Genomic DNA, 115,343 nt, shown 5'->3' with positions numbered 1-115,343 from the left:
GCAGCCCACCATTCCAGACACCTAACTGATTGTGCGCAAAATCTACCTCCACCATAACGCCGCAACAGAACATATCTTTTGGCAGAATGCGTACAAGCTTCTGGTTAATTTCCCTGAGTATATCGGAGCCATCAAAGCCCTTGCTGGCCATACCATAAAAGCTCTCCGCAATAGGCATAGCGCCAATCGCCGCGGGCAACCCGTGGCCGGTAAAATCTCCGGCAAAGATTAGCATTCCGCCCGCAGGCCGGGGGGAAGCGAAAAGCACATCGCCACTGAATATGGATAAAGGGGAGGCGTGATAGCGAATGTTGGCAGCGTCCAAACATCCGGTGTGAGCGACATTGTCGAACACCCGCCGGGCTACATGCTGCTCTTCCAGCAGTTGCCGGTTGCGCTCATTCGTCAGATCCCGCTGATCTGACAGAGCTTGGTGCATTAGCCGCATTCGGTTAAAGGCGTTGATCTTAGCCTTGATCATCAACCGGTTATAGGGCTTGCTCAGAAAACCGTCGCCTCCTGCTTCAAGGCACCCCGCTAAATCTTCGGGTTCGGACAGAGAGGTCACAAATATGACTGGCACAAACCGTTCTCCCGCAAGCCGCTTGATTTGCCGGGCTGCCTCCATGCCATCCATTGAGGGCATGAGAGCGTCTAGCAAAACAATATCCGGGGCACCCTCTTGAAAGTGCAGCACCGCCTCGTGGCCATTGGCTGCATCCAGCACCTGATGGCCAAGGCGCTTCAGCAAGGCTTTTAATATAAGGCGATCACTGTCGCTGTCGTCTGCAACAAGAATGTTCAGGGGGACATTTTCGGCAGCAGACTCATCCATGAGGTGTTCCAGTGGGCCGGGCAATCACCGAATGGTGAACAGTTGCTCAAAGTTGGAAATGGTCAGAATCTTGCGGACATCGTTGTTGCAGTTCTCGATAGTAATTTTGGCACTGTCGCCGCCAGCATGATCCCTGAGCAAAAGCAGCATGCCCAACGCAGAGCTATCAAGATAGGTCGCTTCCGATAGATCGACAATGTAGTTGCTTACCTTTGCACCACTATGTTCGTAGGCATCTCGAAAAGCCTGATGGGTGCTGAAGTCAAAGCGCCCTTCTATTTCGATAATTAGGCACTGACCGTCATGACTGCGGCGGGTCTGGATCGGCATCCGCAAAAACCTCCGGTGATATTCTCTGAAACATCCAAGCGCCGCGTTTCTGGCGGTCTGTGATTGTATAATCATAGCCCAGTGCAGCCAGTTTGCATGGAGTGAGAATTGATTCAGCTCATCCTTTAACGATGGCGGCGTGCAAAGGCACGGCCAGCAGCCTCATCAGCGAGCTTTTGCTCCTGCGAATCCTGCTCTCTGAGCTCTTGTTGACGACAGGTTTCGATGTACTTTTCCATACCTCGACGTCGCTCCCAAGCTTGCTGCCACTCTTGTCGGCGAGCCTCGAAAACCGCCTCGGCCTGATCAAGTTGCTTCTGTTGCTGCAAAATAACCTGATCCAGCTGGGCAATGAATGCCTGCCAAGCCTGTAATCGGCTTACCTGAACCACGCCCTGCTGGCTGTTGCGGATCTGATCCCGGTATTCCTGCTGGTAACGGTTGAGGTTAGCAACCTGTTCGCTGTGTTGCTCCACCAGTTCCCGAGCTTTGCTCATCTTCTCTAGAGCTTCTTTCTCTTTTCGCTCTTCCAAAGCAAGCACAACAACCAAGCGCTGGGAACGTAACATCAATTACCACTCCGGTTGGAGCTGGCAGCTGCAGGATCAGGAACTGCGGATTTACGGCGATCCGGCGAGCGCCTCTCTGGCACCACCGCCAGAAGGCCATCAATGCTATCGCTCAGTGATGCCCGCTCGTTCAACCCCTGTTGCAAGAACTGACGCATGTTGCTTATGTGGGCAATAGCAAAGTCGGTTTCCGGGTCGGAGCCCTTAACGTATGCCCCAACACTAATCAAATCCCGTGCTTGCTGATAACGCGAATAGACCTGTTTAAACCTCTGGGACCGTGCGAAATGCTCGGTTTGTGTTACCTGCGGCATAACCCGGCTGATGGAAGCTTCCACGTCGATGGCCGGGTAATGCCCTTCTTCTGCCAGGCGCCGGGAAAGCACAATGTGGCCATCGAGTATCGCTCGGGCGGCATCAGCGATGGGATCCTGCTGGTCATCACCCTCCGTGAGCACAGTATAGAATGCGGTAATGGAGCCGCCGCCGGGTAGCCCATTACCAGTGCGCTCTACTAATTGAGGCAGCTTAGCAAATACTGAGGGTGGGTAACCTTTGGTCGCTGGCGGCTCACCAACGGCTAGCGCAATTTCGCGCTGGGCTTGGGCGTATCGGGTGAGCGAGTCCATCAACAGAAGTACGCGCTTGCCTTTGTCGCGATAATATTCTGCAATCCGCGTCGTCAACATAGCCGCTCGTAATCGCATCAATGGCGAGTCATCAGCTGGTGAGGCCACGACTACCGACCTAGCTAAACCTTCCTCACCCAGAATGTCTTCAATAAATTCCTTAACTTCCCGGCCTCGCTCACCAATCAGGCCTACCACGGTAATATCGGCATCGGTAAACCGGGTCATCATGCCCAGCAGCATACTTTTACCCACGCCGCTGCCCGCAAACAGGCCCAAACGCTGGCCCTGACCGACGGTCAGCAGAGCGTTGATCGCGCGAATACCCACATCCATAGACTGCCGCACGGGTGCGCGGTTAAGCGGGTTGATGATGTCGCCGGTAAGGGGAACCCGAGCCTCTGCCTGAAGTGGCCCTTTGCCATCAAGAGGCTCCCCGCTGCCATCTACAACACGGCCAAGCATAAGAGGCCCAACAGGAACGCGACTGGCAGCGGAAAGTGGAACCACTCGTGCGCCCGGCTTCAGGCCTTCGATGGCCGTTAATGGCATGAGGTAGACCTTGTCGTCTTCAAACCCCACCACTTCGGCTTCTACGGTCCCGGCGCCCTCGCCTTTGATTACGCAGCGGTCGCCCACCACCATAGGGCAGCCAACGCATTCCAGCGTTAGCCCTACCATTCTGGTTAAACGACCTGAAAGCTCAGGCTCGGGGTCGGCACGAAGATAAGTTTGATATCGATCGAGACGGTCAGCCAGGGAGGACGTCATCGGGCTTACCTTCGGCTGGAGTGTCTTCAGGAGGACTATCTTCAGAGGTACTGTGATCGCCAGGCACTTCTTCAACAGAGTCTTCAGGCGCCGAGGGCTCCGGTGAACTCAGGACGTCCCTTTGAAAATCTGTCAGGTCGTCCATTAGGGCACCTAGCTCTTCCGGCTCGCTACTTTCGCTATCGTTTGTCTGTTGCTCCAGCATACTTTGGACAGCGCGTTGGAAGCGCTTTTCAACAGTGAAGTCTACAAGGCTATTGCGGGTTTCAACCCGACAGCCACCGGGCAATACCTTGTCGTCTTCCACAACAGAAGCTGCTGCCTCAAAACGCTCTGCCACTTCAAGAACCGAGCTGTAGTCATCGGGATGAACGTATATGCGGGTATTCTCTGCGGTAGAGGGTAAGGCCGCCACCGCTCGGCGCACAACCTGCCGTATCTGGGAAGAGTCAATGGTCAGCTCGCGGTAAACAACTGCACGGGCTAGCACCATCGTGAGGTTTAACAGAGAGGTTTCAAGCTCGTCCTGATGCCGGCTAATCGGCGCCAGAAGCTCGCCTAACAACTGCTCCAAGCGCTCAAGGCTGGCACTGACTTCGGTGCGGGTCTCGTCGTATCCTTCACTGTGCCCGCGCTCTTTACCCTCGGCGAGCCCAGCTTCCAAGCCTTCTTTATGGCCTTGTTCGTAGCCTTCCGTGTGACCTTCTTTTATCCCCTGTTCTTTGCCCTCGCTGAAGCCATCTTCGTGGGCAGCCTGCCGAATCTCATCGATATCCGCGGCTGTCAAAGGTTTGACATCGCGCTCCTCCTCACGGGCAACCTCATTGCCACGGGCATCCAGCAGGGGAAGCTCCCAACGCTCGTAGGCGGTCAGTTCCTCTTTGGGAATGCGGCTGAGATCTTTGGCGGAGTCTTTCATCACATCATTTCTTCACCGGCACCGCCGAGGGTAATTTCACCTGCTTCAGCCATGCGACGGGCAATAGTAATTATGTCCTTCTGGGCGGATTCCACTTCGCTCACCCGCACCGGGCCTTTTGCTTCCAAATCGTCCTGCAGCAATTCCGCCGCTCGTTTGGACATATTCTTGAAGATCTTTTCCTGCACAGCCTCATCAGCTCCTTTCAGAGCGACAACCAGAACTTCCGATGACACCTCACGCAGCAAGGCCTGAATACCTCGGTCATCAATATCTTTGAGGTTATCAAATACGAACATGAGGTCTTCAATGGTGGTGGCGAGATCCGGGTCCATATCTTTAATGGAGTCGAGCAGGTTGCCTTCAATGCTGCGGTCCATAAAGTTCATAATGTCCGCAGCGCGCTTTATACCGCCGATACGACTGGTTTGCGCCGCCGAACCACCAGAGAACTGCTTCTCCAGAATGTCGTTAAGTTCTTGCAAAGCCTGAGGCTGAATGCTTTCCAAAGAAGCTACCCGCATCATTACATCCAGACGCACCTTATCATCCAGAGTGGCGAGAATTTCCGCAGCCTGATCGGGATCGAGATAGGAGATAACAATGGCCTGAATTTGCGGGTGCTCGTAGCGGATAATGTCGCCAACGGCTCTAGGCTCCATCCACTTTAGCGTGTCTAGGCCCGTGGTATTGCCACCAATGAGAATGCGGTCAATCAGGCTTGCTGCTTTATCGTCGCCCAGTGCTTGAGTCAGCATGGCGCGAATATAATCATCATTGCCAACGCCTAAGCCGGTTTGGCCTCCCACAGCATCCACAAACTGGTTCAATACGAAGCTTACGTCGCCTTTGCTTACATCTCTCATTTGGGCCATGGCGACACCCACCCGCTGAACCTCTTTTGGGCCCATGTGCTTAAGCACCTCGGCAGCGTCGGCCTCACCCAAAGACATCAGCAAAATAGCCGCCTGCTCTACTCGCGGAATTTTCCGTTGCGGTGCATCGCTACCTGACGGTCCGGATTGATCAGTCATCAACATTCACCCACTGGCGCAATACCTGAGAAACCCTCGCCGGGTCCTCGGCAATAAGGCCTTTAAGAGCATTCAATTGCCTATCATAGCTGTCTGTGGCTCCAGGCAAAAGTAGGTCGTCTTCAGCAGTCATCGCTTGGCGCAAAGCATTGTCGCTACCAGCGTCATCATAATCACCGTAACCATTCGGACCAGTTTCATCGTCCCGGTCTTGGCGACCGCCGCCTGACAAGCTTTTAAGCGTCGGCCGCAGCAAACCGAGCACCAGAACCAGAATCACCAACCCGGCCAGAACCTGTTTCATTAAATCCCAAAACCAAGGTTGCTCCCAGAAGCCCGGGGTTTCAAATTCGTAGGCTTCCTCCGGTGCAAAGGCCGTATTCATTACGGTTACGCTGTCGCCCCGTGAGGCGGAATAACCTACGGCATCCCGCACGAGCATACTCAGGCGTTGCAGTTCTTGCTCTGGCCAAGGTTCGTAAGTTACTTCGCCGGTATCAGGATTAACAACTTTCATATCGTCAACGGCAAGTGCAACAGTCACCCGCCGCACACGCCCTAGCTCCTGACGGGTGTAGCTCACCGTGCGATCCATCTCATAGTTACGGGTGGACTCTTTGCGCACGTTCACCGGTGGCGCTGGCGTTGCGCCCTCGGCACCATCTGCTTGCGCATTTGCGCCGACCTGTTCAGGCACTGTGGCATTGGCCGGGGGTTGATTCGATAACGCCCCAGGAACCCCGCCATTAAAGCCTGCGACACGCTGTTCTGTTAAATCACGCTCGCTGCGAACAGCCTGTTGTTCCGGATTAAACAGTTCTTCTGCCTGCTCCACCGAGGAAAAATCCAAATCTGCAGATACTTCTGTGCGGTATCGGCCTTCACCAACAATAGGTGCTATCAGAGAGGCAACGCGACGGGTAAGGCGCTCTTCCAAACGGGAGGTATACTCGTACTGGTCCTGCATGCGTTCGCCATCGCCCCGGCTTTCTTTGCCGGTCAGCAGGTTGCCGTTTTGATCAACAACGGTGACGTGATCTTTATTCATCATGGGGATGCTGCCAGCAACCAAATTCACAATGGCGGCAATTTGTTCCTGTTCAGGGCGACGGCCAGCAAAAACTTCGAGAAAAACCGACGCGGTGGGGTCACGGGCGTCCCGCACAAAAACGGAACGCTCCGGAATAGCCAAGTGAACTCGCGCACCACGTACACCACGCATGCTACTGATGGTACGCGCCAGTTCGCCCTCAAGGCCCCGGCGATAGCTAACGGTTTCCATGAATTGAGAGGTGCCAAGCCCGCGCTCCTTATCCAGCAGTTCGTAACCCATGGTTTTTTGGTCCGTTACACCCTCTGCTGCCAGCTTAAGCCGGGCGTTATAAACCTGTTCGGAGGGCACCAGCAGAGCACCGGTGCGAGTGTCCATCTTGTAATCGATGCCATTGCTGTCAAGAATTGTGGTCACGTCCTGCGGGTTATACGCAGACAAATCCCCCACAACAGGCTGGTAGTTCGGCTCCTGCGCCCAAAGGACAACCGCAACGCCCAAAGCGACACTCGCGGCAAGACCGACCATCAGACCAACCTGACGTAGCAGGTTCAGGCGGTTGAACCCCAAAAACAAGTCGCTTTTGCTCTCGGAGCTATCACCACCTTGAGTGGTTGGCATATTTGAATTGGCTTCTGCAGGAACGCTGGCCATGTCTGTGCTCCGTTATCAGATCGGCATATTCATGATGCTTTCATAAGCTTTAACCACCCGGTTGCGCACCTGAGTTAAAGCTTCGAAAGAGACTGAAGACTTCTGGGCAGCAATCATGACGCGGGTAATGTCCACATTGGGATCACCCATGTCGTAGGCCGTTCGCAGCTCACTGGCATTCTTCTGAACGTCGTTTACCGTATTAACGGCTTTGCCCAGCATGTCATTAAAACTTGTTGTTTCTTGGGTTTGATCAACCTGGCGTGGACCGTCGATACGACCTCGCACCGATTGGTCCTGCTCAACACGCTGGTTTTGATTCATTTGCGAACGCAGTGAGCGAATATCGGATAGAACACTGTTGATGTCGGCACGCTGAACCATAACTTTCTCCTGACACCACCCCGCAGGGGCAGGTTTGCTGGTATGACTGTATGGATTAAGAGTAAGCAATGGTCAGGCCACAATCACTTTATCTATTATTTACATATAGTTATAGATAAGCTCTGAGAGCTAAAGTTTGACGACGACAGAGTTTTGACAGAGTAGACATGTAGGGCAAGCGTTGGATGAGGGAAATGGGCTCGACAGGTAACTGGTGCGAAATTGCTCAGGCTGCAGGGAAAGCCAAAAATCATTCAAAAAAAGGCACTCAAAAGAGTGCCGAATAAGGGGGGTTTAACGAAGGACTACTACAAAAACGAATCATGCCATTGCCAACTCGGCATCCAGATCAATACCAGCGTCCCGCATCTGAGCCAGCTTATACCTCAAAGTACGAGGGCTTATACCTAACTGCTCTGCGGCTCGGTTACGACGTCCGCGTTCATTTTTAAGTGTCTGGATAATAATACGGAACTCTTGCTGACGCAGATCATCTCCCAGCGACCCGGCTTCAATTGACGCCGCGTCGGCAGTGACCAGCTGGTCCTGATAGGCGGTGAAGGGGTCTTCCACATTTGGTGCAACTGGTTCCGCCACAGCTTTTTCAGCCACTGCACCATGGCCGTCGAAGCGCCCGCTTGTACCGATATCAAGGCACAGGTCAGCCGCGTGGATCACATTACCCTGATGCAGAACCAGAGAACGCTGGATAGCATTATCCAACTCCCGCACGTTACCGGGCCAGCTGTGTTGAACAAGCGCACTACGGGCATCGGCTGCAAAGCTTATGCCGGTCAACTTCATCTTGCGACAGTGCTTTTTAAGCAACGAGTTCGCCATGGGCAGAATATCCAGCGGGCGCTCCCGCAGGGGCTGCCAATGCATGGGGAACACACTTAGCCGGTAATACAAATCCTCCCGGAACCGCCCTTCCCGAACAAAATCCGCCAGATCACGGTTGGTGGTGGCAATCACACGCACATCCAGTGTAATGGTTTTACGTCCGCCTACTCGCTCCACTTCCCGCTCTTGCAGAACCCGGAGTAGCTTGGACTGAAGCCCAGGGTCCATTTCCGAAATTTCGTCTAGCAGTATGGTTCCGCCATTGGCTTGCTCGAATTTACCGGGAGCAGATGCAACCGCACCGGTAAAAGCGCCTTTTTCATGGCCGAACAGAATGGCCTCAAGCATATTCTCCGGAATGGCCGCGCAGTTTATGGCAATAAATGGCTGATCCGCCCGTGGAGATTGCTGGTGGATATACCGCGCCAACACTTCTTTACCGGTTCCACTTTCACCAGAAATCATCACCGTAGAATCACTGCCAGCTACTTTTGCTGCTAACTGGAATATCCGCTTGCTAGCCGGATCTTCAGCCACAGGCTCATCGCTGGATTTTTGACGGCCCCCACCCACCACTTTGGTCACCGCATCAACCAACACTTTCGGTTCAAACGGCTTTACAAGATAGTCCACGGCTCCGGACTGCATGGCAGAAACAGCATGACTGATTTGCCCGTAGGCAGTAATGAGCATCATCGGCAAACCGGGGTACAAGCGCTGTACTTCTCCCAGCAGCTCATGGCCGGAAAGCCCGGGCATGTTTACATCGCTGACAACCATATCAACCGGCGACTCAGCCAGCCGCACCAAAGCTTCGTGTGCGTTTGATGCTTCGCTTACGCGAAACTTAGCCAGCTCCAAGGTGGTTACCAGCGCTTCGCGCAGGTCACGGTCATCTTCAACAATTAGAATCTGGGCCTTGGCCATGGTTGCCTCCGATCAAACTTTATTATGCAAAAGCGGCAGGCGCAGTGTTGCAACCGCCCCCCCCTGCTCTGGCGATTCAATAGAAAACTGTCCCTGATGGGCCTTCACAACAGCTTGCACAACCGCCAGCCCAAGCCCGGTTCCGTGGGATTTCGTTGTATAGAAAGCCTCTGACAGCCGGCCGGCCTCCGTGGTCGCGAAGCCCGGGCCGTTATCCATTACCCGAATAAACAGCTCACCCGCTTGCGCTGTCGCTTGGATTGCCACGGCCGTGGCCCCGGCTTCAAGGCTGTTATTCACCAAATTGGTACAAGCTCCCACCAACGCATCCCGGTTACACATCAACCGGCAATCCGCTGAAACCTCGTTCTTTAACATTACATGTGAGCCAGCGGTTGGTTTGATCCCTTCGAGCGCTGATTCAATAGCCACAACCAATGTATCTGCCGATAATTCCTCTGCCAAACGGGTTTCACCCCGTGCAAAAATCAACATATCCCGCACCTGCTGCTCCAGATGCGTAAGGCGAGACATCAACCGGGAGGCGCAACGTTGGCGCATCTCCTCATCAAGATCGTCTTGCGTTAGGTGCCCGCCATACAGAATGGCTGCAGACAAAGGCGTGCGGATCTGGTGGGCAAGCGAGGCCACCATCTTACCCATGGCCGATAGACGCTGAGCATGGGCGAGTTGTGATTGCAGGTGACGGGTTTCCGTTAAGTCGGTTAGCAGAATCAACTGACCCGGCTGATTCTCCATGGTTCGGATTTCAATACTCACGCGGCGGCCGTCTTTTAGAGATACCTCATGACCATCATCCCGGCGCGGCGAGAAGCAGCGACGAATCACGTCTACCCAGCGCTCACCTTCCAACGGCTCCCCTAACAAGGCGATGGCCGCCGGATTGCTCTGGGTGACCACACCCTGACTATCCAGAACAACCACGCCTGCAGGCAGTGCTTTAAGCAGAGTGGAAAGCCGGTCAGCCAGCTGCTCTTTTTCTTCCAATTCCTGTTGGCGCTGCAAAGACTCCTGGCTCAATTCGCCAGAGAGCTGATTGACCCGCGACTCAAGCGTGCGATAAGAATCGGTAATCTGCCGCGACATCTGGTTGAACATTTCCAACGCAGAATCTACCGCCTCATCATCCTGCTGTGGAAACAACGCTCTAACCTTATCGTTAGCATCCGCTGCCGCATTGGCCTGAGCCTCATGCTCCACCGACTGAATGACAAACTGTGCCTGACTCATAACCTGACTCCCGATTAACCCAAAACAGCGGGCCACACCCTTAGGATGATTCGTTTGCAAGTTACTAAGCCAGCTCCGTGCCAACTAGGAATTTATATTTATAATCAATGACTAAGAAAAACAAAGAAAGGTAGGCGACGATTTTACGTCGTCCAAAATCGAGAAAACGCCAAAGGCTATAAACCTTTGACGTCTTATTGTCACAAGAAAGAGACGCTTAATACGCCATTGCACAAACGCTCAGGATCCCTCGGATTCTTCCTCCCGAAGCCCGTACTTCCGAACCTTCTCAACCAAAGTCGTCCGCCGAATCCGCAGCTTCTCCGCAGCCCGAGCCACTACCCCGCCAGCCTCGTCCAGCGCCTGCTGAATCAATTGTCGTTCAAGGCCAGACAAATAATCTTTCAAATCAATACCGTTAACTGGCAGCAGAGCGGGCGCGTCCAGCCCGACCAACCCCGGAATACCAGACGGCATCCCAGAATCCTCAACCGGGCGATTCTCGTCGAAATCATCCACATAACGAAACTTCTTTGGCAGTTCCTGCACCCCGATTACGCCGTAAGGGTGCATAATCGCAAGCCTCTCCACCAAGTTCGCAAGTTCACGCACATTACCCGGCCAGTCGTGCCTACATAGGCTCATAATCGCTGCTGAATTCATTCGCAAAGATCCCCGCTTTTCCTTTTCCATGCGAGAAATCAATTCATTTATCAGCAGCGGAATGTCTTCCACCCGATCCCGCAACGAGGGAACCTCAATGGGGAAGACGTTCAACCGGTAATACAAGTCTTCCCGAAAGTCGCCGGATTCGATCATTTCCTCAAGGTCTTTGTGGGTAGCAGCAATTACTCGAACATCTGCAGAAATTGTCCGGTTACTGCCCACCCGCTCGAAAGTGCGCTCCTGCAACACCCGCAGGATTTTTACTTGCATGTTTAGGGGCATGTCGCCGATTTCATCGAGAAACAGGGTGCCGCCTTCTGCCATTTCAAAGCGCCCTACCCGGGCCGTTATCGCCCCAGTAAACGCGCCTTTTTCATGGCCAAAAAGCTCACTCTCCAGCAACTCTGCGGGAATCGCGCCACAGTTTACTGGCACAAAAGGCTTTTCACGCCTTGAAGAGTGGTAGTGGAGATTTCTGGCGACAACTTCTTTACCCGTGCCGGATGGGCCCGTAACCAGCACACTTACATCTTTATCGGCCACTTGCTCCATAAGTTGCCGCACCTGCTGTACCTTGCGACTGGTGCCAACCAAACTCCGGAACAACTGCAAGCCACGTTGCTGACCACGCTCTTTAGAGCGACGGAACTGGTCGCCGAATATCTGAGCACGGTAAAGGGAGTCAACAAATTTAGTATAGTTAAGAGGCCATTCTATGCGGGCAATGATACGGGCTGAACACTGTTCCGACAGGCCTTTGAGCGCAGGGTCACCAACCAGAAGAAAAGGCACGCCTTCGACGGCTTTACAAACCGTTTCGATAGTGCCGACGATACCCGGGTCTTCACCATTTACAACGGCGACAGAAATGTCAGAGAGACTTTCCTCGTCGCCAGATTCAAGCAGCGCTAGAGCGTCCGCACCGGTGAGAACCTGCTCTTCGCCGATGAACTCTAGAATGGTCGCCATGTCCCGGCGCCTCGATTCGTCCTCGCTCAGCACCAGCACCTTGTTGTTTTTAGACATTCACAGGAATCTCTTTGGGGTGTGTGAGCGGTATTTAAGACTGTAAACGCAAAAGAGTCAATTTTATGACGCTATTTTGGTCGAGTTGTTGATACGTTCTGGTATGCCTTGGCCGCACTGCGATTCCGATTAACGCCTTTCAAAGCCTGTTCCGCTTCGGCCTTAGCGCGCGTAGCTCCTTCACCGGCTGCGTCCATAAACTGGCGCAACTCTTCTAACTGCGTACGCACCAACTCTGGATCAACCTGTCCAGCTTCCAGCGAGGTCATCAAGGGTTCTACTCGGGGTTTTACCTGCTCATTAAGGCGAGCCAAAGCATCCCAGTCTTGATCGCGGAGGGCGCAACCTAGCTCTGCCATAAGCTCATCAAGACGATCAAGGTGGGTTTGGAGTTCAGAAGACGAAGGGTTTTGAGGGTCGGCCATAAAGCAGTGTCCTTGCTGAAAGAGTTAAGAATCGGACGACCGTAATGGGTTGCCAGCAACCACTGGCAACCCAAATCTACTACACCGGTATCAGCGGCGAGCTGCGCGCCTCGCAGAGGACGCCGAAAACTCATTGCCTCGGTAACCCGGTTCAAAATCATAGGCTGGGTAGTTATCGTCCAAGCCATCTATGTAATAGCGCTTCGCTTTCAGGTCGTAGGTCATTTCCATGGTAGTCCAGAATGCTGGCACACTGTAATAACTGATGTTGTGGGCTTCGGATACGCGCCACAAATTGCCCGACTCATCATACTCTTCAGACATCAGGATCTGCCAACTGTCTTCATCAACATAAAAAACCCGGCGATCGTAAATGTGTTTTATACCAGTGCGTCGAGTAGCTTCAACAACCCAAACCCTATGCAGCTCATAACGTGCCAGCTGCTGGTTGATGTGGCCTGCACGGATCACATCATTCGGTTTTACCGACTGATCATGCAGCATGTAGGCATTGTAGGGCACGTAGAGCTCACGCTTGCCCTTTAGTTCCCAGTCGTACTGGTTCGGCGCGCCGTTATACATATCTTTCTGATCAACAGAGCGCAGCGACGAAGAGTTAGGCAGATCCGTTTCATAGGCAAGATTCGGTGAACGCCTCAGACGTCGTGATCCCGAATCATAGCGCCAAGCCAACCGAGGTGAGCGCACTTGATCCAAGGTTTCGTGCACGAGTGTAATCGTTCCGGCTATTGAAGATGGCGAAATCGTATCGGTCTTAAGATAGAAAATCTTATTATCGATTTCCTCGAGCTCGGCGTCTTGCTTGCTATAGGCGAAGTAATAATCGTATTGATTTACCACAGGATTGAATGAGCCGTCTACTTGGGGTGTCGCTGAAGCACTACGGAAAGACACCTCTTCACCACGGTATCGCAAAATGTGATTCCAAATGACCTCAAGACCGCTCTTCGGAATTGGGAAGGGACTGGCCGTAATAGTGTTACGTACACCATTCCCGTTGTCCAAAACCTCCGCACTCAGAGCATTCTCGTAGAACTTGCCATATACACGCTCAGGAAACGCAGCCGTTCGTCGAGTCTGGTAAACCGGCATGAAGAAATTCGGGCCGTATTGGCTCAACATTTTGCGCGAGCCGTCGGACAGTTTGTCTTTATAGAGGTGCATATTGTCCGCAGTGATCACGAACAGTGGCTCGTCATCCGGGAAAGGATTCACTTCAACCTGCCCTTTACGCCAGTTCGCAGGCGCCTCGGACAACCCGCCTGTCCACTCAGGAATGCTGCCGGAAGCATTTGCTCCACGCTCCGCACCAACCGGCGTCAAGTCCTGCTTTAGCTGTTGTGCCTCAGCAACCGACACTGCTGACAAAGCCTGCCCGGAAAATCCGAACGAAAGCAGTGCAATACATGCGATAAAGTGGCTCCGCATTCCTCACATCCTCCAGACAATCAAAAAACCCATAATCAGTATGTGCTTTTTGCCAAATTCAAACGCCCGTTTCAAGGAAATGTTTGTGTTTTATTGTCACCTGATGGCAAGACTGAAGGGGTAAAGAAATCTGCGAGCCAAAATGTTAAGATGGCGGATTGTTTTAAGGTAGCGCTTGATGGCTTCTCAATGGTATTCGCTGGTTTCACAAAAGTTGTTTTTGGCCAGTACGTTGCTAGACACACCCGCACCGGCCTCGATTGCTGCAAACCCGTCGCCGATACAAAAGCTGCAGCAAGAGGCTGCAACTCAAGGCTGTATCGAGTTACTGCTAAGGGCAAGGCGGTTGTTACTCGTAATGGTTGCCAGACTGTATCAAAAGCGGTCGGAGACGCCTTCCTCTATAGCAGAACTCGCAAACTTGATTGGCGACCAAACTGCAGAAATACAGATGCTTTTAGCGCTTAAGCAGAATAGCAGAAGCTGGTGGAACCATCTTGACCAACTTGAGGCCGCGCAGAACAACCCGCCAGCCATGCGCAAGACGGTAAGCGCAGAGAATATTATTGCCGTATCTGCAGAAGCTGGGCCTGAACGCTCTGCCCAGTCCCTCAGGGAAACCCTACAAGCTATGAAACAGTTTGCCGACAACTTGGAAGAACAGCACGGAGAGTGGTAATTCCTCACGTACACAGCTTTCGGTTCCCAACTTAAAAGGTTATTGAAATGTCACCATCGTTTTTCGAGATTGTACAATTGACCAATGGCGATTACGCCCTTCGACGCATTGACGATGATAGCGCGCCACTAGTACGCATTTCATTTTCAACAGAAGCCCGTGAAATGATGGAAGATCGGGATATGGCGGTTGCCAAGGCAATGATTGCTGCTGGCATTGAAGCGGTTGGAAATGTGTCTCACGACATAGATTGGGAAGATGACGAGCTGGACGTTTCAGACGCTCAGCCCGCTTATACACTTCACTAAAGTGCCATTTAACGCTGCCTGAGCACTACGCCGTGGCTGTTGCCTTCGGCAGCCGCTTTCTGCAAGGAGGAGAACGCAGCTTTGCCCAGCTTACCTGTCCACATGACTACTGCGTGGCAGGTTCCAGCACTGAGGGCAATTTCTGCAAGCTGGCGCGCCGGGTACTCCGCAGTGGAGCGCAAAACCAAAAGTTCACCAGTAACAATTCCGTGCATTTTCTGCCACTTGCTCACGAGTGCCTGGGGCGGATCGATCCATGCCAGCCAACGCTTCTCCTGATTGAGCTGGGTTAACATCGGCAATAGTAGCTGGAAATTTTCCACCTGACCTTCCGGCAAGATGATTTCCGTAACATTGCCAGCCGGGCCAGCCGGCTGTGAGTCTGCCACATTGGAAGTATGCCGAGCTCGAATGACCGTTCTCTGCTTTCGAGCTGTATGTTCCGGCACCGGGCTAGGCAAAACACTTTGCTGCCATGCCATGTTCTGATTGAAGCTAAGTTGTTCCATAAGTCACCCGTTTTTCAATGTGTTTGTTGGTATCCCGGTCTGATCAGTGCAGATCAGACCGTCGGATAACACCCACACCCAACCCTTCTATAAACAATTCCTGCTCTTTGAGGTCGATTTCAATAGGAGCGAATTCTTCGTTCTCAGCAATCAGATAAACCATCGAGCCTTCTTTTTTAAACCGCTTCACTGTGACTTCATCCCCTACTCTTGCCACAACTACTTGGCCGTTGTGGACATCTTGAGTGCTGTGCACGGCGAGAAGGTCGCCATCCAGAATACCGATATCCTTCATGCTCATACCCCTAACACGAAGCAGGTAATCGGCGGAGGGGGAGAAAAACTCGGGCTTCAACGTGCAGTGGTCTTCAACATGCTCCTGAGCCAAAATCGGGCTGCCTGCAGCTACTTGGCCAATCACCGGCAACCCGGGGTCTTCAGCAACGTCTGGCAGGCGTATACCCCGGCTGGCTCCCGGAACCATTTCGATGGCACCTTTCCGAGCTAATGCCCGCAAATGCTCTTCCGCAGCATTCGCCGAGCGAAACCCCATTTCTGTGGCGATTTCTGCACGTGTAGGTGGGTAACCGGTTTCATCGACCGATCGACGAATAATTTCCAGTACCTGACTTTGTCTTGCTGTCAGCTTCATTGTTTCGCTGCTCCGCTTTCTGCATGCAGGGCTTGTGCATGCCGGGACTGATATCTGATGGCGTATACAGTAAAACGAGCCATCCTGTTCGTTTATACAGTGTTTTGACTATATACAGTGTTTTATCCAGTGTAAAGACAGGCGCCCTATTTTCTTGCGGGCCGTTAACTATTGGCACTTACGTAGTGTGATAGAGTAAAAAAATCTTACATTCAGCATTAGTGAGTCTTATGAACCAAGCTATCGCATTGAAAATGCCAGACATAATGAACACCGCCGACGGCAACGAGCGCAGAGTGGGGGTGGAAATCGAGTTATCTGGGCTGGGGTACCTGCAGCTCGTTGAGCTGGTTGGGAAGTTGCTGGGGGGCGAGGCAAAACCGGAGTCCCGCTATATAAGCAAGCTTGAGACGCCTCTAGGCGATTTTATTATCGAGCTTGATTCAGACCCCATCAAAGACCTTGATCTGGCAGACGAACGTTTGCCCGAGTCCATTCGAGAGCTTGGCGGGCAGGCTATGGAAGTTATAGACGCAGCCGCCGAGATGATTGTGCCATTGGAAATTGTTAGCCCGCCGGTGAAGTTTTCGGACTTGGACCAGATTGAAACGCTGGTTGAGGAACTCCGCAAAGCCGGTGCACTGGGCAGTAGGGAGGCGATTTACTTCGCGTTCGGCTTGCAGCTTAATCCAGAATTACCCGACCTCAAGCCCGCAACGCTCATTCGCTACTACCAAGCATTCGCCGTTCTATACGACTGGCTAAAGGCTCGCCATCAACTGGATATCAGCAGAAAGTTCACGCCTTATATTGAGCCTTGGAGCAGTCGCTACACAGACCTTCTGGTTGCGGATGGCTATGAACCAGATCAACACCAGATGATGGTCGATTACCTTGAATACAACCCCACTCGCAATCGCGCTCTGGACCTTCTTCCACTGTTTGCCCACCTGGACAAACCCTTGCTCGACCAATACGTGGAAGACCCCCGCATTAAAAGCAGGCCTACGCTGCATTATCGGCTCCCGGATTGCGACATTGATAATCCTAAATGGCACTTTTCCAGTGTTTGGAACGATTGGGTGGTGGTAGAGCAACTCGCGAACCATGCAGAGGATCTTAAGGAATTGCGTGCTCTATTCAGAGAAAGCCGGAAGCTCAGCCTACGCAATCTAACCCATAGCTGGCTGGAAACCTCGGAAAACTGGCTAGAAAGCAAAGGTTATGTCTGAACTACGCAACCCCGAGGACAGCTTGCCGGGCCTAACGATAGGCATTAGTGGCCCTTCCCGAAAACGTGTAGCCCAACGCCTGATAGCGCTTGCACTTCGGCTCAAAGGCGCGCACACCTATTACATCCGCCCCGGAGCGCGTGTGGATGTGTCATTGCTGGATGGTTTGGTGCTTTCCGGGGGCACCCATGTGCATCCGGAGTTGTATGGGCAGGAGCCACAGGTCAGCGCACGTTATGACCGCGCACGAGACGCCACTGATCAATTACTGCTCAAACAAGCAGAGGCTATAGGTATTCCCGTGTTGGGCATTTGTAGGGGCGCGCAGTTCATCAATATATTCCATGGTGGGTCTCTGTGCCAAAACGTGACCCCTTTGCGGGTAAATACCCGGCACCGCCCTTTGTTGTTACCTATGCAGACTGTGCGTCTGGTCACTACAAGCCGACTGGGGCAGCTTATGGGAGCACCGGTAATCGGTGCCAATCGGATACACAGCCAGACCATAAAAAATCTAGGTAAAAACCTGAAAGTAACGGCGGTGGACAACGACCTGTTTGTTCAAGCCATCGAAAGTACCCGTGGGCAGTGGCTGATGGGGCTTCAATGGCACCCCGAATACCTGCTTTACCACAGCGGGCACCGACGCATTTTTGGCCAGTTTCTAGAAGCTGCCCTCTCATTCAAATTGGCCCGATTGGAGTTTTTACCCAGCAGAACTTAACCGTATACACGCTTAAGGGAGAAATATCGCATGGCAAAGAATCATCTGAAAACCCGTATTTTTTATACACTGCCGCTTCTTGTGCCAGGTCTGGTGTTGGCTGGGGAAGTGTCTTTGACCGGCGAAGGCACCGTTCGCTATGAGCCTGACAGTGCACGCTTAACATTTACAGCTAGAGCAGAACACGAGCAATCCGGTAAAGCCACCGAGAAAGTTTCATCCTTGATGAATCAATGGCGCGAGGGTATCAGTGAGTATCGGGATAAGCTTCAGGAGTATTCTGATGCCTCTGTTAACTTGTACAGCCGTACGCTGCCCTCTGAACCCAGAGAAAAGGAACTACAAAAAAGAGCCGTTGCCTCACAAACCATTAGCTTCAGCATTTCGGACCTTTCACTGCTAAACCCTATTCTGCAACAAGCTCAGTCGCTCGGCCTGAATTACAATCTCGGCCCCCATCAGTTTTTCCATTCCGAGGAAACACGAATGGAGCAGGAAGCCTTGGCTCTGGCCATTGCCGATGCGAAATCCCGCTGCGAGTTTGTAGCCAAGCAAGTGGACCAGAGCTGTGGCAATGTTGTGTCGCTTAACATTAACGGTGGCCACCGCCCTGTGCCGATGATGATGGCGGAAGCAAGAGGCGGCTCAGATACAATATCCAGCGTGGGAGAGCGGGAAATCAACGCCTCTGTGAACGCAACATTCGAGCTGGACTAGCTTAAAAATCCCGCGTGTAGAAGATATCCAGAGAAGCGGCCAAGCCACTGGCCGCTTCCAGATAGAAATAACGGCCCAAATCGTAGCGCAGTGCCACCGTGCTGATAGGCTCGAAAATTCCAACCCCGTAGCGAATACTAAGCTCGTCGGTGAGGTAGCCACTGGCCACCACCGATGTTTGATCGCCGCTACCTTCCGCCTCTAGAGTCAACTGGCGAATTCCAAAGCCTTCTCCGATCTGGCCGGTTACCTTATTCACCTGAGTTAACCCTAGTGAAATAGCGGCGCGGCTCATCTGGCCGTCATCACTCTGGCCCCGGGGAGCGCGACCGAGAATGACATAAGAGAGGGCATCGGACTGCGGCATGTCTGGGCTGGAAAACACTTCGGTTGTGGGCGATTGAACCGGCCCGCTTAGGCGAATTCCAGCCACCACTGTATCAACCTGCCGGATAGCTTCGATATCCAAATACGGCTGCACCAGATTGCCAACAAACAGCAACCGCGCGCGCCGCAATTCCAGCTCCTGACCGTAAGCTTCGTATTGACCATTGACCAGCTGCAGGGTGCCTCTGGTGTCCATGTCGTTATGAATGCGTAGGGTTCCTTCCAGATCGCCCGTCACGCCAAATGCTACAAAGCTCACCCGGTCTTCGCCCACTACAACGGTGACGTCCATTTCCAAAGACTGTATAAGTGGCTCCTGCTGTTCCACACCAACAATCACTTCGTCCTCTGATACCGACACCGCCTGCGCAGGCAAGCCTTCGATTTCAATATCACCCCGGGGTACCTCAATCCTGCCCTCCACACTCAAAGCGCCTTCACGGAATGCAATGGTAAGGTCTGGCGCCACTTCCAAATGTGCGTAAGGTTCGATACTGAAAGGCAGCCGTTCACCGGTAATGCGAACCTCGCCGCCGGGAGCGCCTTGCCAGTCGACTTCCCCCCGAATAACAGCTTCACTGCGAGCATTGCTTCGAATGCGGCCACGAATATCCGCAGAGTTGCCTTCAAACTCGACACTGACCGTTACTTCTTCCATAGGCAAAGGTAAGCGCGGATCGACCACACTCCCATTAGTAAGAGCCACCTCGCCTCTCACCGCAGGTTTCATTAGCGGCCCGGAAATGGTGCCCTCACCATTAACTTCGCCAGCCACTTCCTCAAGGCCGGTGAACAAGCCTGCCAGAGCAATATCCAAGCCTTCCAACTTGAACTTGCCTTCAACCGGTCGATCCTCGGCCATCGGATCCAGACTCATATCTACTGAAAGCTGGCCAAGTACCGGGCCTGACAAACGCAATGCGAGATCCGCCTGATCTGGCTTCAAATCCAGTTCCGTAATTAGCGTCTCGTAACCCAGAGTTTCCCATTCACCATCCAGCAATAGCTCAAAACGGCCTTCGCCAGCATCGAGCGCTATGCGGCCATCCGGCCCCGCACCGGAAGAGCTGAAGTCAATTTCGCCGTTTATGCTGGAATGCCAGCGCAAATTTTCTGGCATAATCGGTGCCAGAGCCGTGGTGGGAAAACTGTCAATGCGGTAAACAATTCTCGGCACTGGCAGCAGCGTTTGATCATCAGCGCAGATTGAGCTTTGCTGCCAGCGCCAACAATGTGCTGCAAAACTGAGTTCACCGTCTGCGCCATATACCAGCCCTGCAGGTGATGCCAGCTCCCAACTCTGCTCTTGACCGGGCACATCCACGATGCCTCGCGTAAGCTCGCCCTGCCAACTCGCCCAGGCATCACCCGCAGCCCCCTTAAAATCCAACTGCAACCTTGCGTCTTGGTGTTGGGCTTCAATAGCCACCGAGTGATCACCCTGAGTGCCCTGAGCCTTGACGGTGAGCGATTCAACAGTCTGCCCGGCTGCCGCAATGCCTTTGCCCTTCACCTCACTGTTTAGACGAAACCCGGACTCCAGTTGGGCATCAAGATTCAGAGTTTCAACCACCAATAGATCTTGCCAACGCAGCTCGGTCGCATTGGCAGTCAGTTCTCCACGGGGGTCTTCGGGGGTGCCCGTGAGCCTAAGCTGAAGATCAGCTTGCCCGCCAAGGCCCGGCAAGATCTTTTCCGGCGCCGGTAGTTTTAGGTCGAGATCCGCTTCTAACTGCTTGCCCCATCGGCCGTTGCCTTCGACGCGGTTGTCACCAATAACCAACTTTAATTGCGGCACTACCCAGTCACCGGTTGCCGTATCCAACTGGCCAGCAATGGTGGTCGGGCTAGAGCGCCACTGGCCCTTCAGGTCCCAGCTTGCCTCCATAGCGGGGACCGGCCCATCGGTGAGCTGCCCTTTTGTTGTAACGCCACCGCTAAGGCTGGCCTCCAGAATCGGTACCCAATAGCCCGGGTTAAAGTTCTTCAGTTCCAGTACGGCTTGCCAACTCAAAGGCCCAGAGAAATTGACAGCGCCATCACCGGTAAGCGAGCCTGCATCGGTTACCGCTGAAAGCTTCGTTAGCTGAGCCTGACTGGCATCACCGTTAATCGATGCTGCCAACTCTGAACTGCCCTGGGGGGAGTCAACGCCGGCGGTCAGGTTGGCTTGGTAGCGCCCATCGCGCCAGGAGGCATCACCATTCAGGCTACGCAAGCTAACCGGCGGTTCATCCAAACCAGAAATTAACGAATACCACGGAAATTGATTCAACTGTATATTCGCTTCCGCGCTCAGATCACCCTGCCACTGGGTAGTGCCGGTTACGACAACGTTTCGGGGTGAACCTCCCGCTTGATCCTTGTTTTCTTCGCCCTCTGCAGAGAGCTCCAGCCGTATGTCCCGGGCCTCGGCGGTTGTAACCAAGCCCTCTAACGCGAGCTCGATCGGCCCTTCTGTGCCCGGCAATGTAGCCTGAGCTTTGGTGTTGAACCCCCGCTGCAGGCTGCCTTCAGCCTCAGCAAACCAGTTTTTCAGTACCAGCGTATCCGGCAAGGCTTCCACAGCGCGGAAAGATTTTGAAGTAGCCCGTAAGCGCGCAGGTAGGCTCGCGGCCAACGGCTCCACCTTGCCTTCCAAAGCAGCATTGAGATAACCCCGGCTCTCGCCGGCAAGTGTCAGGTCTCGCACACTGCCGGAAAGCGCCAATTCTATAGCCCAGTCACTGCCATAGGGGGGCGGCAAAGAAGCACTGACTTCAAGATTAATTGGCCAGTCTCTTCGCGTCTCAACCCGGCCAGAAGCCGTAAGGGTATAGTCATCAAGCTGATAATAGACTCGCTCCAGCTGCCAATCGGCCCCGGAGCCGTCTGCATCAAGCTCCAGCTTGTCCCACACTTTGCTGCCATTAAACGTGAACGTGCCAAGCCTTACATCGCTGACTCTCACTCCAAGCGGTAACTCAAGCCTCGGCAGGCTGATATCCCCAGACGGGCTCGCCTCTTCTTCAGAGGGTTGAATGTTCACGGCAAGTTGTTTCAAGTGCAGGGTTTCAAGGCAGAGTTGAAGATCAAAAAGGCAGGAGGGCGACCAGTCTATAAGCGGAGCTTCAATTGCCACACTTACCCCATAGCCTTTCCACTTAATACGATCTGCCTGCCAGGTTCCAAACAGCGAACCATGATCGTTTACCGCCTCAAGCCCCGGCACCTGCTCAATCACCCAGGCGGTGCCTGTTTCTGAACGTAGGGCAAGCAAAACCGCAAAGACAAGAACAATCGGTAAAAGAACAAACAAACCGAGAAGCAACAACAACCAAAATCGAACGCGCTTCATAGGTTTGCGTTTAGGCTGCGGTGGGGTATCAACACTGTTATTACTTTTATCTGCTTCTGTCACAACTCTGGCCCCATGGAGAAGTGAACCCGCCATTCGCCACCAAACTCAGGATTTAGCCCCTTGGCGATGTCTAGTCGTAAAGGCCCAAGCGGGCTAATCCAGCGGATACCGGCACCCGTACCTGTGGCCAGAGGGTCAAATAAATCGTTAATGGCGTTACCATGATCAACGAAGAGAGCGGCACGCCAATTTTCAGCAAATTGGTACTGATATTCTGCGCTGCCTACCACCGTGTAGCGGCCGCCAACCGCAACTCCGTTGTCGTTTTCAGGCGAGAGAGTCTGGTACCCATAGCCACGCACACTCTGGTCACCACCAGCGAAAAAGCGCAAAGAAGGCGGTACATCTTCAAACCGATTGGTCCCTACACCACCAATCTGAACCCGTGACAAAAAGCGATGCTTGCCCGCGAGCGTAAACAAACCCTTGGCGACGGCATTTATATGCAGTATGTCCACACTGGAAAGCGCCGCCCGGTGTGAGCCGGTGACATTAAACTGCAAACGGTAACCCCGGGAGGGGTCAAGCGGAGAGTCAGCGTGCAACTTGGAATAAGCGACTCCGGGAAGCAAAAGTGTACTGGTGCCTTTCTCATCGTTTCCGATGTTAAAACGCTCTCCCTCCCAGCGTAACGACAGCACTTGTAGCCACTCGTTGTCGAGCTGGTGTTGCCATTGCTGCCCGAACGTTAGCAGATCAGACTCAACGTTCTCTATATCCTCACGCTGGTAACCCGCTGTGAATCGAATTAAGTCCGTCATGGGAGGGTCCAACGGCAGTTCATACCAAGTGCTCAGATTTTGCCTTGGCCCGGAGAGTTCCGTTTCTGCGCCCCTCTTGTGCCCCATCTGGTTAATCCAATGCTCCCGCCAAGTACCACGGAAGCGTGGCCCCACATCCGTGGAAAAACCAAGACCTGTCGAAATGGATCGGGGATCCCTGCGGGTCAGACCTACTTGCACAGGAATAACTCCGTTCTCGGCATTTGAAGGCCCGGCATCAATATCCACGCCCGAGAAATACCCGCTGCCGAGCAGGTCGCTGTTGAGCTTCGCGATTTCATCAGCGTGATAGGGAATCCCCTGCTCAAAAGTGACATACTCGTGCAGAAGGCGGCTTTCAAACCAGTGCCCTTCTTCGAAGTTTACGGCACCAAGCCGGTACCGATCACCACTCTCGAAAACCAGAGTAATGTGTGCCGCCAGAGCTTCCGGATCAACTTTAAGGGTGCGGGTAACAAGACGACCGTCAAAATAGCCTCTGCGCCGGGCGCGAGTTTGCAAGACGTTTCGAAGGCTGGTGTAATCGCCGTGATTCAGTATATCCCCTTCGGCGGGATGATCAGGCAGGTTATCGGTGAAATGCGAATCCGTTGCGGCAGCCCCCCGAATTTCAACCCTGCGGGATTTCACACGCACCGGATCACCGGGTGTTATATCCAAAATTAGAAGGGCTGCTTCTTCTGAGTCACCGTCTTCCACCTCCCAATCTATAGTTGGGCTGTAGTAGCCTAATGCTCGCAGCCCCTTGCTAGCTTGGCTAACAGCGGTCGATGCATAGCGCCTAAGATTGCTGGCACTGCGGCCTTCTACCTCACCGATAAAAGCTTCGGCGTTTTCCTTCAAGCGTGGATAGTCACCGTTGACACGAACCTCAACTTGTTGCGCCAAGCCAGTCGAAGACCAAAGCAGAAGCAGCAGGCCCAGAAGCCGAATCCGTCCCGATTTCAAAATGTGATCAAGTGATAGCATCCGGCTGTTTCAGTGTTGGTCGCAATAGGAGTGATTATCGCTCAAGCGTGAGAGTTTAACGGCGGCCGGTCAAGTTAATCTGCGGCCAGACAAGTCGTCGGCCCGGTTCAAATGCGCTAATCTGTCGAACGACCTGCGCAGGCTATTACACCACAGAGGATGGATACCAGCGAATGCTGAAAATTAACCGCGAGAATTTGAAATCCAGCCACCAACTTATCTGGCTGATTATCGACTTCCTGATGCTGGGCCTGATCATCATCAACCTCGCGTTCATTATCTGGGATTCTGTTTACAACTTCGTTGCCATACAGAACGTACTGAAGGAGCAGTTTCCGGCGCTTCAGGCGGCCTATCACCCGATCCATGAGAACTTCATTTTTTACGATGCCATGTTCGTTGCGGTCTTCTTAGCTGAATTTTTTGTGCGTTGGGGCTATGCAATCAAGGCCAAAGTATACGACCGCTGGTACTTTTACCCCTTTATTCACTGGTATGATCTGGTGGGCTGCATACCTGTAGGAAGCTTACGGTTCCTGCGGATTTTGCGAGTTATTTCCATTGTGTACCGCTTGCACCAATACAAAATCATTGACGTTACCGACACCGGAATTTACCGCTTCGTAAACTTCTACTACGAAGCCTTTATGGAGGAGTTATCAGACCGCATTGTGGCCAAGGTATTGAGCGGTGTGCAGCACGAGATAACGCTGGGTTCGCCGCTTTTCGAGAAAATTCAGAACGATATTCTGTACCCGCGTCGAGAGATGTTATCCGGCTGGATATCCCAGCGGGTTGCTCAAGCGGCGAAGGAAGGTTATGTACCCAATCGCGGCGCCCTGAGAGCCTACCTTGAAGACCGTGTAGACCATGCACTGAAGCAAAATGTTGAATTGTCGCGATTGAAATACCTGCCCGTGGTGGGTTCGACCATTCAGGAAACCCTAGAGGATGCGGTGGGCGATATCGTAGCCAACGTTATCCAACAGATATTGGAAGATCTGGCCTCCTCTGCAAATCATGCGTTTATTGAAGACATAGTAAACGCTTTTATAAGCGGGCCGGATGAACGAGAGCATGAAGCGAGAAACGAAGCTTTAATCGCGCTGATTATTGAAATTATTGACGCCATTAAAGGCCAAGTCCGCGTCAAGCGCTGGCGGGAGCAACTACCCTAACCCGCCAATGAATGCGCCCATTACAACAAAAACGATAGCCACAAGAGATGTGACATGGATCCTCTGCATTATCAGCCAGCCCACGACCTACTAGCCCAGCTTGAAGCTGGAACCCTGAGCAGCGAAAAGCTGGTAACCGATCTACTCGCACGAATCCGCGAACATAACCCGGCAGTGAATGCCGTTGTTACTCTTGACGAAGTTCGCGTGTTGGAACAGGCGCGGCAGGCGGATCAAAAGCGCGCCTCTGGCGAAGCAGTGGGCCCTTTGCACGGCCTGCCCCTCACGTTAAAGGACACATGGGAAGTAGCAGGAATGGCCTGCACCGCTGGCGCCAGTGCACTGAGAAACCATAAACCCGAGCGCCATGCAGATGTAGTGCAGCGCCTAGAAGATGCCGGTGCCATTATTCTGGGCAAGACTAACGTGCCTGTGTACGCCACAGATCTGCAAAGCTACAACAAGTTATTTGGCGTAACCAACAACCCCTATAATCTTGCCCACACCCCCGGCGGCTCGTCCGGTGGCGCGGCTGCAGCATTGGCGGCAGGTATGACGCCGTTAGAGGTGGGCAGTGACCTAGCGGGCTCAATTCGTATTCCCGCACATTTCTGTGGCGTCTTCGGGCATAAACCATCGCGAACGCTTGTGTCTTTTCGGGGGCATATTCCCGGACCACCGGGCACGCAATCGCAACCAGACTTGGCTGAAGGTGGCCCTCTGGCCCGCAATGCAAAAGATCTGGCGTTGTTATTCAAAGTCATTGCCGGCCCCAAACCCGTTGATAGCCGGTGCTGGCAACTAGAAATGCCCCCCTCACGACTGGAAACCCTCAAACAAACACGGGTTGGGCTATGGCTGGAAGACCCCCTGTGCCCGGTGGAAAAGGAACTGACAGACGGCTACCGCGAACTGGGCGAGCAGCTAGCAAATCAGGGCGCTCTTGTAGCCGATGCCAAGCACCCCCTTTTGAGCCTTGAACACACATTGCCTGCCTACTTTAATTTGTTGGGCAGTCTGCTTAGCACCTCTCTAAAGCCTGCCCAGCGCCGCCAACTAAAATGGATCGCCCGGCTGGAGAAGTGGCTTACCTTCTTCGGCCCCATGACACCTTTCATTGGCGAGTATGGCCGCGGAGCAAATCAACCCGCCTACCAGTGGATGGCCATGAGCGAAACGCGGGAAAAGATGCGCGCAGAAATAGAAACCCTCTTTGAAGAGGTGGATGTACTGCTAACGCCGATCACGCCCACTGCTGCAATCCGACACGACCACACTCAGCCGGTATTTAAGCGCCGCATTACCGTTGCCGGACAACCCCGCGCCTATATGGATCAGTTCTGTTGGATTGCCTTTGCCACTTTATTGGGCTTACCAGCTACTTCTGTGCCTATTGGGTGCACCAAAGAGGGTCTACCGTTTAGCGTACAAGTTATCGGGGCACCGGGAATGGACCTGACCACCATTGGCTTCGCGCAGCTGCTTGAAGAGGCTGGGTTGGCCGGGTTCGAGGTCCCGAAGGGATTTTAAAACAAATAAAACTCGGTAATAGGTATCATTCTCATTGCAATCTCAAAAGATTCATCTATTATATTTGTTAAAGATAGATAGGAGGTGAGCCATGAGATACCAAAGCATTCTGGGAAACTGCAACGAGACAACCATTGGCGGACTGATTAACCAATGCCCTCAAACATCCGCTGTATTTCAAAGCCACAGCTTGGATGTAAGCAACGATCACGACAAAACCGTGCAAGAGGCTGCAGCGAAAGCGGGGGTTCCAGGAAAAACCCTGTGCAGAGAGCTTTTCGATGTGTGCATGGAGCACAAACCACTGGAAGAGATGGAGACAGACACATTGCTGGAACTGCTGGATACAGAATATTACGCAGTCCACCTTGAACAACTGCCTGCCCTGCACCGCTTGGCGAGAAAGATTGAAGCGGTGCACCGCGCTACTCCAGGCGTACCTCTGGGAATAACTCGCACGGTGAAGCAAATTGAACAAATACTAATCAACCACATTGAGCATCAAAAAGACCCAAAACGATCCTGCTTGCAGCACGAACTGCTCAAACTGCAGCTCCGCGGATTAAGGGAGCTGACCGGCCAATACAAGGCTCCCGAAGCCGCCTGCCGCTCATGGCGCAGATTGTATGATGAGCTCAAAAGTCTGGACTTCAGCCTTTCGGAGCAGATCTATCTGGAGCGGGACATTCTTTCGCCACGATTTAAGGCCTAAAGTTTAATTAGCGCAGCTGCAAACCGCGTTAAGCAAATAACAGCGGACCTCTGAATAATGTCGCCGATTTTGGCTATGTTATTCAGAGGCCACCCATTTTATTTCAAAGGTTGGTGCAGCATAGCCGGTGTGCGGTCTTCCTCCACAATACCAGTCCTCACTAAAAAATCACCAAACCGCTCTTCAAAAGAACGCTCCTGCTGATACAACCGAAACAGCGGCCGAAGTTCATTAAGTACCGTATCTGTATCTATGTTTTCACGATACAACCTGTTCATACGCTGGCCTGAGAAATCAGCTCCCAAGTATAGATTGTACTTACCCGGTGCTTTACCCGTTAGCGCAATCTCGCCCAAATACGGGCGGGCACAGCCATTCGGGCAACCGGTAATGCGTAGGTTGATGGCATCGGGCTCCAACCCCTCTTCGGCCATGGCACGCTCTACGCGAGTCACAAACTCGGGTAGGAAGCGCTCGGCTTCTGCCATCGCCAAACCACAAGTTGGCAGAGCGACACAAGCCATGGAATTCTGTCGCAAGGGCGAACTGCGGTTACCCGCATCAAGCTTGTACTCTTCCACGATAGCGTCCACGGCAGCCTTGTTCTCGGGCGATACGTTGGCGATAACCAAATTCTGGTTACAAGTAATGCGAAAGCTGCCGTCGTGAATTTCTGCAATTTTTCGGAGGGCTGTTCGCAACAGGCCGTTTTCTGTATCCGCCACCCGGCCGGTTGGGATAAGCAACGTCAGGTGCTGATTGCCATCCTCGCCTTCCACCCAGCCAAACCGGTCACCGTTATGGCTCAGGCTGAATGAGCGCGGCTTCTCAAAGGCTTGCTTGTGGTATTCCTCAAAGCGCTCCCGGAACCAGTCCATGCCATAGTCATCAATGGTGTACTTGAAGCGCGCATGGGCGCGATTGGTGCGATCACCAAAATCCCGCTGAATAGCGCAGATGGCTTCACAAGCATCTACAATTTGTTCTTTGGGAACATAACCCGCCATGGTGGCCAGCCGGGGATAGGTGGCCGGATCGCCATAGGTCAGCCCCATTCCTCCGCCAACTACAACGTTGAAACCAAGAATTTGGCCAGCCTCAACAATGGCGATCAGGCCGATATCATTGGCGAACACGTCGCAGTCGTTTTCCGGAGGAACGGCCAGTGCGATTTTGAATTTCCGGGGCAGATATTTGTACCCGTAGAAAGGCTCCTCTTCCTCACCCAGCTTTTGAACACATTCTTCCCCGAGCCAAACCTCGGCATAGGCCGCCGAACGCCAACGCAAACGCTCACTGATGGCCAGCGACAGCTCATGAATCTCCCCGTGCAATTGCGACTGGTGGGGGTTCACGTTACTGATCACGTTGCGGTTCACATCGCCACAAGCACCTCGGCTATCTAAGCCTAGGGCATGTATTTTCTGCATGAACGGCTGCATCTGCTCTTTGAACACGCCGTGGAACTGGAAGGTCTGGCGCGTAGTCAGGCGAAGGGTTGAGTCTGCACAATCGTCTGCAATTTTGTCCAACCCCAGCCATTGGTCTGCAGTCAGCACACCGCCGGGCAACCGCAAACGCACCATAAACTGGTAGAGCGGCTCAAGTTTTTGACGCCGGCGCTCATCTCGCACTTCGCGGTGATCCTGCTGGTAAGAACCATGGAACTTGGTCAGTTTGGTGTCGTCTTCCGGCAAAGCACCCGTGGTGCGATCCGCCAGCCCTTCCAGAATGGTTCCGCGAAGGTAGTTGCTTTCACGCTTGATTACTTCGGCTTCAGGCAGTTTCTCACTCATCAGTACACATCCCGCTGGTAACGTTTATCCCGGTTTAATTGGCGCAGGTATTCTTCGGCCTGCTCCGGATTCAGCCCTCCCAGCTCACTGGCAATATCCAGCAGGGCCTGATGTACATCCGGCGCCATTTTTTCTGCATCGCCGCACACGTATAGGCTGGCACCCCGCTGCAGCCACGCCCACACCTCGGCGCTGCTCTCCTTCAAGCAATGTTGTACATAGCGTTTTTCTGCCTGATCTCGGGAGAAAGCCACATCCAACTTTGTAAGCAAGCCGTCGCGACGCCACTTGAGCCATTCCGACTGATAAAGGAAATCACTGCGGAACCGGCGATCACCAAAAAACAACCAGTTCTCGCCCTTCGCCTCCCGTTCTTCCCGCTCCTGCAAAAAGGCACGGAAAGGCGCAACACCTGTGCCGGGGCCAATCATAATCACGGGCTTACTGTCATCCGGCAGCGCAAATTTCTTGTTGGGATCAATATAGATCCGCACTTGATCACCCTCGGCCATGCGATCCGAGAGCCAAGCAGAAGCCACACCCTCACGATCTCTGCCATGGCTGGTATAACGCACGGCGGCGACAATGATGTGCACTTCATCATCCACAGCAGCCTGACTGGAACTGATGGAATATAGCCTTGGAGGTAGCTTACGCAGCAGGCTTACCAGTTCTTGCGGTGCCAGCTTGGCTATCGGCCATGCTTGAATCAGGTCCAGAAGATCGCGCCCTTCTGTCCAAGCTCTCAGCTCTGTGCTATCTGCCACCAACGCTTTTAGGGCATCATCATTCGACAAGTCGGCCCAGTGCTTCATGAGGGGTGGTGTTAGAAGGGTAATTTCACGGTAAAAAGCCAACGCTTCCCGCAACGAAACCTCACGCTCATCTGCCGAGACCAACTGTTCGCCATCAAAGCCCAATGTATTCAGTAATTCGTCAACTAGGGCCGGGTTGTTTTCCGGGTACACCCCAACCGCGTCTCCGGGTTTATAGGTCAGCCCCGAGTCTTCCAGCGACAGCTCTATGTGCCGCACCTCTTTGTCGGAGCCCCGGCCACTGAGTATTTGATTCTTAAGAATCACCGCCGCATAAGGATTCTTGCGGCTAAATATCGAGGCTGGCGCTTGCTCTGCCGTTACTGAGCTCGCAGCCGTTGGTTGACTGGCACCTGCTTCGCTAACAATGGTCTCCAGTACCCTATTGATCCAGTCTTCCGCCAGATCTTCGTAATCCACATCGCAGTCCACGCGCTCAGCCAATGCTGTTGCGCCCAGTGCCGCAAGCTTACTGTCAAAATCCTGACCGGTTTTGCAGAAGTGCTCGTAGCTGGAATCCCCCAACGACAATACGCTGTAGCGAAGCCCTTCCAGCTTCGGTGCTTTCTTACCATAGAGAAATTCGTGAAAGTCCAGCGCGTTATCGGGTGGATCGCCCTCCCCATGGGTAGATGCCAACACCGCCAGATACTGCTCACTCTTCAGCTGCTTGGGCTTGTAGTCCGCCATATCCAGCACCTTGGAAGACACGCCTTTATCAGCAGCGCGAGCCGCTAGCTGCTGCGCAAGCTCTTCTGTGTTACCGGTTTGCGAGCCGAATAGAATCGTTAGTTCCGGAGCCACGGGCTGAGATGCGTTCTCGGCATCGGCTATGTTCGCACCCGTACTCCCGGAACCACCGGCACATTTACCAGCTAAAAAACCGGCAAGCCAAAAAAGCTGTCCTTCGCTTATGCCATCAAGAAGCTCTGCAAGCCGCTCTCGCTGGCTCGCCGAAAGAGGAGATGAGTTCAGATCTGTCGTCATGTTGGATGATCCGTGTGGGCGGTAAATAAATTACTGGTTTCAAGCCAAACCTGTTGAAACCTGCACGCACTCTAGGAATCAAAAAATGAGCGACAAAATGGAATAGACGGGACAAATAAATCGAAAAATCCGATATACATCCCAACCCACTGTTTTAAATGAATATTAAATATATTCCAAATGACTCTAAGTGAAATGATCTTAATCATTCCGAAGAATAACGAGTTCCTTTTAAGCTAGCGCCTCTTATTTCCACGCCCAAGGAGCCACAAGAAATGCTCCTTTAAAGGAGTATTCAACATGTCTCAGATCGCACCTTCACAGGTACATCAGGTGGTCGTAATCGGTGCAGGCGCGGCAGGTACCAGCGTTGCTGCATCCCTGCTTCGTCAAAGACCGGGGTTGGATGTTGCTATTATTGAGCCGAGCGATGTTCATTATTATCAACCTGCCCTCACGCTAGTCGGTGGCGGGGCTTATTCACTCGCGAAGACTGCTCGCCCTCAGGCCCAAACACTGCCCAAAGGCGCACGTTGGATCAGAGCTGCCGCGCAGGAGCTTCAACCGGAAAAAAACCGGGTTATCTTGGATGACGGGCGGATAGTGGGTTATGACACCTTAGTGGTAACGCCGGGACTGAAGCTGGATTGGGACAAAATAGATGGCTTGCGTGAAACTCTGGGGCGCAACGGCGTTTGTAGTAATTACGACCCGTCACTGGCGGAATACACCTGGCAATGCATTAAACAATTCCGAGGTGGAAAAGCCTTTTTCACACAACCACCCGCACCCATCAAGTGCGCAGGCGCACCCCAGAAAATCGCCTATCTGGCCGCAGACTACTTCCGCAAAAACCAGATAGCCGGGCAGAGTGAGTTAAGGTTTTACGCAGCCGGAGGCGCTCTTTTCAGCGTTCCCGACTTTGTTCCCTATTTGGAAAAGGTCGCCCGCCGGTACAATATCGGCCTGCTGATGAATCACAATTTGATTGCCGTAAATGGTGATAAAAAAGAAGCCACATTCCGCTTTACCGACGGCAATGGAGATGTACAGGAAATAACCGAGTCCTTTGACATACTCCACGTAACGCCACCGCAAAGCGCACCAGATTTAGTGAAAAGCAGCCCGCTGGCAAATGCCGACGGCTGGGTAGACGTAGACCAACACTCACTACAGCATGTGCACTTCAAGAACGTGTTTAGCTTGGGTGATTGCAGTTCGCTGCCTACCTCGAAAACAGCGGCGGCCGTTCGCAAGCAATCGCCGGTAGCGGCAGCCAACATTTTGGCCCAGCTTGCCGATGGGCAGCTAAAAGCAAACTACGACGGTTACACCTCCTGCCCCATCGTAACGGGGTACGGCAAAGTAATGCTTGCAGAGTTTATATATGGCGGAAAGGTAACGCCGACACTGCCGTTGAGCCCGTTTAAAGAGTCTGCATTTTATTGGCAGGTTAAGAAGCGCGCCCTGCCTCCCTTCTATTTTGATTACATGCTGAAGGGGCGTGAGGGGGATATTGCCCATAAATACTAGCGCTCAAGTACCAGCCCTGCCTGCCGTTAACTTAGGGGGTGTATCTAACTGGAGTTTCGGGATGTTTAATCGTCAGCTAAAAAATGAACTCGAAGATCAACGTGCAGAATTAGCGGCGCTACGCCAGCTGACGCAACAGATGGATCGAGGCATGCTGTCTATACGACTAGATTCCGACTTCTGCATCTGTGCCGTAAACCAGCTATTTGCCGACGCTCTCGGTTATCAGCAGGAACAACTCATGGGGCGACCTTTGTCGTCACTTGTTCCCACTTACGTATCGAAACTGGCTTGTTTTCGCAACTTTAACAAGGCAGTCGCCGAGTTCATGCCTGTTAGTGACGATTACCGATACTTCGGTGCCGACGGTACTCTGGTCTGGTTAAACATTCATTGGCTGCCCGTGCGTGGAACGGATGGCAAGCTCGATTACATTCAGGGATATGCCCGCGACGTAACCGAAACAATAGAGGGCGCAAAGGAAAGTGAGGCATTCATTGATGCACTGATTCGCTCCACCGCGGTTGTTCAATTTAATCTCGACGGTACTGTGATAACGGCAAACGAGCAATTTTTGCAGGCCATGGGCTACCGGCTTGAGCAACTTGTCGGGAAGCACCACCGTATTTTCTGCACACCCGAAGAAGCCGCCTCGCCCGAATACACAGCTTTCTGGACGAAGCTCAACAACGGAGAGTTCGTGGCTGACCGCTTCAAGCGAATCGACAGCCGTGGGTCAGAGGTATGGCTGGAAGCTACCTATAACCCGGTCTACGATGCCGAAGATAACCTATGTAAAGTTGTGAAATTTGCATCTGTGGTAACTGACCAAGTGGCACGGGAAGCTGAAGTCAGGGACGGCGCAAACGTAGCATACGAAGTTTCACAACAAACGGATGTAAGCGCCCAGAAGGGCACGGCTGTTGTCCAAAAGACAGTTGGGACCATGCAGCAGATTGCTACGCAAATGCAGGCAACCACTGAAAGCATTGAAGCGTTGAGCGAACAGTCTCTTCAGATAAACTCCATCGTGCAGACCATCGGTGGAATTGCAGAGCAGACAAACCTGCTGGCACTAAATGCCGCCATTGAGGCCGCCAGAGCAGGCGAACAGGGGCGTGGATTTGCGGTGGTTGCTGACGAAGTGCGGCAGTTGGCAGCTCGAACCAGCAAGGCTACAGAAGAGATTGTTAGCGTAGTCGAAAAAAACCAAGTGCTCTCAGATGATGTCATGCGCGAGATGCTCAGCACGCGCGAGAAAGCAGAACAAGGCTTGGAACTGGCCAATCAAGCCGGTGCCGTGATTGTAGAAATTCAGGAAGGCGCAAAACAGGTGGTAGATGCTGTTGAACGCTTTGCCAACGAGTTGCAGTAGTAGTTAATCGGATTTTTTCCGAGCACCGGAACTTTTCGGGTACACACCTCCCAATGTGGCGAAGTGAAGCTGCTTTGAATGGCCCCAGCTTGCGTATCCAAAAAAACTCCCTCCATCAAAACGATAATTTACTACTACAATTTTTTCCGCAAATGATTATCATTGCCTCCTCATTTACTTAGAACCTCCAGCCAAAGTATGAGGTTAAATGGAGAGCAATCGGCGTATACAGCTACATAAAATTCAACAAGTACTCGACCATGTCCACCTTAATCTGGATAAGCCATTAGCCGTGCCTGCTCTGGCGCAGCGCTGCGGCCTATCCCGCTGGCAATTCAATCGGATATTCACCCACCAAACAGGCCTATCTTTGGGCCGCTACGTGCGAGAACTACGCCTTAGTCAAGCTGCCGAGATGCTGCTGTTTACCAGTCAGCGCATGATCGACATTGCGCTTGCCTGCGGTTTCAGCTGTGATATTAGTTTCAGCCGGAGCTTCAAGCAGCACTTTGGCTGCGCACCTAACAAATACCGCCAGCGCGGACTACCCTGCTTACTGAAAGCGCCAATGTCGTGCCATCCAGACCTGCTTCCCCCAGAGTCATTGCGCTCGCGAGTTCCTGATATTCGCCTTGATTACCGACCTACGTTCACCGTTGCAGGTGTTGCGGCCCAAGTGAACGGCCTATTTTCAAGCGCCCCTGACTTCCATGAGAAACTTCCCCTTTTATGGCAACAGTTTAGCAAAGCCAGCAGCCCAGACTCTGAACACTCCAGAATTGGTGTAATCGACGTTGGCGGAGGCTCCAACGAACCCCTCACCTATCTTGCTGGAACTGAAGCTCTAGAACTGCCAAAAACAGGCGGGCTAAATTGCATCACAGTACCCGGTCAAAATTATGTAGTGATTGCATTTCATGGCCCACTGCTCTCTTTGCCAGATATTCTCAAATGGTTCTTTCAAGCTTGGCTACCAAACTCCGGTTGCGAAGCACTTCACGCCTACGATCTTGAAATATACCCGCCCGGCCTGACACCTTCGGCACCTGAGGTGTCTATGGAATACTGGATACCGGTAAAGCTCTCCAGACCATTGATTTCATGGGATGCACCAAACTGTTAAGTATCGCCCTCACAACCAAATATAATGATAATGATTCGCATTATATTGGCAACAAACAATCCTGCCTGATTCTGAATATTACGGGGCTTAACCATGAAAAAATCTTTGTTGGCTTCCTCAATACTGGCCATTGCGGCGAGTGCTGGTAGCAGTTCAGTCGTTCTTGCAAACGAGGTTATGGAACTGGACGAGTTGGCGGTTTACGGCGACACCTATCGCAGCACCGCCACCAAAACGTCACTGCGCCCGGAAGAAACACCTCAGAGTATATCGATACTGGATCAGCAAACGCTGGACATGCGCGATGCAGACTCTGTCGCAGCCGCACTTCGCTACTCGCCGGGCGTCAACACAGAGCTGCGAGGCGGAGCTGTCGGCCGTCTTGACCTGTTCAGCATTCGTGGATTTATTAATTACCAAAACTATTACGATGGCATGCAACTGCTCTACAACGATTGGAACCTTCAACCGCAAATCGATTTGTTAGCTGTTGAGCAAGTAGAGGTTTTTCGTGGGCCTACCTCAACTCTGTATGGCTCCATGCCGCCAGGAGGCATGGTTAATCTAATCAGCCAAAAACCGACCGCCGGTTCATCCAATACAATTGAATTGGCCACCGGATCGCGCAACTTGAATGAAGCATCGGTTGAAAGTAACGGCCAACTGGGAGACTCGGATCTGTCCTACAGCCTAGTCGGGCTTGCCCGCACCCGAGACGGACAAGCGGCAACTGCGGAAGAAGAACGCTACATGGTAGCGCCCTCCCTAGATTGGCAGATTAGCGATAAAACTCTGGTGAATTTTAACCTGTATTATCAGAAAGACCCTGAGATGGGCATTTACACATCCCTTCCGGCATCCGGTCTTTTTCTACCGAATCAAAATGGTGAGCTGGATACCGATGCGTTCTCTGGTGACTCCAACTGGAATCAGTTTAACAAAGAGGTTCTTCTGGCAGGCTATAAAATTAACCACAACATCAATAACAACTGGAATTTTCTGCAGAATTTTCGCTACACCGATGCCAGCGCGTTTCAAACCAACACTTATGGCACCGGATTGGCCGCTGACGGGCGAACCCTCTCGCGGGAAGCTTATCTGACAGACGAAGCAACCACTGGCTTCACGATTGACAATCAAGTTTCGGGGCGCTTTCAAATCGGCGCTGTCGAACACAATCTGCTGGTCGGGTTTGACTATCTAAGTTTGAAATCAGATGTCATCTATGAGGATACGGCCGGCGGAAGTGGCGCCCCCTCCATTGACCTTTTCAATCCAAATCATCAGCAAATTTCACGCTCAACCATCAACATTACAAACACGCCGTATTCATCTGACTTCACGATTGATAAAAAACAGCTAGGCGTATACTTACAAGATCAGGTCAGAATCGACCGAGTTGTGCTAATCGGCGGCGTACGTTGGGATGATTTCACGGGTACGGAAAACGGAAAGCAGTACGGCACAGCCGTCGATGCAAAACTTGATCAGAACAACATCTCCGCACGTGCTGGAATCATGTACCAAGCCGCAAACGGTCTCTCACCCTACCTCAACTACGCTGAAAGCTTCGAACCACAGACTGGACGGGATCGAAACGGCAATGAATTTGATGTTTCCACCGGCGACCAATGGGAACTGGGCGTAAAGTATCAGTCTCCAGACCAACGCACCCATGCCAATCTGGCGTTTTACCAAGTCACCAAAGATAACGTACCAACCCGTGATCCAGCTGGCGGCCCCTATGACAAGATTCAGGCAGGTGCCGTGCGCTCGCAAGGCGTAGAGCTGGAAACACTGACCCAGCCTTTGGATAACTTGCTACTGACTCTAAGCTACACATTCCAAGACGTAGAGGTCACTAAAGACAACACTGGTTTGGAAGGCAAAACACCGGTTTGGGTTCCCAAACACCTGTTGTCTGGCTGGGCCGACTATAGCTTTGACCAAGGAGCCTTGAATGGCTTAATTGCAGGCATCGGTGCCCGCTATATTGGCGAGGCTGAATACGACGCGAGCACCAACGCAGGCAAGGTTCCTGACGCCACCCTTCTGGACATCGCCCTGCGTTATGACGTGGGCCAGTTAGCACGCACTTTAAAAGGTACAGAGGTTGGTGTGTCTATTAACAACCTCACCAACGAGCGCTACTACAGCTGCTTCGATAGCGCTAACTGTTGGTTTGGAGAGGAAAGAATGGTGGAGGCGTCCGTCGCTTACTCTTTCTAATACCTCTATAGCCGACGCTATATTAGGGCACACTGTGATTAACGTTTTCCACTCTTGGTATTTCGCCAGTGCCCCGCCGCCAATCGCTGGACCTCTCACTCCTGAGTTATGCCGTTAAGTTCGACTCCTTCTCAGCATTCCGGAAGTCAGACGGAATTTCCAATGGTGTCAGGAACACCGAGCAAACAGGCGAAAACACTTCAGGTCATGTTTTTTTATGAGAAGGTCATGGCAAAAAAAGGACTAAATTAGCTCCCCGATTAGGTCATCATGTCCTATATCCTGATGGCCACTCCCTCTCCTTTAGTACCAGAACTATATTGCAAGTATAATTGCAATATTGCTATCGATGTCCAATAATGCTGCAAGTATTCTTGCAATGTATGGTGGCCGCGTATGAGCCTTACCCTCCAAATTCACTGGGACAACCAGTGGCATGATGCCGGCGTGATCGAATTCAGAGACCCTGACCAAGGTCTCAGAGGCAACCCGACATTCTCTTACGACATCGAATACGCTCTGAAAGCTCTGGAGCAAATTGGAGATTTTGACCATCAGGATCTGATCGACCGGACAGCTGTGGGAGTGAATTTGCCCTGCATTTTGGCCGGCGACTACATGAATGGTGAGATTGTCCCGATCCTTAGAGACATCATTCCCCAGGGAGCTGGTCGCCGACACTGGATTAAAAGCCTTGGATATGATCGCGACCCCGAGCATCGAATCGATTACCAGCTCTTGGCTGAGGGTTGTGTCGGTCCAGTCGGTAACATGCGAATAAAAGAGGCGGCGGAAGCGTTCGAGTCTGAAGTTGCAAGGTCAGAGGTTGTCCTATTCGACCGTGAAGAAGTGTGTACCCGGGCCGATAGCCTTATCCAGTATGCGCACAGCCTGCATGTTGCAATTGGTGGCGCAACGGGCGCCGGGGGTGACGCGCCCAAGCTTTTGTTTGTTGAAAACCATTATGGCCGGTATGCGCTTGAGGGAACCATTCCTGACGAAGAGATTGCCCGGCACTGGCTGGTTAAATTTCCGAGGGGAAAGAGGACCAGCGACGATATTTGGGTACTTGAGGGTGAGGCCGCTGTTTACCAGTTCCTTGAGGAGCAGGGCTTTAACTCCATCACCGGGGCTGCTTTCGATGACTTCTACGGCAATGTTGCTCTCTGGTTACCGCGTTTTGACCGAGAAGTTAGGCAAGAAGGCATCTTGCGTCATGGAATAGAGTCTGTTTATTCAATGATGGGCATGATCGGCGACGGTGCTCGCCTGGATCACGTCGACGTGATCCGGAAACTCCAGAACTGTGTGACCAAGCCTGAGGACAAAGATGCTCTGCTCGCGGATTACCTGGTTCGGGATGTTTTGAACACCGCAACAGGTAATCGCGACAACCACGGTCGCAACACGTCACTGATTAAGCGAGGTCATGATATTGAGTTGGCGCCGGCCTATGACATAGCCCCTATGGTGTTGGACCCTGAATCGATCGCGATGTCTACATGGTGGCCACATCACCTGCTGGACCAACGGCGGAATCCAGATTATTCGCTGATTCTGGAGGAGCTTGCTGTTAATCCCAACGCAGCTGCGAGCATCATGGAAGGTGAGCTGCTGAAGTTGATGGACATGAAGGCTGGCTTGAAGCGGTATGGAGCTCCGGACGCAGTGCTGAATCATATTGCGATCAGAATGCATGAGCCGGAATTGGTGCATGATCAGCTGGAACGCTTGTTGTATCCGTGCTGAGTTATAGTGGGGAGTGTATTAAGCATGCCTAAATTGAAACGAACACCGCTAACGCCAAACGAACGGTCACTGATTCGAGAACAGACCTTTGCAGAGCTCGAAGCCGGAAAAATTCACCTGGGTCAGGCCCTTCGTCGGTTTCGCCTGAAGTTCACAGGGTTGAGCCAGAAGCAATTCGGAAGACTTACGGGGTTTTCTGCCACGACTATCTCTGCGATTGAGAGGGACCCAGAGTCGGGCACTGTTCGAACGATCAATAAGATTCTTCGAAAGTTTGGTATGCAACTGACAATGGGGATGATTAATCGAAGCAGTGAAACTCAGCTAGGGGTTCTGCCCCATTAGTGCGGACATTCCTAAAAAGAGGCTGATTTTCTCCAGGGGCAAGTCGTAGTTTATCCGCCTGAGTGTCCGCTTTGCGACCAATTCAAACCTCCGTATCGGTTATAAAGTAGACCGAGCTTCAGCTCGCACGGATACCCCCGGAAATCCGGGACACCTCAAAACTAAGAATAGTCGAGGTGAGATAAGAGCGTTCGGGAGCAACACTGGATTTACCATAACCCCTATTATCAGCAGCCCAGACCCTGAAATTTGGAGCCTGCAAAGGCTGGAGCTGTTCCGAGTACCTGTCTAGATTGAACTAGCAAGCCAGTTGCACCACCAACATGTTTGACCAGAGCATTTACCAACTATTATAAATTCCACCGCCTTTCTGGCCGGAGCGCTTATCCAGATTACGCCTCGGGCTGGCACTCATGCTATCCCGGCGCTGAGCGTCATAGTCGTACTGGTAGCGGATATTGTCACCGGGCCTGTTCAAATCGTACTGGTATTCGGCGCCAGAGTTACTTCTGTAACGATTTTGATCATTAGATGAGCTGCCATAGGAGTTGGAGTTATAGGTTCCGACCTCAGTGCCCAGGCAGTCGCCGTTCACAACGGGACCCACACATCGAGCCTGAGCGGTTCCTGCTATACAAAATATTGAGACAGCTATTGCTGCGATCACTTTATTTTTCATGGAGATACGCCTTAGGATCATGTGGTTACTAACCAATAGTACACTTTCGGCACGGTTCTCATAGAGCTATTGCATTCATTTCACAGTGGTTAACGATTTGATTGAGGAATGTTTATGAGCCATGTAGCTTCCGCATCAGTAACCTTAATGTATGGTCACGGTGCGACACTGCGCGTCGCGTCTGAAGCTATTTGTTAATAGGTGAGTGTTTTGCCTCTGCACCGTCTGTTGAGCATGTGGTTTTGTCAGCCTTTACCCAAGCACCCAATGCGGCAACCGGCAGCATTGAGGATAAGTATCTTTATAGTGTGAAGGTAACCCGCAACGCTTGGAGCAAGATTCACTTTGGCAACCTGGAAGCGCTCGATCCGGTGGCAGCGCTGGCAGCTTTTGATCTGAAACGGGACATGACAAAGACCGGGATTTTTAGAACTGTTGAGCCTTGGTGAGTTGCAACGACTTTTATGTATCTGGCAGGATGCTGAGTAATGAGGGACGACAATGCATGAACTTAGAGCGACCTATTCCAGAATCAAAGATCTCCTCGGTGACAACATTGAGCCTCTCGAATCCGTGGAGTTGGTCGAAGCTTATCGCCGATTTTTTAAGCCTGAAACAGTACGTGTCGTGCTCCTTGCGGAGTCACATGTTTATACCAGCGATTCTGAGAGGCAAATTCCCGTTTTGCCCACTCCCAGTCTTTCTGGCTATCCGGACCAGTACGCCCGGTTTGTGTACTGCTTAGGATACGGTGAAAAAAGTCTGACCAAGTCTGTAAACCATCCGAAGCGTGACGGCACGCCTCAATTCTGGAAAATCTTTTACAGTTGCTGCAACCCCATATCGAGCCCTGACGACTTCCGCCCTATTCTCGGTAAAACTGCACCCGAAGAAAGGTTGCGCAACAAAATAGAAATTTTGAAGCAGATGAAGCGTGAGGGTATCTGGCTTATTGATGCGAGCATCGTAGCCCTATACAAAGATGGCCAGAAAATGCCGCGCATGTTCGATGCGCTGAAAGAATCCTGGCAGTCGTACACACGAGATGTTGTCCTATCCGCAAAACCAGACCACGTTATTTGTATTGGGAAAGGCGTGGCCAGCGTCGTCGAGCCTGATTTGAAAAAACACTTTGCATCAAAGTACACAGTGCTTGCTCAACCAAACGCTTTTCTGTCCTCTGCGGAGCACTTTGCAAACTACCAGACTTACAGCCGGATCTGTGGCATCCAAACCTCTCGAAAGTGACGAAACTGGCGCACTATGGCGACCTACAACTCGTACTGAAGCGTTACTTCCCTTTGAGCAGCATCGAAAAAGCAATAATTGCGTTGGCCGCAACAAACCAGCTTACAAGGGCGACGCCGTAACCAAGCCAGAGCACTCCTTTTGAGATTGAATCTACAACCCGGTTAATTTTCTGTAGCCGCTCTGGCAAGGGTGGAGCGGAAAGAAACGCCTCTCGCAAGCTTCCGATCGGCTTTTGCTGCTTTGTGGAATACGGATCATTTCGCATGGCTAAGCTCCCCAATATTATCCAGAGTTAGTTGACAAAATAACTCATGATTGAACCAGCAAACCCGGTCAGTATTTCGACACCAATCAGGGCGAATGGAATCATCCAATACTCGCCACTCACAACGGCCCTGATCATGATTAAGCCTGTTACAGCGATCGACATTTGAGAAAGAGACATAGTTTATCCGCCTTGGCTAAGTGTTAAGGCTAGAAAATGGCATACGTCCGACAGCTAGTGTCGCTTTAGAAACAATACGCAGAAATGCAGAAAATAAAATGCCTGACAACACGTTCAGGCTTTCCTCGTGCGCTCCAGCGCCGCTGCTAAGGTTGCCTCAATCTCATCTCGCAACCATACCGGCTCTAGAATGTCACAGTGAGCCGCTTGTGCCGACAACCACCAGCGTAGATCTTGGGTATCACCCACCGTTACAGAGATTTCAAAGGTGTCGTTGTCAGTCTCAGTTGTGAGCTGATCAAAGCCCAGTGGCGACTCGATCAGATGGTTCAATGCAGGTTTGTCACAGCGAAGCCTCAGAAATACTGGCTCGTTTGACCTAAGAATTCCCATGGCACCGGAATGGATGTAGAGATCCAGATCAAAGTCTTCCGGGCGTTCTGTAGGCTGCTCGACTAACTCCCCGGTTGTGGCTCGATGCAGTACCAGCTGGCGCACGCCTTCCCTGCCATCAATGGTTGCGATCAGATACACGTTGGGATCCCGAAAAATCAGGCCCAACGGGTGAACGGTAATATCCTGAGGTTCGGGCCAGTTGCGTGCTTGGTACGTCAGCTTGCATTGATACTCGCGCAACAGGGCTTCGGTGACTGTTTCCAGCACATCCGCATCTATGGCAGGGCGACTTCCACTTAACCCCCGGTTAATAACACGCACACGGTTCGGCCATTGTCCTAGCGGGTTACTCTCTCGCGACAAGGTACGGTGTGCTTCATTAAAATGTGGCTTGAGATGGGACAGGGCTCTGGGCGGAAGCATGGGTGTGAGGTAGGCTTTGGCTAACTCAAAGGTCAGTGCTGCAGGCAGATCCAACGCCGGGATGATGTCGATGGTGGCGTCCCGGTCGAATGACCAACCAAAGGGGCGCGAGCTTTCGTCTACCAGCAATGGGAAATCCGCACTCAGCTTCTCCAAATCCCGTTGAATCGACCGCATGGTGACTGAGAAACTCTGCTCTTCGAGACGCTTGGCCAGCTCGGTTGTGGTTATGGTTTTAGGAAAGCGAGGCACCATACGGAGCATAGTGAGATAGCGGACAGCAGTGCTCGACATTATAGGGTTCCTTACCCAATACGAAGACGGGATGATCGACGCTTGATTTGCTTTATCACGAACCAAGCCAGACCACCAACAACAGCACTTACCATACACCAGACATGCAAGGCATCAATGCTGACGATACCATTGAGCGGGCTTGCCGTGCTGAATGGCGACAATGGCAAGACGTCTGAGTGCATAATGCTGTCTATGAATATGTGGCTGTAGGTTCCAATCAACCCACTTGCAAAGGATACTCGCCAGCTAATTGGTAGGTATTCCGGTGCACGAATAAAACGCAAACCAAACTCACCAAGATGCTTGCCAGTGAGGCCACCAAATAGCCCTATCAGGGTTGCACCCAGTAGCGTATGAGAAAAGCCGTGCAACTCACCTTTGTTGGTGAGCATGACAACGAGAGGCTGAATATCGATAACGATTTGCGACCAGCCAAAAACCATGAGTGAAAAGCTATTCTGCAACGTAGCTTTCACAACTATGCCTGGGCCCATATGTAATGGTGTAAAGGGCATTTTTCACCTTAAGGCTTTGAATTAATAGAATGAATGGATCACTTTGAATTAAGAGGTAGAGGTAGGCGGGCCGTTGCAGGCACCCTTATTTGCAATACTGGCCAAAGTGAAGAGTATCATGGTACACCAGCACTTGATCCAAACGCGACGATACCAGATTTTTAGATTCCTACGAGCGGTGCTGCACTCAAGGCTTGCATTCAGGGCTGAGCGGCTGAAAGTTCTGAATTTATTGCAGAGTGAGTGACAAAACAGTGGTCCAAGGTCAGGGTAAAAGGAACGTATTTAACATCATGATGAAGCTAATAAAAACTCTGTTGATTATTGGTTTCATCGCAGCCTTTTCAGTGCTTTATTCCACTCACAACAATTTCTACCAAGGAGTTCGGGCACAAGAGTCCTTCAGGTACGCAAAAAAGATGGCTGCGGCAATTTCAAGTTACTACGCGATCCATACAGCGTATCCCGCTAATGTCAGCGAGCTTGTTCTGGACAAGAAAAACGGGAAATACGTCGGCAAGACGACTCTTAACAGTCAAAACGGTGTAATAAAAATACAGCTGGCCGGGGAAACCTCCAACGAAGGGGTACTAATTTTTTCGCCAAAAGTGACCTATGATTCAGAAATATCATACACCTGCCGCCCCCTTAATGTTCCCTCAAAATACATCCCGGAAGAATGCCCAGAACAGGGATCTACGCAGTGACACTGCCCTCACACCCATTGGTATCTTAAAACAACCACTCAACCGCGGATCCGGTGGGGGCATCCAGTAGAGGTTATGTCCAAGCCGTCCCCAACCAACAGACACACGCTTTCGGTAGTTCTGGCTTTGGCTATCGGCCATGGCGCTATGAGAATCGCGCACGTAACGAGCGAGAGTAATGACAGGTGTGGTCGCAAAGCGAACGGTCAGAGCGATCACAAAAGGACCTTTTACACCACCCAAAACAGCGCTTTCCACGGGCCTCATTTACGTAGCTAACTATGGTATAAAGATCGCTAAAACGCCCAGCACATTTATGAGAGCACAATTATGGATTGGAATCCCTTAACGCGTAGAAGCATGGCCGCGATTGTTTCTACCGTCCTGATCGCCACCGGCTGCAGTGATGAGCCTGCCTCAACCGCAGCCATCGAACCGGCTCCAGAACCCACCTCGGAAGTCCAAAGCTCATCGGCGCCCACCGCACTCGATCAGCCCGTGGCCGGCCAGATCCGCGACAGTCAATTCATCGCGGAACAAGCGATCCTCGCTCACGGAACATTGGAGCTTCGGCAAGGCTCGGAATTCTTCGCCGATCTTGCAGCGGAAATCGTGCTCTTCGATGAAAACCCGGCCGAGAAAACATATACGGTGCCAACTGATGGCACGGGCATCACTCCTCACCTGCGGCTCAATAAAAAGCTGGAGGACCAGAGCACACCTGACCAACAAACCCTAATGAGTGACTACCAGTTAAAGCTGGTGTTTGGTGAATCTGAAGCGTTGGGTGTTCCGTTCACCATTGAGCTGACTGCAGCAAAGAATCAGGCGGAGCTGCAAGGCTCAGGCTTTGCCACGTTCGGAGATATCAAGGTAAGCAATGGCAAGCTGAACCGCCGCTACGAAAGCTTGGACACACTTAATTTATTAGCAAGGCAGTATGCCGCGGAAAGCTACCCTGATGTCACTGTTGAGAAGACTTTTGGTACAACACTGCATACCTCTGGAAATGCTAACCCGTCGACTGCATTTGTGGGTCTTGAAGGGCGAGCTTCTGATGACCACGTTATAATTCTTAAGCTTCAATTGCTCATGGAGCAAAATGGCTGGGAAGTCGTCAACGAACTCGCTGCCAATCAGATTCATCCAGCTCATCCGGTATTAAGAAGTTTAAAAGGGAATCTCCGTACCGTTGAAGGCGCTAAAGCTGCGCATGTCGCAGGGCAGCGTTTCGAAAGCGATCTGCAACAGCAGTTGCTGGTCAGCGATACGCGAGGCACATCGATTCGATGTTACCTGACCAAGACGGCTGACAAGGCAAGTTGCCGAGCTGCTGCCAATGTAGAAACCAGTGATGGCCGTGATTGCCAGAGGCAAAACTATCTTCTCACAAACCAGGGGGCTGAATGGGTGTACGAGTCGGACTTGTCGCCCACTCAGAGCGTGGACTATAAATCTGGGAAGGTGATCGAGGGGCGGGGCCCATCCGAGTATAGCTGCAGCGCCTGACTAAATCCGGCCTGTTGATTCTTCGATTAGACAGTTATCAGATTGCCATCCTTTTGCTAAGAGTCATAGGTTAGCAGAGGTGCAATGCGCTCGTTTATGCCCTGACTCGCGTGCTCGCTTTTGTTTACGACTGGAGAAACCTGATCGAAACCCGAAGGTAATCATCGACCGGATCTGGCAACGTCTGCAACATCCAGCGACCAAGGAGCCAAGTTACGCATTTAGATCTCAATACTCTCGGCTATCTCCAGAGCATCCTCGACTTCGACGCCAAGATATCGCACGGTGCTCGACATATTCGTGTGTCCCAATAGCAACTGTACAGCTCGAAGATTTTTGGTCTTCTTGTAGATCAGTGTAGCTTTGCTACGTCTCATCGAATGAGTTGCGTAGACCGAAGGATCAAGTCCAATACTGGTTATCCACTTTTTGACGAGACGGGCATATTGATGAGTGGTGATGTGGTCAAACTTTCTTATCCGACTCGGCCACAAATAATCCATACCTGAGAGTCCGCGAAGTTCGATCCATGCTTCGACCGATTCGCGCGTCTTTTTCGTTATCTCAAATTGAACAGGTTGACTGGTTTTTTGCTGAATGACTTGAGCCCGATCCAGAACCTCTCCGTTTCTGGAAATATCTCGAACCGAGAGTTTTACCAGATCGCAGGACCGGAGTTTGCAATCAATTGCCATGTTGAACATCGCCAGCTCTCGGATATTCTTAGCAATCTCTAACCGAATGCGAATAGCACATATTTGTTCGAGTTTAAGCGGTAGTTTCTGGCCAACGAGCTTTCCCTTGTTCCAGGGAGCTTTGCTGATAGGAAATGTCATGATGTGGCCCTCTTCGGAGGGTAAGGGTCTTTAAGTATGGCTCAGAAAATTGTTTCCTGTTGGCCAACCTGGTCGCAAAGCGAACATTCAAGCGGCTGGAGCAATGCTCTCCCCCCGCTGTATTAAGCCTCTTTCTTAGGAGTGTTCGCAGCGACAGGGCAGAACCCGGGGCTTGCCGAATAGAGGAGGTGTGTCAGGGTTAATTTGATACACATACAGAAATCTAGCGTACCAAACCACCATGTTAATAAACTCATCAGTTCCATGATGAAGACTGTGGTGAAGAATATGACAGCACAACATCGCGTCGCTTGGCGGTCCTTCCCGACAGGCCCCGTGACAGCAGCGTATAAACGCATGGTGGATGCGGGGGAGGTGCGACGAGATGACGCGCAGGTCGCTTTGGCGGCAAAATTCGATGCCCTGCACGGTTCTCTTACCTCGCTCCCACCTGTATCAGTACGCAGCGACGAACCGACAGAGAGCAGCTTTAAAAACAGCAGTCCAATGTTACGGTTACTGGCGCAATCCTGGGCACACGCTCAGTCTTTTCTTCGAAAGAAGTTCCATTTGTGGTCTTTTGGTCCACCACCGCGAGGCATGTACATTCATGGACCGGTCGGGGTCGGCAAGAGCTTTCTAATGGATCTCTTTTACGCGTCGGTTTCTGTTCCTGATGATAATGCTTGCTGTACTAATGACAGCCGCAAACACATAAACATAACCAAACGCCGCGTCCACTTTCACGAATTCATGCTAGGCGTCCATCATCGAATCTTTGTCTACAAACAGGAACACCCACAAGATGATGCGATGCCCATCATCGCGCAACAATTGGCACAAGAAGCCCAACTCCTCTGTTTCGATGAATTTCAAGTGACAGACGTTGCCGATGCCTTGATTTTGAAGCGACTGTTTTCATTATTGTTGGATTTGAATGTGGTGGTCGTGGCTACCTCGAATCGCTCTCCCGATGCCTTGTATGAGGGAGGCATTAACCGCTCCCTCTTTTTGCCATTCATAGACATGCTAAAACACACATTCGACATTATTTCCATGGAGGATTCCAGCAAGGATTATCGACGTGAAAATCGAGCGGATGGTCAATCCTATTTTTGGTCAAACAAGAAAGTTCATAGTGATAATAATAGTAAAAACAACGTGCAGGCGCAGTTGGAAAAAATATTTGGTAGCACTGCATCTGGAACTGAGGCTGAGATCATTCCCGTCCTCTTTGGTCGCACCGTCCAGGTGACCCGAGTGAATGACCGGTGCGCCTGGTTTGACTTTTCCGAGTTGTGCTACCAACCGCTCGGGGCGGCCGATTATATTTCTCTCTGCCGCCGATTTCCGGTCATCATCATGGAACGCGTCCCCCAACTGGATACCAATCACCTCAACGAAGCACGACGATTCGTGACCCTCATTGACGCGTGTTATGAATCTCGCACCCGCTTGGTGCTGGCGGCACAAGTCCCGCTCGACGAGTTGTTTGTTGATTTTGAAGCGCAAGTCGAAAGCAGCGACGGAGATGAAGAATTGATTGTCAATGAAAAGGGAGGAAACTCAAGTTCCTTTGCGACCACCATGATTCGCACCAAAGAGGGAGGATATTATGAGTGGTCGGCGACGGGTCGAATTGGCGTGTCGCTGGCACAATTATCGTCTGCCAATGATCTCGCCTTTTCCTTTCGACGCGCCGCTTCTCGGTTGGTTGAAATGGGAGGAAATGAATGGGGACGGCAATGACTAAAGGTCGCAGTGCGAACGTTCGCTTTTGTTTATTACCGAACCTTTGGCAAGTCATCCCAACAGGTCATATACGCTGGCGACAAATGACCCCGCCGCATCGCATAAGCTGCAGGCCCGGCCTCTCTAGCCATGTAGACCGTCGCTCTCGACTTCCGGTTAATGGCGTCCATCACCGCCATCAAGCGTTCCGATCTACCATTATCTGGCGCCTGCTCAAGAGCGGCCTGGAAGAGATCTTCTTGAACACCCGTTTCTTCCACCAATTCACCCAACATGACGCCTGCCTTGGCGTAATCAAATCCTTCGCGGTACATCGGTCGAAGCAGGTTCAAGGCCTGCTGAACAATAACCCGAGAGTCCTGGCTAGGCTGAATGAGCTTCACACTGGCGCTGCGTGAATACTGTGGTGCGGTCGTTTTGAAAGGGTTGGTTCGGATGAATACCATAAGTTCCCCAGTATATTGCTGTCCTTTCCGAAGCTTCTCAGTCGCACGTGTTGCAAAGTGCGCAACGGCTTCCTCAAGGTCGCTCAGTTTCTGAAGGGGCTGCCCAAACGATCGAGAGCACATGATTTGCTTCTTAGGGGCCGACACATCCTCCCATGGCACACAGGGCATGCCATTGAGCTCTTCGGCTGTACGCTCAAGCACGACAGAGAACCGCTTTCTGAGCGTCGCCAGATGGGTATCGGCTAACTGTAATGCCGTGACAATGTCCATATCCTGAAGTCTGGCACCGAGTTTTCGCCCGACACCCCAAACGTCCTCGACCGGTACCCGAGTCATCAACCGCCGTTGCCGAGCTGGGTCTGTCAGATCCACTACGCCTCCGGTCGCCGGATATTTCTTGGCGGCATGGTTGGCGAGCTTCGCCAGTGTTCGCGTGGGGGCAATACCCACACAGACGGGCAAGCCGACGTTCTGATACACGGTGTCTTTGACTGCTCGGCCAAAGTCCTCAAAGGACACTACCCGGTCAATACCGGTGAGATCCAGAAAGGCCTCATCAATGGAATAGACATCCACTCGTGGGGCCAAGGCTTCGAGTGTAGTCATAACCCGCCGGCTCATGTCGCCATAGAGGGTGTAGTTGGATGAGAACACCTGAATGCCGTACCGGTGAATTTCCGATTTGATGTGATGGACCGGCACGCCCATCGTTATCCCCAGTGCCTTGGACTCTTTCGAGCGGGCAACCACGCAACCGTCATTGTTGGATAGCACGACCACAGGCGTATTGCGCAGATCCGGACGGAACAGCTTCTCGCAGGAGGCGTAAAAGTTATTGCAGTCCACCAGCGCGAATACGGACTGAACTCGGCCAACCGATGCCACTTTACCCTCCCCGCTTGAGCGAACGGATCACGTTGGTGACCACCCCGAATACTTCCATCACCATGTCACCCTCAACCACAATGGGCTGGAAAGCAGCATTTCGCGGCAGAAGACGCACTGGTGGCGGAGTGATGTGTAATTGCTTCACCGTCATCTCGCTTTCAAGGCTGGCAATGATAATGTCTCCGTGCCCAGCCCTCAGTGACCTATCCACCACCAGAACATCGTCAGGATAGATGCCCGCCTCAACCATGGACTCTCCCTGAACCCGCACAAAGAACGTGGCAGCCGGGTGCTGAATACACAGCTCGTTCAGGTCGATGGTTTTCTCAACGTAGTCTTCCGCAGGCGATGGGAAACCAGCAGAAACACGCTCCAGAAACATCGGGATGTTCAGGCGTGAGATAGATTCGTAGTCACCTAGCAAAATGCAGGACATGCTTTACACCGAATACTGTTTGAATATACAGTATTTTGGCGAGACAATATCAACAGGTCAACTCATCATTGGGCACAATGCCCTATACTTGGACTAATGCAGCTGCCAGGAAGGCGGGAGGAGTCTGTATGAAATGCGTGGTACTGATGTTTGTTGGTGGCTTGGTGGGAGGCCTCATCGGGCCCGTGTCGGCGTTGGTCGGTGGAGTGACCGGTTATCTGGTTGGTCAAGCCCTGACGCACCCGGCTGCCGTGAAACCGAATGAAAAACCGTCAACTTGCCGTTAAGCTCAGCACCCACTGGCTTTAATCCTTCACATGCCCCCGAATCAGCTTCAACGCTTCTTCCATGTGCTCAAACCGGTGGCTGCCGCCTTCAAAGCTATGGACCGGAAAATAATCCCCAAGCGCTCTTACGGTATCATTCCAGGGAAGCAGTTCATCCCCCTGATCTAGCAGCACGAGCCCGCTGCCATAGTGGGTGAAAGGATAGTAGCCAGAAACCACTTCAGCCGTCAGTTGATAGGCTTGCCCCTGATGATCCACACCTTGCCCTATCCACGGCTTGAGAGTGTGAGCCGGATCCGTCACCGGATTGATGGCGACAAACGGAATGCCGGTTTCGGCTCCCAAAATCCCCGCCAACCATCCCCCCATTGAGGTCCCAACCAGAAGATCCGGGTTTACTTGCATCAGCTTGTCCAGGCTATCTTCAATGACGTCTTCCGAGCCCTGGGCGTAGTCGATGTCGTGACCATACACGGGGCCAAGTCTTGCGAGCGTTTTGAGTTTATCGCTGGTGATATCGAAGCGGCTAGCGAAGCCGTGGAGGTAGTAGGTTTTCGGCATATCCTTCGCTCTGGACGTTATATTTTTCCTGACCTTAGCACCGTTGGCGGGCAAATGCCTTCGTCCTATTTGAAGTGCTGTCCTTACGCCCCGACAGACAAAGAAAAGGGGTGTAGCCGCACCGTGCCACACCCCTCGCTTGTACTGTCCATCTGTCTCATCCATGAGCCTCAATCGATGGCCGCCAATACACGTTGTTTCCGAGCCGTCCAAAACCGATTGGCTGACGCTTTCGGTAGGCCTTCCGCTGATTGTCAGCCATGGCACTCTGGGCATCGGCGTCTCGAACATAGCGGGCAAGCGTCATGGCAGGGCTGGCACCATAGCGTGCGCCGGGCGATGCACAGGTCCAAATATGCCTGAGTGCAAGAGCCGCATCAGGGTCTCTCTTATCGAGATAAGCCAGGCCGTAGGCACAGGCCTCCAGAGTCAAGTCGGCGTGGTCAGCGATTTACTGGAATATCAGGAAGACGAGTAGGTAACAAAGCGAGGTGGCGCCAACAATTCCAAGGAGGGGTTTGCTGTGGCTGAGTTAAAAACTAAAAGGCTTATGAGCGTGACGCTGACAGACTTACGGTCGTTCTTGCCCGAGCGCACAATTTGCGCGTCACAAGGTTTGGCACATATATGTCACATATACGTCACAGAGATTTTCCGAAACCCCAAATGCAAAAAAGGCAGACCAGTAAGTTACTGATCTGCCTTTCTTTTATATGGTAGCGGGGGCAGGATTCGAACCTACGACCTTCGGGTTATGAGCCCGACGAGCTACCAGACTGCTCCACCCCGCATCAAACTGGTTGGTGGTCTCTCGATCACCGTGGCGCGCATACTACGGCGCTTTAGCCAATCTGTCAAAGCCTATTCGGGCTTTCGTGTAATTTATCGCTCCAAAATAGCCGTTATGCCTTGGCCGCCAGCGGCACAGATTGAAATCAGGCCTTTGCCACTTCCCTTTTCCTCCAGAAGCTTGGCGAGTGTAGCTACGATTCGCCCGCCGGTGGCAGCAAATGGATGACCTGTGGCTAAGCTGCTGCCTTTAACATTCAGTTTGGCGCGGTCAATGCTACCCAGCGGTTTATCCAAGCCCAGCTTATCTTTACAGAATGCCGGATCTTCCCAAGCTTTGAGTGTTGCAAGAACCTGAGACGCAAACGCCTCGTGAATTTCATAGAAATCTAGATCCTGCAGGCTAAGGCCTGCTTTCTCCAGAACCCGCGGCACAGCGTAAGCCGGAGCCATCAACAGGCCTTCTTTTTTATCAACAAAATCCACAGCCGCCACTTCCGAGAAGGTCAGCCACGCCTTTACTTCCAAATTATTGGCTTTTGCCCACTCTTCACTCGCCAGAAGCACACAAGAAGCACCGTCGGTCAGCGCAGTGCTGTTAGCAGCGGTCATGGTACCGTTTTCACGATCAAAAACCGGCTTCAAAGTTGCCAGTTTTTCCAGCGTGGTGTCCGGGCGCAATATGTTGTCTTTTTCAAGACCAGCCAGCGGCGTCATCAAATCGTTAAAGAAGCCTTCTTCATACGCCTTCATCAACTTCTGATGGCTTTCCCACGCTAGTAAGTCCTGCTCTTCGCGGGGGATCGCCCACTCTTTGGCGGTTACCTGAGCATGCTCACCCATGGACATTCCGGTGCGGGGCTCACCGTTTTGAGGTACTTCTGGCTTTAGGTGGGAAGGGCGAAAACGGCTGAGAATTTTGAGCCTGTCACTCGTTGTTTTGGCACGGTTCAAATCTAGAAGGATTTCCCGTAAACCTTCACCTACGCCAATAGGAGCATCCGAAGTGGTATCCGTCCCACCGGCAATACCACACTCAATCTGGCCGAGAGCAATTTTGTTGGCTACCAGAATGGCCGCTTCCAGCCCTGTGCCGCAGGCTTGCTGAATATCATAGGCTGGCGTTTCTGGTGCTAGCCCGCAGCTCAGCGCAGCTTCACGAGTCAGATTGAAATCGCGGGAGTGCTTAATCACAGCTCCGGCAACCACTTCACCAAGACGTTTATCCTGCAGGTTGTAACGATCTACAAGCCCACGCAAAGCCGATGTCAGAAGTTCCTGATTACCAATCTTGCTATAAGCTGTGTTCGAGCGCGCAAAGGGAATTCGGTTGCCACCGAGAATGGCTACGCGACGAACTCCGCTAGCCTTTTCTTCTGTGGCTTTAGGGGCTGGGGATTTCTTTTGGTTGGACTTCTGAGCCTGTGCCATGATGATATCCTTTCTCTATTGGGTTCCAGAGTACGAGGGCTTGAAGGTGCAGCCTCCACACGCTTGCACTCGGGTAAGCAGTTTATGAATGCAGTCTAGCGCCCACAGCCGCCATCTCATTGGCATGCCTGACAATGCCTTATAAGCGTTGAGTCAATCACATAGCTGATGGATTCATTACTCTGTAATCTTTGATACTCCACTCATCATACCAACACAAGGACGAAGCCATGTCAGACATCTATCTCAAACTCGTCAATACACCCGTGGGCAAAACCGCGGCTCAAACGCTTGGACTACCCTCACCGGCGCCCCTCAAGCGTCTCAAGCGCGCAGATCAACCGTTTATTGAAGGCGATGTACTGGTCGGCGCAGGCAATGGCGGCAAAGCTATAGCGGTGGTTGGCGGTGTTCTTGGTGCCAGCGCTGCAACACTGCACCATGCCAGCGGCAAGGCAACACTTGAAGATTCTTCAAAAGCGGGCAACAAAGCAAAGGCATTGGATTTAGCGGCAGCTTCCGAAACCAAATTTTCGGCTTTGGTGTTTGACGCCACCGGCCTAAAAGGCCCAGACGATCTTCGCGCGCTTTATGACTTCTTTCACCCCACCATCAAGAAGCTTGGTGCTAACGCCCGAGTTGTGGTTATTGGCCAGGACCCCGGGACCTGCCGCAAAGCACCACAAGCCGCAGCGCAACAAGCTTTGGAAGGTTTTACTCGGAGCCTAGGTAAAGAAGTGGGTAAAAAAGGTGCCACGGCCAACCTACTTTGGATAGCACCGAACGCCGAGAAGCAGCTGGAATCCAGCCTTCGCTTTTTCCTGTCTGCCCGGTCCGCGTATGTTTCTGGCCAAGTTGTGCGCATTGGCAAAACCACTGACGCACCCACCACAAACCCGGTTGCCCCGCTCACTGGGAAAGTTGCATTGGTCACAGGCGCCTCGCGGGGTATCGGTGCCTCCATTGCCGAAACCTTGTCTCGCGATGGCGCTACGGTTATCGGATTGGACATCGAGCCCGCAATGGAAGACTTGGAAAAAGTAATCGGTGCAATCAAAGGCAAAGCTTTGGCCTGTGACATTACCGCTGCAGATGCTCCGGCAAAAATTGCAGATTTTGTCGAAAAGCATTTTGGCGGGGTGGATCTGATTATTCACAACGCAGGCATTACCCGGGACAAAACTCTGGGCAACATGCCGGAGCATTTCTGGGATATGACCATTGCCGTTAACCTAACTGCGGAAGAGCACATTAACGACGAGCTTATGAGCCGGGAACTGCTACGTGAAGGTGGACGGATAGTCTGCATTTCGTCTATCAGCGGCATTGCCGGAAACTTCGGGCAAACCAACTACTCCGCTGCAAAGTCTGGCGTGATCGGCTATGTAGAAGCCATGGCAAAGCAGGTAAAGAATGGCATTACCATCAACGCCGTAGCCCCGGGCTTTATTGAGACCCAAATGACTGCGGCCATGCCCATGACCTTGCGCGAAGCCGGTCGACGTATGAACAGCTTGTCGCAGGGCGGTCTGCCCGTAGATGTTGCAGAAACCATTGCTTGGTATTGCAGCCCCGCTTCAGGCGGCGTTAACGGGAACGTTGTAAGAGTGTGCGGTCAATCGCTGATCGGGAAGTAAAAAAAAGGGCAAGTCCATCGGACTTGCCCTTTTTAAAATCTGGTGGGTGGTACTGGGATCGAACCAGTGACCCTCGCCTTGTAAGGGCGATGCTCTCCCAGCTGAGCTAACCACCCAGAAAGAGTGGCGGAGCGGACGGGACTCGAACCCGCGACCCCCGGCGTGACAGGCCGGTATTCTAACCAACTGAACTACCGCTCCGCATTGATTCGGCATTAAGCCTGAATCGCGCACCAAACTCAAGAGCCTGATGCTAGCCTTAGGAAGAAGTGGTGGGTGGTACTGGGATCGAACCAGTGACCCTCGCCTTGTAAGGGCGATGCTCTCCCAGCTGAGCTAACCACCCACTTCATAACCTTCCAAAGGCACTCACTTGAAAACGCTGATGTTGCCTGCAAACAGGCTTCATTGCTCAACCAAGTGAGAGGCGCATTTTAAGCATTTGTTCGGCGGTGTCAAATCTTTTTCGGGAAACTCTAAAAAAACCACCATCCACTCGACTCTGCCGCTTCACGACGTTCACGCTCCAGCTCTAACTGAGCATAGTCTTGCTCCAGCTTCTCAATCTTTTGATCCGCCTCAAGTGGAGCCGACGGACCGCCACCAAATGGCCAGTACCAAGACGAAGGCTCATATTTCCCTTCGCGCTCCAAGCGCTCCAACTCTAGCTCACGCTCTTCTTCTAGTAGTGCCATTTGCCGTTCGTAATCGGCATCTTCATTGGCTTCTACAATCGAAACCGCGGCATGGTTCGGTGCCAACAAGTCACTGTTCAGGAAGCGTGTTGAAACAATCTCCTGCTGCTGCATAGCGTATTCTCTGGTAACCAGCTGCAGGTCACCCTGCGCCAGAGGGTGTTCGGGATCGAGGTCAGGATGCGCCTGTGTAGGCTCAGAAAGCTCGTTGTAGCGTAGATAGTAAATCCCGCCCTGCTCAACCTCTAACGTGGCGTCTGCAATCTGGCTAAGACTGAACGAGTTCAACCCTTCCAACCCTAGTAGCGGCCTGCGCATGGCAATATGACGTTCGCCTGGGCTCACTACCAGCCATGTAAAGCTATCATTGCGGATATTAAAATAATGGGAGTCATCGATGTAGACGCTAGGGGCTTCAATTTCATCAGCGGCCCACTCAGAGTCCGTGCGATAGAAGTACAGCACTGCGTGTTCGCGATCCCACTTATCGTTATCAATATGCACGAAATCGTGGCCGGAAACCGGGTGCAGGAACGACCCGGTACTTTTGCCAATAGACTGGTAAATCGTGCACCCAGACGCCGACAGCATGGCCGCAATTAACAACGCACGAAAGCAAAATGAGCTCAGCTTAAAAGGCTCAAAAAAAGACACAGGGGTTTTCATTTTATTAACTCTTCATCCTTTGGTGAGTAGCTTGATCATAGCAACTGCCACGCGCTATAAATGAGAGCTACCGCAAGGGATGAATAACAAACCGTTACTGCACTGACATCTGGTTACGAAGCTGGTTAACCTCTTCTGATAACCGCACAAGTCGCGAGGTAAATTGGGCGCGAGACGAATCGATGGCCTGAACATCTTTCTTCAAGGCCGCAAGCTCATTTTCAAGCTGCTTATTACCGTCACCCCCAGCAACCTTTTTCTCCAAGGCTGACAAACGCCCCTCAATCCCCTTGATGCCAAGCTTCTGCTCTTGCTCAAACCGCCTCACCCGGCGCTCAACCACCTGATCCACATCCGCCAACTGCTTGCCTAAAGTAGTCAGCTTCTCCGTCGCCTGACGGTTTGCACTCTCCAACGCCGCAATCGACGTATTCGTCTGCTTTTCAAGTGCCGCCAAATCCGCACTCAAAGACGCCTGCACGTTTTCAACCGCAGATCCCACGTCTGCCAACGCCTTCTCACCTTCCGCAATGCCCGCTTCTAAAGCAGAAATTCTCTCTTGCTGATCATTAAGTCGCTTCTTATTTCGCTCATTCGCGACCACCCAAAGCTTGCGAATCTCACTATCCGCCTCATCCAGCTGTTTTTTCTGGGAATCCAACTGTTCGGTCAACGAAGCACCACGCTCTTCCAAACTCTCCCCCGTCTCGGAAAGATCCCCCTCAAAGCGCGCCAACGCCAACTTACTCTGACGCGCCCAATAATCCGCCTCCTCCAGCTGCGCTTCCAGCACCTGAATCCGTTGATTCTGGGAATACCAACCCGCTAATGAAGCCACGGCCACAGCAATAACCAACAACCACAAAACAGCCAAACCCGACCGACCGCTACCACCTCCGTTGCCCCCACCCTTGGCGGATTTCGATGGTCTGGACTTCCCCCCGGCTCCCTCGGCGGACGATTTCAGTTTCTTCTGAGCTGGCGCCTTATGCTCTGGCGCACCAATAGGCCGCTCGGCTCTCAGTTCATCGTCATCTGGACGGATGGGTTCCATTACAGCTCCTGAATATGGACGGTTAAATTAACTGGTACTGATAATACATGCACTTACAAATGGGTTGAAATGAAGAAAGAAAAAGGTGTTGATTCTACGTTCCCACGCCAGGGACCAGGGTACGGTAGGGGCTTCTTTTTCAGGAATGTCGTAGGCCATGGATGGCCGAAGACAAGCGCACAGGGAAGTGCTTGTAGCGGTTCCTGAAAAAGAAGCCCCTACCGTGCCATGCACCCAAACACCTTCCTTGCATGGTAGATAGCCAAAACATACAATGTCCGGCTTTCCAATTATCACAGGACAGTTGCGTATGCAGCCGCTTGTAGGACTTATCATGGGCTCCAAATCCGACTGGCCCACCATGGAACACGCCGCCAACATGCTCGAAAAACTCGGCGTTGCCTATGAAACCAAAGTCGTCTCTGCCCACCGCACCCCGGACCTACTTTTCGACTACGCGAAAACAGCCTCCGACCGCGGCCTAAAAGTGATTATTGCAGGCGCAGGCGGTGCAGCTCACCTACCCGGCATGGTCGCCTCACAAACATCATTGCCAGTTCTGGGTGTGCCCGTACAGTCCAAAGCCTTGAGCGGCCTTGATTCATTGCTTTCCATTGTTCAAATGCCCGGCGGCATTGCCGTAGGCACACTGGCCATCGGCAACGCTGGAGCAACAAATGCAGGCCTGTTAGCTGCGCAAATTATTGGCACTTTCGATGAAGGTGTTCGAAAAGCAGTAGATGAATTCCGAACGACACAGACCCAAACAATTCTGGACAATCCTGACCCGAAAAAGCAGTGAATCTACTGACCAGTCCCGATTGCGCGGCAGGGGCGAGGCTTTACAAAACTGTGCGGAGCCATGGATGGCGGAGCCAAGCGTACACGGACGTATTCACAGCGTGTTTTGTAAAGCCTCGCCCCTGCCGTGCCAACCACCCACGGTAAAATGCCCGACAACGGCAGGAGAATACAAATGAGAATTGGTGTATTAGGTGCCGGTCAACTGGGAAGAATGCTTGCCCTAGCCGGTTATCCGCTGGCCAAAACCTTTGTTTTCTATGACATGTCCGGCAGCCCCAGCGCTGGTCTGGGTGAAGTCATTATCGACCGCGAAGGCAAGTATCTAGACGACTTTTTATCGCGGGTTGATCGCGTCACCTATGAATTTGAACACCTCCCCGTAGACGTGGCCGAGAAACTGGCTAAAGAAAAACCGGTTCACCCCTGCCCCCGCGCCCTGCAGGTTTGCCAAAACCGCGAAGCTGAGAAAACACTGTTCGGTGAACTTGGCATCCCAACACCACAATGGAAAATTGCCGATAGCGCCGAATCCCTAAAAGCCGCTGCAAAAAGCCTCGGCTGCCCAGTTGTAGCTAAATCCAACACCGAAGGCTACGACGGCAAAGGTCAAGCCGTATTAAAGAGCCCGGAAGATGCCGAGGCTGCCTGGGAGAGCATTGGGCATCCACGGCTAATGGTTGAAAAGTTTGTAGAGTTCAGCCGCGAAGTTTCTATCATCGCTGTGCGTGGTGAAGATGGCCAGTTGGCGTTTTACCCCATTTCAGAAAATGTTCACCACGAAGGCATTTTAAGGTATGCCATTGCGCCAGCGCCAAAGCTTGAAAAACACGTACAAGAAGATGCAGAGCGATATATAAAGGCTCTGTTGAACGAACTGGGGTACGTAGGTGTACTTACTCTTGAGCTGTTTGAAACAGCCCATGGACTGGTCGCAAATGAGATGGCGCCCCGGGTTCATAACTCCGGACATTGGACCATTGAAGGCGCGATGACCAGCCAGTTTGAGAACCATATTCGCGCCGTGAGTGGGCACCCATTGGGCAGTGTTGAGTGTCGCGGCTTAAGCTGCATGATTAACATCATTGGAGAACACGGCAATGTTGAACGCCTGCTTGAACTCCCCTACGCTCACGTTCACCTTTACAACAAAGGCGAACGGGCTGGCCGAAAGCTAGGCCACGTTAACGTATTAGCCGACAGCTATGAAGAACTCGTTTGGCGAGTTCGGAACTGTGTGCAGTTTTTACCCGGCAGCCCTGAATTCAGCAGCTCATTACACAGTAACCGTATAGCCTGAATCATCTTATGGGGTTGATATCGCTCAAATCGACCCTATATTAGTGCAGTAACACTCACCATAATAGAGAGACTAGGGAGAACGACCTCATGGCATTTGAACTTCCAGCACTACCTTACGCAAAAGACGCACTGGCACCACACATCTCTGCTGAAACCCTCGAGTACCATTACGGTAAGCACCACAACACCTACGTAACCAAGCTTAACGGACTGGTTGAAGGTACCGACAACGCCAACAAGTCGCTTGAAGATATCATCAAGAGTGCTAGCGGCCCGTTGTTCAACAACGCAGCACAGGTGTGGAACCACACTTTCTACTGGCACTGCCTAAGCCCTAACGGCGGCGGCGAGCCAACAGGCGCAGCAAAAGACGCCATCGAAAAGGCGTTTGGCTCTTTCGATAACTTCAAGAAAGAGTTTAACGACAAAGCTGCCAACAACTTCGGCTCAGGCTGGACATGGCTGGTGAAGAAAGCTGACGGTAGCGTTGCCATTGCCAATACCAGCAACGCAGAAACACCGCTTACCGGCGCTGACAAGCCTGTTCTGACAGTGGATGTTTGGGAGCACGCGTACTATATTGACTATCGCAACTCCCGTCCGAACTATTTGGAAGCGTTCTGGAATCTTGTTAACTGGGATTTCGTGAACGAAAATCTGGCCTAATCAATTGGCTAGTTTTCCAAATTCAGCTGGTGACGGCTGAATGTAAAACGCCCGCATTCAGCGGGCGTTTTTGTGTGAGCGTTGATCAAGTTTACAAATTGAAACGCCAGTATTGTGAAGTATTCAAAAAAATCACCGATACTGCATGTGGTGTAGTTTAATCTGAATAATAATCCGTACTGTCGGCAAGCTGAGCCAAAGCCGCCGACATACTCCAGCTTCAGGTATCTGGGCGCCTAATAAATAGGCTAACGACGGGTCTAAATGCGGAAATCTTTTGAGGTTGAAAATCGTCTCGGCTATAGAATCCTCCGCTGGATACTGGCCGTCGCGCTTATCAGCGGTGTGATTTTAAGCGCCATACAGGTGGTGCTCGATGCACGCCGTGTTTCTGCTGATCTGGACAATGAAGCCATGCAAACCATCGCCATGGTTAAAGACGCGGCAACTCAAGCCGTGTTCAGTATTGATGCTGATCTGGCAGACCAAGTAGTGGACGGTCTGTTTGCCCGTAAAGCCGTACATCTAGCCCAGATACTACACACGAACGAAGAGCCCCTAAGCAAGCGTGAGCGACCTATGGCCGAAAGCGTCTTTAGGCCGCTGACTGACGCTATTTTTGGTGTCGAGCGCCAATACCGCACAGAACTGAAACGCAACAGCGGTTCAGATACTGTTTACGGCTATTTTGATGTTCACTACGATACTGTGCCTGCCGCCCACATATGGCTGGGGCGAGCCGCCGTGACCTTTACCTCTGTGGTGGCTACTGCGGTCATTCTCGGCATGGTATTGTTCTTCGTGTTTTACATGCTGCTAACCCGCCCACTGCTGCGCATTGTACATTCGGTAAAACAGGTAGACCCGGCGCATCCAGATGACCGCTTAATTGCTACACCTGTTGGCCATGAGAAAGATGAACTCGGGCTTTGGGTGGGTGCCACCAACACACTGCTAAGTGCCATTGGGGATAGCCAGAAGCGCCACCGGGAAGCAGAAGACCGAGTAAGCCGACTCTCACGCTATGATCAGCTTACAGGGCTGCTAAGCCGAGATAGCTTTATGGAGCTTTTAAACGCTGATATAGAAGAATCCAAACACAACCAAACACTTTTGTCGGTCATGGTTTGCGGCGTTGATGATTTCAAGTCTGTTAACGATCAGTGCGGGTTCCGCGCCGGGGACCTCTCCCTTCAAATTGTTGCCGACAGACTCATAAATTCACTCAGCGGATCACGCTTCACAATAGCACGCCTTGGCGGCGATCAATTTGTCGTTGTCGAAAAGAGGCTTAAAGACGGTTTTCAAGCTGCGGACACTGCTGAAGCTATTCTTGCCGGTATTAGCGAACCCATAAGGATCGAAGGCCAGAGTGTTTCCATGACCGCAACACTGGGCATTGCGCTCTACCCCGCTGACGCCAAGCAATCAGATAGACTGCTTCAAAGCGCCGAGCAAACTATGATGCTGGCGAAACAGAAAGGGAGGGACCATTTCCAGTTCTACGTAGCCAGTATTGATCAGGAAATCCGAGACCGTAAACAGCTGGAGAAAGATCTATCCAAAGCCTTGTCATTGAATCAGCTGCACCTTGTTTACCAACCTCAGATAAACCTAGAGACTAAGCGGGTTATAGGTGCTGAGGCACTGCTCCGCTGGGAGCACCCTGTACGCGGGCTGGTTCCGCCGGATTATTTCATACCTGTTGCCGAGAACAACGGCTCTATTGTCGAAATTGGCCAATGGGTTCTAGAGCAAGCCTGTCTTCAAGCCAAACTGTGGGCAGACAAAGGGTTGCCTCTGCGTATTGCCGTAAATCTGTCCGCGGTGCAGTTACGCCAAAACACCATTGTTGATGACATTCTGGGTACTTTGAAGCGTCATGAAATTCCGGCGGGCCGTCTCGAGCTAGAAGTGACAGAAACCAGCTTCATGACCAACCTGTCCGATGCTGTAGCCAAATTGCACACCCTGCATCGAGCTGGCATCAGCCTTGCGGTAGACGATTTTGGAACTGGTTACTCGTCACTTACTTACCTTAAAAAAATGCCGGTGCAACATCTAAAAATTGATAAGCAGTTCATTCGGGACCTGCTCATTAATGAAGAAGACACCCGCATCACCAACACCATTATCGACCTTGGCAAAAGTCTCAATTTAACCGTGGTCGCCGAAGGTGTTGAAACGGCAGAGCAAGAGTATTATCTCACCCAACGCGGGTGCAAACTGGCGCAAGGTTACTTCTTCAGTAGGCCACTGCGCCCTGCGGATTTCGAGACGTTTGTGCAGGGATTTCACGAAAAAATCGTAGAAAACAACGCCTGATTCATTACCTGTGAGGATTTGCCATGGGCACTACCATTATTGGCCTGATCGTTATTGCCGTTGCGGTAATCTATCTGGTTTTTATCTACAACCGTCTGGTTTCTCTGCGCAACCAGTTCAAAAATGCCTTTGCGCAGATTGATGTGCAACTCCAACGCAGACACGACCTGATCCCCAATCTGGTCGAAGCGGCCAAAGCTTATCTAACCCATGAAAAATCAACGCTCACTCAAGTTATGGAAGCCAGAAACAACGCTGTGAGCGCCCAGAAAGACGCAGCAAAAGACCCCGGCGACGGCACCAAAATCCAGCGTCTTGGCGGTGCCGAGAACTTGCTCACCAAAGCTCTAGCCAACTTCTATGCGGTAGCGGAGAACTACCCTGACCTGAAAGCCAATGAGACCATCCAGCAATTGATGGAAGAGCTTTCCAGCACTGAAAATCGCGTGTCTTTTGCCCGCCAAGCCTATAACGATGGCGTGATGAGCTATAACATCTTTCGCGAGCAGTTTCCCAACAACGTGATTGCGGGCATGTTTGCCTTCAAGGAAACCTCCCAGCTAGAGCTTGAGTCTCCAGAGGCCCGTCAGGCGCCTAAAGTGGCCTTTTGAGGCCCTGACACATGGCTCACCCCGGATTTTTCCAGCGTCAGGCTAGCGCCCGGCGCAACACCAGCTTGTTGGTGGCCTTGTTCCTTGCCGCTGTAGTGCTGATCACTCTGGCAGTGTGTCTGGTGGGTTACTTTGTAACCCGAAGCGAAACCTCCGGCCAACCCTTTCATCACTGGCTGCTGTCCAGTCACGGGCTAATTACCGCAGCAGCGGTGATACTTCTTATTTGCATGGGCTCATTGATACGCTGGGCGGATCTTGCCGGTGGGGGTAGTCGCGTTGCGAAAATGGTTGGCGCCCGCCCCATTGACCCGGATACCCGAGACAGCGACGAGCGCAAGCTGTGCAATATTGTAGAAGAAATGGCCATTGCCAGCGGTGTGCCTGTGCCGGAACTCTACATCATGGACAACGAAACCGGCATCAATGCCTTTGTGGCCGGGTACACCCCCGGCTCGGCAGTGATGGTGGTCACTCATGGCGCGATAACACAACTAACCCGAGACGAACTGCAAGGTGTTGTAGGGCACGAATTCAGCCACATATTTAATGGCGACATGCGCTTAAACGTTCGCCTGATTGCGCTGCTAGCGGGCATTTTGATGATCGGGCAGATTGGCGGATTCCTGCTTCGCTCGTCATTTTATAGCAGTGGGCGCACCACCGGCCGCAATCGAGACGGGCGAGCCCAAGCCGCCATGGGCGTTGTTGGCATAGCGCTGTTTATAATCGGGTATGTGGGTGTTTTTTTCGGGCGATTGATACAGGCCGCCGTATCCCGACAACGGGAAACCTTAGCCGATGCGTCTTCGGTGCAGTTCACCCGCAACCCAGACGGCATTGGCGGCGCCCTCTTTAAAATCGGGCTCAGGGGCAGCTACTTGGATACGACCGGCCATGCCAGCAACATGAACCACATGTGCTTTGGCGAAGCGGCACGCATGAAGTTCACCTCGCTGCTTGCGTCTCACCCACCGATTGAACAACGCATTCAAGCCATCCAACCCGGGCTTATGGCGCGCCTGAAAAGCCGCCTGCGCGACACTGAGCCTGGAGCTGACCTGCGCTCTGCAACCGCGGGATTTCAACCAACTGGGGTTTCAGGCATCGCAAGTGCAGCCACCGACCTCTACGGCACCGTCTCTGGCAGGCGCACGTCGCTTTCTGGCTCCGCAATTGCCACGCATGCTGCACCCAGCCCCGACAGCATGCAAAGACTCTCTGAAAGAGTCGGCACCATCAGCCCGGAAGGTGAAGACTTTGCAATCAAGCTCCTTCAACAACTGCCCTCAACCTTTCGCGGTTTGCTCTACACTCGGGCGGGCGCCATTCAACTGTGTTATGCGTTGCTTATTAGCGATCTACCCCAACAAGAACAGGCTGGTCGGCTCGCATTACTTCCCGAACACTCGTTATTTGGCCCGCAGTCCGACCTGCTGGCAAAGCTGATCCCGACACTCCAGAAAATAGGGGACGCCGTTCGCTTCCCGGCACTTGAGCTGGCAATGCCAGCACTCAGAAAGCTCGATCCTGAAGAGCGCGCGGATTTGATTCGGTGGGTAAGAGTATTAGTGAACGCAGACAACAAGGTTACGCTGTTTGAGCTGGCGCTTACCAGCTTTCTTTCGCGCCACCTCGGAGTAGATGCTGCCCGGGCCATTCCCGTTCGCTATCGCAGCTATAAGGCCGTGATGCCTTCACTGCAACGGCTTCTTAGCCTCTTGGCTCGAGCCGGTGTGGGCAATACTCAGCATGAGGCTCAAGCCTTGTACCATGAAGCTATGGCGGGCTTCGCCAACAACGACCATGAAGATCACCCAATGCTCGAAAAAGTAAGCATGCGCCAGTTACAGGAAGCGCTGAAAGCACTGAACGGGCTTTCTCCGTTATTAAAGCCTGCCGTTATCGACGCCTGCGGACACTGCATTACCTACGATGGAGTAATTGAGCCGAGGGAATACGAACTAATGAGGCTAGTGGCAGACCAAATGGACTGCCCAATGCCACCGATGGTGGTGTGAGCTAGCAGACTTATCGGGCCTGCTCACCCTCCCCTGCACTGAACAAGACATTTACACCAGGGTTTGCTTTAACTTCTGGCAGTCCCAGCTTGTTGCGTATGTCGAGATTCACCTTCCAGAGTTTATTGAACTTCTCCGAGGTAACCGTAACCGCTTCCGCCTTACCCAACATGATTTTCGGCCGCAAAAAAACCAGCAGGTTTCGCTTTACTCGGCGCTCAGACTCTGATGAAAACAGTCGGCCAAGATAGGGGATATCGCCCAGCAACGGCACCTTGCTCTTGCTCACCGAGTAATCATCGCGGGTAAGACCACCCAGCACTATGGTTTCGCCATCATCCGCGAGCACGGTTGTCTTGATCTCACGCTTGTTAGTAACGATATCAGAAGCGTTATCAATGCTATCGGCTACGCTTTCCGTTGTTTGCTCCACCACCAGTCTCACAAGGCCGTCCGCGCTGATTGTTGGTGTTACCTTTAGCGTAAGACCAATATCACGGCGCTCAATGGTCGTGAACGGGTTAGTGGTGCCATCACCTGCCACCGTGGATTGACCCGTGCGGAAAGGCACGTTCTGGCCCACAATAATCTCCGACTCTTGGTTATCCAGTGTAATGATGCTTGGCGTCGATAACAGGTTAGCCGCAGCTGACGTAGACAGGGCCTGTAGTAGAATACCCCAGCTAACTCCACCCTTGTCCCTCTGGCCAGCACCCAAGGTTATGCCGCCAACAGCTGGCGTAATCGCTGACTCGGTCAATATCGCGCTCAGCACATCACCGAGGCTCTTACCTACGTTGCCAAAATTGGTGCCCACCACAGGTGTTGAAGAGCCTGACTCATCGCCAACAGCTACCTGAACGCCCAGATCTTGACCCAGTTCATCACTGATCTCCACAATCGCAGCTTCAATCAACACCTGAGCACGGCGCACATCCAGCGCAGCGACAATTTCCTCAGCCTCCTGCATCAAAGACGGCTCGCCCCGAACAACCAATGCGTTTAGCCCTTCATCTGCAAATACCGCAAAATTACCCTGGGGCTTTGTACTGGCGCCACCACCGGCCGCACCACTTCCACCGGCTGTTTCTTTGGTGACCTCACCCATAATGCCTTTTAAAAGCTCACTAAGGCCCTTTGCATCGGCATGCTTAAGACGGATAACTTTGGTGGCCCCGCCACTGGCGGAAGGCTGATCCAGCTGTGCAATCAAGCCGCGCATTTTTCCGCGAAAGGTTTCATCGCCACGAAGAATAAGGCGATTGCTGCGCTCATCAGCGGTAACGCTGTATTTTCTTGCAGAGTTATCTGTACCTGCACGGCCAAGCTCATCCGGAGCAAGCTCTTGCAACAAAGCAACCATATCGCCAACCCAAGCCTCTTTTAGCTTGATAACTTCCACTTCGTATTTCGACGGGCTATCTAGCTCCCTAACAATTTGCTCCATACGCTTAATGTTGGAGGCGTGATCACTAATAATTAGGGCGTTGGCTGCAGCTACACCTGCAAGATGGCCATACTTTGCGACCAAGGGCCGCAGAATAGGAACCAGCTCCAGCGCGTTGGCGTTATCGATCTGAATAACCCGGGTTATAAGCTGCTCGGAGGGAATACTTGAGAAACGCCCCAGCACTTCGGCGGACTGCTTCGCATCAACTTGCTGAACAACCTTGATAACCTCTTCCCCGGGAATAGCCGTAAATCCATGCACGTTGAGCACGGCTAGAAACAGATCGTAGATTTCGTTTTTGTTCATCGGGGCACTGGAAAGAACCGTTACCTTGCCTTTCACCCTAGGGTCTACCACAAAGCTGTACCCGGTAATGTCTGCAACCTGAGTAACAAAAGCGCGGATGTCTGCGTCTTTGAGGTTAAGCCGCCAGGTTTCGTCCTGAGCGTAGGCTGCCGACATAAGAGGAAGAAGGATAAGCAGAGCCAAGGTCCGCAATAAATTGGTCTTGTAGTTATACATCTGGCGATTTCGTCCTGTATCGATGAACCCTGTCAGCGCCACTGCTCAGGTATGGCATAACTTATGGTGAGGATAGACCCGTCACGTTCGATTTCTATATCAAGGCTGGCCTGGCCACGCCAACTCTCCAACAGCGAGCGATCCTGCTCCACATCACCCAAGCGTTGCCCGTTGATGGCAGTAATCACATCGCCAGCTTTGAGATTCACAGCATTCAGCATGGCATTGGAACCGTTGTACACATAACCCGAGGCACCTGTGTCATCAACCGGGCTAAGGCCGTAAGGCGTTAGAGCGGCCACCCCAGCGCTATCGAGTTGCTGCCGTGCGTTTTCTAAAAACGCTTCGGGCGAGGATTCTGAAGGCCTGCGGGCAACTTCCGCAACCATTGTGGATGCGTCATCTTCCTCGAAGTTTAATGACTCATAGCGTCCGCCCCGGCGAATCAATATGCGCTCGGACTCAACTTCGGCCAGTTCGGCATTACCGGGCAAAACGTCGCCAACACGATACCAGGCTGTTTCGCCATTGCTCCCAGCCACTATAGCACCAGAGTCTTCCGGACGCTGACCTACTAGAACACCTTCAAGCCTAAGGCTCAACCCTGTTTCCGGCGCAGCTCGCTTAGCAGCTTCTGCCACTTCTCCCGTCGCTTCCGCGCGACCAAAAAACTCGTAGCTTGCCATGGGATAGCTACTTGAACTCAAACTCCCGGAAGCCCTACCCGCGGAGGAGTCAGGACCAGAAGAAACCGCAACCGGCTTGTCTTGCCAGACGAAAAGCCAAGTGACATTCGCCATCGCGATGCCCAAATAAATGACCAGCCACATAAGAAGTAAGTTGGCGACTGCTTTCGCTATTCGATGCTGAGTTTCCGGGGCTGGCATAGCCGTCATCAACGAGCCTCCGGCAATAGAGGCTGTTTTATGCGGAACACAACATCATCGGGGCTAGCTGTGTCCGACCAAGGCTGCCCAGCCAGATCTATCATGCGCTTGTAAACCCGCAATTCCATCATGCCGTTCCACAGAATATTGGCATCTGCAGCCGGGCCGTTACCCGCCTGCTCTGAAACAACCAGCCCCACACCGCCGCTTGTGGTATCCATATTAGCCTGCATGGGTGGGAACTGTGCCTGCCCTGTCTGGTTACCCATAGGCCAGCTTACACTCCCGCCAGCCCATCTTCCGAGACCGTCCGCACGAACCACGCGGTCATCCGCCCACTCGAGAATTAAGCGGTCGATACTTACATCACCCTCAATCATCGCGCCACCGCTGCGGCGGATCAGTTCTTCAAACTCAACCACGGCCACATGACCGCGAGCATTCAGCCGAGCATTTGCAGGCCAGCCCAAGGTTATATCGCCCGTAATAGACGACTGTCGAGATTCCACAGAAACCCGCACCGTCTGCTCCAAACCCGTAATAGACGGCCAGCCTAGCGCCCATTCAATCCGTAAAGGAAATCCCGCGACAACAACACCAGCCGCACCATCCCATAACTTACCCGCCACCTGCTTCACTTGAACCTGAGGTGGCAAGGAAATATGAGCAGAAGCCTGATGCCACACCCAGCCAGCAGGAACAAACACAATCAGTGCGCCGATATAAAAAAACAGCCCAAGCAGCATAAGCAAAAACAGCTTACCGAGGCGGAAGAAAGGCTTGGATTCAGCGTCACTCATTCAGATACACACAAACAGTTGGCAGGTTGCCGAGTCTAACAAACGCTCTCGCCAAGTTCATGACAAAAAAACAAAAACCCCACGCCAGTGTGAACCGACGCGGGGTTTTCGAGAGCAGATCAGGCCACGCCTCTCAATTTGAGACGCAGTCGGAATCAGCAAGTTATGAACGGCATCACATCATGCCGCCCATACCTCCCATTCCGCCCATTCCACCCATATCTGGCATGCCGCCACCGGCTTTCTCGTCATCCGGCTCATCTGCAACCATCGCCTCAGTGGTGATGATCAAAGATGCAACAGATGCAGCAGCCTGTAGTGCAGAGCGGGTTACCTTGGCTGGGTCTAGGATACCCATTTCCAGCATATCACCGTACTCTTCAATCGCAGCGTTGTAGCCGAAAGAGCCTTCGCCTTCGCGAACCTTGGCAACAACAACTGAAGACTCACCTCCAGCGTTGGAAACGATCTGGCGCAATGGAGCTTCCATCGCACGACGCAGGATGTTAACACCGGCTTTCTGCTCTTCGTTGATCGCGTCAACCTTGTCCAGCGCAGCAATCGCGCGGATTAGGGTTACGCCACCACCAGGCACAATGCCTTCTTCAACAGCAGCACGGGTAGAGTGAAGGGCGTCTTCAACGCGTGCCTTCTTCTCTTTCATTTCCACTTCAGAACCGGCGCCCACCTTGATGACGGCAACACCGCCAGCCAGCTTGGCTACACGCTCTTGAAGCTTCTCTTTGTCGTAGTCTGAAGAACTGTCTTCAATCTGCTTACGAACCTGCTCAACGCGAGCTTCGATATCAGCCTGAGCACCAGCACCATCAATAATCGTGGTGTTTTCCTTGGTTACGTTTACACGCTTGGCTGTACCCAGGTCGTCCAGAGTTGTGTTCTCAAGGCTCAGACCAACCTCTTCGGAAATCACAGTGCCACCGCTAAGAATAGCGATGTCCTGCAGCATTTCCTTGCGGCGATCACCAAAGCCAGGCGCTTTAACAGCAGCTACTTTTACAATGCCGCGCATGTTGTTAACAACCAGAGTTGCCAGCGCTTCGCCTTCGATGTCTTCGGCGATGATCATCAGCGGCTTGCCAGCTTTGGCAACAGCTTCCAGCACCGGGAGCAGCTCACGGATGTTGGAGATTTTCTTGTCAACCAGCAGCATGTAAGGGTCATCAAGCTCAACAGACATGTTGTCCTGATTGTTGATGAAGTACGGAGACAGGAAGCCGCGGTCGAACTGCATGCCCTCTACTACGTCTAGCTCGTCTTCCAGACCACGGCCTTCTTCAACCGTGATGACGCCTTCTTTGCCTACTTTTTCCATTGCATCAGCGATTAGCTTACCAATGGTCTCGTCGCCGTTGGCGGAGATGGTACCAACCTGAGCAATAGCACGGCTGTCGTCGCAAGGCTTGGCCATTTCACGGATAGCTTTTACGGCTTCCGTCAGTCCCTTATCAATACCGCGCTTCAGATCCATCGGGTTCATACCCGCGGTTACTGACTTAACGCCTTCATTAACAATAGACTGGGCCAGAACAGTGGCCGTAGTAGTACCGTCGCCAGCTGTTTCATTAGCTTGGGAAGCAACTTCCTTCACCATCTGGGCGCCCATGTTCTCGAACTTGTCTTTCAGTTCGATTTCTTTGGCAACCGACACACCGTCTTTGGTAATAACCGGAGCGCCAAAAGACTTCTCCAAAACCACGTTACGGCCTTTGGGGCCCAGAGTTACTCGAACCGCGTCTGCAAGGACGTTGACGCCTGCAACCATGCGCTTACGAGCGCTATCACCGAACTTAACTTCTTTTGCTGACATGTCTTCTATTCCTGTTCGTTAAACCGAATTCGTTGAATCAATCGGGTTACTGACTGTTCGTGCGAATTGCTTCAGCGATCACTCAAGCACGCCGTAAATATCGCTTTCACTCATGATGAGCAGCTCTTCACCGTCTACCTTTACGGTGTTGCCGGCGTATTGGCCAAATACCACGGTGTCACCCGCCTTGACTGCCAGCGCACGGGTCTCGCCATTTTCCAGAACACGACCGTTACCCACGGCGATAACTTCACCTTGAGACGGCTTTTCCTTAGCGTTACCCGGCAGCACGATGCCACCTGCAGTTTTCTCTTCTTCTTCTTTACGGCGTACAACGACACGATCGTGTAGCGGACGAATCTTCATTGCTCGGTTTCTCCAATTAGTCAGATTAATGTGGCAATGACATTTGCTGTTGATGGCCGAATTGCAAATGCAATCCGACAAAATTGCCCGGCCTCTAACTTGCTGTTTTCCAGCCAGTATCAGCCTGCGGCTAACTTGTGAAACCTATGTGGGGTTGGCCCGGGGGTTTTCAACACCCGCACCCATAAATTTTTCACTTTTTATCGAGGCGATCCCGGTCGGTTTTTGTCTCGTCCCGGTATTCCCCTTCGATAATATCGCCGCTCCCATCACGGTCGAACGGGCGCTGGCGCCCGAAGGGGTTGCTGCGATCACCAAAAGGGTCGTCTCCGAACGGAGAACGGCCACCGCCAGCGCGGAAATAAAAACCGCCGCCTTGGCTCGATACCACCATGCGCTTCAAGGCTTGCGCAGCTAGCCAGTGCCTGCTAAACGGCAGCAAACATAAAAACCCGACAGCGTCGGTAATGAAGCCGGGGGTAAGCAAAAGCACGCCACCCACCGCCAAAATTAACCCTTCTGCCACCTCTTTTGCGGGCAACTCGCCGCTGTTCAGGCGTTGATTGGCCTTGAGCAGCGTCGCCAGCCCTTGCTGCCGTAGCAACCAGGCGCCAATCACCGCTGTCAGCAGTACAAAACCGATAGTATTGAAAACACCAATTGCGCTACCAACCTGAATGAGCACAGCCATTTCGGCGATGGGCATGATAATAAAAATAAACAAAAATATGGGCATCAGGGTCTCGTCATCGCGGCACGTACTATTTAATTTAGGGCAAAACCTGAAACTTCAAGATTTGGTGGGTATTTGTCTGGCTAGGCGACTTAGCAAAACCTCTTATTGGCACAACCCGAATTGAATAAAATACTTTACAAAACAGGATTGAAACCTAATATGTAAATTAAATTAGTCATAAAAGTGCATATCTAAATGGATTACCAAACCTTAGGACAAACTATCTCTGCCTTGCGCCAGCAACACGGAGTGTCCCAACAAAAAATGGCAGAGCACCTTGGCATCTCACGGGCCACAATCAACGCGCTCGAAAATGGCCGGTCGGGCGACATTGGCATTCGGAAAATCATGAAGGTACTGGACTATCTGGGCAAAGAACTAGCCATTCGAGACAAGTCGCCTTTTCCTACGTTTGAGGAGCTGAGGGATGAGCAATGAGCTAAACGTATGTGTTGAAAACCAGCAAGCAGGGAAGCTATTTCAAGAAGATGAAGAGTTTGTTTTCCGCTACAGCAACGCCACGCCCTCGGATCAGTTCGTGTCGCTGACCATGCCCGTGCGTCGGAAGGACTACAGCCACCGCCAGCTGCACCCGATATTTGAGATGCATCTCCCTGAGGGCTACCTGCTCTCAATCATAAAAAAGCAGTTTGCCAAAATTACAGAAACGGACGACTTTGGGCTTCTCAAGTTGCTTGCCCCAAATATCCGAGGGCGCATTGAGTACACTCGCAATGACCAACTCGAAAAACCGCCGCTTCACTTGCACACACTTTTGCATTCCGGCAACCCAGATCTCTTCGAAGAACTTGTCTCACGTTTTGCATTGCGCTCTGCCCTGAGCGGCGTACAGCCCAAGGTGCTGGCACAACTTGAGAACAAAGCGACTCTGCGTTTGGATGATTTTATTGTTAAAGCTTGGGGGCAAGACTATCCAGCCCTTGCTCTAAACGAATACTGCTGCATGCTTGCATGCCAATATGCAGGTATCCCTGTGCCGGAGTTCTACCTCTCCGATGATGAATCACTCTTCATCATGAAACGGTTTGACCTCAACGACGACGGAAGCGCATTGGGCTTTGAAGATATGTGTGTCCTTCAGGCAAAGCAGCGAGAAGACAAGTACACCGGCAGCTATGAGCAAGTCGCAAAAACGATCAAAACCTTTGTGAGCCCCAAAAACAAAAACCGATCTCTGGAGCAGTTCTTCAAAATGCTTGTGATCAGTAACGTTATACAAAACGGAGACGCGCACCTTAAGAACTTCGGCTTGGTATACGAGAGTTCAGAGTCGGTCATACTGGCACCGGCTTACGATATCGTCTGCACAACGGCGTACATCCAACAGGACATCCCCGCACTCACCCTTGCAGGCAGCAAAAAATGGACATCCCGAAAGCAACTTGAGCGATTTGGTGTACAAGTCTGTGAGCTAACAGCATCCCGAGCCAACATTCTGTACGACGAGTGTTTGAATGCTCTGAAAAAATTGTCACCCTATCTAACAGATCGTCTTGCACAAAACCCTAACAACCAACAACAGATGGTGCTTGAGCATCTTCAGGCTCTTATTGCCAACGAAACTGCCTCATAGCCACCCGGCCATTGATTACTTCCACGCCTTCAGCCTCCAGTAAAACAACCTGTTCTTGGTAAATTTCGGAGCCCTGTGGAAAGGCAATTTGGCCATTGCTGCGGATAACACGATACCAGGGGACTGAGTGGCCCTGAGGAAGCTTGCCCAGAGCGCGACCAATGTAACGGGCCTGTTGCCCAAGGCCCGCCATTTCTGCTACTTGGCCGTAACTTGCGACCTTGCCAGCCGGGATAGCAATAACAACCTGCCAAATTTTCTGGTCTTTAGTCGGCTCATCTCGCTGCTCCACAGCATCTACCCTCCTGTTGGTTGAGGAACATCTGACTCGCTGCCACCCGAATGATCCGGCGCCAGAGCATCCAGTCTTTCACCCTGACGAATCATAAACACCGACAACAGAATAGCCGGGACACCCATAAGGCCCGCCACCAGAAAAAACTCTGCATAGCCAAACCCCGCAACCACCATGCCTGAGAAGCCCCCCAAAAACTTGCCTGGCAGAGTCATTAGAGAACTGAACAAGGCATACTGAGTGGCAGTGAAAGAGGCACTGGTCATACTGGAAAGCCAAGCAATAAGGGCCACATTGGCAATGCCGCCACTGAGATTGTCGGCACTCACCACAACCGCTAAGGTGGCCAGATTGGGCGGGTACTGCGCCAGAAACACGAACAAAAGATTGGTGCTCGCGGTCAGAATGGCGCCTATAAGAAGAATTTTCCTTGTGCCATAGCGCACAACCAAAACACCGCCCGCGAGGGAGCCAGCGATGGTCATGAAAAAACCGAAAATTTTGGTAACGTCTGCAACTTGGGTTTTGCTGAAGCCCATAAAATCCAGATAGAAGGGATTGGCCATCACACCCATGGCAATATCGGAAATGCGGTACACGGCAACCATTAACAAAATCGCAATGGATAGCTCTTTATAGCGGCGAAAGAAATCCAAAAATGGACCGGCCACGGCCGCATAAAACCAACCCGCAAACCGAGCTATCCGTGGACCAAGGTGGGTTCGCTTGGCGGCCTCTTGCTCAATTTTGTGCGCTATATCCTGAGCTGCAGAATAGTGGTTCACTCTAGGTTCTTTCACAACCAAAACGGTTACGGCTCCCACGCCCACCAGAGCAGCCATAACCTCATAAGACACCTGCCAGGACCAGAACTCTGCCAAATACAGAGCGCCAGCCCCGGCAACCAACAAAGCCAGCCGATAACCGAAAATGTAGGTTGCCGCCAGCGCGGCCTGTAGACGCTCCTCCGCAATCTCAATGCGATAGGCATCTATAGCCACATCCTGCGTTGCAGAGGAAAAGGCCACCAGCAACCCACAAAGTGCCATGGTTTCGGGCACCGCAATGGCGTCCACATGGGCCATCAGGTATAGGCCCGTTGCAATTCCCGCTTGCGCGAACAGAATCCAGCTACGGCGCTTACCCAGTAGCTTATCCAGCACCGGCAGTTTCAGGCGGTCCACAACCGGCGCCCAAAACACCTTGATGGAATAGGTGATGCCCAGCCAACTAAAAAAACCGATAGTGGCGGTTTCCACGCCCACATCCGCCAAGCGGGCGTTCAAAGTGGAGAAAACCAGCAAAAACGGTAACCCGGCAGAAAAACCGAGAAACAGCAGGGCAATCACCTGCCAACGGGTGTAGGTGTATAGCGTGTCCCGGATTAAGTCTAGGCGGGTGCCGGTTGAGATGGTGGAGCCTCCGGGTTAGTCGCGAAAATTATTGAACTGCAGAGGTACATCCAGTTCCGTCTCTCGCAACAACGCAATGGCGGTTTGTAGATCGTCCCTTTTCTTACCGGTTACCCGCACCTTGTCACCCTGAATGCTGGCTTGCACTTTCAGTTTGGCATCTTTGATAAGCTTCACAATCTTCTTTGCCATGTCGGTTTCAATGCCTTGCTTTAAAAGCAGGTGCTGTTTTACCAGCTTGCCAGCTTTGCTTTCGCCATCTTCAGCAAGGGCACGGCCGTCAATGTTGCGTTTGGCGAACGCCATTCGCAGCATATCCATTAGCTGCTCAAGCTGAAACTCCTCCGGTGCGCTAATGGTAAGGCCTTTCTCATCCTGCTCAATATCCGCATCCACGTTCTTGAAGTCCCAGCGATTGCCAAGATCACGCTTGGCCTGATCCACCGCATTGGTCACTTCGTGCATGTCAATTTCAGAAACAATGTCAAAAGAGGGCATGATCGTTATTCTCCAGAGGCTGTAGCGAGTATACTCTTTGCTTTAAAGTGAGGGCCAAGCATACCAAGCCCCGGAATTCCCCGCATCTGACAATGGACTGGTTAAAGTAGGTAACAATGCCAAACCTGGATCTTCCTATCCTCGTAGTAGACGACGCGAAATTCAGCAGTATGGTCGTTGGCCGAACCCTGCGAAATGCCGGATATCGCGACGTACGTATAGCCAACGACGCTCTAGCGGCCCTAAAACTGATGGAACAACGCCCAGTGAGTGTGCTGATTGCAGACTGGCTGATGCCCGAAATGGACGGGCTAGCGTTAACCGACCGGGTACGCCAGCAGGATGAACAGATTAATCACTACACTTATGTGATTCTGCTGACTGCTCGGGAGAGCGTAGAAGCCTTGGCAGAAGCCTTTGATCGGGGCGTGGATGACTTCATTTACAAGTCCGACATGACCAAGCAACTAATTCCGCGAATTTTTGCTGCAGACCGCATGGCAGATCGCCAGAACACACTGTTGCGCGCCAACGCCCTGCTCATCGAGAACAACCGCGAACTCGAATCCAGCAATATCATTGACCTGGAAACTGGGCTTTGCAACCACCGTTACGGCCGCGACCGCCTTAACAAAATGCTTCGGCATGCAGAATCCAGAGGTGGCGCATCCGCCTATGTGCTGTGCGGGATTCGAAACTGGCAAGAGTTGAAGCGCAAGCACCCACCCACGGTGATGTCCGAACTGGCGGTTGGTATCGCTCGCAGGCTAAGCACCCTGATTCGCCCTATTGATGTATTATGCCGTGTGGGCGACAACCAGTTCGCACTTATTGCGTATTTCCCCAACAGCGATCACTGCACAACAACCGCCTTCCGCCGGGTTTTCGATGGTATTAACCATAAAGCACTGAAAACCACGGCTGGCTATATTTCCGTCGAAGCAGGTATGGCGCTATGCAAGGCAGATGCACAGCATGGCACGCCATCCATTCAAGACATGGAGCAAGCGGCTGTGCACGGCTTAGTAGATGCCTACGAAACCCGGCGATTTACCGAGACCACACCAACGCTGGGAACAAGCGCCTGACGCAAAGAACAATCTGTAACATTGAGACACACATCACACACAGACATATTAAAGCGAAAGTCCTATTCTGAAATTGTGGATTTAAGCAGTATCCCCCATGGCGGAGGAGCCGAGTTGTACCTCCGCCGCCAAATGGGAAATCCACCGAATTAACGAATTTTTCAGGCACTTTCGTTTGTTCTCCTTTTTTAGGCCAGCTTCTTAGCTGGCCTTTTTGTTTTTCCCCCAGACAACTCCCAAGCTTAAAGTCGTTCGGCGCAAGTTTCGTTATACTCTGGTCATAATTTCTAGCAACTGTGCAGCCAACATGAAAAACCTTGGAACCGCCTCTGTCGCCGCGCTCCGGCAATATACCCGCGCCGCCGAATCCGCAGGTGCCGACACTACCGCCCTTTTTAAACAGGTGGGTCTTAATTCCGCCATTCTGGATTCCGACGAAGGCCGAATTAACGGTGAACAGTTTCAAAGCTTCATCCGCTTACTGTGTCAGCATACCAACAACCCCATACTTGGACTGGAAACCGGGGATTTCGTGCAGCCGGGCTCATACAGCGTGCTGGGCTACATCACCATGAGCTGCGCCACGCTGGGAGAAGCCGTCGCCCGGATTGCACCGTTTGAAAAACTAGTGGGCGACATGGGCACAACTGGCCTCACCATGGCGCAAGGCTCTATCAAGCTCACTTGGAACTGCAACTACGATGACCCGATTGTACGACCACAAGTTGTAGACAATGTTTTCGCCTCCTGGGTTAACTATGCCCGCTGGCTTGCAGACGATACAGCCGCCTCCCCCACCAACGTGCGATTGAAACGACAATCCCCCGGCGAAGATCTGGAGCAGGCTTACCAAAGGCGCTGGAATTGCCCCGTACACTTTGGTGCCGATGAGGATTCCATAACCTTAAAGCAAGAACTGTTGGAAACTCGCCTGCGACAACCAGACCCCCTGTTGCGCAAAACGTTAGAGGCGCATGCCCTCACCCAACTGGCTTCGCTGGACACGGATACCGATCTGATATCTCAGGTAAAACAGAGCATTCAGAAACAGTTGATGCATGGCATAACCCGACAAGATATGGTGGCTGAGGATCTGGGTGTTACCAGCCGAACCTTGCAACGTAAGTTGAGCCAGGAAGGTGTTTCTTATCAGAAGCTACTGGATGAGGTTCGCCAGAAAATGGCGGAGGATTATCTACTGAACAGTGACTTGGGGATTCCGGATATCGCATTAAGGCTGGGATACAGTGAAACTACGTCGTTTCATCGGAAGTTTAAAGCAGTGGCGGGGATGACGCCTGGGGAGTTTAGGCAATCGAAGCCTGTTAGCTGAGCATAAACGGCCTGGGCGGGCAGAGCCTCCCAGAAAACGCCCGTGAATACTTCCCTGTAGGGCTCGGTCGCGCCATCCTTGGCGCTCCACGTTTCTGGGAGGCTCTGCCCGCCCCGACCTGCCTGACTATTTGCCAGCCGCTTAGCTAAAACTTAAAGCTTGCGACCTTTCCCCGCAGCAATCCGCAGGCGCAGTGCATTCAGCTTGATGAAGCCTTCCGCATCCTTCTGATCGTAAGCACCGTGATCTTCTTCAAAGGTCGCGATAGTCTCATCGAACAGGGAATCGTCAGATTTACGGCCAACAACGTCTACATTGCCTTTGTAAAGCTTTAGACGAACAACACCGTTCACGTATTCCTGAGTCTGGTCGATCAACGCTTGCAGAGCCTCACGCTCTGGCGACCACCAGTAGCCGTTGTAAATCACCTCAGCATAACGGGGCATCAGGCTGTCTTTAAGATGCGCTACTTCACGGTCCAGAGTGATGGACTCAATCGCGCGGTGGGCTGGCAGCATAATGGTGCCGCCCGGTGTTTCGTAGCAACCGCGGGACTTCATACCCACGTAACGGTTCTCAACAATATCCAAACGGCCAATACCGTTAGCACCAGCAACCTTGTTCAGGGTTTCCAGCACTTCATGAGCCTTCATCTCCACACCGTCAACAGCGACGATGTCGCCCTTGCGGTAAGTAAGCTCAACGTAAGTCGGCTTATCAGGAGCAGCTTCCGGAGACACACTCCAGCGCCACATATCGTCCTCGGCTTCCGACCAGGGATCTTCCAGGTTCATGCCTTCGTAGGAAATATGCAGCAGGTTGGCATCCATGGAGTAAGGCGATTTGCCCGGCTTCATGTCCACCTGAATATTGCGTTCTTCACAGTATTTCAGCAGCTTCTCACGGGAATTCAAATCCCACTCACGCCAAGGCGCAATCACTTTTACACCCGGCTTAAGCGCGTAGGCACCCAACTCAAAACGAACCTGATCATTACCCTTACCCGTTGCACCGTGGGAAATAGCATCGGCACCGGTTTGGTTAGCAATATCAATCAAACGCTTGGCAATCAGAGGGCGGGCGATAGAAGTGCCCAGCAGGTACTCACCCTCATAAATGGTATTCGCACGGAACATCGGGAACACGTAATCGCGCACAAACTCTTCGCGCAAGTCCTCGATGTAGATTTCCTTAACGCCCAAGGCTTCTGCTTTAGCACGGGCAGGCTCAACTTCCTCGCCCTGGCCGATGTCGGCGGTAAAGGTAACCACTTCGCAGTTATAAGTATCCTGCAACCAGCGAACAATAACGGACGTATCCAGGCCACCGGAATAGGCCAGAACGACCTTTTTGATATCAGACATGTCTGTGCTCCAGACTGAATAGAATGGATGTATTGAAAAGAAGGGACGTATTGTACGGGATGGTGGGGGAGTTGGCTATTGGGAGCGGGAGGGAACGTCACCCCCTCTCCCGCGAGGGGAGAGGGGCTAAAGACTGCTGCCTGACACTTGGGGAGTAATCTTCCCCTCACCCCTTGTGGGAGAGGGACCGAGGGAGAGGGGCTAAAGACTGCAGCCTGAGAAATAGGGAGTAGTCTTCCCTCTCCCCTTGCGGGAGAGGGACCGAGGGAGAGGGGGGGGAACCACTTCAACCTTTAACCAACCTGAGCAGACTGCCCCACGGCCTCTTCACGAATACCATCCCAGCCATCTTTGATGGAGCGAAGCAGGTTAGCCACTTCATCTAGCTTAGCTACATCATTCTTAGCGTTGGCTTCAAACAGTGTACGCTCCATGTAGTCGTAGAGTGCTTCTAGCTGAGCGGCTAAATCACCGCCCTTTTCAAAATCTAGAAAGCTACGCAAGCCGCCAATAATTTCAATGGCCTTGGTAATCAACTTACCTTTGCCAGCATAGTCTTTAGCCTGCATGCGGGCTTTGGCCATGTTGATACGTTCCAGTGCGCCGTTATACAGAAGCTGGATCAGCTTATGTGGATCTGCATCGGTGATACTGGTCTGTGTGTTTACCCGTTGGTAAGCTTGTAAACCGTTCATGATTAACCTCATTTGTCACCGGCTACGCCGGAATGATCAATTCTTTAGCCGGGATCACTTCTTGTTAAAGTTCTCAGGCGCCAAAGCAGCTAACTGCTGCGTCAGATAATCCCCAGTGCTGTTTAATTGGGCAATCAGTGAGTCCGCGGCAGTAAATTGACTAACCAAGCGCTCCTGATATGAAGCGATCCTGTCATCCAGCCGAACTCGCTCTTCCTGAATACGCTCCAAATCGCGAGTCAAACTACTGGTTTTGGTATCAAGCGTTCCGTCAGGCCCCACAATGCTGGTTACCAGGTTAACAGCGCTCTCACCGATTCCTTCGATAAACTTCACATTGCCATAGGTGCGGGCTTCATCCCCGCTAATGCGCAACTGCATGCCCTTAGCACCGCCAGCACCCACAACCGTAAGCATTTGGCCCTCGCCCGTTGCTTCCTGACCACCTACAGTTCCTGCTACATCTTTACCCAGTATCCCGGTTTGCACGGACAGCCCAAGTGAAGTTCCATCTTCCACAGACATAACACTAACGTTCGAGCTACTACCATAAAGCCCAGATGTAAACGTGAGAGCTCCTGTTCCATCTAAACCAACACGTACGGACTGTCCAGCCGAATTCAGTGCGGTATTACTGTCTAGCTGACTCTGAATCTCATCGGCAAGCTCCTGAGCCGTGGCGTAGGTTTGCTGGGTCAGTTGCAGATTAACCGTCGTTTTGCCGTCAATAGTGAGTTCCAGCTCGTCATTGGTTCCGTCAATAGTGACTCCTGACGCCAAAGGCGCGGTCCCTGCAACTCCACCGCGCGTAGCTGGCTGGGTAATATCAATTTCATAATTGCCACGCTCAGTGCCACTGCCAGCCTTAACAAACTCAACGCCAGCATCCGATACGCGCCCCTGCTCGGCAAAAAGCGCCGTCACATCATCCGGGTTAGCTTTGAGCTGCTCTTCAAATTTAGCGCGATCAAATGTCAAACCACCGGTTTCATAATCGGTTGTAATGCCTACATCGGCCATGGTTCGAATGCTTGCATTCTCTAAACCCGGTACAACACGTGTTAAAACGTTACGCAGTTGAGACTGAATAGCCCGCACAGACGTATCGCCAGAGAGGATACCTCCCTGCCCCGTGTCGGCGTTGTAACCCGACAAACCTTTAATGGTCGACTGCAAGGCATTGAACTTTTCGACAAACGCGCCAACTCTATCCGCAACTGCACCAAAGTCTTGATCAACCTTAACAGTTGAAGTTGCACCCTCAGCTTTCGCCTCGAACGACAGTCCGTCAATTACGTTATCAAAGGTATTAGTAGAGCGAGTGATCTCGATACCGTTTATCTCAACAGAGGCATCTTTCGCTGCAATGGTTTCGTCCAGATTCTGCACCGAACCATTAAAGGCAAACTGCGACAGCCCAGCACCGTCTTCATCTAGCCCGTCATCGTCTGAAACAGAAATATTGATAGCGTTTTCTATACCGGTATTTTCAGACGACATAACAAGCCGATAGCCGCTGCCTGTATCCACAATGCCTGCAGACACCCCAACACCCGCTTCATTAATCGCATTGGCGAGACCTTGAAGCGTATTGTTTGAACCGTCGATGGTAAGCGTTGCCGAGTCTTCACCGGATGAAATGGTAAAGGTGCCCGTACCTACCGACGAAGAGTCGCGATCTGCAAAGGTGTTGGAAGCCAAAGATTGAGCCTGAGCCAACCCCAGAACTTTCACACTGTAGGAGCCACGGCTAGCCTTACTGCTATCAACCGTTACAGCAATATCTTCATTGGAGGAACTGGCAGAAAACGCCTTGAGGTTATCTGGGGCGCTGAGTTGCCTCATAGGCAACCGCAGTTCCGTTACGGCGCTACGTAAAGTGCCATAAGCGGAAATAAGCGTTTCTGCACGCTGGGTTTTAAAGTTAAGCCGATCTTCAACGGGCTTGCGTTCAGCCGCGACCAACTGATCCACGAGATCCGAGTTCAATACCCCGGAACCAATACCTAATGATGAAATGCCTGCCATAACAATGCCTCCTCGAGGGGGCGAATCTCTTTATCTATTCCGGTTATCGGCAGAGAGCGGCAAAACTTTGCCTTTTTCTCTACCAATTTTGTAACTGGCTGTTAAGACTAGCTTAGCCCAAAACGCAAAACACCGCCGGGCCTTTGTCAGGTACGGCGGTGCTGAAAAACCATTGCTAACCTCAAACCACAGGTACCGAGTACCTACACCTTGATGTTAAACAACGTCAGCGGTTCATCTTGCTGCAATTTCTCTGCCAACCTCATTGCCACTTCATCTGGAATCTGGCGAATAACTTTCTGGGTTTGCTGATCCACCACTTTCACAATGGTCTGTCCCATATCGTTATCAACCTCGAACTGCAGATCCCTTTGGACATTCTGAACATAATCATTCAGCTGCGAAACCGCACCCTTCAACTCTTCCTGCTGCGCTTCATTTCGCTTCTGCAATTGCTCAGCTTTTGAAACGTCTTGGGCCTGGGAAGTCGATTGATTTGGCAAAACGCGCCCGGTTGATGAAGGAGCAAGCTCGGAGGCATTCCTGCCTTCGGCCTGAGATGACGACATTGCCCTTGCCGGTGCCTGCGCGCCAGAACGCGCCAGCTTGAAATCCGGGTTGTTCAGGTTAACGTCATTCATAGCTCACCTCACTATCCTTAAACGGCTTAAAACCGGAACCCGAAGGTTCCGGTTGTTACCGCTAATCCCTTACTGCAGGAGGGAAAGAACCTGCTGCGGACGAGCATTTGCCTGTGCCAGTACTGAGATACCAGCCTGCTGCAGTACCTGAGCCTTGGACAGCTTGGCGGTTTCTGCTGCAAAGTCTGCGTCAAGAATCCGGCTCTGAGCGGCGCTCAGGTTTGTGCTGGTGGACTCTAGATTAGAGATGGTGCTTTCAAAGCGGCTTTGGATTGCGCCAAACTTCGCGCGCTGTGAGCTGATGTTGTTCAGTGCAGCATCAACGGTTTTCAACGCTTGAGTTGCACTTTCAAACGATGTCACGTCAAGCTCAGACACCTTTCTCATTTCAGAGCCAACGTCTGCGAACGCGTTAGAAGTAGTGACGGCAACAGCGAAGGAACGATCTGAATCAAGCTGCAAATACCCGCTACTAATGATATCCTCGGCGGTTGTATCTCCCGTTAAAGTTTGAGCTGCGCCTGCGTCCTTTAGCTCCCCGCTATCATCTCGGTACTGCTTTTTTACCTCCACGTTTCCGGCATTCTGCACAGATGTATCACCAACCTTAATATCGGCACCGGTTTCGTTAGTCAAAACCACTGACTTACCATCATCTGCTACTTGAGCAGCAACACCCGTCTTGGACGACTGATCATTAATCGCCGCTACCGCCGCTGAAAGAGCGTCTTGACCTTCTTTAGCATCAAGAGTGAAGGACACTGATTGCGCATCACTATTTTCAGATGTCAGATTCAAGGTGTAGCTACCAGAGGCAGTGAACGTCAAATCAACTTCCGTACGTGCTGTTGCAGTTACTCCAGTATCAGCAGTTTTAGAATTAATATCTGCTGCAATATCCTTAGAAGATGCACCGCCCGATGCAATCGCAATATCCTCTGACCCCAAATAACCATTAATCGCGACTGACCCAGATGTCACGCCATTAGTAGATCCACTCGACGCGGCCGCACCGCTAGCTATGACCTGATTGTTACCATACTTGTCTGTGCGGAGGTTAGATGTTGATGCCGAAATGGTCTCGTTAGCATTAGCGCCAACCTGAAACTGGACCGAGCCAAACGAGCCATCAAACAATTTCTGGCCATTGAAGTTTGTGGTGGTCGCAATGCGATCCAACTCTGATGTCAGCTGATTCACTTCGTCTTGCAACGCTTGACGATCCGAAGAAGAGTTTGATGCGTTAGCGGACTGAACAGCCAACTCACGAACCCGCTGTAGAATGTTACTGGTCTCATCCAGCGCACCTTCAGCCGTCTGGGCCAAAGAGATACCGTCGTTAGCATTACGGGTTGCTTGGTTCAAGCCGCGAATTTGAGATTCAAAACGGTTAGAAATTGCCAAACCGGCAGCGTCGTCTTTTGCCGAGTTAATACGCAGGCCAGAAGAAAGACGCTCAAGAGCCTGGTTGGACTGGTTCTGTGACTTGTTCAACTGGTTCTGAGCGGACAGTGATGCAACGTTGGTATTAATACCGAGAGCCATAATGCTTCCCCTTCGACAAAAGTCGTTTTACTGAAAACGGTCTAGCGCTCGGTTTTAGGTTGTGAGCGCCGCCCTGTTAATTCACTTAACGGCACTCCAACAACACTCTTTAGAAAATATTTCGCTTCTTTTGTAAAAAAGTGTAAAAGCTCAAAATTTCGTCCAAGCACGCAACCATTGCTGAAGATTCTCACCCTCGAGCATCCAGTCTCGCAGGATCACACTCTTGAGCTCATCCCCTTGTCTGGCCGTTTCATCCAGATCGCTCAAATGCATTCGTATCGCATCCATCCAGTCCTTATAGCGATTTTTGACTCGAGTCACGGGCAACCCATGCGCGCGGTATGGCTCGACATCGCTACAAACAACCGGGAACCCGCATGCGCCATACTCCAGCAACCGTAGATTGCTTTTACAACGGTTAAAGAGATTGTCCTCTAGGGGCGCAATCGCCAGGTCTAGGTTCATTGAAGCCAGCTTCGGGGGGTATAAAGCGATATCTACACCCTCATGCACCTCTTTTACGAAAGGCTTAAGGCTGTCGGGACACATTCCAAAGAGCACCCAGTCGACTTCCTCAGCAAGTTCGCGCACAACTGCTTCCACCAACTCAAGGTCGCCTGTATGCCCAATGCCACCAGCCCAGCCCACTCTCGGCTTGTCAGACTGACGCCGCATAGAATTCAAATCTTGCCACCATTCAAGCGGTAGCCGGTTCTCCACCACGCGGATATCAGAGTGGATTCCCTTAAAAGCTTCTGCCAAAGGATGGGTTGATACCACAAACCGGTCAACATGCTTTAAAGACCGCCTCAATGACTTGAGAATATCTTTAGGCATATTTTTCCGGTACGCGCTTTTCAGAGGAAGATTTGGAAGGTAGTCATCCAACTCATAAACCACTGGTTTTTTCAGGAAGCGCCTCACCTGCTTCATGCTGGCAATGGCTTCATCTGTGATTTGCCGTTGGTAGACACAGCTATCAGGATTTAGCTTCGCTATTTCGGGAACGGTCAGCCACTCACGAGCAATCATACCCCCAGCAACTCCCAGTGCCTTCATAGCTTCAAGAGGCTGCATCATTCGATAATGGCCACAACCCCATTGATCGGCGGGATAAACCAATACTGTCGACTGGCCGAGTAACTTCTGCGGTTGCCAGCTCAAATCAATGCGTTGCTCGACTTCAAAGCCAGGCCCCGCTAGGGAGAAATTGCGATTGTAAGAAGGGTCGTTCGCTAACTGGGTCAACCAGCGATCATAGATTAGGTTCTCACTCTCAGCTCGAGATGGGCTCACTCTTGAATTCTCAGGTGCCGTAGCTGAAACTTGGCTGGTCACAGAGGCCTTCATAACGACAGTCCGTGGAGTCCAGACATTCAAGCGCCCGGAATGACCAACCCGGAAACAAAAATCCGCACCACAAAAAAGGTCATCCAGCGACTCATCAAAGCCTCCGAGCTCGGCAAACATGGCCTGCGAGAACATCATACAATCATCCGTAACAAGGCTGCAGTTTTGGTCGACTTGCAAGCGGCTCATATAACCCAAAGCACTTGCATCTTCACCGACAAAGGTGCTGCTTGATACCCCGTTAAGTCCCGCGACAATGCCAGCGGAGCTCACATTTCCGTCTGCGGCCAATATCTTAGCGCCAACAATGCCAACTTCTGGCCTCTGTGCATGATTCAGAAGCGACTGAAGCCAATCTTTTCGAATAATCCCAGTGTCGCTCCCGAGCAGCACGAGATACTCACCTCGGGCCTCACTCACCGCTTTGTTAACAGCTACCGAGCGGTTCACCGTGTGAGAATGATGGAACACCCGAATATTTGATACCCCCATCTCCGCGAGGCCATTGAGCCAGGCCTTTGCCTCTGGGGTTTTACTATTATTATCAAAAATCAGTATTTCATAGTTGACGTAACCGGCCTTCTCTAAAATAGACTCAACGCACGTCTGTAGATGGGCTAACTGGTCCTTGGCGACAACCACTATTGAAACTGACGGCGCCTCTGTTGGGCCATAGTTCACATCATAGGTTGCTGGGGCGTAGCCTTCAGTAACCTCTGCACCGCTATAACCTCTGCGACGCAAGTGTTCCAAAATGACCGCTTTTGTCTCGCCGTCATCTGCATTACCTATTTCCTGATTCGAAATCAGCACAGGCTCGGCGACATGGCCGAAGGCACCGAATCCGTTATTCTCGAGAATCCGTAATATTAGATCTAGCTGAAAAGCAGACTTAAGCGAAGTATCAAATCCGCCCATATTCATAAAAGCTTCTCGTCTGAAAAACCAGTGCTTCGTTGTAACGCTTGGATGGCTTAGCAGCATATCGAGATTGAAGTCAGGCCGAAGCAGTGCTCCGTGGATATCACCACCCTCACTAATCAACTCATCGCCGAAGACGGCAACGCAAGACTCTGGTGCCGACTGAAGCTCCAAGGCGATGGTCATGACCCCATTGGTTCCAAGAACCGTTCCAGGCTCCGAAACCAAAAACCAACTGGCCTGCGAACTCATCGCTGCATCGTTAATTGAGCGCGCCAAATCTTGAGGGTCGAACGAGCTAATAACTAGATCTGGTGCGCTTACCTTCTCATCAAATTCGCTGCTATTGGTGAGGACTATGCAAGAAAGGCATGCCACTGCAACTCGAGCCAACCTGTAAGCTTTAACTGCCTCGCTCAACCTATCACCAGATGATTCACGGTCAACAATGATCACGCAGATCTTGAAATCACCTGAAATTCGATTCTTTAGCAGGGCGAACTGCTCTGGAGTGAGGGTGCGGCCCTCACTCCAAGATGCAAGCGGGTTTGCCAATGGTGGTGAAGAGTTTTCTGCCGCTTCTTGCGTATACTCCACGAAACGCTCTAATTGAAAACCTACCTCTTTATCCTGCTCGATACGATTTTGGCGAAACTTGGCAAGGCCATGCTTAGCAATGCTTATACTCGCGGGGTCATCCGAAAGCGCATACCCTAAACCGCCGTAGATCAAGAGGTTGTTTTCTGTGAAACCATACTTATGCCCAGACTCGAATTCTTTTACTACAAGAGGGCAACCGCATAACATAGCCATGGTGCATGTCGTCGAATACTCGTAAGAATACAAAACTTCAGCTTGCTTTAGCTTTCCCGCGAGCTCTTCATGGCTCAGCGGTTTACTCATTGATAGTACTTCAATGTCATCAGGCAGCTGATCGAAGTCTACCCCGTCCCTCGGATAACGGTTTAAGTATAAAAGCCGCCTAAATCTTTTTTCTTCTTTTGGCGGGCAGAAAACATCCAAATCGATCACAGGAACCTTAAGTTTGTACCCCTCTCTAGCCATCCCTTCCATGAACGGCTCATTGTAAAAGAAAAAAAGATCAGACTCCGATGCGTTGATCTCATTTCCTCTAATGACACCCTCTCTATTAAGCATATATCTGACGCAAACCTTGGCGCTCAAAGGATTACCGGAGATTATCTCAGGGTAAACAGCGATTGGATTGTTACCATTTTTTTGATGCGCCACCATGTCATTGTCTTGCAACACTGGAGCGTTTAGTGAGCTATCATTCTTCGTCGACCCTACAATGAAAGCGTCGAATCCCATGCCATTTAACTTGTCACAAAGCGCGTAAAGAACATGCACGCCAGCAGAGGTATTCCTAAAATCAGGGGCCATAATATAATACGGATTCTTCATATCTCACTCGAACTTTTCATAAGCAGCTTTCGCTTCCTCGTGACTGTACTCTTCCAACCTCCAGCTTTCAGAGGATAAGAATTCAGTTTTACCAGTATAAATTGGTTTAAATTCATTCCTTTCCACCAAAGGTGAAACAATTTCATTAAAGTAATATTCAGGATCCAAGCAAAAACCCTCATACTCAACAATGATTTTTTTATGTTTAGGTAAAGTCTCAAATCCACTTTCAATCGATTTATTAATCGCTGAAATCTGACCAGCCACAGACTCTAAAGGGTTTAAATTATTTAGTGCAGAGCACTCTTTTATCTTGAAAGAGTACCATGTATCAATGTCTCCATATTGGCGCTTACGCGCCTCAAGTACAGACTGCATATTGAAGACCGGGTCTCGGCGAATCCAAACAAATAGCGCCTTTTCGAATTGCTCAGCCAACTCTGTAATATTTTGGTTCATTATCATCGCCTTCATGGCGAACGGTTTTTCAAAGATATTTGCCAGCGCGTTAAACTCATCTCGCAAACCAGTCAGGTTTCCTTTGCTCCGCAGTTCATCTGGAGGCATGTAATCCAGCTGTTCGAACGGAAGGAAACGACGCCAAAAGTACCAGAATTCATTGGGCGCCAAAGCACCTTTAGTTTTTCCATTATCAGAGCTAAAATTTATCTCAGAATTGAAATCTAGAATTTCATCACGGAAATTATAGCGAGGATCGGTAAGTAATTGCTGAATTCTCGCACCAACCAGCGGAGCCCCAAAGAAGCGTGAGAGTAAATTGGTTGGATAAGCTACAAGGCCAGTATTTGCAAGCCATTGCATAAACAGTGTGGTACCGGACCGAGGTGGCCCCACAATAAATATTTTCGAAAACTGCTCAGATGTATCGGTAAGGTAGGCATCGTTTGCGCTCGCCAAATTATAATTCAGATCCTGCAAAAGTGTCTCAAGTGCAGAAATACGTCTGTATTCACTTGTCCGCTTTATAGGTTTCACAACGCAGCCAAACCTCTCAATTAGTTACCAACGCATATATCATATCAAAAACCATCGATCATTATATAACATTGATAAAAATGAATATTAAATACACCAACTACCTCAGACTCATTACTCAAGGGAGTTTTGAGGTGGGATCAAAATACACATCATCAGATTCTTCAGTTAAACTCATACTGACTCAACAATCTAACGACCTCTCTAGGAGAACAGTTCATAAGCACATCGATAATAGAAAGATTTGGTACAAATTCAGTAGTACGCTGCTGATACCTCACAGGCAATGAATCAACAAACATTAATTTCACTCCATGCACCGCAAAACCTACTTTCGTATAGAGCTGCCTGCCACCCGGAGCATTAACGTAAAATTCAGCATCGAACTTATGACATAGACTAACTAGCTTATCTTGCGCAGACGCCGTTCGATCATATTCTAAACCACTTGCCTTTCTGAACTTCTTATCGATGCCAAGATACGAAAAGATAGCTTCAAAACCATGTAGACAAACGGAAGCGATTGAACGCTCTTCATGCTTTAAAACCTTTAGAATCACTGGATATACAAACTCAAAATATGGTGCATCTGAGTAACTGTACTCAATCATTTTTAAAACTTTACTTACATCTTTTGAGAATGACAAATCACATATTAATCTATTTTGAGATGCTCCCAGCACTGGCACGGTGAATCTAACTACACCACTTGGAGATAATACTTTATTACGATTTATATTTCCCGACTTTATATACGAAACATCGTCATATATAACAAACAAATCAGATGCATATATTAGATGAAAATACCCAATATAAGGAAATAAGTAAGGTTGCATGACTGCAAGCTTCATACCCTTAACTCCGCCCTTATCAGCGCTATGATGACTGCTTGAACTGAATCTGGTAAACTATAGAAGATAGGCAGACAAAGTATTCGGCTTGCCAAATCCCTTGAAACTGGTTGATCTACCTGTGCACCTAAGCACTCCAGCGACTCCAACGACGGATAAAAATACCTTCTTGCCAGCACACCACTTTCTTTGAGTTTCGCAGCTATATGTACAACATGCTCTTCTCTGTCAAAAACAACAGGAAAATATGCAAAGTTATAGTCTAGGCCATGACTCTTGGCTTGCAGCTGCATGTACATACCTAGTGCCTCCTCGTATCTTTGCCAAACATCTGCCCTTAACTTCAAATTTTCTTCAACCTCATCGAGCACACACAAACCCATCGCTGCTTGTAACTCGTTCATTTTGGCATTGATACCCAACTCTTCGATGGTTTCCGGCCCGGTAATACCAAAGTTGATCATTTTTTTAGCCCGTTCCAGATCTTCCTTTCGCTTAAATACGATCGCGCCACCTTCCCCTGTGTGGAAAAGCTTGGTTGCGTGAAAGCTCAGCGTGGAGGCATCTCCATGCTTAAGCAAACTCTCACCCTTGTACTTCACTCCAAATGCATGAGATGCATCATAAATCACTTTAAGGCCATGCTCTTGGGCAATGGCCCCAATGCTCTCTACATCGCAAGCGTTACCAAATACATGGACTGGCACTATAGCTCGAGTGTTGGCAGTTAAGCCTGGCACAATATTTTTTGGGTCGAGGCACCAAGTGAGCGGGTCTATATCGACAAATACAGGCTTCACACCATCCCACTTCAGCGAACTTGCCGTTGCTATAAATGAGAAGGGCGTAGTAATCGCTTCCGGGCTACCGGTTTTGGACGAGTCGCTAACACCCAACACTCGGTAGGCAATTTGGAGAGCCAACGTGCCATTAGCCACCAATAGAAGGTTATCTACCTCTAAATACTCCTCTAGCCGGGCTGTGAGCTCTTGCACTAGTTGGCCGTTATTTGTGAGCCAATGCCTAGAGTAGATGCCATCCAGAAGCTTTTCTAGCTTCTTCCGGTTGGGGAGATAGGGCTTTGTGACAGGAATCATATGCTGCCTTCCAAGTGACTAATAATTCAGTGATTACAACTAAAGGCCTTTTTTGAGACTACGTCAATTAGAAGCTGTTCGCCAAACACATCCTCAGATCTTAAGATTTTTTCTTTGCGCCCATTAAAAATCGGCGCTTTAGAAACTCTACTGTCAGCAGGGAAAACATCTGGAAACCTGCTGCATGGCCACCTGCGTCAATTAACTGTTCATTCTGTATTATCGGCAACTCCTTTCCCTTCTAGCGCGCCTGAATATTGCCACCCTGCCAGAGTCACTCTTCGCTGACTCTGTAAATAAACTGCGAAAACAAAAGGATATCGATAAAAATCAAGAGCTGGCACACCTTTCGCTTACTTCCTATGCAAACGGCAAACAAACGAATTCCAGCCGGCAAAGGTTCACCATAAGTTTTATGAACCTGGTTTCCGGCAATGCTGAGCAGGGAGAATAGACATGCCTCAGATTATTAACACCAACATCGCGTCGCTGAACGCTCAACGCAACCTGAATGCTTCACAGCGAGATGCGGATACAACGCTTCAACGTCTGTCTTCCGGCTTGCGCATAAACTCCGCGAAAGACGATGCAGCAGGCTTGGCGATCGCTGAGCGATTTAGCTCTCAAGTGCGTGGCCTGAATCAGGCGGTACGAAACGCTAACGACGGCGTCTCTCTGGCTCAGGTGGCGGAAGGCGCACTGGGCGAATCCGGCAATATTGTGCAGCGTATGCGCGAGCTTGCTGTTCAGGCTGCCAACGCAACGAATTCGGCTTCTGACAGAAAAGCGTTGCAGGCGGAAGTAAACCAGCTCAAGCAAGAGATGGAGCGCATAGCGACCACTACTGAGTTTAACGGCCTCAACCTTCTTGATGGCACTTTTCAGGCGCAGAAGTTTCAGGCTGGGGCTAATGAGAACCAAACGATTTCAGTGTCGATTACAGGCACTCGAATCGACAGCCTTGCAAACAATACTCGGGATACTGTGGCTAGTGGCACGGGTACGGGCTCAATAGCAATATCGACAGCATCTGGAACGGCGCCTACCGAGAATAATCTGGACCCTCAAACTCTCACGATCTCAAGCTCGCTAGATGAGCAAAACGTTGATATTACAGCTTCTGGCGCAACAGCTGAATCTATTGCCGCCGAGGTCAACAAGAAAGCTGAAACCACAGGGGTGACAGCATCTGCCAGAACATCTGTAGATTTTGGACCACTTTCAGCTAGCGGCACCGTTACCATGAAGCTATCAACTGGCGACGGTAATGAAGCTACGGTATCTGCGCAGATTTCAGACACCACAAACATTGAAGCCCTGGCCCGTGAGATCAATGCCAGCAGCGGCAAAACCGGCATAACGGCGGAAGTCGATGGCGGTAAAATGAAACTTATCCAGGAAAGCGGCAAAGATATTGTTATCGAGGGCTTTTCCAACAACGGTGGCGGCACCGTTGCGCTTGAGAGCTCGTCCGGAGACACCGCAATACTCACTGATGGAGCCAATGATGACAGTGCGCGAATTGCTGGCGAAGTTACGTTTGATTCAGCCACCAGCTTTGCGGTCTCCAGCAATGTAGGCGGTGCCACAGGGCTATTTACGGCTACCAGCGCCTATGGTTCGACAACGGAAACGCTGGCAGATATAGACATCAGCGATTTTGAAGGCGCAAGCAGCGCCATGCGGGTACTCGACTCTGCTCTTGAGACCATCAACAGTATTCGTGCAGATTTGGGTGCAGTCCAGAATCGACTGGAATCGACCATTGCGAACTTAAGTACCACAGCAGAAAACCTCTCGGCCGCTCGATCGCGCATTCAGGATGCGGACTTTGCAGCGGAATCTGCAAACCTGGCGCGCACACAGGTGCTCCAGCAAGCAGGCCTCTCGGTATTGGCTCAGGCCAACGCTCGGCCCCAGCAGGTTCTGCAGTTATTGCAGGGATAACAGCTCAAGTAAAAACTAAAAAGGCCGGGCGACACCCGGCCTTTTTAGTTGATTGAAGGGGCATATTTAGACTTCGAACATTGCCTTCAGGCTTGGGGCGCTGGCATCTTTTTCTGAGATGATCAGCTCGGCGGAATCAACATCTCCCCAGTCAATCGCCAAAGTTTCGTCATCCCATCGAATGCATCGCTCATCATCCGGATCGTAAAACTCGGTACACTTGTATTGAAAATCGGCCTCGTTACTCAAAACGCGAAAACCGTGAGCAAACCCCGGCGGTATCCAAAGCATACGATGGTTTTCGCAAGATAAACGTTCGGCTATCCACTTCCCAAAAGTTGGCGATTCTCGGCGTACATCCACAGCCACATCACATACCTCACCGCGACTGACCCAAACGAGCTTGCCCTGAGGTTTTGCCTCTTGAAAGTGCAATCCGCGTAAGGTGTTGCGGCAAGAGCGGCTAAAATTATCCTGAACAAACTCTACGTGTAGCCCATGCCGGGCAAGCTCACGCTGGTTCCAGACCTCCTTAAAGAACCCGCGACTATCACCGAATACCTTAGGCAGCACCAGCTTCACGTCAGGCAAGGCCGTATCTTTAATCTCCATTTACGACACCCCTACAGAGTCTGATTCCGCCAACTTTTTTAGATATTCTCCGTAACTATTCTTGTGCAGTTTTTCCGCCTGTTGCATCAACGCCTCACGGCCAATGTAGCCCATTCGGTAGGCCACCTCTTCGAGGCAGGCAATTTTTAGCCCCTGACGCTTTTCAAGAGTTTCGATAAAGCCAGATGCTTCGTACAAAGAATCAAACGTGCCTGTATCCAGCCAAGCGAATCCCCGCCCCAGCAACTCAACATTTAGCTTTCTCGCACTCAAGTACGCTTGGTTAACGGCGGTTATTTCCAGCTCGCCGCGAGCTGACGGCTGAACGGATTTTGCCACTTGAATAACATCATTATCATAAAAATACAGACCCGTAACTGCGTAATCTGAGGCCGGTTTTTCAGGCTTTTCTTCAATGGAAATGGCGTGGCCAGCCTCATCGAACGCCACTACACCAAAACGCTCTGGATCTTTTACCTGATAACCAAAAATCGTTGCACCGGTATCTTTGCTGGCCGCTCGCTGGAGCCGTTGACTCAACCCTTGGCCATAATAGATGTTATCGCCCAATACCAAGCACACGCTGTCTTCACCAATAAACGATTGGCCAATCAAAAAAGCCTGAGCAATACCCTCGGGACGCGGTTGTTCGGCGTAGCTCAGCTCAATCCCAAACTGCTTCCCGTTGCCCAATAGCCTTTGGAAGGAAGGGCCATCCTCCGGCGTGGTGATAATCAAAATCTCGCGGATACCGGCAAGCATAAGCACCGACAAAGGGTAATAAATCATCGGCTTGTCATATACCGGTAGCAACTGTTTGGATACCCCTTGAGTAATGGGATACAAGCGAGTTCCAGAACCTCCAGCAAGTACAATCCCTTTCATCTAAATATCTCCTTTTCCGAAAGAGAAAACCGCTCATCAATTACTCGGGCTACACCGTCTTCCCAACGAGGTAAGTGCAAACCAAAAGCCTTTCGCAAACGGTCACAGCTCAAGCGTGAGTTAAGTGGTCGCGCGACGCCACCAGCATAGTCAGCACTGGGTACTGGTTTGATGGCATCCGTATCCATTACCGTTCGCATACCCTTAGCGCGTAACTGCTCCGCAATAAGAACAGCGAACTGCCACCAAGAAGCTTCTCCAGATGCAGTCAAATGATAAAGCCCGCAGTGTTTTCTATCATTAAGCGCCGCCCGCACCCCGTGAGCGGTGATATCCGCAATCAATTCCGCAGAGGTTGGCGCACCCACCTGATCACACACAACACTCAGGCTCTGCCGGGAGGTTAAAAGCGGCAGCATAGTGCTGAGGAAATTTTTTCTACGCGCGGAGTACACCCAACTTGTTCTGAACACAAGGTAGTCGCAACCACTCTGGGTAATAGCCATATCTCCGGCGAGCTTGCTCTTGCCGTAGAAGTTTAAAGGTGCCGCTTTACTATCCTCATCGTATGCTGAGCCCGAAGTGCCATCGAATACATAATCCGTTGAGTAATGTACAAATAAAGCACCCATCTGTTTGGCCTCTTCAGCCATCACTCGAGGGGCTTCTGCATTGATGCGAAATGCCATTTCCTGCTGGGTTTCTGCCGCAACCACATCGGTAAATGCCGCCGCATTTACAATGAGATCTGGCCTAATGTTTTGAATACAAATGCGTAGGCTCTCGGGCTTTTCCAGATCAACCTTCAGCCCGTCATTACGGGCGACCGGCTCTACGTTTCCCAACACAGAGAGCGAACGGCGCAACTCCCAGCCCAGCTGCCCTTCAGCTCCAAAAAGAAGAATTCTCACTCTTCTACCACCTGCCGGTATGCGCCACTATTAACTCGCGCACACCAAAGCGGGTTATCAAGATACCAAGCAATCGTTTTTCTCAACCCCGTTTTTAAGTTTTCGCGTGGCTGCCAAGCCAGATCTCTTGCAATTTTGCTCGCATCAATTGCATAGCGCCTGTCATGGCCCGGTCTATCTTGCACGAACGTAATCAGATCCTTGTACCATACAACTCCCGCGGGCTTTTCTGGAGCCAACTCTTCTAATACCTCGCATAAAGCATGAACCAAATCAATATTCCGCCTTTCCGCGTTTCCGCCAATGTTGTACACCTCTCCGGGCCGAGCTTCTGTCAAGACTCGGTAAAGTGCTTCGGCATGGTCATCAACATAAAGCCAGTCCCGAACCTGCCCTCCATCTCCATACACCGGCAATGGCTTACCTTCCAGTGCATTTGTAATCATCAAAGGAATCAGCTTTTCCGGGAACTGATAAGGGCCATAGTTGTTCGAACAACTCGTAATCAATACAGGTAGCCCATAGGTTCGATGCCAAGCCCGCACGAGATGATCAGAACTGGCTTTGCTGGCGCTATATGGGCTGCTGGGCGCATAGGCTGTTGCTTCGTGGAAACGCTTTGTTGCGCCCCCTTCTTCATCGGCAAGGTCGCCGAACACTTCATCGGTACTTACATGGTGAAAGCGAAACGCCTGCTGCTCCGGACTTCCTAAACTATTCCAATAATGTCTAGCGCTTTCAAGCAATGTGTAGGTGCCAAGAATGTTGGTCTCGATAAATGCCGCAGGCCCAAGAATCGAGCGGTCCACATGACTCTCAGCCGCCAAATGTAAAATGGCGTGAGGGCGATACTCCTCAAGGATGCGATCAACAGTCTTTCGATCGCATATATCCCCGTGCTCAAACCTGTATCTAGGGCTTTGACTGAACTCAGCAAGGTTATCCAGATTGCCCGCGTAGGTAAGCTTATCGAGAACAACCACCTGATCGGCCGTGGCGTTCATTATATGCCGCACCAACGCCGAACCGATAAATCCGGCGCCGCCGGTTACCAATAGTGTTCGCTTAGTTGCCATGCCCACTCCCGCCAATAAAACGCAATATCGATTAGCAACATACTACCTCATCAGTAAACCCACGGCATTTGCCAGCAACGTTGTGAGCAATTGAAAGATAGATGCAGGTGTCCTTGTATTGCCTGCGCCTTATGTGTGACCTACAAATCCGGTTCACAGGACCTTGGAACATACCTCGACGAATGGCATTATATGCCAATCACTAAGCTGGAGGTGCTCACATGGCAACGAGAAATATAGTTTTAACCAATCACCAGGAGCAACTGCTGGGCGCCCTTGTTAAAGCTGGTCGTTACCAAAATGCTAGCGAGGTTCTTCGGGAAGGCCTTCGCCTTGTCGAGGAGCAGGAATTGCAACATCAACAGAAGCTTATGACTTTGCGAGATGCCGTGGCTGAAGGCCTGCAAGACGTTGAAGAGGGACGCACTGTCAGTCTGGGCGTTGGCGAAGATATTACCAAATACCTCTCACGCAGGGCTTCTGAGCTTACTAAAAAGGACTGAGTCTTATGCCCCCACTATGGGACGGTGGAATTTTCACAAAGAGCTGCGGCGGATTTTGACGAGATTATACTTCATACCTTGAAATACTTTGGGCAGCATCAGGCCCAACGCTATAGCGAATTAATAGCTCATAGCGTGAGGGAACTGTCTGAATCAGGCCCAGATCATTATCTCGCAAAAACCCGTCCGGAACTGCATGCCGATATTCAGAGCATGCCGGCTCGAAGGGTGGGAATGAATGCGAAGCACCTTCTTTTCTTCAAAGAAGTCGTCGATAAGCAATCAAGAAAATTCGTGATCTTACGTATCCTGCACACATCGATGGATTTTGAGGAACACTTCTAAACTGGCACACCTTTCGCAATACCTCTTACAAAGCACAGAAAACCACCAAAAAACTGCAGGCCTTTGCCGCAATTTTTTAGCGCAGCGGCAGGTAAACGAGGTATCCCATGCAAGCCAAACATCACACTCAGGAATCCCATTCCCAACAGGCACAGGCGGCTCGGCTGCTTTTGCAGGCCAATCTTGCGTATGGCGAGTCCAACAGCAGCGGGTTGAGCCATATCCAGCGTTTACAGGCCCGGCAGGAATGCCGTGTGTATTTGGAAGAGGTGATTGCGCTTGATCCAAACAATGCAATTGCTTTGGGTTTATTGGGGCGTGTCGAAATGGACGACGGGCAACTTGAAAACGCCCACGACCTCTTCAACGCCAGCCTGCAGGTCCAGCCTGGTCAGGCGCAGCAGTACGCAAATCTGGGATACTGGGCACTGAAAACCGAGCGCCCTGCTCTGGCAGAGCAGCACTTCCTGCAGGCTCTGGACCACGACCGGCAATCCGCCGCCGCTTTTTGCGGTGTCGCCCACGCCAAGCGGTTGCAGGGTCAATTTGATGTGGCCTATCTGCATTACCGCAAGTTGTTGGAAACTGGCACCGAATGGGATTCCGTATACAGCGGCATGCTAACCTGCGCCCAACATCTTGCAGTAAACAAAGCGGATAGCAACTTGGCTTTGGATGCTATCGCGCTGCTAAGCCATGAGGGTTTGCCGCATCAGGAAATCGGTCGTTTTGTAGCGTCCATCATCCGCCAGCAATACGACTTGGATAACCCTCAAGCAGAGATTTTTCTGGATTCTGCAAGCGCCGATGAACTATTACTTCTGGCCCTGCAAAAAACATTGATGCCAGACCCGGCGGTGGAAGAGCTGGTTGTTATGTTACGCCGCGCGATTTTGACAGAAGTCGCCCAGACGGTAGAACTAAGAGACGACTTACAACAGCTCGCGCTCGCTGTCGCTCAGTATGCAGACCGTACCGGCTATGCGCTCGCGGCTGCGGAAGATGAAACACGCCTAATAGAAGCGGTTAACGACAGCCTCAAAGCACAGATCGTAATGGGCGAACCTCAGGAAGCCTTGATTGGCTCGCTAATGATCAGTGCCATGTACGGCGCCCTATTTCATCAAGACTTTGCTGTGCAGCTAGGGCAGTGGAATCTCGTGGACTGGCCGCTGGCACTTCAGGTTGTCCTCGCTGCCAGTTATTACCACCGCGCCGCAGAAGAAGGCATCAAACAGTGCTTTGATGAGAAGGCGGCAGAGCTGTGCCTTGATAAAACCGACGTAGCGCAAGCTTGGCCGGTCTGGTCGAAACTTGCTTACCGCACCGAAAGCAGCTTGAAGTCACTGATGGCAACAGAGCTAGGATTAACCACAGACAAGCTACCTGACACCTTGCGCGTTATCGTATGCGGCGCTCAATCTGGCCAGCGCGCTATGGAGTTGGCTCGCTACTTGGCAGATGTTGAGGTGATCGCCGTAGATGAATCCTTGGCTAACATTGCCAGAGCGACTCGCATGGCCGCGGAATCAGAGATCAGTAACATTGTGTTCTGGCCCTGGTCTATCGCGCAGCAGTTCGTGGCGGATGGCCATAAGGTGCATTGGGTTGAAGTGGGCCGCCTGCCCTCACCAGCCATGACAGAACTCTCTCTAGCGGCATTGGTGAACAGTGCCGCCGGTTCTGGTGCAATAGTTCACCTACATACAGCCATAGCCGAACGCACAACCGGCGACCGGCAAATGCGGAAGTTAATAGCTGAACACAACCTGCAACCAACCCGCGCTACCCTGCTACAACTTAGGCGAATGGTTCTGAGCAACCGGCAGGACACAACATGGCAAGAGCTTGCCCAAGAAGATGATTTCTACAGCCTTGGCGGCTGCAGAGATCGCTGGTTCCAGCCACAGGACGAGGCCCAGCTAAGAGACTTGATGGCAATGGTTAGTAACGAAGTGGAATGGAAGCTGGTAAAGGCGCGCGATGAAGATGGCCACAGCTTGGCCACCAAGCCAGTGCAAACACAGATTCAGGCAGAGGCTCTGGGGAGTGAGGTGCAGAGTTTGATGGGGCAGAATTTGAGTGTTTATTTTCAACGGCGGCGGTGAGGCGGCCCCCCCTCTCCCCAACCCCTCTCCCGCGAGGGGTGAGGGGCTTTTAATGCTCTGACCTTAAAACTTGGCGGAATCTCGCTGGTTTTGGGTGTGTAGCTCCCCTCTCCCCAACCCCTCTCCCGCGGGGGGAGAGGGGCTTTTACTGCACTGGTCTCGAGTCTTGGCGGAATCCTGCAGGCTTTGGGTGTGTAGCTCCCCTCACCCTTTACGGGAGAGGGGTTGGGGGAGAGGGTGCATTTTAAAAGCAGCCCGACAGGCCAACATCATTTAGCCCCTCACCCCTTGCGGGAGAGGGTTGGGGCGGTCCGACGCCTCGGGAGGGGTCGGCCGCTCTAACTCCCAATTCCCCTGCCCTCCAACTCGTCATAAATTACAGAAAGCACCACATCAATCTGCTTCAGAATTTCATGATTCCAAAACCTCAGCACGGTAAACCCTTGCGAACGCAACCAAGCATCCCGTATCTGGTCACTCTCCGAATTATTGTGCTGACCGCCATCGGCTTCAACAATCACTCTTGAGCCAAAATGCACGAAATCGACGATGTAGGGCCCAAGGGGCTGCTGGCGTCGGAAGCGTTTGCCGTTTAAGCGATAGGCTCTTAGGTGAAACCAGAGTAGTTTCTCCGCATCGGTCATGTTTTGGCGGAGGTGTTTGGCGAACTGAGCTTGGTTCATTGGGCCATCCTTGGCTTTGGTGGTTTTTTGGTTGTGCTTGGTTCTTAAGCACTCCCCCTCTCCCCAACCCCTCTCCCGCGAGGGGAGAGGGGCTTTTACTGCACTGACCTTAAAACTTGGCGGAATCTCGCTGGCTTTAGGTGTGTAGCTCCCCTCGCCCTTCACGGGAGAGGGGCCGGGGGAGAGGGTGCATTTCAAAAGCGGCCCACAAGGGCCAACATTACTGGCCTTGGGCCTTGGCGAAACTCTGTGGGCTTTGGGTGTATAGCTCACCCCCTCTCCCCAACCCCTCTTCCGCAAGGGGTGAGGGGCTTTTACTGCATTGGTCTCAGGCTTTGGCAGAATCTTGCAGGCTTTGGGTGTGTAGCTCACCCCCTCTCCCCAACCCCTCTCCCGCAAGGGGAGAGGGGCTTTTACTGCACTGGTCTCAGGCCTTGGCATAATCCTGCAGGCTTTGAGTGTGTAGCTCCCCTCTCCCCTTGCGGGAGAGGGGCCGGGGGAGAGGGGACGGGCAGACATTCTTTTCACATATACGGAATCAACGACTCCCCATACAAATGCAAATCCTCCAAAATCTGCTGCTTCTGCGGCGTCAGTTCCGGATCACTAGCCAGCCGCTGCAGCTCAAGCCCGAACGCCTCAAGGGACAACCAACCTTTTTTCGGGGTCATTAAGCGCTGAGTACGAAACTGCTCCCAGCGTTCGGACTCTTCACTGGTCAGTGAGTCAGGATAATTACGAGCACGGTACCGGAAGAGCATTTCCTGCAAGCGCTCGTCTTTAAAACTGAAGGTTTCGTCAACCAAGGATTCCGGCGGCGTTTTTAGCGCTCGGTTCAGTTCACTGCGGTCGTTCGTAGAAATAAAGCCGCCAGCATAAAGTTGTTCATCCGGGTCCGTTAGGTCGCCTTGGTGTGGCTGGTCGAATGCTTCAGCAATTCGCTTCGCCAGTCCCGGCGCCTTTCTCAGCAGGGCAAGATTAGCTCGAAGGGTGTCGCCATCAAGCTCCAACTCCTTCAGGCGTTCGGCGGAAAGCGTTGTGAGCATGTTCGCGGGTGCCAGCACTGGGCATTTGTTCAGCTGCACACCTTTTAGCGGGAAACGTTTTTTGTCTCCCAGTTCCGCCTGAGAAGTAAACACCCGCTCGCGAATCTGCTCCGGTGTGGCGTTAATCAGTTCGCTCGGGTCTTCCCTTAGGTCATAAACAATCACCAGATTTTTATTGCTGGGGTGATCCGCCAAGGGCGCAACCATGGCGCAGCAACCACGGGTTGCCGGGTATTTTGCGGATATGTGGAAGACCGGTTTCATGGCAGCCGTGTCCAGCATGGCTCGTGCGGAGTGTTTGTCTTTGTTGTTGAGAACAAAATCAAACAGCTTCGGCTGCTTGTCTCGGATCAGTTTGGCAACGGCAAGGGTTGCTTCCACATCCGACATGGCATCGTGGGCAGCTTCGTGGGCGATGCCATTGGCGGTGGTGAGCGCTTCCAGCTTAAAGCTGGGGCTGCCGTCTTCCTTACGCGGCCAACTGATCCCTTCAGGCCGCAGTGCGTAGGTCAGCCGCACCATATCAATAATGTCCCAGCGGGAGTTACCGTTTTGCCACTCACGGGCATAAGGATCTTGCAAGTTTCGGTACAGCGTATGGCGGGTTACTTCATCATCAAAGCGAAGGCTGTTATAACCTACTACACAGGTTCCGGGCTGGCTGAAGGCCTCATTAATCTGCGCGATAAATTCAGTTTCGGGGAAGCCGTCCTGCATTGCCTTTTGGGGCGTAATACCGGTAATCAGGCAGGCCTCTGGCGAGGGGAGGTAGTCATCGGTGGGTTTGCAATAAATAACCAACGGATCTTCAATAATATTGAGATCCGCATCGGTTCTAATGCCTGCAAACTGCGAGGGCCGATCATGGACCGGGTCCACACCGAATGTTTCGTAATCATGCCAGTAAAAAGAGCGGATCAAGCTAAGACTCCTGCCTTATGAATCATTAAGTTCAGGAGTCTAGCAAAATCAAAACAGCTTGGTACCCATATCTACCTGATGAGTGCGCAGGCGGTCAATACCGCCGCTGGTGAGGTTGGTAAGATCAACCGTCATATTCGTTGGCAGGTTAATGAATACACCCTTGCCCACGTCAATAACGTTTGCCCCATCAATGGATTGCCACTCCATATTATCGTCTCGTTGGAAGCCGATAAAAAAACCATCGGTGAATCCAATTGTACCGTCACCAGCACCTGTATCCTCACCCACCGTTATAGACCTGAGGTTGGTTAGCGGAGCGCAATTGGCCAAAGCACCATCAATATTACAACCCGCCGCTTGACCGGGACTGCTAGGCGCAAGACCGATGTGAGTGGCGCGCTTATTCGTCGCCACTCCACCAACACCGTCAAACAGCATGGCATCGTATACTTGGCCGAAATATTCTACCTTCATGCCAATGTTGCCACTAAAGCTAGTGGTATGGGATGAAACCGAACCACGGGCCTGTTCAAAGCCCATACGAAAACCGGCCAGCCCGGCACCATCTTCTGCCAGTTCGATATACGGCTTGCGAGCTTCAAAAGGTATGGCGTCACCCTCGTTGTAGGTTACGCCGTTAAATTGTTCACCATCAGCCCGGGCAATATGCCCAAGGGCTAAATGCTGGGCTGAAAAATCGGTACCGCCATCAATTTGGCCAATCTGAGCATCATCGATGTTTACACGGGTGTCTACATCCATACCTAGAGTCATGCGGGTATAGTCGTGATTTGTACCATTAATATTTTGAACTTTCATAAACGCCTGCCCTGTTACATCTCCCATCGTCGACTCGGAGATGGGTGTTAGTTCAGCTTTGGCAACAGGCGAAATACCTACGCAGAACGCAATGAGGGGGGCGTATCCATACGCGTAATGTCTCATAACACAGTCTCAAGTATAGAGTTTAACTACCAGCTTAAGTGGACCGCGGCGCACAAGAAGATTTTCTTGAAACTCTCACTTAATTTTATTTTCATTGACTACACTGACACTATAATTGAGGCAACTCGGACTATTGAGTGAGCTTAGTCACAAACCAGAATAACAAATTGTTACAGTATCCATTTCTGTCGAGTTGATTTTTAATGGTGTCGTTTATATGTACATATATTGCCCTAATGCTATAATTTCAGAACCAACTACCATTCCCGTTTGGCTACAAACATGACCACCCGCATACTTATCTGCGACGACTCCACACTTGCCAGAAAACAAATGGCCCGAGCCCTACCCTCCGGCCTTGCCGAAACGATCCTCTTCGCCAATGACGGCTTGGAAGCACTGGAGAAGCTGCGAGCGGGCGAGGCAGACCTGATGTTTCTGGACCTCAACATGCCAGAGATGGACGGCTATCAAGTATTGGAGCATGTACGGGCGGAAGACCTTCCGGTAATGACCATTGTGGTTTCCGGCGATATACAGCCTGAAGCGCGAGAACGGGTACGCAAGCTTGGTGCTATTGATTTCATAAAAAAGCCCACAGACATGGCGCTTGTTCTCAGCCTGCTGGCCGAGTACGGTTTCTATCGCCCCGGCGAGCTTGAAAACACCGCGCTAGAGGATAGTGAGCTCACGCCAGACGACCACTTCCCAACCCATGAAATATCAGTTTCTTTAAGCGATTATCTACAGGAAATCGCCAACGTTGCCATGGGTCGCTCTTCAGACTTACTCGCCCGGCTGTTGCGGGTGTTTGTTAAACAGCCCATTCCGAAAGTTGATTTTATTGCCAATTCCGAACTTCACATGGCCATTTCTGCAGCCAACGACAGCGAAACATACTCAGCCGTGTGCCAAGGCTTCACCGGAGCCGGTATCGCTGGCGAGGCGTTACTTCTGTTTGCAGATGCCAGCTTTCACGAAATGGCCGAACTGCTTCACTACGAAACCTTCGGGAACGAATCTGTCAACGTAGAAGTGTTGATGGACATGTCTAGCATTCTATTCGGAGCTTTCCTTAATGGTATCGGGGACCAATTGGATCTCAAACTGGGGCTAGGCCATCCGAGCGTACTTGGCCAGCACCGCCAGATTACGGAGCTACTTGAGCACCAAAATTCTCGTGATGAACAACTCCTGTGTATTGAAATCAGCTACGCTCTGGAGGATCGCAATATACAGTGCGATATGTTGGTGCTTCTCACAGAAGACTCAGTACCCTTTTTAGAAAACCGTCTTCAATATCTGGTGGACTAACCCATGGCCATAAACGAACTCGAAGCACAATCCTTCCACTGGTTGGTCGATATGCTTGAATCCGTTGAGGTGGGTCTAGTCGTGCTAGATCTCGAATTCAAAGTGCAAGCCTGGAACGGCTTCATGGAAAACCACAGCGGAATTACGGCTAGCAAGATTCGCAATCAGAGCATCTTTGAGGTTTTCCCCGATATACCGCAAGCCTGGCTGACCCGCAAAGTAGATGCCGTCGCACTACTCAACACCCGGGCATTCATCTCCTGGGAACAACGGCCCTTCCTGTTCCGGTTCCGCAGCACACGCCCCATTACCGGCACAGAAGACTACATGTTCCAGAACCTCACCATCAGCCCACTCGCTGGCAGTACCGGGCAGGTGGAGAAAATATGCATCATGGTTTACGACGTAACCGACATTGCCACCGGCAAACGGGCGCTGGAGCGGGCAAACGAACAGCTTGCCAAACTCAGCATGACCGACAGATTAACCGGCCTGCTAAATCGGGGCACTTGGGAAAACCTGGTGGATGCGGAGTTTGAACGCTTCCGGCGCTATGGCCATACAACCAGCCTTGTGATGTTTGATATCGACTTCTTTAAAAAAGTGAACGATAACCACGGCCACCTAGCCGGAGATGAAGTCATCAAACACACAGCAACAACGGCTAAAAGCAATTTAAGGCAGTCTGATAGCATTGGCCGTTATGGTGGAGAAGAGTTCGGTATTATATTACCGGAAACCGATGCCAAAGGAGCTCGCATTATATGTGAGCGAATACGGGAAAGTATCGAAAAAAGCGTGGTTCAAACCAGTGTCGCACCGATTAACTACACCGTAAGTGTGGGTATCTCGCAACTCACTGGCAGTGTAGAGAACCACATGAGTTGGATGCAGCAGGCAGATGAAGCCCTATACACAGCAAAGAAAAGCGGAAGAAACTGTGTTGTCGTATTTGAGTAACCTTTAAACCGTTCAACACTGCAAAAGCACCCACAAAAAAGGGCCGAATGACTATTAGTTCATCCGGCCCTTTTTAATTTCTAGCTTATCAGTCTTGCTGCCAGCTCTGTACCGCTTCCTTGCCGTGCTTTTGACGCCACTCATTCAGAACCTTATGGTTGCCACCGCGAGTTTGAACCTCTTCGCCGGTGTGCGGGTTCTTATAAGTTTTCAAAGGGCGCTTTGCACGTGTTCCGGTGCCGCTTTCAGCCTTCGCTCCAGCAATGGAGGGATCAATCGCTGCTAGAATCTGAAGCACATGCTTCGGAGACTTATCGTATTCAGCCATCAACTCACGAATGCTGTTCTCAAACGCCAGTTCACTTTTCAGAGCCTGATCTTGCTCCAGTTGGTTGATCTCGGCTGCAAGCTTTTCCATAAGCTGCTTCTTCTGGTAGTAGTCGTTAATTTTTGCCATGGAAATAAACCCTATTATTCAATGCGAGAGTACAGGAAAAACACCTTAGCGCAATAGAAAACTGGACAGTGTTTAACAGAGTACATATTAAAACCGGGATTATAATACACGCACAGCGGTTATTAATAAACACATATAAACATGACCATTACATTAGAATATGACCATTACATGAGTTTAGTGTTGCAGACTTCTATAAACACTTAGGGTTTTGCGGGCAGTTTCATCCCATGAGTAACGCACAGGCGATAGCCGCTGAGGCATAGAAGACAATGCTGCCTCCAGACTTTCAGCAAGGTTTTCCAAATCAGCGAGAAAGGCTTGATCCCCAGCCACCTCCGCCATGGCACCAAAACCCGAAGTAAGCACCGGTGTGCCGCAGGCACGGGCTTCCGCAATCGGTAGGCCAAAACCTTCATAAAAAGAGGGATAAGCAAACAGCCTAGCCCCCGACAATAGCCCCGCCAGATCACTGCGGGGCACGCGGCCTGTTAAAATCACATACCCGCCCCTGCTTCTTACCGGACCAATAAGCCGGTATAGCGCCTGACTACTCCAACCCTCGCCGCCAACCAGAACTAAAGGCAAATCTGCCTTAATACGTTTCGGCAATCTATCGTAGGCGCGGATCAAGCCCACCAAATTTTTCCGTGGCTCCAACGTAGCCACCGACAGGATATAGCCCTTGTAGTCGAGGCTATATCGCGCCAAAACCTCACTGGCTGCAACCCTACCTAACTCCCGTATAGTGCTATCTACGCCAAGATGTATAGGGACAATTTTACTCGCCACCGCCGGAAAAAAAGACGCTATCTCATCCTTAGTAAACTGGCTATCCGTTACTATCACATCAGCCCGTTCTAACGCTGCAGGGAGGCGTCGAGACAGAAACCGCACGCGACTGGCAGGGTGATACTGGGGGAAACGCTCATGGGAAAGATCATGCACCGTTAGAACTAGAGGGCCAGAAAACTGGAACGGAATAAAGTTAGGCTCGTGGTACACACAATGGCCAAAAGCCGAAGCCGCTCCCTGCGAGCGCCAATCGCGTAGCGCCTGCCGCAGCGGGTATGCACCCGGCAATGCCCGCAGCAAGGGTTTGCAGCGGCGCAGCGCCCTTGTCGTTATACCACCAGTACTTGAAAAAGCATCAGGCGCAGCGGGAACATCCTCTTCGTTCAAAACCTTATATAAACTGTTGCCCTGCAACAGTTGCCCGCGAAACACCCCAGCAACACCCTCTTTCTGCTCACGCAGAAGCTCACGGCAAAGGTGCTCTGTGTAATAGCCGATTCCTGTTCTGGGATGCTCAAGCGAATCCAGCCTGAGCATCACCTTCACAGTTCGCCCTCGCTATACATATCTTGAAGGGTTTGCGACATAGGAACGATGGGCGTATTGCCGATAACACCATGAAGTCGGCGGCTGTCACCCACTAAAAAAGGAATTTCATTAGCCCGCACAAAAAGAGGGTTTACCCTTACCTCGATTCGATAACCCGCTATCTCAGCCATCATATCCAGCACTTGTGAAATCGAATACGCTTGGCCCGAGCACAGATTAACCGGTGAAACCGACTTATCTGCCTCCAAAAGCTGAACATAATAACTGGCAACATCTCTTACATCAGAAAAGTCTCGGCTCACATCAAGATTACCCAGTTCAATCACCGATTCGCGACGAACGAAATGGCTGACAATTTTGGGGATCAAAAAGCGCTCGTTCTGCCCCGGCCCGGTGTAATTAAAAGGGCGCGTGATGGTAACCGGCAAATGCCCGAACTGCGCGCTTACCAAATGTTCCATAGAGAGCTTACTGGTACCGTAGTGATTAACCGGTGCTGGGCATAAACTCTCGTCTATTCGCTCTACCGCTGGGGTTCCGTACACATTGGCGCTGCTGGCCAAAATAATGCGGGAAGGCTTTGGATCAAGTTCATCCAACGCCTCCAAGAGGTTAAGCGTGCCAAGCGTGTTTACCCGGTAAAAATCCTCAGCAACACCGTGCCCAACAAACGATAAAGCCGCAAGATGAACAATGCCTTGGGGGCGCACATCACGGACAACCGAAGACAGCGATGATTTATCTTCTAGACTCGCCTTAACCACGCGTTCTCCATCAATGCCACTGGCACCCATGGAGTAAACGTCGTAACCGCGGTCCAGCAACAACCTCACAACATAACGACCCGTGAAGCCGCTCGCTCCGGTGACCAAAACCCGTTTCATACCGCCCCCTATTGCTGTTGCTTTAGAAAGAAAAGCCGCTTTCAACCCGATTAAGGTCCGCTTTTACCATCATGTTGCACAAGTCTTCTAGCGACGTTGTTGCCTGCCAGCCTAGCTGTTCTTTGGCCTTAGTCGCATCCCCAATCAGCAAGTCCACTTCCGCAGGGCGATAAAACTCAGGGTTAACCGATACCAACACACGGCCAGAAGCGCTATCTATACCTTGCTCGCCTTCGCCCTCGCCTTCCCAAGTAATATTCAGGCTCGCCGCGCGGGCCGCCATGGTGACAAAATCTCGCACGGTTTCAGTGCGGTTGGTCGCGAGCACAAAGGTATCCGGTTCTGGCGCCTGCAAAATACGCCACATCCCCTCGACATAATCTTTGGCATAACCCCAATCGCGTCTAGCGTCGAGGTTGCCCAACTCCAGCTTATCCAGGTTACCGGTTGCGATGCGCGCTATTCCATCAGTAATTTTGCGCGTAACAAACTCGCGCCCACGCAGCGGCGACTCGTGGTTAAACAGAATACCGCTGGAACCAAAAATACCGTGAGACTCGCGATAGTTTACCGTCATCCAATGGGCATAGAGCTTGGCGACACCGTATGGGCTGCGGGGATAGAAGGGCGTAGACTCAGTTTGCGGCATCGCCTGAACCTTTCCGAACATCTCAGACGTAGACGCCTGATAAAAACGGATAGCCGGGTTAACAATGCGAATAGCTTCGAGCAGGTTAACAGCTCCAATACCGGTAATTTCGCCTGTGGTTATCGGCTGATCAAACGACACCCCCACAAAGCTCTGCGCGGCCAGATTGTATACTTCCTCAACGCCTGTGCTTTGCAGTAGGCGAATAGCGCCACCCAAATCTGTTAGATCGAATTCAACCAAATGCAATGCGGGGTGAGTGTCGATACCCAATTCTTGTAAACGCCAGAAATTGACCGAACTGGTGCGACGATAGGCGCCGTAAACCTGATACCCTTTGTTTAACAACAGCTCAGCCAGATAGGCTCCATCCTGACCGGTGACGCCTGTGATCAGTGCTTTCTTCATGTGATAACTCCACTCACTTAGTGTTCAAGACAGTAAAAACAGTCAGCCGAGAACCGGCTGTTTTTGCGTTGCTAAACGCTGATAAATATCGAAATAGGCGCGGCCTACCTGTTCGCCAGAAAACACACGTTCCAGACGTTCACGTCCTGCACGGCCCATTTGTTCGGCCTTCAGCGGCTGTTCAGCCAGCGTTTGCATTGCCTGAGCAAGTGCCGCCGCATCGTTGGGAGGCACAACCAGGCCGGTTTTTCCGGCCAGGTTCACAAACGTGGTTCCAGTGCCAATATCGCAGCTGATAAGCGGTTTGGAGTGCAACTGGCCCTCTAGCAAGGTGACACCAAAGGCTTCTGAGCGCACGCAAGATGGAAACACAATGGCTGAACATTGCTCGAACAGCGCTTGCTTCTCATCATCGGTAACAAAACCGGCAAACTTTACGTTGGTAAGGCCCAGTGCCTGCGCCTGGGCTTTTAGTCTTGCCTCTTCCGGCCCATGCCCGGCAATTACCACCGGCAGATCGCAGCGCGCGGCCGCCTCCAGCAAGGTGTCCAGCCCCTTGTAATAACGAAGCACTCCCACAAATAGAAAAAAATCCGTGCCGTACTGCTCTAACATCCGCGCCCGAACTTCCTCTTTTGGTGGCTCGTAGGTGTCTGGACTGAGTCCTAACGGAATCACTGAGCACTTCTCACCCAACTCTCGCAGAACGGGGCTAGAGGCTTGGTAATTTGGTGAGGTGGCGACAATGGAATCCACCCGAGAGAAAAACAGCGACCGCAACGGCCGATACAGATGCTCCAATAAGCGCTGGCGCACAATATCCGAATGGTAGGTTAACACCACGGGCTTACGCACACCCGAAAGCAGGTGCACCAAGTCAGCAAAGGGCCAAGGATAATGAATATGAATTACATCGGCCCATTCCGCATGCTCACGATACAGCCGAAACAACTCATAGCCCATAGAGCAGGACGCCGGCGCCCACTGAAGTGGGGCCTGTATAACCTGCGCCTCGGGCCGCTGGATTTCTGCGACACGTTTTGTACGGGCGAGCGTAAGCACCCGGTGTTGAGCACCAAAAGCTCCAGAGGCAATACAAATCTGCCTTATGGCCTCTTCAACTCCGCCGTGGGATTCGGGCAGATAAGTGCGGTAAAACTGCAGCACGTTCAATGTAGATTCTCCGAGCCCCGTGCAACATGGGCCACTTAAAAATGTGCACAAAAGCCAATTAGCTTATCACACTGGTAATGCACAGTTATGACCTACCTATTAGGGATAAGTAACTTTACGGAGGGCTTAGCGGCAAACAGCAGGAAAACTCAGTCATCCGAAGAACGCTGCTAGAAGCACAAAGGGCAGCCACCAGAGCTGCCCTTTTTTGTCATTGGTCAAAAAAAGCTTTGAATCAGTGTGTTACCTGCGAGCGCAAATTGCTAACTTCATCCAGTGTGAGGCCACTCACCTCCGCAATCAGTCGGTCATCCATTTCCGTGCGGCTGATCAGATTACGGGCAATTTGCTCAGCCTTTATGTGCCCACCTTCCAGCCGACCTTCCTGCAGTCCCTCCAACCGCTCTTTCTTAACCAAATTATCCAGATTCTCTGCCAACATATCTCTGTCCTCCGTTAAACTCTCAAGCTTCTCTAACTGAAGCTCTGCGCCCAGCCTACTCAAATGGCGCTTGATCCAGCGGGTGATGATGCGATCTATCCGTTCCTTATTAGGACCCGTCTCGATAATCCCAACCACTCTATCCACGGCCTGCTGCAAAGCTTCCCAGCTATGGCCTGCGTTCTCGATGCCAAACACGCCACTCAGAGGTGTGTGGTGATGGCTCAATTGTTCATCCGTGAAGTGCCCTTCGTCAATCAGATAATAGCGAAGGTGGGGCTGGTACGCCCGCAAAAACTCTGGGGGCTCCGGCTGCACCATGTCGTAAATATCTTGTCGGGCTGACCACCGTTGGGAGCCGTTATACAAAACCACCGGAAAGATCGGCGGTAAGCCCTGCCGTGCAGTGGCCGTCCGGTTCTTCAACAAGTGATCGTAAAAACAAGCCACGTACAGCTCTTTATAGCCGGTGTCGTGGTGGTTGCTGGCCATGAATACCCTGTCCTGTTTTGATCACACATTGTACCACATTCGGTGTTGTCAAGTATTTTCCTCACGCGTTGACTCGTACCGCCGTAAAAAGCATCAAAAACCAAAGCTCCATTCTTAACAAAGGGTTTAGCGGTGAAAAAACCAGCAAACATCTGGCTACGCGAGGTGATGAAAGCTACAACATTCCCATAACCGCTATTGTTTTTGGTCAACCCTACATCATGGAGAAAGCGTTTGGCGGGGACAATAACCGAATGCGTGGAACCGGCACCGTCTCGCGAAGCCTTTTTACCTACCCTCTTTCGGCTATTGGCAATCAGCATGGCGCGCTCGGAAGAACCCTCTTTGACGACGACATCGTTCAGCCACACATTAATGCCCCATATACAGAAAAACGATATTGCCAATGGGCCACAGAAATACTGAATCAAAACGTCACGCTTTTTGAATCTGGAGGTAGCCGCCGCCGACTCAAGCTTTCAAGGGATGCCTTAGATATGTGGTATCGAGGGCGGGCAGAACTTGACATTGAGCTACGCTCGGGTGGCCGCTATGCTGATTTTCCAGACCATGGGAAGCGCTTACCGGAGCAGTGGTTAAGGGTCGCACTGGTGATCCATGGGTACAACCAACCCGAGCATGAAGAAATTTCTGTCGAAACGCTCAGGCTAGCGATCCAGCTCGTTCACAGCTTCTCGGTTGAATTTCAAAATCTGTTTCGCCCCATCTCCACAGAGGAAAGGGATGCCATGAAGCTGCTCAAATGGAGCTTGATTCAGCAATACACGAAGCCAGAATGCTAAACCACCGTTAGCACCGGCTGAAAAAGCACACAGCATTTACCGCAGCCACCAGATCCTTCTGGGTCATGGGCTCGAACATCAGGTGCTCGTAAGCTTCGAGCTCTTGGAGCAGGCGGGCGGTGTTGGTGGGTGCGGGCACGATATATTCCTGCGTTTTTTTGGGTGGGGCTGGCTTTGATGTTCGTGGGGTCTGACCCTCGCGGCCACACCTGTATTCATGGCCTGTTTCAATCAGGAGCCCTGATTCATGGAAGTATCATAGCACCCACACCCGGCAGCGGAATGAGCGCCCGGCTCCCCTTACTTCAATGCGACGCCGCCCGCGCAGGCGGGTTTCCAGTGCTGGTGTTCGCCCAGGGCAAATCCACCGGCAGGTGCCAGTTGGCTTTGGTGGCGTGGGTGATCAATAGCTGCAGTACCTGATGCACGTGGGTGGCTTCCAGCGACAGGGCCAGTACGGGCCTCTGGTGGCCGTTTTTTAGCATGGCCTCGGGCATGGGCAGGCCCCGGAAGGCCAGGTGCAGGCGGTCACTGGCCTGTTGGCAGGTCAGTTCGGTGGCCAGAAACAACCGGTTGGCCCTGGATGGCTCGGTGTCGGCTGTGTTCGGGGCCGTGGTTGGCGGGCTATCCGTGGCGCTGGCCGTGGTGCCGGCCTCTGCCTGTGACTCCGGCGCCTGTTCCGCTGTGTGGCGGGCCTCGGTTTCCTGCCGGTGCTGTTCCACCGCCTGCTGGTGGGTGAGCTGCAGCACTTCCTGCCAGTAACGGGCCGGGGTCTGGTCCAGGCCGGTGAGGCCGGGCAGGCGGTTGAGCATCTGCTTGAGCATCAGCAGCACCATGCGGCGGGTCAGCAGCAGGGTGGTGTGGCCCTGCTCTTTTAGCTCGGTGGTCAGTACCAGGCGGTCTTCCACGGGGTTGAAACCGATGGAGAACTGGTGGGCGACCGGGTAGCTGGTTTGATGGTTGCCGGCGTTGGCCATGTCAGAAGTTAAAACTCAAATCGTCGTCATCTTCGCCGAACAGGTCTTCCAGATCCACATCCTCCTTGCTATTGGAATCCCACTTCTGATGGAGCTGCGAGCGCAGCGTAAGCTGGTCGATCTGGGCCATGGAGTACACTTGAGCGTAAGCCAACTGTATCGGAGCACCCCGCAAACCGGCAAACACGCGATCCTCGAGGTTGTTAAGCGCTTGCTCATCAATGCCTTTCAAGCCTCGAAGTTGCTTGTGGCCCTCTCCGACGGGCACCACCAGGTTCCAGTCCGTCAGAACACCGGCCTGTTCCAGCCTTTTGGTTGCCTGCAAAGTGAGTTCGTGATTGTGCACGCGCTGACCCAAAAATGTCAGCATTTCGGCCACCGACTCCGACGGCTCGCCATTTTCAAACAACGGTACGTCGCCCTCGCCAAGGTGCTCCGAAGCGATCGCCAGGGTTTTATCTTTACCCTGCCCCTTCGCCAGATTGAACGGAAAGCCTCGCAACGATGCGGGTACGTATTTGGCCAGCCAGCGACCGTCCCGGTGCAGATACAGGTTCTGGCCCTTTTCTACACCCAGCACCGCCATCGGGGACAGCCCTTCCTCCGTCTTCACGAATCCAATGACATAATGCGGGAGCACTTTGGCCAGCTCCGCCACCAGTACGGGCACGAGCATTTGACCTTCAGCGTGTTGATAGCCCTCTCGGGCCTTGTAGGTTTGCCCGGCATGCGTCGTCCGGGATAACGCGATCCACTCGGTCATCGTGTGTCTCCTGTCAGAAATAAAAAACCCCCGGCCGGAGCCGGGGGTTCTTTGCGTTAACCTACCCGGAGGCAGGCATCCTTCTCAGAGAGAGGGATTAGGCAATCTCAAGAACTGCAGTGCCATTAGCAGTTACATCAGACACGCCGGTCAGAGTAACTTCAACGGTAGCAGTGCCATCGAAGTAAGTCAGCACACCGGTGTCCGTAGCAAGCTGCCACTCACCAGTAGCATCTACAGTGCCAGTATCAGTGCCACCGTCTACGGTGCCGATTGTATTATCGCTCGTGTCAGAATCGGTAGCGGTAGCGAATGTGGCAGTGCCTGTTGCGTCGATAGCATCAAGCGCAGCCAGACCATTCAGCGTTGCGCTGTCACCGTTAGCCAGACCAGACACGTCGAACGTGTCAACGGCGTCAGTGGCTGTCAGTGCGTCGGCATTGGCAACACCACCGACTGTCAGCGCGTCTTGAGCGTCTTCATTGGCCACTTTGGACAGCTGAGCAGTACTGATGATTGCATCAGTAACATCCGCCAAACCGAAGTCCAGGGTGTCAACAGAGGCATTCAGGGTAGTCAGATCACCTGTGGTGCCTGCAATTTGTGCAGTCACGTCCAAGGACGCACCCATGGTGCCAACAGCTGTGTTGACATCAGCAACTTCGCCAGTCGCTACAGACACGAAGTTGATCGCACCTTCACCGTTGTAGACATCTGCGCCAGCACCAACGATGTCAGCAGCTTCGGCAGTGAGGCTACCGGAAGCCGTTACCAGAACGTTGTCACCAGCGGTGATGCCAGTAACGTCTGTCACAGCTGTGTCGATCACAACGTCTGCAGTAGCATAGTCTTCGATGCTTTCAGCAATGGCTGCTTCGGCTGCGACAGCTTCGGGAGTGCCAGCGAAATCAGCTGCGTCCAGATCGTCCAGGTCAGAGAAGGCTTTAGCCAGCTGGAAGCTGCCCTTCTCGGCCACTTCGAAGGTCACGTCACCATTCTGAGCGACAGAGGCGATGCGTACTACATACACAATCGCTTCGTCCTTGTTGGCAACGTTAGCACCAAGAGTGCCGTCTTCGTTGATCTCCTGGTCTTTGGCAACCAGCAGAACAGAGGTCATGCCAACATCGTCCTGATCGTAAGCTGTACCCTGGTTGTTCTCTTCCAGAGCCGCCTTCACTTGGTCCTGAGTCAGGCCGTAGAAGTTGCCCGGCTTGTTGGTACCGATGTCGGCCCACAGAGCACTCAGGTCCTGAATGGCAATGGTGTTGTGGTAACCGAAGTTGCCAGCACCACCAACAGCCGTGCCCACGTTACCGATGAAGTCGTACTGAACCGACTTATCAACCACTTTGTCTTCTGCGTTAGCAGAGGTACCACGGCCGTTCGCAGCAGCGTCCAGGTAGCTGGTGAAGTCCAGCACGTCGCGGGAAGTACCGCCAAGGGTGTCAGTGTTGAAGTTCACAATGGTGTCGTGACCAAAGTTGCCTTCGAATACCACAGTATCGAAGCCGCCAACTGTGTTGGAACTCAGAACAATCACGTCGTCCCCAGCGCCGGCATTGACTACGTTTTGAGTCAGAGCGCCAGAGTTGAAGCCTGCATTGTCCTGGTGAGCACCGTCGGTCAGGTAGGCATCGCCGTTCAGGCCACCCACAATGCCATCAATGGTGTTCAGTACATCGCCTTCAGCGTTCAGTCCGTTGAAGGGGTTGCCTGGGTTGATGGAGTTAGAACCGTCGCCCCAAGTGGAGTTCACGTAGGTTTCCCACGCGTCCTGCAGCTCGGTATTGCTCACGGTTGACTGGGCATCGTAGTCGTCAGAAACCAGTTCTTCGTTGGTGCCATCGGTCATGCGCGGTGCCAGGAAGCTGATATTGAAATCAGAGCCATCGGCAGCCAGTACACGGTCAACCAGGGACTCGATTACCAGGCCCTCGTTACGGGTATCTTCGTAAGTCAGCAGCTTCGCCAGCTCGTTGTCATTGTCGATCGCAGACTTGATGGCGTCATTGATCTGACGGGCGGTAGTGCGGAAGTT

Annotated in this window: 105 protein-coding genes and 4 tRNA genes (2 of these 109 only partly in view); 39 read left to right on the top strand and 70 right to left on the bottom strand. The window is 51.8% G+C overall.

The window, feature by feature from the left end; translation table 11 throughout:
- From MWU62_RS08035 to MWU62_RS07975, 13 genes are all read right to left on the bottom strand, one after another.
- Positions 1–835 carry the start of a fused response regulator/phosphatase gene (locus tag MWU62_RS08035; RefSeq protein ID WP_247114354.1) on the bottom strand. The gene continues 893 nt to the left of window position 1, outside the view, so 835 of the gene's 1,728 nt are visible here — the first part of the coding sequence; the start codon lies at positions 833–835; its stop codon lies beyond the left edge, outside the window.
- Between the two features lie 24 nt (positions 836–859).
- Positions 860–1,165, bottom strand: coding sequence for an STAS domain-containing protein (locus tag MWU62_RS08030; RefSeq protein WP_247114353.1), 306 nt, complete (start codon positions 1,163–1,165; stop codon positions 860–862).
- Between the two features lie 125 nt (positions 1,166–1,290).
- Entirely contained in the window at positions 1,291–1,734 is a 444-nt protein-coding gene (gene fliJ, locus MWU62_RS08025; protein WP_247114352.1) for a flagellar export protein FliJ, read from the bottom strand.
- Positions 1,734–3,134: a flagellar protein export ATPase FliI gene (fliI, locus tag MWU62_RS08020; RefSeq protein WP_247114351.1), complete on the bottom strand. Its 1,401-nt coding sequence runs from the start codon at positions 3,132–3,134 to the stop codon at positions 1,734–1,736. The genes fliJ and fliI overlap by 1 nt, the downstream gene beginning before the upstream one ends.
- Complete coding sequence (locus MWU62_RS08015) at positions 3,115–4,053, bottom strand: flagellar assembly protein FliH (protein ID WP_247114350.1); 939 nt, start codon at positions 4,051–4,053, stop codon at positions 3,115–3,117. Before MWU62_RS08015 ends, fliI begins: the two co-directional genes overlap by 20 nt.
- Complete coding sequence (gene fliG, locus MWU62_RS08010) at positions 4,053–5,087, bottom strand: flagellar motor switch protein FliG (protein ID WP_247114349.1); 1,035 nt, start codon at positions 5,085–5,087, stop codon at positions 4,053–4,055. The genes MWU62_RS08015 and fliG overlap by 1 nt, the downstream gene beginning before the upstream one ends.
- A complete protein-coding gene (gene fliF, locus MWU62_RS08005) occupies positions 5,080–6,792 on the bottom strand; it encodes a flagellar basal-body MS-ring/collar protein FliF (protein WP_247114348.1) in 1,713 nt (570 codons plus the stop codon). Before fliF ends, fliG begins: the two co-directional genes overlap by 8 nt.
- 15 nt (positions 6,793–6,807) lie before the next feature.
- Complete coding sequence (gene fliE / locus MWU62_RS08000; protein ID WP_247114347.1) at positions 6,808–7,176, bottom strand: flagellar hook-basal body complex protein FliE; 369 nt, start codon at positions 7,174–7,176, stop codon at positions 6,808–6,810.
- A 321-nt stretch (positions 7,177–7,497) separates the two neighbouring features.
- Positions 7,498–8,946 carry a sigma-54 dependent transcriptional regulator gene (locus MWU62_RS07995; RefSeq protein ID WP_247114346.1) on the bottom strand — a complete coding sequence of 483 codons (1,449 nt, stop codon included), beginning with the start codon at positions 8,944–8,946 and terminating at the stop codon, positions 7,498–7,500.
- Positions 8,947–8,958: 12 nt separating this feature from the next.
- Positions 8,959–10,197, bottom strand: a complete 1,239-nt coding sequence (locus MWU62_RS07990; protein ID WP_247114345.1) for an ATP-binding protein — start codon at positions 10,195–10,197, stop codon at positions 8,959–8,961.
- A 240-nt stretch (positions 10,198–10,437) separates the two neighbouring features.
- Positions 10,438–11,889 (bottom strand): sigma-54 dependent transcriptional regulator, encoded by a 1,452-nt coding sequence (locus tag MWU62_RS07985; protein WP_247114344.1) that lies wholly within the window; start codon positions 11,887–11,889, stop codon positions 10,438–10,440.
- 71 nt (positions 11,890–11,960) lie between these two features.
- Complete coding sequence (locus MWU62_RS07980) at positions 11,961–12,314, bottom strand: SOS cell division inhibitor (protein WP_247114343.1); 354 nt, start codon at positions 12,312–12,314, stop codon at positions 11,961–11,963.
- Between the two features lie 90 nt (positions 12,315–12,404).
- On the bottom strand, positions 12,405–13,763 hold the full coding sequence (locus MWU62_RS07975) for a DUF1329 domain-containing protein (RefSeq protein WP_247114342.1): 1,359 nt from the start codon (positions 13,761–13,763) through the stop codon (positions 12,405–12,407).
- A gap of 178 nt (positions 13,764–13,941) precedes the next feature.
- Here MWU62_RS07975 and MWU62_RS07970 point away from each other — a divergent pair, with 178 nt between their 5' ends.
- Positions 13,942–14,442 carry a DUF6586 family protein gene (locus tag MWU62_RS07970; RefSeq protein WP_247114341.1) on the top strand — a complete coding sequence of 167 codons (501 nt, stop codon included), beginning with the start codon at positions 13,942–13,944 and terminating at the stop codon, positions 14,440–14,442.
- 47 nt (positions 14,443–14,489) lie between these two features.
- Positions 14,490–14,750: a hypothetical protein gene (locus tag MWU62_RS07965; protein WP_247114340.1), complete on the top strand. Its 261-nt coding sequence runs from the start codon at positions 14,490–14,492 to the stop codon at positions 14,748–14,750.
- Between the two features lie 8 nt (positions 14,751–14,758).
- Here the strand turns inward: MWU62_RS07965 and MWU62_RS07960 are convergent, their stop codons facing one another.
- Positions 14,759–15,259 carry a SulA-like leucine-rich domain-containing protein gene (locus MWU62_RS07960; RefSeq protein WP_200361591.1) on the bottom strand — a complete coding sequence of 167 codons (501 nt, stop codon included), beginning with the start codon at positions 15,257–15,259 and terminating at the stop codon, positions 14,759–14,761.
- A 43-nt stretch (positions 15,260–15,302) separates the two neighbouring features.
- Positions 15,303–15,911, bottom strand: coding sequence for a transcriptional repressor LexA (gene lexA / locus MWU62_RS07955; protein ID WP_247114339.1), 609 nt, complete (start codon positions 15,909–15,911; stop codon positions 15,303–15,305).
- Positions 15,912–16,141: 230 nt separating this feature from the next.
- Between lexA and MWU62_RS07950 the strand changes: the two genes are divergently transcribed.
- Genes MWU62_RS07950 through MWU62_RS07940 form a run of 3 tightly spaced genes read left to right on the top strand, consistent with a single transcriptional unit; the run spans position 16,142 to position 18,584 of the window.
- Positions 16,142–17,143 (top strand): amidoligase family protein, encoded by a 1,002-nt coding sequence (locus tag MWU62_RS07950; protein WP_247114338.1) that lies wholly within the window; start codon positions 16,142–16,144, stop codon positions 17,141–17,143.
- The gene (locus MWU62_RS07945; RefSeq protein WP_247114337.1) at positions 17,136–17,867 is read left to right on the top strand and encodes a type 1 glutamine amidotransferase; all 732 of its coding nucleotides are present in this window, start codon (positions 17,136–17,138) and stop codon (positions 17,865–17,867) included. Before MWU62_RS07950 ends, MWU62_RS07945 begins: the two co-directional genes overlap by 8 nt.
- A gap of 30 nt (positions 17,868–17,897) precedes the next feature.
- Positions 17,898–18,584 (top strand): SIMPL domain-containing protein, encoded by a 687-nt coding sequence (locus MWU62_RS07940; protein WP_247114336.1) that lies wholly within the window; start codon positions 17,898–17,900, stop codon positions 18,582–18,584.
- Between the two features lies 1 nt (position 18,585).
- Here the strand turns inward: MWU62_RS07940 and MWU62_RS07935 are convergent, their stop codons facing one another.
- Together MWU62_RS07935 and MWU62_RS07930 are read right to left on the bottom strand one after the other, a co-directional pair.
- Positions 18,586–22,371, bottom strand: coding sequence for a translocation/assembly module TamB domain-containing protein (locus MWU62_RS07935; RefSeq protein WP_247114335.1), 3,786 nt, complete (start codon positions 22,369–22,371; stop codon positions 18,586–18,588).
- On the bottom strand, positions 22,368–24,122 hold the full coding sequence (locus tag MWU62_RS07930) for an autotransporter assembly complex family protein (RefSeq protein ID WP_247114334.1): 1,755 nt from the start codon (positions 24,120–24,122) through the stop codon (positions 22,368–22,370). Before MWU62_RS07930 ends, MWU62_RS07935 begins: the two co-directional genes overlap by 4 nt.
- 173 nt (positions 24,123–24,295) lie before the next feature.
- Between MWU62_RS07930 and MWU62_RS07925 the strand changes: the two genes are divergently transcribed.
- The 3 genes from MWU62_RS07925 (at position 24,296) to MWU62_RS07915 (ending at position 27,542) form a co-directional block, all read left to right on the top strand.
- Positions 24,296–25,300: a hypothetical protein gene (locus MWU62_RS07925; RefSeq protein WP_247114333.1), complete on the top strand. Its 1,005-nt coding sequence runs from the start codon at positions 24,296–24,298 to the stop codon at positions 25,298–25,300.
- A gap of 54 nt (positions 25,301–25,354) precedes the next feature.
- The gene (locus tag MWU62_RS07920) at positions 25,355–26,830 is read left to right on the top strand and encodes an amidase (RefSeq protein WP_247114332.1); all 1,476 of its coding nucleotides are present in this window, start codon (positions 25,355–25,357) and stop codon (positions 26,828–26,830) included.
- 91 nt (positions 26,831–26,921) lie between these two features.
- Positions 26,922–27,542 carry a hypothetical protein gene (locus MWU62_RS07915; RefSeq protein ID WP_247114331.1) on the top strand — a complete coding sequence of 207 codons (621 nt, stop codon included), beginning with the start codon at positions 26,922–26,924 and terminating at the stop codon, positions 27,540–27,542.
- Between the two features lie 98 nt (positions 27,543–27,640).
- Here the strand turns inward: MWU62_RS07915 and cysI are convergent, their stop codons facing one another.
- Positions 27,641–29,338: an assimilatory sulfite reductase (NADPH) hemoprotein subunit gene (gene cysI / locus MWU62_RS07910; protein WP_247114330.1), complete on the bottom strand. Its 1,698-nt coding sequence runs from the start codon at positions 29,336–29,338 to the stop codon at positions 27,641–27,643.
- Positions 29,338–31,140 carry an assimilatory sulfite reductase (NADPH) flavoprotein subunit gene (locus MWU62_RS07905; protein WP_247114329.1) on the bottom strand — a complete coding sequence of 601 codons (1,803 nt, stop codon included), beginning with the start codon at positions 31,138–31,140 and terminating at the stop codon, positions 29,338–29,340. Before MWU62_RS07905 ends, cysI begins: the two co-directional genes overlap by 1 nt.
- Before the next feature lie 300 nt (positions 31,141–31,440).
- On the opposite strand from MWU62_RS07905, the gene MWU62_RS07900 reads away from it, so the two are divergent.
- The 6 genes from MWU62_RS07900 (at position 31,441) to MWU62_RS07875 (ending at position 39,494) form a co-directional block, all read left to right on the top strand.
- Entirely contained in the window at positions 31,441–32,673 is a 1,233-nt protein-coding gene (locus MWU62_RS07900; protein WP_247114328.1) for an FAD/NAD(P)-binding oxidoreductase, read from the top strand.
- A 61-nt stretch (positions 32,674–32,734) separates the two neighbouring features.
- On the top strand, positions 32,735–34,048 hold the full coding sequence (locus MWU62_RS07895; RefSeq protein ID WP_247114327.1) for a PAS domain-containing methyl-accepting chemotaxis protein: 1,314 nt from the start codon (positions 32,735–32,737) through the stop codon (positions 34,046–34,048).
- Positions 34,049–34,256: 208 nt separating this feature from the next.
- Entirely contained in the window at positions 34,257–35,171 is a 915-nt protein-coding gene (locus MWU62_RS07890; RefSeq protein ID WP_247114326.1) for an AraC family transcriptional regulator, read from the top strand.
- 93 nt (positions 35,172–35,264) lie between these two features.
- Positions 35,265–37,400, top strand: a complete 2,136-nt coding sequence (locus MWU62_RS07885; RefSeq protein ID WP_247114325.1) for a TonB-dependent siderophore receptor — start codon at positions 35,265–35,267, stop codon at positions 37,398–37,400.
- A 396-nt stretch (positions 37,401–37,796) separates the two neighbouring features.
- Positions 37,797–39,149, top strand: a complete 1,353-nt coding sequence (locus MWU62_RS07880) for a HipA domain-containing protein (RefSeq protein WP_247114324.1) — start codon at positions 37,797–37,799, stop codon at positions 39,147–39,149.
- Between the two features lie 24 nt (positions 39,150–39,173).
- Positions 39,174–39,494 carry a helix-turn-helix transcriptional regulator gene (locus tag MWU62_RS07875; protein WP_247114323.1) on the top strand — a complete coding sequence of 107 codons (321 nt, stop codon included), beginning with the start codon at positions 39,174–39,176 and terminating at the stop codon, positions 39,492–39,494.
- Between the two features lie 340 nt (positions 39,495–39,834).
- On the opposite strand, the gene MWU62_RS07870 is transcribed toward MWU62_RS07875, so the two are convergent.
- Complete coding sequence (locus MWU62_RS07870; RefSeq protein ID WP_247114322.1) at positions 39,835–40,173, bottom strand: hypothetical protein; 339 nt, start codon at positions 40,171–40,173, stop codon at positions 39,835–39,837.
- 242 nt (positions 40,174–40,415) lie between these two features.
- Between MWU62_RS07870 and MWU62_RS07865 the strand changes: the two genes are divergently transcribed.
- Complete coding sequence (locus MWU62_RS07865; RefSeq protein ID WP_247114321.1) at positions 40,416–40,622, top strand: hypothetical protein; 207 nt, start codon at positions 40,416–40,418, stop codon at positions 40,620–40,622.
- A 52-nt stretch (positions 40,623–40,674) separates the two neighbouring features.
- Positions 40,675–41,421: a hypothetical protein gene (locus MWU62_RS07860; protein ID WP_247114320.1), complete on the top strand. Its 747-nt coding sequence runs from the start codon at positions 40,675–40,677 to the stop codon at positions 41,419–41,421.
- A gap of 43 nt (positions 41,422–41,464) precedes the next feature.
- Here MWU62_RS07860 and MWU62_RS07855 read toward each other — a convergent pair whose 3' ends face one another.
- The 4 genes from MWU62_RS07855 to MWU62_RS07840 form a co-directional block, all read right to left on the bottom strand.
- Positions 41,465–41,689, bottom strand: a complete 225-nt coding sequence (locus MWU62_RS07855) for a hypothetical protein (protein WP_247114319.1) — start codon at positions 41,687–41,689, stop codon at positions 41,465–41,467.
- 27 nt (positions 41,690–41,716) lie between these two features.
- On the bottom strand, positions 41,717–41,869 hold the full coding sequence (locus tag MWU62_RS07850; RefSeq protein WP_247114318.1) for a hypothetical protein: 153 nt from the start codon (positions 41,867–41,869) through the stop codon (positions 41,717–41,719).
- Between the two features lie 114 nt (positions 41,870–41,983).
- Positions 41,984–42,982: a WYL domain-containing protein gene (locus tag MWU62_RS07845; RefSeq protein ID WP_247114317.1), complete on the bottom strand. Its 999-nt coding sequence runs from the start codon at positions 42,980–42,982 to the stop codon at positions 41,984–41,986.
- 11 nt (positions 42,983–42,993) lie between these two features.
- Positions 42,994–43,461, bottom strand: coding sequence for a hypothetical protein (locus MWU62_RS07840; protein ID WP_247114316.1), 468 nt, complete (start codon positions 43,459–43,461; stop codon positions 42,994–42,996).
- A gap of 332 nt (positions 43,462–43,793) precedes the next feature.
- On the opposite strand from MWU62_RS07840, the gene MWU62_RS07835 reads away from it, so the two are divergent.
- Together MWU62_RS07835 and MWU62_RS07830 are read left to right on the top strand one after the other, a co-directional pair.
- Complete coding sequence (locus MWU62_RS07835; protein WP_247114315.1) at positions 43,794–44,207, top strand: pilin; 414 nt, start codon at positions 43,794–43,796, stop codon at positions 44,205–44,207.
- A 360-nt stretch (positions 44,208–44,567) separates the two neighbouring features.
- Positions 44,568–45,716: a hypothetical protein gene (locus MWU62_RS07830; RefSeq protein ID WP_247114314.1), complete on the top strand. Its 1,149-nt coding sequence runs from the start codon at positions 44,568–44,570 to the stop codon at positions 45,714–45,716.
- A gap of 221 nt (positions 45,717–45,937) precedes the next feature.
- Here MWU62_RS07830 and MWU62_RS07825 read toward each other — a convergent pair whose 3' ends face one another.
- Positions 45,938–46,552, bottom strand: a complete 615-nt coding sequence (locus MWU62_RS07825) for a tyrosine-type recombinase/integrase (RefSeq protein ID WP_247114313.1) — start codon at positions 46,550–46,552, stop codon at positions 45,938–45,940.
- A 288-nt stretch (positions 46,553–46,840) separates the two neighbouring features.
- On the opposite strand from MWU62_RS07825, the gene zapE reads away from it, so the two are divergent.
- Complete coding sequence (gene zapE, locus MWU62_RS07820) at positions 46,841–48,301, top strand: cell division protein ZapE (protein WP_247114312.1); 1,461 nt, start codon at positions 46,841–46,843, stop codon at positions 48,299–48,301.
- Positions 48,302–48,336: 35 nt separating this feature from the next.
- On the opposite strand, the gene umuC is transcribed toward zapE, so the two are convergent.
- A complete protein-coding gene (umuC, locus tag MWU62_RS07815) occupies positions 48,337–49,638 on the bottom strand; it encodes a translesion error-prone DNA polymerase V subunit UmuC (protein ID WP_247114311.1) in 1,302 nt (433 codons plus the stop codon).
- 1 nt (position 49,639) lies between these two features.
- Positions 49,640–50,077: a translesion error-prone DNA polymerase V autoproteolytic subunit gene (gene umuD, locus MWU62_RS07810; protein WP_247114310.1), complete on the bottom strand. Its 438-nt coding sequence runs from the start codon at positions 50,075–50,077 to the stop codon at positions 49,640–49,642.
- A gap of 128 nt (positions 50,078–50,205) precedes the next feature.
- Between umuD and MWU62_RS07805 the strand changes: the two genes are divergently transcribed.
- A complete protein-coding gene (locus MWU62_RS07805; protein ID WP_247114309.1) occupies positions 50,206–50,364 on the top strand; it encodes a hypothetical protein in 159 nt (52 codons plus the stop codon).
- A gap of 18 nt (positions 50,365–50,382) precedes the next feature.
- Here the strand turns inward: MWU62_RS07805 and MWU62_RS07800 are convergent, their stop codons facing one another.
- Positions 50,383–50,925, bottom strand: a complete 543-nt coding sequence (locus MWU62_RS07800; protein ID WP_247114308.1) for a YqiA/YcfP family alpha/beta fold hydrolase — start codon at positions 50,923–50,925, stop codon at positions 50,383–50,385.
- Between the two features lie 163 nt (positions 50,926–51,088).
- Between MWU62_RS07800 and MWU62_RS07795 the strand changes: the two genes are divergently transcribed.
- Positions 51,089–51,403, top strand: coding sequence for a hypothetical protein (locus tag MWU62_RS07795; RefSeq protein WP_247114307.1), 315 nt, complete (start codon positions 51,089–51,091; stop codon positions 51,401–51,403).
- 236 nt (positions 51,404–51,639) lie between these two features.
- Here MWU62_RS07795 and MWU62_RS07790 read toward each other — a convergent pair.
- Positions 51,640–51,716 (bottom strand) — tRNA-Met (locus tag MWU62_RS07790).
- Positions 51,717–51,807: 91 nt separating this feature from the next.
- Positions 51,808–53,145 (bottom strand): acetyl-CoA C-acetyltransferase, encoded by a 1,338-nt coding sequence (locus MWU62_RS07785; RefSeq protein ID WP_247114306.1) that lies wholly within the window; start codon positions 53,143–53,145, stop codon positions 51,808–51,810.
- Between the two features lie 230 nt (positions 53,146–53,375).
- Between MWU62_RS07785 and MWU62_RS07780 the strand changes: the two genes are divergently transcribed.
- A complete protein-coding gene (locus MWU62_RS07780; protein WP_247114305.1) occupies positions 53,376–54,782 on the top strand; it encodes a 3-oxoacyl-ACP reductase in 1,407 nt (468 codons plus the stop codon).
- 40 nt (positions 54,783–54,822) lie between these two features.
- Here the strand turns inward: MWU62_RS07780 and MWU62_RS07775 are convergent.
- From MWU62_RS07775 to MWU62_RS07755, 5 genes are all read right to left on the bottom strand, one after another.
- A tRNA-Val gene (locus tag MWU62_RS07775) sits at positions 54,823–54,898 on the bottom strand.
- An 8-nt stretch (positions 54,899–54,906) separates the two neighbouring features.
- Positions 54,907–54,983: transfer RNA gene (locus MWU62_RS07770), tRNA-Asp, on the bottom strand.
- Between the two features lie 69 nt (positions 54,984–55,052).
- A tRNA-Val gene (locus MWU62_RS07765) sits at positions 55,053–55,128 on the bottom strand.
- A 130-nt stretch (positions 55,129–55,258) separates the two neighbouring features.
- Entirely contained in the window at positions 55,259–56,068 is an 810-nt protein-coding gene (locus tag MWU62_RS07760; protein ID WP_348645635.1) for a DUF2846 domain-containing protein, read from the bottom strand.
- 169 nt (positions 56,069–56,237) lie between these two features.
- Entirely contained in the window at positions 56,238–57,197 is a 960-nt protein-coding gene (locus MWU62_RS07755) for a hypothetical protein (protein WP_247114303.1), read from the bottom strand.
- A gap of 310 nt (positions 57,198–57,507) precedes the next feature.
- On the opposite strand from MWU62_RS07755, the gene purE reads away from it, so the two are divergent.
- The 6 genes from purE (at position 57,508) to MWU62_RS07725 (ending at position 64,923) form a co-directional block, all read left to right on the top strand.
- A complete protein-coding gene (gene purE / locus MWU62_RS07750) occupies positions 57,508–57,999 on the top strand; it encodes a 5-(carboxyamino)imidazole ribonucleotide mutase (RefSeq protein ID WP_247114302.1) in 492 nt (163 codons plus the stop codon).
- 174 nt (positions 58,000–58,173) lie between these two features.
- Positions 58,174–59,298, top strand: a complete 1,125-nt coding sequence (locus MWU62_RS07745; protein WP_247114301.1) for a 5-(carboxyamino)imidazole ribonucleotide synthase — start codon at positions 58,174–58,176, stop codon at positions 59,296–59,298.
- 89 nt (positions 59,299–59,387) lie between these two features.
- Positions 59,388–59,966, top strand: coding sequence for a superoxide dismutase [Fe] (sodB, locus tag MWU62_RS07740; protein ID WP_247114300.1), 579 nt, complete (start codon positions 59,388–59,390; stop codon positions 59,964–59,966).
- Positions 59,967–60,230: 264 nt separating this feature from the next.
- A complete protein-coding gene (locus MWU62_RS07735) occupies positions 60,231–62,291 on the top strand; it encodes a GGDEF domain-containing phosphodiesterase (RefSeq protein ID WP_247114299.1) in 2,061 nt (686 codons plus the stop codon).
- A 23-nt stretch (positions 62,292–62,314) separates the two neighbouring features.
- On the top strand, positions 62,315–62,902 hold the full coding sequence (locus MWU62_RS07730; protein WP_200361624.1) for a LemA family protein: 588 nt from the start codon (positions 62,315–62,317) through the stop codon (positions 62,900–62,902).
- A gap of 11 nt (positions 62,903–62,913) precedes the next feature.
- Positions 62,914–64,923 (top strand): M48 family metallopeptidase, encoded by a 2,010-nt coding sequence (locus tag MWU62_RS07725; protein WP_247114298.1) that lies wholly within the window; start codon positions 62,914–62,916, stop codon positions 64,921–64,923.
- Positions 64,924–64,933: 10 nt separating this feature from the next.
- Here MWU62_RS07725 and gspD read toward each other — a convergent pair whose 3' ends face one another.
- From gspD to MWU62_RS07695, 6 genes are all read right to left on the bottom strand, one after another.
- Positions 64,934–66,895 carry a type II secretion system secretin GspD gene (gspD, locus tag MWU62_RS07720; RefSeq protein ID WP_247114297.1) on the bottom strand — a complete coding sequence of 654 codons (1,962 nt, stop codon included), beginning with the start codon at positions 66,893–66,895 and terminating at the stop codon, positions 64,934–64,936.
- A gap of 32 nt (positions 66,896–66,927) precedes the next feature.
- On the bottom strand, positions 66,928–67,791 hold the full coding sequence (locus MWU62_RS07715) for a type II secretion system protein N (protein ID WP_247114296.1): 864 nt from the start codon (positions 67,789–67,791) through the stop codon (positions 66,928–66,930).
- On the bottom strand, positions 67,791–68,582 hold the full coding sequence (gene gspN / locus MWU62_RS07710; protein ID WP_247114295.1) for a type II secretion system protein N: 792 nt from the start codon (positions 68,580–68,582) through the stop codon (positions 67,791–67,793). Before gspN ends, MWU62_RS07715 begins: the two co-directional genes overlap by 1 nt.
- 175 nt (positions 68,583–68,757) lie before the next feature.
- Positions 68,758–70,410 (bottom strand): chaperonin GroEL, encoded by a 1,653-nt coding sequence (gene groL / locus MWU62_RS07705; RefSeq protein WP_247114294.1) that lies wholly within the window; start codon positions 70,408–70,410, stop codon positions 68,758–68,760.
- A 78-nt stretch (positions 70,411–70,488) separates the two neighbouring features.
- Positions 70,489–70,776 (bottom strand): co-chaperone GroES, encoded by a 288-nt coding sequence (gene groES, locus MWU62_RS07700; protein ID WP_247114293.1) that lies wholly within the window; start codon positions 70,774–70,776, stop codon positions 70,489–70,491.
- Positions 70,777–70,969: 193 nt separating this feature from the next.
- Complete coding sequence (locus tag MWU62_RS07695; protein WP_247114292.1) at positions 70,970–71,512, bottom strand: FxsA family protein; 543 nt, start codon at positions 71,510–71,512, stop codon at positions 70,970–70,972.
- A gap of 195 nt (positions 71,513–71,707) precedes the next feature.
- On the opposite strand from MWU62_RS07695, the gene MWU62_RS07690 reads away from it, so the two are divergent.
- Both MWU62_RS07690 and MWU62_RS07685 read left to right on the top strand, forming a co-directional pair.
- A complete protein-coding gene (locus MWU62_RS07690) occupies positions 71,708–71,950 on the top strand; it encodes a helix-turn-helix transcriptional regulator (protein ID WP_247114291.1) in 243 nt (80 codons plus the stop codon).
- Entirely contained in the window at positions 71,940–73,106 is a 1,167-nt protein-coding gene (locus MWU62_RS07685) for a type II toxin-antitoxin system HipA family toxin (protein ID WP_247114290.1), read from the top strand. The genes MWU62_RS07690 and MWU62_RS07685 overlap by 11 nt, the downstream gene beginning before the upstream one ends.
- On the opposite strand, the gene MWU62_RS07680 is transcribed toward MWU62_RS07685, so the two are convergent.
- The 3 genes from MWU62_RS07680 to MWU62_RS07670 all read right to left on the bottom strand — a co-directional run bounded on the left by MWU62_RS07680 (position 73,081) and on the right by MWU62_RS07670 (position 75,311).
- A complete protein-coding gene (locus MWU62_RS07680) occupies positions 73,081–73,398 on the bottom strand; it encodes an MGMT family protein (protein WP_247114289.1) in 318 nt (105 codons plus the stop codon). The two genes, MWU62_RS07685 and MWU62_RS07680, sit on opposite strands and share 26 nt — an antisense overlap.
- Positions 73,399–73,403: 5 nt before the next feature.
- On the bottom strand, positions 73,404–74,750 hold the full coding sequence (locus tag MWU62_RS07675; RefSeq protein WP_247114288.1) for an MFS transporter: 1,347 nt from the start codon (positions 74,748–74,750) through the stop codon (positions 73,404–73,406).
- A gap of 78 nt (positions 74,751–74,828) precedes the next feature.
- On the bottom strand, positions 74,829–75,311 hold the full coding sequence (locus MWU62_RS07670) for a YajQ family cyclic di-GMP-binding protein (RefSeq protein WP_200361634.1): 483 nt from the start codon (positions 75,309–75,311) through the stop codon (positions 74,829–74,831).
- A gap of 116 nt (positions 75,312–75,427) precedes the next feature.
- On the opposite strand from MWU62_RS07670, the gene MWU62_RS07665 reads away from it, so the two are divergent.
- Entirely contained in the window at positions 75,428–76,399 is a 972-nt protein-coding gene (locus tag MWU62_RS07665) for a response regulator (protein WP_247114287.1), read from the top strand.
- A 307-nt stretch (positions 76,400–76,706) separates the two neighbouring features.
- Positions 76,707–77,732: an AraC family transcriptional regulator gene (locus MWU62_RS07660; protein ID WP_247114286.1), complete on the top strand. Its 1,026-nt coding sequence runs from the start codon at positions 76,707–76,709 to the stop codon at positions 77,730–77,732.
- Positions 77,733–77,884: 152 nt separating this feature from the next.
- Here MWU62_RS07660 and MWU62_RS07655 read toward each other — a convergent pair whose 3' ends face one another.
- From MWU62_RS07655 to MWU62_RS07615, 9 genes are all read right to left on the bottom strand, one after another.
- Positions 77,885–79,096: an argininosuccinate synthase gene (locus tag MWU62_RS07655; RefSeq protein WP_247114285.1), complete on the bottom strand. Its 1,212-nt coding sequence runs from the start codon at positions 79,094–79,096 to the stop codon at positions 77,885–77,887.
- A gap of 293 nt (positions 79,097–79,389) precedes the next feature.
- Positions 79,390–79,791, bottom strand: coding sequence for a flagellar export chaperone FliS (gene fliS / locus MWU62_RS07650; protein ID WP_247114284.1), 402 nt, complete (start codon positions 79,789–79,791; stop codon positions 79,390–79,392).
- A 54-nt stretch (positions 79,792–79,845) separates the two neighbouring features.
- Entirely contained in the window at positions 79,846–81,819 is a 1,974-nt protein-coding gene (gene fliD / locus MWU62_RS07645; RefSeq protein WP_247114283.1) for a flagellar filament capping protein FliD, read from the bottom strand.
- Positions 81,820–82,022: 203 nt separating this feature from the next.
- Positions 82,023–82,460 carry a flagellar protein FlaG gene (locus MWU62_RS07640; RefSeq protein WP_247114282.1) on the bottom strand — a complete coding sequence of 146 codons (438 nt, stop codon included), beginning with the start codon at positions 82,458–82,460 and terminating at the stop codon, positions 82,023–82,025.
- A 69-nt stretch (positions 82,461–82,529) separates the two neighbouring features.
- Positions 82,530–84,005, bottom strand: a complete 1,476-nt coding sequence (locus MWU62_RS07635) for a flagellin (RefSeq protein WP_247114281.1) — start codon at positions 84,003–84,005, stop codon at positions 82,530–82,532.
- 150 nt (positions 84,006–84,155) lie between these two features.
- Positions 84,156–87,704 carry a glycosyltransferase gene (locus MWU62_RS07630; protein ID WP_247114280.1) on the bottom strand — a complete coding sequence of 1,183 codons (3,549 nt, stop codon included), beginning with the start codon at positions 87,702–87,704 and terminating at the stop codon, positions 84,156–84,158.
- 3 nt (positions 87,705–87,707) lie between these two features.
- Positions 87,708–88,700: a sulfotransferase gene (locus MWU62_RS07625; protein WP_247114279.1), complete on the bottom strand. Its 993-nt coding sequence runs from the start codon at positions 88,698–88,700 to the stop codon at positions 87,708–87,710.
- 164 nt (positions 88,701–88,864) lie between these two features.
- Positions 88,865–89,554 (bottom strand): WbqC family protein, encoded by a 690-nt coding sequence (locus MWU62_RS07620; RefSeq protein ID WP_247114278.1) that lies wholly within the window; start codon positions 89,552–89,554, stop codon positions 88,865–88,867.
- The gene (locus tag MWU62_RS07615; RefSeq protein WP_247114277.1) at positions 89,551–90,651 is read right to left on the bottom strand and encodes a DegT/DnrJ/EryC1/StrS family aminotransferase; all 1,101 of its coding nucleotides are present in this window, start codon (positions 90,649–90,651) and stop codon (positions 89,551–89,553) included. Before MWU62_RS07615 ends, MWU62_RS07620 begins: the two co-directional genes overlap by 4 nt.
- A gap of 456 nt (positions 90,652–91,107) precedes the next feature.
- Here MWU62_RS07615 and MWU62_RS07610 point away from each other — a divergent pair, with 456 nt between their 5' ends.
- Positions 91,108–92,598, top strand: a complete 1,491-nt coding sequence (locus MWU62_RS07610) for a flagellin (protein ID WP_247114276.1) — start codon at positions 91,108–91,110, stop codon at positions 92,596–92,598.
- A gap of 66 nt (positions 92,599–92,664) precedes the next feature.
- Here the strand turns inward: MWU62_RS07610 and rfbC are convergent, their stop codons facing one another.
- Genes rfbC through rfbB form a run of 4 tightly spaced genes read right to left on the bottom strand, consistent with a single transcriptional unit; the run spans position 92,665 to position 96,082 of the window.
- On the bottom strand, positions 92,665–93,210 hold the full coding sequence (gene rfbC, locus MWU62_RS07605; protein WP_247114275.1) for a dTDP-4-dehydrorhamnose 3,5-epimerase: 546 nt from the start codon (positions 93,208–93,210) through the stop codon (positions 92,665–92,667).
- Positions 93,211–94,095 carry a glucose-1-phosphate thymidylyltransferase RfbA gene (gene rfbA / locus MWU62_RS07600; protein WP_247114274.1) on the bottom strand — a complete coding sequence of 295 codons (885 nt, stop codon included), beginning with the start codon at positions 94,093–94,095 and terminating at the stop codon, positions 93,211–93,213.
- On the bottom strand, positions 94,092–95,006 hold the full coding sequence (gene rfbD / locus MWU62_RS07595) for a dTDP-4-dehydrorhamnose reductase (RefSeq protein WP_247114273.1): 915 nt from the start codon (positions 95,004–95,006) through the stop codon (positions 94,092–94,094). The genes rfbA and rfbD overlap by 4 nt, the downstream gene beginning before the upstream one ends.
- Positions 95,003–96,082 (bottom strand): dTDP-glucose 4,6-dehydratase, encoded by a 1,080-nt coding sequence (gene rfbB, locus MWU62_RS07590; RefSeq protein WP_247114272.1) that lies wholly within the window; start codon positions 96,080–96,082, stop codon positions 95,003–95,005. The genes rfbD and rfbB overlap by 4 nt, the downstream gene beginning before the upstream one ends.
- Positions 96,083–96,303: 221 nt before the next feature.
- Here rfbB and MWU62_RS07585 point away from each other — a divergent pair, with 221 nt between their 5' ends.
- The 3 genes from MWU62_RS07585 (at position 96,304) to MWU62_RS07575 (ending at position 99,038) form a co-directional block, all read left to right on the top strand.
- Positions 96,304–96,585 carry a type II toxin-antitoxin system ParD family antitoxin gene (locus MWU62_RS07585; RefSeq protein ID WP_247114271.1) on the top strand — a complete coding sequence of 94 codons (282 nt, stop codon included), beginning with the start codon at positions 96,304–96,306 and terminating at the stop codon, positions 96,583–96,585.
- Between the two features lie 24 nt (positions 96,586–96,609).
- A complete protein-coding gene (locus MWU62_RS07580) occupies positions 96,610–96,930 on the top strand; it encodes a type II toxin-antitoxin system RelE/ParE family toxin (protein ID WP_247114270.1) in 321 nt (106 codons plus the stop codon).
- Between the two features lie 107 nt (positions 96,931–97,037).
- Positions 97,038–99,038, top strand: coding sequence for a hypothetical protein (locus MWU62_RS07575; protein ID WP_247114269.1), 2,001 nt, complete (start codon positions 97,038–97,040; stop codon positions 99,036–99,038).
- A 338-nt stretch (positions 99,039–99,376) separates the two neighbouring features.
- Here the strand turns inward: MWU62_RS07575 and MWU62_RS07570 are convergent, their stop codons facing one another.
- From MWU62_RS07570 to MWU62_RS07560, 3 genes are all read right to left on the bottom strand, one after another.
- Positions 99,377–99,721, bottom strand: coding sequence for an endonuclease domain-containing protein (locus tag MWU62_RS07570; protein WP_247114268.1), 345 nt, complete (start codon positions 99,719–99,721; stop codon positions 99,377–99,379).
- Positions 99,722–100,245: 524 nt separating this feature from the next.
- Positions 100,246–101,688, bottom strand: coding sequence for an exodeoxyribonuclease I (gene sbcB / locus MWU62_RS07565; protein WP_247114267.1), 1,443 nt, complete (start codon positions 101,686–101,688; stop codon positions 100,246–100,248).
- Between the two features lie 48 nt (positions 101,689–101,736).
- Positions 101,737–102,636, bottom strand: a complete 900-nt coding sequence (locus MWU62_RS07560; protein ID WP_247114266.1) for a hypothetical protein — start codon at positions 102,634–102,636, stop codon at positions 101,737–101,739.
- Between the two features lie 282 nt (positions 102,637–102,918).
- Here MWU62_RS07560 and MWU62_RS07555 point away from each other — a divergent pair, with 282 nt between their 5' ends.
- Together MWU62_RS07555 and MWU62_RS07550 are read left to right on the top strand one after the other, a co-directional pair.
- The gene (locus MWU62_RS07555; RefSeq protein ID WP_247114265.1) at positions 102,919–103,950 is read left to right on the top strand and encodes a response regulator; all 1,032 of its coding nucleotides are present in this window, start codon (positions 102,919–102,921) and stop codon (positions 103,948–103,950) included.
- Positions 103,951–103,953: 3 nt separating this feature from the next.
- Positions 103,954–104,910: a sensor domain-containing diguanylate cyclase gene (locus MWU62_RS07550; protein WP_247114264.1), complete on the top strand. Its 957-nt coding sequence runs from the start codon at positions 103,954–103,956 to the stop codon at positions 104,908–104,910.
- Positions 104,911–104,998: 88 nt separating this feature from the next.
- On the opposite strand, the gene MWU62_RS07545 is transcribed toward MWU62_RS07550, so the two are convergent.
- The 6 genes from MWU62_RS07545 to MWU62_RS07520 form a co-directional block, all read right to left on the bottom strand.
- On the bottom strand, positions 104,999–105,367 hold the full coding sequence (locus MWU62_RS07545) for a histone-like nucleoid-structuring protein, MvaT/MvaU family (protein ID WP_247114263.1): 369 nt from the start codon (positions 105,365–105,367) through the stop codon (positions 104,999–105,001).
- A gap of 177 nt (positions 105,368–105,544) precedes the next feature.
- A complete protein-coding gene (locus MWU62_RS07540) occupies positions 105,545–106,699 on the bottom strand; it encodes a glycosyltransferase family 1 protein (RefSeq protein ID WP_247114460.1) in 1,155 nt (384 codons plus the stop codon).
- A gap of 5 nt (positions 106,700–106,704) precedes the next feature.
- Positions 106,705–107,595, bottom strand: a complete 891-nt coding sequence (locus tag MWU62_RS07535) for a GDP-mannose 4,6-dehydratase (protein WP_247114262.1) — start codon at positions 107,593–107,595, stop codon at positions 106,705–106,707.
- 22 nt (positions 107,596–107,617) lie between these two features.
- Positions 107,618–108,652, bottom strand: a complete 1,035-nt coding sequence (gmd, locus tag MWU62_RS07530) for a GDP-mannose 4,6-dehydratase (RefSeq protein ID WP_247114261.1) — start codon at positions 108,650–108,652, stop codon at positions 107,618–107,620.
- Between the two features lie 42 nt (positions 108,653–108,694).
- Complete coding sequence (locus MWU62_RS07525) at positions 108,695–109,819, bottom strand: glycosyltransferase (protein ID WP_247114459.1); 1,125 nt, start codon at positions 109,817–109,819, stop codon at positions 108,695–108,697.
- 241 nt (positions 109,820–110,060) lie between these two features.
- A complete protein-coding gene (locus MWU62_RS07520; protein ID WP_247114260.1) occupies positions 110,061–110,759 on the bottom strand; it encodes an Rpn family recombination-promoting nuclease/putative transposase in 699 nt (232 codons plus the stop codon).
- Positions 110,760–110,827: 68 nt separating this feature from the next.
- Between MWU62_RS07520 and MWU62_RS07515 the strand changes: the two genes are divergently transcribed.
- The gene (locus MWU62_RS07515) at positions 110,828–111,562 is read left to right on the top strand and encodes a DUF3987 domain-containing protein (RefSeq protein WP_247114259.1); all 735 of its coding nucleotides are present in this window, start codon (positions 110,828–110,830) and stop codon (positions 111,560–111,562) included.
- Positions 111,563–111,569: 7 nt separating this feature from the next.
- Here the strand turns inward: MWU62_RS07515 and MWU62_RS18920 are convergent, their stop codons facing one another.
- The 4 genes from MWU62_RS18920 to MWU62_RS07500 all read right to left on the bottom strand — a co-directional run.
- The gene (locus tag MWU62_RS18920) at positions 111,570–111,701 is read right to left on the bottom strand and encodes a hypothetical protein (protein ID WP_281494827.1); all 132 of its coding nucleotides are present in this window, start codon (positions 111,699–111,701) and stop codon (positions 111,570–111,572) included.
- Between the two features lie 166 nt (positions 111,702–111,867).
- The gene (locus MWU62_RS07510; RefSeq protein ID WP_247114258.1) at positions 111,868–112,539 is read right to left on the bottom strand and encodes a hypothetical protein; all 672 of its coding nucleotides are present in this window, start codon (positions 112,537–112,539) and stop codon (positions 111,868–111,870) included.
- Between the two features lies 1 nt (position 112,540).
- The gene (locus MWU62_RS07505) at positions 112,541–113,302 is read right to left on the bottom strand and encodes a SapC family protein (RefSeq protein ID WP_247114257.1); all 762 of its coding nucleotides are present in this window, start codon (positions 113,300–113,302) and stop codon (positions 112,541–112,543) included.
- A 97-nt stretch (positions 113,303–113,399) separates the two neighbouring features.
- A protein-coding gene (locus tag MWU62_RS07500; RefSeq protein WP_247114256.1) for a DUF4214 domain-containing protein crosses the window boundary here: on the bottom strand, positions 113,400–115,343 show its 3' end. It continues 2,319 nt past the right edge of the window; 1,944 of the gene's 4,263 nt are visible here — the last part of the coding sequence; the start codon falls outside the window, past its right edge; it ends in the stop codon at positions 113,400–113,402.

It is taken from the genome of Marinobacter sp. S6332 (genome assembly GCF_023016045.1).
Taxonomy (GTDB): domain Bacteria; phylum Pseudomonadota; class Gammaproteobacteria; order Pseudomonadales; family Oleiphilaceae; genus Marinobacter.
This window is presented reverse-complemented; position numbering and strand designations above follow the sequence as displayed.

What these genes read in the sequence shown, in the direction of transcription:
- MWU62_RS08030 (WP_247114353.1), bottom strand. Translation starts at nt 1,165, where the DNA reads ATGCCGATCCAGACCCGCCGCAGTCATGACGGTCAGTGCCTAATTATC.
- fliJ (WP_247114352.1), bottom strand. Translation starts at nt 1,734, where the DNA reads ATGTTACGTTCCCAGCGCTTGGTTGTTGTGCTTGCTTTGGAAGAGCGA.
- fliI (WP_247114351.1), bottom strand. Translation starts at nt 3,134, where the DNA reads ATGACGTCCTCCCTGGCTGACCGTCTCGATCGATATCAAACTTATCTT.
- MWU62_RS08015 (WP_247114350.1), bottom strand. Translation starts at nt 4,053, where the DNA reads ATGAAAGACTCCGCCAAAGATCTCAGCCGCATTCCCAAAGAGGAACTG.
- fliG (WP_247114349.1), bottom strand. Translation starts at nt 5,087, where the DNA reads ATGACTGATCAATCCGGACCGTCAGGTAGCGATGCACCGCAACGGAAA.
- fliF (WP_247114348.1), bottom strand. Translation starts at nt 6,792, where the DNA reads ATGGCCAGCGTTCCTGCAGAAGCCAATTCAAATATGCCAACCACTCAA.
- fliE (WP_247114347.1), bottom strand. Translation starts at nt 7,176, where the DNA reads ATGGTTCAGCGTGCCGACATCAACAGTGTTCTATCCGATATTCGCTCA.
- MWU62_RS07995 (WP_247114346.1), bottom strand. Translation starts at nt 8,946, where the DNA reads ATGGCCAAGGCCCAGATTCTAATTGTTGAAGATGACCGTGACCTGCGC.
- MWU62_RS07990 (WP_247114345.1), bottom strand. Translation starts at nt 10,197, where the DNA reads ATGAGTCAGGCACAGTTTGTCATTCAGTCGGTGGAGCATGAGGCTCAG.
- MWU62_RS07985 (WP_247114344.1), bottom strand. Translation starts at nt 11,889, where the DNA reads ATGTCTAAAAACAACAAGGTGCTGGTGCTGAGCGAGGACGAATCGAGG.
- MWU62_RS07980 (WP_247114343.1), bottom strand. Translation starts at nt 12,314, where the DNA reads ATGGCCGACCCTCAAAACCCTTCGTCTTCTGAACTCCAAACCCACCTT.
- MWU62_RS07975 (WP_247114342.1), bottom strand. Translation starts at nt 13,763, where the DNA reads ATGCGGAGCCACTTTATCGCATGTATTGCACTGCTTTCGTTCGGATTT.
- MWU62_RS07970 (WP_247114341.1), top strand. Translation starts at nt 13,942, where the DNA reads ATGGCTTCTCAATGGTATTCGCTGGTTTCACAAAAGTTGTTTTTGGCC.
- MWU62_RS07965 (WP_247114340.1), top strand. Translation starts at nt 14,490, where the DNA reads ATGTCACCATCGTTTTTCGAGATTGTACAATTGACCAATGGCGATTAC.
- MWU62_RS07960 (WP_200361591.1), bottom strand. Translation starts at nt 15,259, where the DNA reads ATGGAACAACTTAGCTTCAATCAGAACATGGCATGGCAGCAAAGTGTT.
- lexA (WP_247114339.1), bottom strand. Translation starts at nt 15,911, where the DNA reads ATGAAGCTGACAGCAAGACAAAGTCAGGTACTGGAAATTATTCGTCGA.
- MWU62_RS07950 (WP_247114338.1), top strand. Translation starts at nt 16,142, where the DNA reads ATGAACCAAGCTATCGCATTGAAAATGCCAGACATAATGAACACCGCC.
- MWU62_RS07945 (WP_247114337.1), top strand. Translation starts at nt 17,136, where the DNA reads ATGTCTGAACTACGCAACCCCGAGGACAGCTTGCCGGGCCTAACGATA.
- MWU62_RS07940 (WP_247114336.1), top strand. Translation starts at nt 17,898, where the DNA reads ATGGCAAAGAATCATCTGAAAACCCGTATTTTTTATACACTGCCGCTT.
- MWU62_RS07930 (WP_247114334.1), bottom strand. Translation starts at nt 24,122, where the DNA reads ATGCTATCACTTGATCACATTTTGAAATCGGGACGGATTCGGCTTCTG.
- MWU62_RS07925 (WP_247114333.1), top strand. Translation starts at nt 24,296, where the DNA reads ATGCTGAAAATTAACCGCGAGAATTTGAAATCCAGCCACCAACTTATC.
- MWU62_RS07920 (WP_247114332.1), top strand. Translation starts at nt 25,355, where the DNA reads ATGGATCCTCTGCATTATCAGCCAGCCCACGACCTACTAGCCCAGCTT.
- MWU62_RS07915 (WP_247114331.1), top strand. Translation starts at nt 26,922, where the DNA reads ATGAGATACCAAAGCATTCTGGGAAACTGCAACGAGACAACCATTGGC.
- cysI (WP_247114330.1), bottom strand. Translation starts at nt 29,338, where the DNA reads ATGAGTGAGAAACTGCCTGAAGCCGAAGTAATCAAGCGTGAAAGCAAC.
- MWU62_RS07905 (WP_247114329.1), bottom strand. Translation starts at nt 31,140, where the DNA reads ATGACGACAGATCTGAACTCATCTCCTCTTTCGGCGAGCCAGCGAGAG.
- MWU62_RS07900 (WP_247114328.1), top strand. Translation starts at nt 31,441, where the DNA reads ATGTCTCAGATCGCACCTTCACAGGTACATCAGGTGGTCGTAATCGGT.
- MWU62_RS07895 (WP_247114327.1), top strand. Translation starts at nt 32,735, where the DNA reads ATGTTTAATCGTCAGCTAAAAAATGAACTCGAAGATCAACGTGCAGAA.
- MWU62_RS07890 (WP_247114326.1), top strand. Translation starts at nt 34,257, where the DNA reads ATGGAGAGCAATCGGCGTATACAGCTACATAAAATTCAACAAGTACTC.
- MWU62_RS07885 (WP_247114325.1), top strand. Translation starts at nt 35,265, where the DNA reads ATGAAAAAATCTTTGTTGGCTTCCTCAATACTGGCCATTGCGGCGAGT.
- MWU62_RS07880 (WP_247114324.1), top strand. Translation starts at nt 37,797, where the DNA reads ATGAGCCTTACCCTCCAAATTCACTGGGACAACCAGTGGCATGATGCC.
- MWU62_RS07875 (WP_247114323.1), top strand. Translation starts at nt 39,174, where the DNA reads ATGCCTAAATTGAAACGAACACCGCTAACGCCAAACGAACGGTCACTG.
- MWU62_RS07870 (WP_247114322.1), bottom strand. Translation starts at nt 40,173, where the DNA reads ATGAAAAATAAAGTGATCGCAGCAATAGCTGTCTCAATATTTTGTATA.
- MWU62_RS07860 (WP_247114320.1), top strand. Translation starts at nt 40,675, where the DNA reads ATGCATGAACTTAGAGCGACCTATTCCAGAATCAAAGATCTCCTCGGT.
- MWU62_RS07855 (WP_247114319.1), bottom strand. Translation starts at nt 41,689, where the DNA reads ATGCGAAATGATCCGTATTCCACAAAGCAGCAAAAGCCGATCGGAAGC.
- MWU62_RS07850 (WP_247114318.1), bottom strand. Translation starts at nt 41,869, where the DNA reads ATGTCTCTTTCTCAAATGTCGATCGCTGTAACAGGCTTAATCATGATC.
- MWU62_RS07845 (WP_247114317.1), bottom strand. Translation starts at nt 42,982, where the DNA reads ATGTCGAGCACTGCTGTCCGCTATCTCACTATGCTCCGTATGGTGCCT.
- MWU62_RS07835 (WP_247114315.1), top strand. Translation starts at nt 43,794, where the DNA reads ATGATGAAGCTAATAAAAACTCTGTTGATTATTGGTTTCATCGCAGCC.
- MWU62_RS07830 (WP_247114314.1), top strand. Translation starts at nt 44,568, where the DNA reads ATGGCCGCGATTGTTTCTACCGTCCTGATCGCCACCGGCTGCAGTGAT.
- MWU62_RS07825 (WP_247114313.1), bottom strand. Translation starts at nt 46,552, where the DNA reads ATGACATTTCCTATCAGCAAAGCTCCCTGGAACAAGGGAAAGCTCGTT.
- zapE (WP_247114312.1), top strand. Translation starts at nt 46,841, where the DNA reads ATGACAGCACAACATCGCGTCGCTTGGCGGTCCTTCCCGACAGGCCCC.
- umuD (WP_247114310.1), bottom strand. Translation starts at nt 50,077, where the DNA reads ATGTCCTGCATTTTGCTAGGTGACTACGAATCTATCTCACGCCTGAAC.
- MWU62_RS07805 (WP_247114309.1), top strand. Translation starts at nt 50,206, where the DNA reads ATGAAATGCGTGGTACTGATGTTTGTTGGTGGCTTGGTGGGAGGCCTC.
- MWU62_RS07800 (WP_247114308.1), bottom strand. Translation starts at nt 50,925, where the DNA reads ATGCCGAAAACCTACTACCTCCACGGCTTCGCTAGCCGCTTCGATATC.
- MWU62_RS07795 (WP_247114307.1), top strand. Translation starts at nt 51,089, where the DNA reads ATGAGCCTCAATCGATGGCCGCCAATACACGTTGTTTCCGAGCCGTCC.
- MWU62_RS07785 (WP_247114306.1), bottom strand. Translation starts at nt 53,145, where the DNA reads ATGGCACAGGCTCAGAAGTCCAACCAAAAGAAATCCCCAGCCCCTAAA.
- MWU62_RS07780 (WP_247114305.1), top strand. Translation starts at nt 53,376, where the DNA reads ATGTCAGACATCTATCTCAAACTCGTCAATACACCCGTGGGCAAAACC.
- MWU62_RS07760 (WP_348645635.1), bottom strand. Translation starts at nt 56,068, where the DNA reads ATGCTGTCGGCGTCTGGGTGCACGATTTACCAGTCTATTGGCAAAAGT.
- MWU62_RS07755 (WP_247114303.1), bottom strand. Translation starts at nt 57,197, where the DNA reads ATGGAACCCATCCGTCCAGATGACGATGAACTGAGAGCCGAGCGGCCT.
- purE (WP_247114302.1), top strand. Translation starts at nt 57,508, where the DNA reads ATGCAGCCGCTTGTAGGACTTATCATGGGCTCCAAATCCGACTGGCCC.
- MWU62_RS07745 (WP_247114301.1), top strand. Translation starts at nt 58,174, where the DNA reads ATGAGAATTGGTGTATTAGGTGCCGGTCAACTGGGAAGAATGCTTGCC.
- sodB (WP_247114300.1), top strand. Translation starts at nt 59,388, where the DNA reads ATGGCATTTGAACTTCCAGCACTACCTTACGCAAAAGACGCACTGGCA.
- MWU62_RS07735 (WP_247114299.1), top strand. Translation starts at nt 60,231, where the DNA reads ATGCGGAAATCTTTTGAGGTTGAAAATCGTCTCGGCTATAGAATCCTC.
- MWU62_RS07730 (WP_200361624.1), top strand. Translation starts at nt 62,315, where the DNA reads ATGGGCACTACCATTATTGGCCTGATCGTTATTGCCGTTGCGGTAATC.
- MWU62_RS07725 (WP_247114298.1), top strand. Translation starts at nt 62,914, where the DNA reads ATGGCTCACCCCGGATTTTTCCAGCGTCAGGCTAGCGCCCGGCGCAAC.
- gspD (WP_247114297.1), bottom strand. Translation starts at nt 66,895, where the DNA reads ATGTATAACTACAAGACCAATTTATTGCGGACCTTGGCTCTGCTTATC.
- MWU62_RS07715 (WP_247114296.1), bottom strand. Translation starts at nt 67,791, where the DNA reads ATGACGGCTATGCCAGCCCCGGAAACTCAGCATCGAATAGCGAAAGCA.
- gspN (WP_247114295.1), bottom strand. Translation starts at nt 68,582, where the DNA reads ATGAGTGACGCTGAATCCAAGCCTTTCTTCCGCCTCGGTAAGCTGTTT.
- groL (WP_247114294.1), bottom strand. Translation starts at nt 70,410, where the DNA reads ATGTCAGCAAAAGAAGTTAAGTTCGGTGATAGCGCTCGTAAGCGCATG.
- groES (WP_247114293.1), bottom strand. Translation starts at nt 70,776, where the DNA reads ATGAAGATTCGTCCGCTACACGATCGTGTCGTTGTACGCCGTAAAGAA.
- MWU62_RS07695 (WP_247114292.1), bottom strand. Translation starts at nt 71,512, where the DNA reads ATGCCCATATTTTTGTTTATTTTTATTATCATGCCCATCGCCGAAATG.
- MWU62_RS07690 (WP_247114291.1), top strand. Translation starts at nt 71,708, where the DNA reads ATGGATTACCAAACCTTAGGACAAACTATCTCTGCCTTGCGCCAGCAA.
- MWU62_RS07685 (WP_247114290.1), top strand. Translation starts at nt 71,940, where the DNA reads ATGAGCAATGAGCTAAACGTATGTGTTGAAAACCAGCAAGCAGGGAAG.
- MWU62_RS07670 (WP_200361634.1), bottom strand. Translation starts at nt 75,311, where the DNA reads ATGCCCTCTTTTGACATTGTTTCTGAAATTGACATGCACGAAGTGACC.
- MWU62_RS07665 (WP_247114287.1), top strand. Translation starts at nt 75,428, where the DNA reads ATGCCAAACCTGGATCTTCCTATCCTCGTAGTAGACGACGCGAAATTC.
- MWU62_RS07660 (WP_247114286.1), top strand. Translation starts at nt 76,707, where the DNA reads ATGAAAAACCTTGGAACCGCCTCTGTCGCCGCGCTCCGGCAATATACC.
- MWU62_RS07655 (WP_247114285.1), bottom strand. Translation starts at nt 79,096, where the DNA reads ATGTCTGATATCAAAAAGGTCGTTCTGGCCTATTCCGGTGGCCTGGAT.
- fliS (WP_247114284.1), bottom strand. Translation starts at nt 79,791, where the DNA reads ATGAACGGTTTACAAGCTTACCAACGGGTAAACACACAGACCAGTATC.
- fliD (WP_247114283.1), bottom strand. Translation starts at nt 81,819, where the DNA reads ATGGCAGGCATTTCATCATTAGGTATTGGTTCCGGGGTATTGAACTCG.
- MWU62_RS07640 (WP_247114282.1), bottom strand. Translation starts at nt 82,460, where the DNA reads ATGAATGACGTTAACCTGAACAACCCGGATTTCAAGCTGGCGCGTTCT.
- MWU62_RS07635 (WP_247114281.1), bottom strand. Translation starts at nt 84,005, where the DNA reads ATGGCTCTCGGTATTAATACCAACGTTGCATCACTGTCCGCTCAGAAC.
- MWU62_RS07630 (WP_247114280.1), bottom strand. Translation starts at nt 87,704, where the DNA reads ATGAAGAATCCGTATTATATTATGGCCCCTGATTTTAGGAATACCTCT.
- MWU62_RS07620 (WP_247114278.1), bottom strand. Translation starts at nt 89,554, where the DNA reads ATGAAGCTTGCAGTCATGCAACCTTACTTATTTCCTTATATTGGGTAT.
- MWU62_RS07615 (WP_247114277.1), bottom strand. Translation starts at nt 90,651, where the DNA reads ATGATTCCTGTCACAAAGCCCTATCTCCCCAACCGGAAGAAGCTAGAA.
- MWU62_RS07610 (WP_247114276.1), top strand. Translation starts at nt 91,108, where the DNA reads ATGCCTCAGATTATTAACACCAACATCGCGTCGCTGAACGCTCAACGC.
- rfbC (WP_247114275.1), bottom strand. Translation starts at nt 93,210, where the DNA reads ATGGAGATTAAAGATACGGCCTTGCCTGACGTGAAGCTGGTGCTGCCT.
- rfbA (WP_247114274.1), bottom strand. Translation starts at nt 94,095, where the DNA reads ATGAAAGGGATTGTACTTGCTGGAGGTTCTGGAACTCGCTTGTATCCC.
- rfbB (WP_247114272.1), bottom strand. Translation starts at nt 96,082, where the DNA reads ATGGCAACTAAGCGAACACTATTGGTAACCGGCGGCGCCGGATTTATC.
- MWU62_RS07585 (WP_247114271.1), top strand. Translation starts at nt 96,304, where the DNA reads ATGGCAACGAGAAATATAGTTTTAACCAATCACCAGGAGCAACTGCTG.
- MWU62_RS07575 (WP_247114269.1), top strand. Translation starts at nt 97,038, where the DNA reads ATGCAAGCCAAACATCACACTCAGGAATCCCATTCCCAACAGGCACAG.
- MWU62_RS07570 (WP_247114268.1), bottom strand. Translation starts at nt 99,721, where the DNA reads ATGAACCAAGCTCAGTTCGCCAAACACCTCCGCCAAAACATGACCGAT.
- MWU62_RS07560 (WP_247114266.1), bottom strand. Translation starts at nt 102,636, where the DNA reads ATGAGACATTACGCGTATGGATACGCCCCCCTCATTGCGTTCTGCGTA.
- MWU62_RS07555 (WP_247114265.1), top strand. Translation starts at nt 102,919, where the DNA reads ATGACCACCCGCATACTTATCTGCGACGACTCCACACTTGCCAGAAAA.
- MWU62_RS07550 (WP_247114264.1), top strand. Translation starts at nt 103,954, where the DNA reads ATGGCCATAAACGAACTCGAAGCACAATCCTTCCACTGGTTGGTCGAT.
- MWU62_RS07545 (WP_247114263.1), bottom strand. Translation starts at nt 105,367, where the DNA reads ATGGCAAAAATTAACGACTACTACCAGAAGAAGCAGCTTATGGAAAAG.
- MWU62_RS07540 (WP_247114460.1), bottom strand. Translation starts at nt 106,699, where the DNA reads ATGCTCAGGCTGGATTCGCTTGAGCATCCCAGAACAGGAATCGGCTAT.
- MWU62_RS07535 (WP_247114262.1), bottom strand. Translation starts at nt 107,595, where the DNA reads ATGAAACGGGTTTTGGTCACCGGAGCGAGCGGCTTCACGGGTCGTTAT.
- gmd (WP_247114261.1), bottom strand. Translation starts at nt 108,652, where the DNA reads ATGAAGAAAGCACTGATCACAGGCGTCACCGGTCAGGATGGAGCCTAT.
- MWU62_RS07520 (WP_247114260.1), bottom strand. Translation starts at nt 110,759, where the DNA reads ATGGCCAGCAACCACCACGACACCGGCTATAAAGAGCTGTACGTGGCT.
- MWU62_RS07510 (WP_247114258.1), bottom strand. Translation starts at nt 112,539, where the DNA reads ATGGCCAACGCCGGCAACCATCAAACCAGCTACCCGGTCGCCCACCAG.
- MWU62_RS07505 (WP_247114257.1), bottom strand. Translation starts at nt 113,302, where the DNA reads ATGACCGAGTGGATCGCGTTATCCCGGACGACGCATGCCGGGCAAACC.